Source organism: Labrys monachus, from assembly GCF_030814655.1.
GTDB classification, from domain to species: domain Bacteria; phylum Pseudomonadota; class Alphaproteobacteria; order Rhizobiales; family Labraceae; genus Labrys; species Labrys monacha.
The window spans coordinates 6,798,361-6,912,066 of record NZ_JAUSVK010000001.1 but is presented as its reverse complement, the minus strand read 5'-3'; the positions used below and the strand labels follow the sequence as shown (position 1 = coordinate 6,912,066).

The window sequence follows — 113,706 nt, the reverse complement described above, 5'->3', positions numbered from 1 at the left end:
GGTTGCGCAGATGGTCGAGCTGGACGCGCTCCAGCATGCGGTGCGCGCGCTCGCGCCGCTCCTCCTTCCCGACGCCGCGCATCTTCAGGTAGAAGGCGACATTGTCGAGGATGGAGAGATGCGGGAACAGGGCGTAGCTCTGGAACATCATCGCCGTGCCGCGCTCGACCGGCGGCTTGCCGACGACCATCTGGTCGCCGATGAAGATCTGGCCCGAGCTCGGCGTCTCGTGCCCGGCGATCATGCGCAGGATGGTGGTCTTGCCGCAGCCGGACGGTCCGAGCAGGCAGCAATAGGACCCGTGCGGGATCGTCAGGTTGATGTCCTTGACGGCATGGGACTCGCCGAACGTCTTGGTGATGTGGGTGAGGCGAATCTCGCCGGACGCCTGCCGGCCCGCGGCGGCCGGGCCGGGTTGGGCTGAAACGGATCTGTCGTTCATTATCTCGACCGCTTGCGTTGAATGATGAGGATCGATCCGAGCGCCAATATGATGACGAGGAAGGAAACGATCGTCGTGACGGTGCCGAGCGCATAGAGGGCGGGCGAGGTGACGTTGGTCGTCATCGTCCAGATCTCGAGCGGCAGCGTGTTCTTGGGACCGACGGTCAGCCAGCTCCTCGGGAATTCGTCGTAGGACAGGGTGAAGCCGAACAGCGCCACCGCGATCACGCCGGGGAAGACGATCGGCACCACGACCGATTTGACGGTCTGCCAGCGGCTGGCGCCGAGATCGTAGGCGGCCTCCTCATAGGACGGGTTGAGGCGTCCGAGGATGGCGAACATGATCAGCAGGCCGAAGGGAAGCGCCCAGGACAGATGCGCGCCGAGGGCCGAGGTGTACCAGGCTGCCGACTGCCCGAGAAGATATTTGAACGTGACGAGGATGCCGATCGACAGCACCAGGCCGGGCACGATCAGGCTGGCGATCGCGGTATAGAAGATCAGGCTGGCGCCGAGGAAACGCCGGCGGAAAGCGAAGCCGGCCGTCACCGAGATCAGCACCGTCAGCACCATCACGATCAGCGCGAGCGGCAGCGACCGGTCGAAGGCGCCGACCACGTCGCCGGTCCGGCGCGGGTTGAACAATTCGTCGAACCACATGGTCGAGGGATCGCGCAGCGGGAAGACCAGCGAGGCGTTGGGACCCTGGAACGACAGTACGAGCACCGAGATCATCGGCCCGTAGAGAAAGATGACGAACAGGGTGAAGAAGGCGGCCAGGACATAGAAGGTCCAGGGCCGGCTGCCGGGGGAGGAAGGAAGCGACATTACCGTACCAGTTCCTTGCGCACGTCGACGAGCCTGAAGATGGCGGCGGCGATGAGAAGCACGATGATGAGCAGGAGGACGGCATTGGCGGCCGCGCGCGGATAATTGAGGATCTGCAGGTCGTTGAAGATGCCCGACGTCGCCGAACCCGAAAGCCCGCCGCTCATCACGGTGACGACGAAGAAGTCGCCCATCACCAGCGTCACCACGAACAGGGCGCCGAGCGCGATGCCGGTCTTGCACAGCGGCAGCACCACGTTCCAGACGACGCCCCAGCGGTTGGCGCCGGCATCGATCGCCGCCTCCAGCAGGGATTTGTCGATGCGCGCCATCGAATTGAAGATCGGCACGATCATGAACATGGTGAAGAGGTGGACATAGGCGACGACCACCGAGAAATCGGAATAGAGCAGCCAGTTGAGCGGCTGGTCGATGATGCCGGTATGGATCAACGCGTTGTTGATCAGCCCTTCCTTGCCGAGGATCGGGCGCCACGAGATCATGCGGATGATGTTCGACGTCCAGAACGGGATCGTGCACAGCAGGAAGAGCCCGATCGCGACCACGAGGTTGCGCACATGGAACACCAGGAAATAGGCGATCCAGAAGCCGATCACGAAGGTGAGGACGAGCACGATCAGCGTGAACTTCACGGTCGACAGATAGAGCGCCCATGTCGTCGGGCTGGACAGAAGGTCGATATAGTTCTTGAGCGTGAAGGTCCGCACGATGCCGACCAGCATCTGGTAGCGGAAGAAGCTCACCACGACGACCAGCGCGATCGGCACGACGAAGAACATCGCCAGGACAAGCGTCAGGGGCGCGACTTGGAGGTAGGAGGCAGCTGTTTTCTTCGTCATTGCATCGCCATGGAACCACTGTCGAAACGGAGGGCGGCATCACCGCCCTCCGTGCAGAAAAACGTGTCCGGGGTCGCGGCTGGCGGTCAGGCCGCGTTGAACTCGTTCCACTTGGCGTAGAGATATTCGGCCTGGTCCATCAGGTTGTTCCAGACCGCCACCTTGGAGAAGCGCTCCTCGAACGAACCGCCGTCGCGCACGTCGCCGGCCGAATTGGTCTTCTGGCCGGTCGGCGAGGTGATATCCGCCGTCGCCGGCTTGCCCTCGTAGAAGAAGCCGCGCTCATTGTCGGACAGCGCCGCCTTCGCCGTCTTCGGATTGGCGCTGTAATAGCCCTGCTTGGCGATGAAGCCGCCGACCCAGCCGGAATTGTACCAGTTGAGATATTCATAGGCGGCGTCGAGCTTGATGCCGTCGACATGGGAGACGATGCCGAGGCCGTTGCCCCAGCCGCGATAGCCTTCCTTCAGCGGCTGATAGGTGCATTTGATGCCCTGGGTCTGCACCGCCGTCACCGCCGGCGACCACATCGACTGGATCACCACCTCGCCGGACGCCATCAGGTTGATCGACTCGTCGAAGGTGCTCCACAGCGCGCGGAAATGGCCGCCCTTCTTCAATTCGATCAGCTTGCCGATGGTGGCGCCGAGTTCTTCCTGGGTGGGATTGCCCTTGTCGGCATATTTCAGGATGCCGGCGGCCTCGAAGGCCATCATCGCGTCCATGATGCCGTTGGTCGGCACGTTCTGGATGGCGGCCTTGCCCTTGAAGTCCGGGGAGATCAGGTCGGCCCAGCTGGTGATCGGCCGGCCGGTGAGATCGGGACGGATGCCGAGCGTGTCGGCGTTGAACACGCTCGGCACGAAATTGACGAAATCGGTCTTGCTCTTGGCGAAGCCGGCCGTGTCCTTGGCCTCGCGATAGATGAACTTGATCGGCGAATCGCCTTCGCGCGAGACTTCCTTGCCGGCGAAGGTGCCTTCCGTATAGAGCGGGGTCAGGTCGCCCCAGGCCTTGATCTTCGAGACTTCGATGCCGTGCAGCACGTCCTGGGGCACCAGGACCTTGCTCTGCCAGATCTCCATGTCGCAGATGTCGATCGAGTTGGGATCGTTGGCCATGCGGTTGAGCAGGCCCGGATGGTCCACCACCGACATCTCGATCTTGAAGCCGAGATCCTTCTGCGCCTGCCGGCCGATATCGGCGAGGACCGAGTAGGACATGCCGGTATGGTTCAGCGTGATGTCCTTGATGGTCTGCGCCCACACCGTCGGCGCGCCGATGACGGTGGACGCGGCGGCCACCGCGCCGCCCTTGAGGACGGCCCGGCGCGAGATCACCTTGTCCAGAATTTCACCCGTTTTTTTCATTGTCGTTCCCTTCTGTTTCATTGAGCAGCCGTTCTACCAATGCGCCGCCTCCGGATTCCCGCCTTGCGAGACACCTCGCCCCGGCGGCATCCGGGCAGCCGCATTCCCCCATGACCGATCGGCATGAACCGGTGCGGCCTGCCCGCAGCGTCACGCCCCGGCGATCCGCCGCCGAACGCCACCACTTTCGCAGGCCCGGAGCCTTCGATGCAATCTATCATTGCGTGATCGAGGCGCTTTTCGGCAGGCTTCCAGGCTCGTTCTTCCCCCCGGCCTGCCGCGCCATCGCATCGCCCGCGGTCGCCGTCCGCGCCCGAAACCTGCGGTCCGGTCACAGCCAAGCCCACCGGCGGGGCTTCATGCCCCCGGTTCGGATTACATTCGATACTGCACGGGCCAGGGCCTCCTGCGGTACGAAAACGGCGGCGAAAACCCGTTCATCCAACGCTTTCTCTTTGTTCCCACTCGACTTTTTGTCAGTTGACGGAGATAGTAGACATTGAAAAATGGCGTGTTAAATAATGTTTTCGCGATGATTGATATGAATTTGGCATCAATATGCGCTATGACCTCAAGCATCTCTCCACCTTCGTCGCCGTGGCGGAAGAGCTCAACTTCCATCGCGCAGCCGCCAGGCTGACCATGGCGCAGCCGGCCGTCAGCCGCATCGTCATCGAACTGGAGGACAGGCTGGGGGTCAAGCTCCTCGAACGGACCACGCGCCAGGTCCGGCTGACGGAATCGGGCCGCTACATCCTGGAGGCGGCGCAGGACATCCTGCGCCGGGTCGCCCTCGCCGAACAGACGGTCCGGCTGCTCGCCTCCGGCACCAAGGCGATCCTCCGGATCGGCTACACCACCATCACCGGCCATTCGCTCGTCCCGGACATCGCGCGGGAATTCCGCAAGCACAATCCCGACGTGCGGCTGGAGCTCACCTACATGCCCTCGGCCGCCATGCGCGACCAGATCCTGCAGGACGAGATCGATCTCGGCTTCATCGTCGGCTCGTTCCAGAATGCCGAGATCGAATCGCGCTACATCGCCGCCCATGACGTGATGGCGCTGCTGCCCGTCGGCCACCCGCTCGCGGCCAGGGAGCATCTCACCGTGGAGGACCTCGCCTGCGAACCTCTGGTGATGGGCACCGATTCGGAATGGCCGACCCTGCGCCGCGTCGTCATCGACATGTTCCAGAAGGCCGGCCAGGTGATGACGGTGAGCCAGGAGGCCTCCAGCCTGACCGGCATCCTCGGCCTGGTGACCGCGGGTGTGGGCATCACCGTCTTCTGCGGCATTCCCCGCTTCTGCGGCGACGCCATCGCCGCCCGGCCGATCCTGACCGACCCCGGCACCCTGGTCGAGACCCATCTGGCCTGGCGGCGCTCCAGCCTCAACGCCGCCATGCGGCGCTTCATCGAAACGAGCGAGAAAGTCGGCAGGGAGACCGCCGCCGCGTGAGCGGGACGCAGGACCGCGAGCGCTCGTCTCGCCGCGGGAATGCAACGGGAGCGGCGATCGTCCTCCTGGGATTGCAGGGCACGCCGCGATGGGAGGTCGATCGGTGATCGACTCTCCGACCTCGTCCGGTCCTGCGAAAAGCGATTGACGAAGGCCGGCCTTTACGGGCCGAATGCGGCGGGGCCGCTGATAGTCGCGGATGGCGCAACTCGGAGAGGTTGGGGGAAACCGCATGGAGAACTGGGCGAACCGCAAGACGCTGATCCTGGGGCGCAGCGAAATGGTCGGCCTGCTCACGCCGGGCGAATATAATGACTGCGTCGAGCAGGCCTACCGCATGCATGGCGAGGGCCGCTACTACATGGACCCCAAGGGCCATATCGTGCTCGACCGCTTCGCCGGCGAATGGGAGGCGATGCCCTCCTATATCGAGGAGCCGCACGCCGCCGCCTGCAAATGGGTGTCGATCCGCGAGCACAACCGCGAACGCTACAACCTGCCGACCGTGTTCTCGATCCTGATCTACACCGAGCCGGAGACGGGCTTTCCGCTCGCCATCGTCGACGGCAGCTATCACACCGTCATGCGCACCGGCGCGGCAGCGGCGGTGTCGGCCAAATGGATGGCACGCAAGGATTCGCGCCGGCTCGCCATCGTCGGCGCCGGGCATATGGCGGAGGGCACGCTCGCGACCTGCAACGCCGTCTTCCCCTGGGAAGAGGTGCGCGTCTGGAGCCGCAGCGCGGACACGCTCGACCGCTTCGTCAAGCAGCAGCAGCCCAAATATGACGGCTTCGAGATCAAGCCATCGACCGATCTGGAGGCGGTCGTGCGCGGCGCCGACGTCGTCGTCACCGTCACCCCGGCGCGCGGGCCGATCGTCAAGGCGGCGTGGATTTCGCCCGGCACCCACATCGCCGCCGTCGGCGCCGACAAGAAGGGCGACCAGGAGCTCGAGGGCACGCTGCTGACGCGCGCCCGCATCTTCGTCGACGACATCCGCCAATGCCGCACCGACGGCGAGATCAACGTGCCGCTGTCCGAGGGGCTGATCACCGAGAGCGACATCGCCGGGGAGATCGGCGAGATCGTCACCGGCCGCAAGCCGGGGCGGACCTCGGACGAGGAGATCACGATCTTCGATTCCACCGGCATCGCCCTGCAGGATTCGGCGACGGTGCCGCTCGAATACAGGCGCGCTGTCGAAGCCGGCGTCGGCATCGAGAAGAAGATGATCTCGACCTGAGCCCCCGGGCCGGGCCATCCGCCAGGGACGCGCGAGCCATGGACAGCGACGACATCTACCGCAGCCAGCGTTTCGGCCAGGCGACCGGCTTCGGCCGGGCGCCCGCGCTGCTGGTGATCGACTTCGTCAACGGCTTCACCGATCCCGCCATCCTGGGCGGCGGCAACATCGCGGAGGCCGTCCGGGCCACGATCCCGCTTTTGGCCGATTTCAGGCGCCGGGGCCTGCCCGTCATCTTCACCCGCATCGTCTATGCCGAGGACGGCTCGGACGCCGGCATCTGGTGCGAGAAGGTGCCGCGCCTGCGCGAGCTGACGGAGAGCGCGCAGGCCAGCCAGGTCGTCGACGAACTGGCGCCGCGCGCCGGCGAGATCGTCATCCGCAAGACGCAGGCCTCCGCCTTCTTCCACACGCCGCTGGCGGGGCTGCTGACGCTGCGCGGCATCGACACGCTCGTCGTCGCCGGCTGCACCACCAGCGGCTGCGTGCGCGCCAGCGTGGTCGACGCGATCAGCATGAACCTGCGCACCGTCGTCGCGCACGACGCCGTCGGCGACCGCGCCCTCGGACCGCATGCCGCCAACCTCTTCGACATCGGCCAGAAATATGCCGACCTGCTCTCCGGGGCGGAGATCGTCGCGGCGCTGGACCGGCCGGCCGCGACGTGAAAGGCGGAGCGCAATCCGCCCTTCTCAGCCCTGCGCGTGCTTGAGCGCCGCCTCGGTGACCACGTCGTCGTCCTCCAGGCTGCGATAAGGCTTGATGCCCTGCCTGCCCAGCGCCGCGTGATAGGATTTCACCGCCGCCGACGGCGCGAGATCGCCCGAGACGACCGCGCGCATATGGGTGACCATGTCGAGCGGCGACTCCGCCAGGTTGATCTTGCGCCCGAACAGGGCGACGCGCGCGCCGTAGCGCTCGGCCTGGGCGAGCAGCTCGTAGCAGTCGCGGGTGGTGCCGGCGCCGCCGCCGAGGACGCCGACGACGAGGCTCGGGTCATAGGAGGCCAGTTCCTCCAGCGCCGCCGGGCCGTTATAGGCGATCTTCAGGAATTGCGGCCGATCCGCTTTGGTGACGCCCGCCAGGCAGCGCAGGATGCAGTCGTTGATGTAGTGCGGCAGGATGTCGGCATCGATGCCCGTGTCGACGTTCGGGTTGAACACTTCGAGGAAGTACTTGAAATTGTTGGCGGCGGCATCCGCGCGGAAATCGGAGAACGCCTGGAGCGACATGCAGTCGGCATCGAGGTCGTTGTTGAAGGTGACGGAATAGAGCCCGAGATCGGTGCCGACGAGAGGCGCCCCCGGCGCCGGCGCCGGCGTGCCCGTGGTCACCCGCGACAGCGAGGCGGTGCGGAAGGGGCGCGAGGGCTGGCGCACATAGGTGGCTCCGCGCATCACCCAGATGTCGGTCGTGTCGTTGGCGCGGATCGCCGGCTTGACCGCGCTGTCGCGGAACGCCCCCCGCTCCTGCAGCGCTTCCAGGTTGGAGATCGAGGTCAGCATGATGTCCACGACGTCCTGCTCGATCACCGCCTGGATCTGGTCGAGCCATTCGGGGCGGGTGCGGTTGCGCGTCGCCGTGCCGTCCTTGGCGCGCAGCGGCCCGGACCAGGTCATGCTGGGGCCCATGTCGCTGTCCTTGGCGTCGGCGATGATGAAATCGGAGCGCGTATAGGCGCCGGAACGGATACGGGCGAGCTTCTGGTCGAAACGGGTCATCGGGGATCCTTGGGGTCGGGTTCATCGGACGCATCGCGCACGCCGCGAGGCCGCGGCACGCGCTTGCTCCGTGCAGGGAATATCTTCGCTTGCAGGAAAAAGAAAATTCCTTTTTATTGATTCAGAGATAAAAATATTTTGCAGCCCCCGCGCGGAAGCCCGTGCGGCAGGCAGCGGATGAAAGGGAGGAGGAACGGCCCCGGGGACGGAGGCCCGCCGAATGTCGGTTCACGGCCCGACGCAGACAATAAAAACACACGATAGGGAAACGTCATGACAAGGATCAAGGGCCTGCGAAGGCTTGTCGGCCTCGCCGCCGCGGCGCTGCTCGGAACCGGGCTCGCCGCCCCATCGGCGCAAGCGCAGCAGAAGGAAGTCACCGTCTGGTCGTGGTTCATCCAGAGCACGATGCAGAAGTCGATCGCGGCTTTCGAAAAGCAGCATCCCGACGTCAAGGTGAATTACACCTATTACAACTATTCGCCCGAATACATCACCGCCCTGAAGGCGGCGGCGGCCTCGGGCAGCCTGCCCGACGTGATCGGCCTGCAGCCGGGCTCCCTCACCCAGCAATATCGCGACGACCTGGCGCCGGTGAACGATCTCGCGGCCAAGGCGTGGGGCGCCGGCTGGGCCGACAAGGTCTTCCCGGTCAACCGCAAGCAGATGCTGATGGGCAATCCGCAGGGCGACGAGAACTATTACATCGTGCCGCAGGAATCCCAGGTGCTCTGCATCTGGTACAACCGCAAGCTCTTCGAGACGCTGAAGCTCGGCGTCCCCAAGACCTATGACGAGCTGAAGGCGGCGGCCAAGGCGCTCACCGCGGGCGGCTACATCCCGATGTTCCAGGGCGCCGCCGACGGCTGGCAGAACGAGAACGTCTTCCTCATGCTCGCCAACCAGTTCTCGGCCGGCATCGTCGACAAGGCCCAGGCGGGCACGGCGAAATGGACCTCGCCGGAGCTGGTTTCCGCCATGAAGGCCTGGAAGGGCCTGTTCGACGACGGCATCTTCCAGCAGGGCGCGCTCGGTGCCCATGCCTATCCGACCGGCGCGCAGCTCTTCGCTCAGGCCCGGGTGGGGATGATGGCGCTCGGCTCCTGGTGGATGCAGGAGAGCAAGTTCCCGCCCCCGCTCTCCCAATATATCCAGAACATGGATGGCTTCGACTTCTTCTACCTGCCGGCCGTTGCCGGCGCGCCCGGAGCCAGTCCGCCGGTCGGCGGCATCGACATCGGCTACGGGCTGACCAAGAACGGCGCCAGGAATCCCGCCGCATGGACCTTCCTCGCCTCCCTCACCAATGGCGAGGCGCTGCAGGAAGCGCTGAACGATCTCAACGACCTGCCCGCCTTCGCCGGCCATGAGCCCAAGGGCGACGTCTCCGACCATGTGAAGGCGATGTCAGCGCGCTTCATGACCGACCTGCCCAAGGCGGAGAACCAGCGCTTCGCCCAGCCTGCGGTCGCCGAAGCGCTCGACAACGCGCTCGCCGGCGTCGCCGACGGCAGCCTCCAGCCAGAAGCGGCGCTCGCCGCGGTCCAGGCCGCGACCGACAAGGCCCTCGGCAAATAGGCCGGCGCAACAGGCATGCCGGCGCGGCGGCTCCGCGCCGGCATGCGTCTCGGCTGAAGGCAGGATTGGAATGAACGCTCGCATCATGGCCGCGCCCGCAGCGGCGACCGTCCGACGGTCGCGCTACGCGGCGCCGGGGCTCTATCTGTTCGCGCTCCCCGCGACATTGCTCTTCGTCGTGTTCATCGCCTATCCCATTCTCTGGGTGACCGGACAGAGCTTCTTCACGCGCAGCGCCGGCGGGGCGCCGGTGTTCACCGGCCTCGCCAGCTATCGCGAGGCGATCCTCGATCCGGTGTTCTGGACCGTCGTGCGCAACATGGCGCTGTGGGGTGCGATCACCATTCCCGTGCAGATGCTGATCGGCGGCCTGCTCGCCTATTTCATCGAGCGCCACACCATCCGGCTGCGCGGCTTCTTCCGCACCATGTTCTTCCTGCCGGTGGTGACCTCGGTCTCGGTGATCAGCCTCGTCTGGGTGCAGATCTACGCGCCCTATTACGGCATCGCCCAGGCCTATCTGAAGCATGTCGGCATCGTCATGACCTCGTCGGCGATCGGCGACGCCTCGAGCGCCATCTATGCGCTGATCCTGGTCAATATCTGGCAGTGGACCGGCTTTTCGATGCTGATGTACATCGCCGGCATCGCCGGCCTGCCCGGCGAGGTGCTCGACGCCGCCCGCGTCGACGGCGCGAAGGGCTGGCGCCTGGCGGTCCATGTCATCGTGCCCATGCTGGCGCCGGCCACCAAGTCGCTGCTGCTCCTCGGCGTGATCGGCACGCTGCAGACCTTCCCCATCGTCCACCTGATGACCGGCGGCGGGCCCAACCATGCGAGCGAGGTGTTCGGCACCCTCATCTTCAAGCGGAGCTTCGTGCTCGGCGACACCGGCGCCGGGGCGACGCTCTCGGTCATCGTGCTGCTGATCGCCCTCGTGCTGTCGCTCATCCAGATCGTGTTCCTGGGCGCCAGCCTTTCGCCGGCCCGCAAGGAGCGCCCATGACCGCAACCGCCCGCGCCCGCCTGCGCAGCCTCGCCGTCCACCTCGTCCTCTTCGCCGTGCTCGGCCTGTGGATGATCCCGCAGGCCTATATGCTCTCGATCGGCCTGCGCACGCCGGAGCAGGCCTTCGATCCCGTGCTGTTCGCCTGGCCGATCACCTTCGACAATTTCGTCACCGTCCTCGGCGACAACCCGCTCGGCGGCATCTTCCTCAACAGCCTGATCGTCACGGTGGCGACCGTCGCCATCGTCGTCGCGGTCTCCTCCCTCTTCGCCTTCGCCTGCGCCATCCTGAAGCTGAGGGGCTCGATGGTGCTCTATGCGACGCTGCTGGTGACGCTGATGGTGCCGCTCGCCTCGCTGGTGCTGCCGCTCGCCATCCTGCTGCAGACCTTCGGCTGGGTGAACACCTATTGGGGCCTGATCTTTCCCTATTCGGCCCTCGGCGTTCCCTTCGCCATGGTGGTGCTGAAGGCCTTCATGGAGGATTCGCCGGCCGAGCTGTTCGAGGCGGCGCGCGTCGACGGCTGCAGCAGCTGGCAGAGCTACTGGCATGTCGCCCTGCCCTTGGTGCGGCCGGCGCTGGTCTTCGTCGCCATCTGGCAGTTCATCGTCACCTGGAACGAGTTCTTCCTGGCGCTCATCGTGCTCACCAAGAGCGAGATGAAGACGCTGACCATCGTGCCGATGCAATATTCCGGCCTCTACATGGCCAATCCGGGCGCCCTGTTCGCCATCCTCACCCTGATCGCCCTGCCGCTCGTCCTCCTCTACGTCGTGGTGCAGCGCGCCTTCGTGCGCGGCCTGCTCGCCGGCGCGGTCAAGGGCTGACGATGGCCGCCCTCCCTCCCGCGATGCCCGGCATCGTCCTTCACAGGAGCTCTCCATGGCCACGCTGACCATCGAGGACGTCACCAAGAACTATGGCAGCCTGTCGGTCATTCCGCGCCTGTCGCTGACCGTGGCCGACGGCGAATTCTGCGTGCTCGTCGGCCCCTCCGGATGCGGCAAGTCCACGCTGCTGCGCATCATCGCCGGGCTCGAGCCGATCACCTCCGGCCGCATCCTGGTCGACGGCGTCGACGTCAGCGACGCCGAGCCGCCGGAGCGCGGCATCGCCATGGTGTTCCAGTCCTATGCGCTCTACCCGCATATGAACGTCGACCGCAACATGGGCTTCGGTCTCGAGATCGCCCATACGCCCCGGCCGGAGATTCGCGCGCGCGTCGCCCGCGCCGCCGAGAAGCTGCATCTCGACAAGCTGCTGCACCGCAAGCCGCGGGCGCTCTCCGGCGGCCAGCGCCAGCGCGTGGCGATCGGCCGGGCGATCACGCGCAAGCCCAGGCTCTTCCTGCTCGACGAGCCGCTCTCCAATCTCGACGCCGCGCTCAGGGTCGGCATGCGGATCGAGATCGCGCGGCTGAAGGCCGAGCTCGCCTCCACCATGATCTATGTGACGCACGACCAGGTCGAGGCGATGACCCTGGCCGACCGCATCGTCGTCATGAACGCCGGCCGCATCGAGCAGGTCGGCACGCCGCTCGACCTCTATGAGGAGCCGGCCAATCTGTTCGTCGCCGGCTTCATCGGCTCGCCGGCGATGAATTTCCTCAAGGGAAATGTCGTCTCCGCCGACAGCGGCACCGCCCGCGTGCGGCTGGCGATCGGCGTCGAGATCGATATCGCCCTCGACCGCCCGGTCGAGGCCGGCAGCGAGGTGACGGCCGGCATCCGCCCGGAGCACCTCGTCCTCGGCAGCCTGGAGGGGGAGGCCCGCTTCCAAGGCAGCGCCGCCATCGTCGAGATGCTCGGCAGCGACACCTTCGTCCATCTGCGCCAGGACGGGGAAGCCATCGTCCTCCGCGACAGCCGGGCCCGGCGCATCCGCCGCGGCGACAGCCTCACCGTGACCGTGCCGTCGCAGGCCTGCCACCTGTTCGGCAGGGACGGCCTGCGCCTGTCGCGCGCCCCGGCCCGGCCCGCCGAAGGCCTCGCGCCGGAAACCGCGACGCCCGGACAGGATGCGCTTGACTCCGCAGGCGATCGGTCTATTCATCGGCCACACTGAAAAGAAAGTTTCTTTTGATGGCCATTGAAGAAAAAATTGTCTTTGACGCTGCCGAGCCGGAGGACGGCGCCGCGACGGCGATCGACATCTTCCAGAAGCTGGTGGCGGCGGCGCGCTCGCCCGACCGCACCATGGCCGGCCTCTCGCAATGGATCATCGACAACCAGGGCCGGGCGGCGGGCATGTCGATCTCGAATCTCGCGCTGCAGACCGGCGTCAGCGAGACGACGGTGTTCCGCTTCTGCAAGCTGCTCGGCCTCAACGGCTACAAGGACCTGCGCTTCGCGCTGGCGGAAAGCCGCGGCCTGGCCCTGGGCGCCCAGCTCGCCGGGACCGCCGCCGGCGGCGAGGAGCACCCGCTGGCCTCGATCATGCGCCGCGTCGTCGAGGTCAATTCGGAGCAATTGCTCAAGACCATGAGCCTCGTATCCTTCGCCGCCCTGCAGGAGGCGACGCAGGCGATGCTGGCGGCCAACCACATCCACCTCGTCGGCTTCGGCAGTTCGGCGCCGGTCGCCTTCGACGCCTATCAGCGCCTGCTCTGCCTCGGGCTGACCGCGAGCGCCCATTCGGACCCGCACGTCCTCGCCGCCGTCACCGCCAGTGCCCGACCGGGCGCCGTCTTCTTCGGCGTCACCTGCTCCGGCCGCACGCGCGATCTGATCGAGGCCTTCGAGACGGCTGGCACCCGCGGGCTGAAGCGCATCGTCATCACCAGCGACGAGAATGCGCCGGCGGCCAAGGTGGCGGACATCGTCCTGGTCTCGGCCGTGCGCCGCTCGCCGATCGCCCGCGAGGTGATCGCCACCCGCATCTCCCAGCTCGCCATCGTCGAGACGCTGTGCGTCGCGCTCGCGCTCAACCATCCCGAGGCGAAGGACATCATCCACGACACCGCGCTGCTCGACCGCGAGATCGCCAAGAAGCGGCTGCCGGCGCGCAAGCCCACCTGAAAAAACGCAATCCGAGGAAACTGCCCATGTCCAGCCACGATCCGGTCAAAGACGTCATCGTCCATTGCTGCCACCTGATGGCGCAGAAGGGGCTGATCGCCGGGACCGAAGGAAATGTCAGCGCGCGCGCCCGCGACGGCGGCATCTGGACCACGCCGTCCGACCTCAACAAGGGCCAGGTCACGGCCGAGGTGCTCGTGCGCATCGATTTCGACGGCAATATCCTCGAAGGCGAGCACCGGCCGACCTCCGAACGCTTCATGCATCTCGAATTCTACAAGCAGCGCCCGGGCGTGAACGGGGTGGCCCACGGCCATCCGGTGTTCAGCACCGCCTATGCCGCCGCCGGCCGCAAGCTGCCCAGGGACATCCTGCCCGAACTGGTCGCCACCATCGGCGACATCGCGCTCGTGCCCTATGGCCGCCCGTCCGGGCCGAAGCTCGCGGCGGCCATCGCGCCCTATGTCGCCCGCCACAACGCCTTCCTGCTGCAGAACCACGGCTCGATCGCCTGCGGCGCGTCGGTGCTCGAAGCCTATCAGCGCCTCGAGGTGGTCGAGGCCTATGCCAAGACCTGCTGGGCGGCGGAAACCATCGGCGGCGTCAAGCCGATGAGCGCAGCGGACATCGCCGACCTTCCGGTGCCATCGCTCGCATGAGCGACATCTTCCTCGGCCTCGACCTCGGCACCAGCGGCTGCAAGCTCATCGCCTTCGACGGGAGGGGGCGGGAGCTCGCCCGCGCGACCCGCGGCTATCCCGTCGCCAATCCGGGCCCCGGCCAGTTCGAACTCGACGCGGACCGGGTGTGGGGCGAGGCCGAGGCCTGCTTCCGCGAGGTCCGGGCCGGCGCCCTGCCGGGCACGGTGCGCACGCTCGCCGTGTCCGTGCTGGGCGAGGCGGTGCTGCCGGTCGACCGCTCGGGGCGCCCGCTCGCGCCCGCCCCGATCAGCGCCGACATGCGGGCGATGGCCGAGGTGGAGCGCCTCGGCGAGCGGTTCGGCCCGGAGCGCATCCACGCCATCACCGGCCAGATCCTCTCGCCGATCTCCTCCCTCCCCAAGCTGATGTGGTGGCGCGCCCATCGCCCCGCCCTCGTCGACGAGGCGTGGAAATTCGTCTGCTTCGGCGAGTTCGCCCTGATGAAGCTCGGCCTGCCGCCGGTGATCGACGAGGGCATGGCCGCGCGCATGATGGCCTTCGACGTCGGGCGCCGCGGCTGGTCGCAGGATCTCCTCGACATGGCCGGCCTGGTGCCGTCCCAGCTCGCCGCGGTGGCGCCGAGCGGCACCGTGCTCGGCAGCGTGCCGGACGGCGTGGCGGCGGCGCTCGGCCTGCCCCCGGGCGTCCGGGTCGTGCTCGGCGGCCATGACCAGCCGATGGGCGCGCTCGGCGCCGGCATCGTCGAGCCGGGCACCGCGCTCTATGCGATCGGCACCACCGAGGCGCTGGTGGTGGCGCTGGAGAAGCCGGCCCCGGGCCTCGGCGCCCGCAACATCCCCTGCTATGCCCATGTGATGCCCGGCCGCTATGTCGGCCTCGCCGGCAATCAGAGCGGGGCGCGGGTGCTCGCCTGGTATCGCGAGGCGATGGCGCTCGCCGGGCCCGAAGACGGCGCCAGGGCCTTCGAGGAGCTCCTCGCCGCCCTGGAGGACCGTCCGCCCGCCTGGCCGCTGCTCCTGCCGCATTTCGCCGGCAGCGGTTCGGTGCTCAACGACAATGACAGCCTCGGCGCGCTGTTCGGCCTGCGCTTCGAGACGAGCCGGCAGGACATCCTGCTGGCCCTGCTGGAAGGCATCACCTTCGAGCAGGCCCTGAGCCTGGAAGCGCTGAGCGAAGCGGCGGGGCCCGTCGCCGCATTGCGGGCCATCGGCGGCGGCACGCGCTCGGCCCTGTGGCTCCAGATGAAGGCGGACATCCTCGACCGGCCGGTGACCTGCGCCTCTGTCCAGGATGCGCCCTGCCTCGGCGGCGCCATCCTCGGCCGGGCGGCGGTCGAGCCGGGAACGCCGGTCGCGGCGATCATCGGCGAGATGGTGGCGACCGGGCGGACGTTCCATCCGCGTCCCGATCGCCATGCCGTCCACGCCGCCCGCCTGGCGGTCTACCGCTCGATGTATACGGCCCTGCGCCCGCTGGCCGCGCAGATGCGGCACTGCTGGCAGGCGGCATCCGGGGCCCCGGCGCCGGCCTGAAGCGGCGTTCAGATCCGGCCGCGCCAGTGGCCGGAACGCACCAGCGTCTCGATATGCTGGCGGATCAGCCGCGCGACCATGCGCGTCGCCGGCGCGTTCGCCCGCTGCGGCGCATGGGCGAGGATCAGTTCCCGGCTGATGACGGGATCGACGATCCTGGTCGCCTGGAGGGTCCCGGCCTCGATCTCGTCATGAACGGCGATCATCGGCAGGATCGTGCGGATCGCGCCGGTGGCGACCAGGGTCTTGATGGTGGGGAGCGTTTCCAGCTCCAGCACGATCTCCAGCGCCACCTCGGCCTTGGCACAGGCTTCGTCGACCAGCACGCGCAGGCCGTGCGGCCGCCCGGGCAAGGCCACCTGCATGCCGTCGAGTTCCTTGAGCGCGACCGAATTGCCGCGCCCGACCCGGGGCGCCGATCGTGCCGAGATGAGCTGCATGTCCTCGAACAGCAGATGCTCGGCATCGAGCAGCGCATTGGAGCGGACATTGTAGAGCACCGCGAGGTCGACGCGGCCATTGCTCAGCCATTCCGCCACATGGCCGCTGAAGCCTTCGAGCACGCGCATCTGGATGCCGGGGAACTCCTGCCGGATCTGGGCGAGCAGCGGCGCCAGCAGCACGAGGCCGACCGAGGGCGGCACGCCGAGCGTCACCGTGCCGTGGACGGTCGAGCGCAGGGCGCCGATATCCTCGCGGATCTGCCGGATGTCGGCGAGCACGCGGCGGATGCGGTCGAGGAAGATGCCGCCGGTATCGGTCGGCACCACGCCCCGCCCGTTGCGGTAGAACAGGGTGACCCCGAGTTCCTCCTCCAGTTCCCGGATGCGCCGGCTGAGGGCCGACTGCGCGACATTGTTCTGCGCGGCGGCCCGGGTGAAGCTGCCGGTCTCGGCAATACTGACGAAGTACTGCATGTCGCGAAGGTCCATGGCACTCCTCGTAGGGGCGGACGGGCCGCAGGCTTGCGGGCACACGCTTCCCGGCCTCGGCGTTGCCCCTCACCTCTATCCTCTCCCCGCAAGCGGGGCGAGGGGACTTCGGCGTCGCGACAGAATGGAGAGGCCACCGTCTCGCAGCCCGGTGGTGAAACGCGACGCCGCCAGCCCTTCTCCCCGCATGCGGGGAGAAGGTGAGGATGAGGGGCGGCGCAACCGAGATCAGGCAGACGACGGCCCGGCCTCGGCGTTGCCCTCACCTCTATCCTCTCCCCGCAAGCGGGGCGAGGGGACTTCGGCGTCGCGACAGGATGGGAGGCCACCGTCTCGCGGCCCGGTGATGAAACGCGACGCCGCCAACCCTTCTCCCCGCATGCGGGGAGAAGGTGAGGATGAGGGGCGGCGCAACCGAGATGAGGCAGGCGACGGCCCGGCCTCGGCGTTGCCCCTCGCCTCTATCCTCTCCCCGCAGGCGGGGCGAGGAGACTTCGGCGTCGCGACCGGATGGAGAGGCTGCCGTCTCGCAGCCAAGCGATCGAAACGCGGCGCCGGCCGCCCCTCACGCCCCCTGCATCTCGCCGCGCCTCTTCCGCGTCGCCTCGATATCCAGCGCATGGCCGTAGCCGTCGTCGACCGCCTTCACTACGACGCCGTAGACGTCGCGGGCATGCTCGACCGTGATGTAGCCGTCGAGGATGTCGTCGAGGACCTTGGCGGGATCGCGCTTCAGCGGCGAGCCGTAGCCGCCGCCGCAGGGCGAGAGATAGGTGATGACGTCGCCCGTCTCCGCCACGAGGCCGGAGAACTTCGCGGGTTCGTCGCGCGGCGCCGTGCCCTTGTCCCTGTTGTGGATGCGGACGGCGGCGGTCGCGCCCGGATGGCCGCCGAAGATGCCCCAGGGCACGTCCTCGTTGCGGTCGCTTTCATGCGTCATGAAGCCCGGCGTCAGGTAGCGCTGCGACTTGACCACCCCCATGCCGCCGCGGAACTCGCCGGCGCCCGGGAAGACGTCGTCGCGGATCTCGTAGCGGTCGCAGATCATCGGCAGGTGCATGCCGAGATCCTCCAGCGGGTTGTTGCGCGTGTTGCGCATCAGCTCCTCGATGGTGTCCGGCCCGTCCGATGCGGGGCGCCCGCCCATGGCGGCTTCGTTGACCTCGATCAGCACCCAGTAATTGCCATCCGGCCGCACGCCCGAATAGGCCGCGAAGGACAGGCAGGCGGCGTTGCCGGCGGTGCAGCGGTCCGGCAGCACCGGCGCCAGCGCCTTGATGATGAGGTCGACGATGCGCTGGATCTGGTTGAAGCGCGCCTCGCAGGCGGCCGGCGCGATCGGGTTGAAGATGCAGCCGAGCGGCGCCGTCACCTTCACAGGGCGGAAGGAGCCTTCGTTCTGGGGGATATGTTCCTGATGCGTATAGGTATCGAGCAGCAGCGCGCGGAAGGCGAAGTAGCAGGCGACCTTGGTCGAGCCTTCGAACGGCACGTTGAAGGCGGTCGGCACCTGCGGCGAGGAGCCGGTCAGGTCGACTTCGACGTCGTCGCCCCTCACCCGCACCGTCACCTTGATCGGCAGATGCTTGCCGCGGTTGCGCCCGTCATCGTCCATGAAGCCTTCGGCGACATAGTCCCCGTCGGGGATCTTGGCGATCTCGCGCCGGAGCATCTGCTCGGAATAGTCCATGAGCTGCGCGCAGGCTCGCTCCACCGTGGCGCGGCCATAGGTGTCCATCAGCTCCTGGTAGCGCCGGACGCCGAGTTCGGCCGAGGCGATCTGCGCCTCGAGGTCGCGCATCACCAGGCCGGGGACGCGGGTGTTGCCGCTGATATAGCGCCAGAGCGTGTCGTTGCGCCGGCCCGCCTCGAACAGCTTGAGGCCGTTGAACAGCATGCCCTCGGCGAACACGTCGGGCACGTCGATGATGAGGCCGGGCGTCGCCGCACCGATGTCGAGGTGATGGGCGGTGTTGGCGGAAAAGCCGACCAGCTCACCCTTGTAGAAGATCGGCATGACCACGCCGATGTCGGGCGAATGGCTGGCGCCGAAATAGGGATGGTTGTGGATGACGACATCGCCCTCGCGCCAGGATTCGATCGGCACGTTCTTCTCGATGCCCCTGAGATAGCCGGGGATGGAGCCGATATGCATCGGCGTCGAATCCGATTCGCACAGCGTGTTGTAGTGGAGGTCGAACAGGCCGGCGCCGAGATCCTGGCTTTCGCGGATGATCGAGGAATAGGACATGCGGTAGAGCACGGTGCCCATCTGGTCGGCTATCGAATGGAGCGCGCCGCCGATGACCTGCAGGGTGATGGGATCGATGGTCCCGATGGTGGTGGTGTCGGTCATGGCGGTCAGACCTCCCGGGCGCGGGTGACGACGATGTCGCCGCGCTGCATGACGGTGGCGGTGAAGGCGGGCGGGACGATGGTGGTGGAGTTCTGCTGCACGATGATCGCCGGCCCGAAGACGATGTCGTCGGCCTTGAGCTTGCTGCGCAGGAAGCGCGGCGTATCCAGGGTATCGCCATTGTCGAAGGTCGTCGGCCGCTCATAGAGGGCGGCCTCGGCGGGGTTGCGGCGCCCGCCCTTGTCCAGGACCGGCAGCATCAGCGTGTCGGCCCTGGCCGTGCCGATGAGGCGCAGGGTGATCAGCTCCACCGCCTGGTCCTCGAAGGCGTGACCGTACTCCTTGCGGTGGGTGGCGAAGAAGGCCTGGGCGATCTGCCGCGCCGTCTCCTCGGTGACCGGCCCGTCGGGAACCTCGACGCGCAGTTCGAAGCCCTGCCCGACATAGCGGCATTCGGCGATGCGGGTGAACTGCCAGTCCTTCTCGGCGACGCCGTCGCTGCGCAGTTGCTCCTCCGCCTCCCGGCGCAGCCGGTCATAGATGCGGCCGATCTCGCCGAGCACGGCATCGTCGCGCTGCTGCAGGATGGCGAGCACCGAATGGGTGAACTCGTAGCGCGGCTCCGTCACCAGCAGGCCCATCGCCGCGGTGATGCCGGGATGCAGCGGCGAGATGACGTTGCGGGCCGAGATCGCCTCCCCGAGCGCCACGCCGTGCAGCGGCCCGGCGCCGCCGAAGGCCATCAGGCTGAAGCCGCGCGGATCGATGCCGCGCGCCACCGAATTCGAATGGATGGCGAGCGCCATGTGGTTGTTGACGATCCTGAGGATGCCGAGCGCCGCCTCCTCGACGCCGATGCCGAGCGGATCGGCGACATGGGTCCGGATCGCCGCCTGCGCCAGAACGGGATCGATCTTGAGGTCGCCGCCGAGGAACTGCTCGGGATCGAGCCGGCCGAGCACGACCTGCGCATCCGTCACCGTCGGCTCGGTGCCGCCGCGACCGTAGCAGGCCGGCCCCGGCTCGGCGCCGGCCGAGCGCGGGCCAACGCGGAAGGCACCGCCCGCGTCGATATAGGCGATCGAACCGCCGCCGGCGCCGATGGCGTTGATGTCGATCATCGGCACCAGCACCGGCAGATGGGCGACTTCGGTGTCGCGCGGGTTCTTGATCGGCAGGACGCCGTTGCGGATGACGCTGATGTCGGCGGAGGTGCCGCCGATGTCGATGGTGATGACCTCGCTCTGCCCGCAGGCCTCGCCCGTCCAGCGCCCGCCCATCACGCCGCCCGCCGGTCCCGACAGCAGCAGCCCGACCGGGCTGCGGCTCGCCTGCTCGACGGTCGAGATGCCGCCATTGGACTGCATGATGCGCACGAAGGCGTCGACGCCCGCCGATCTGAGGCGGGTCTTGAGATTGTCGAGATAGCGGGCGGTGTGCGGCCCGATATAGGCGTTCATCGCCGCCGTCGAGAAGCGCTCATATTCGCGCATGACGTTGACGACTTCCGAGGAGGCGCAAATGAAGGCGTCGGGCATCACGCGCCGCACGATCTCCTTGGCTTGCAATTCGTGCTCATCGTTGAGGAAGGAGAACAGGAAGCCGATGACGACGGCATCGAGGCCGCGCCGGGCGAAAAGCTCCGCCGCCTTCTCGACCTCGTCGAGAGCGAGCGGCGTCTCGACCGCGCCCGTCGGCGGCATGATGCGCTCGGTCACCGCGATGCGGTTGCGGCGCTTGATCAGGGGAGCGCTCTGCCAGGGCACGTCGAACTGCAGGGAGAAATTATGCGGCCTCTTGTGGCGGCCCATATGCAGGATGTCGCGAAAGCCCCGGGTGGTGATCATGCCGACCTCGGCGCCGTTGCGCTCGATGACGATGTTGGTCGCCACCGTGGTGCCGTGGAAGAGCGCGCCGATCTCGCCGGGCCGGATGCCGGCGAGGGCGCAGAGTTCGACGACGCCGTTGACCACCCCCACCGACTGGTCGCCGGGCGTGCTCGGCACCTTGTGCACCACCACCCGCCGCCGGCCGTCGGGGCCCACCTGCTCGAGCACCAGATCGGTGAAGGTTCCCCCTACGTCGACACCCACCCTGATCATCGTTCCTCCTCCAATCGGTCTGCCGCGGCAGCAGGCGCGGGATGCCGTAGCGGCATCCGCGAACCCTGGTTTCGGTATGATGGAAGGGCGTGCACGACCGGCGCGCCGGCAGCCGGAAAGCCTGCGGCCTCCCACGACGATGCCGGAACCGACACGAGGCGACGTTCCCCCTCCACGACGTCCCCGCCTGTCTGGCCGATGCGCAGGTTTCGGGACGGCCGCGAGACTAGGCTTGGCGGGGGCGTGCGAGAAATGCTTTGATGGCATGGATTGATGCGCAGGAGGCATGGATGGAGTTCGAGACCCGCCATATCAAGGCTTTCCTCGCGGTATGCGACACCCTGAACTTCAGCACCGCCGCGCGAAAGCTCGGCATCGCCCAGTCGGTCGTCAGCCGCGCCGTCGCCGACCTCGAAGCCCGCATCGGCGCGGAACTGATCCTCCGCTCCACGCGAACCGTCGCGCTCACGCCGGCGGGGGCGGCCTTCCTCGCCGATGCGCGCGACTTCGAGGAACGGGTCGGCGCGATCGCACTCAATGCGCGCCTGGTCGCGTCCGGGCAGCGCGGGCGGCTGCGCCTCGGCATCGACGAAACCGCGTCGCAGGGCCTCTGCGGCAGGCTGGCGAAGGCTTTCGCGGACAGTTTCCCCGAAGCGCATCTGGCGCTCGTCGGCTGCGACAGCGACCTGCAGCGCCGTTCCCTGCTGTCGGGCGACCTCGATGCGGGCATCGTGCTGGGCTCGTTCGGCGGCCCCGGGCTCGACAGCCGCGTGCTGGCCTCCGAACCGCTGATGGCGGTGTTCCCCGCCGCGGGGCAGGCCGGGGCGGGCAAGAGCGTGCGATGGGCCGATCTCGCCGGCCGGCCTCTCGTTCTCGGCGCGCTGCCGGGCTGGTCGGCCTTCCGCCGCCTGCTCGACGTCTGCGCCGCGCCGGCGGGCGGGCCGGGCTCGGTGCGGTGCGAAGCGCCGGGCATGCCGCTGGTCCTCGACCTGGTGAGGGCCGGCCTCGGCATCTCCTTCCATGCCGGCGCGCTGCGGGCGGGCGTGGACGACGGCCTCGTCCTGCACCCCGTCGACGCCGCGCATGCCACCGTCCACACCAGCCTCGTCTGGTCGCGCACGGCGCGCAACCAGCTCGTGGAACCCTTCGTGGCATTGGCGCAGCAGATCGCCGGCGCCCGATGAGCACCCGTGCCTCGCAGGCGGGAAATCTTCTCCGGAGATAGCTGCTATCGAGAGGCGCCGGCGATCGGCGCGAACGGTCGACGCCGCCGCGCCTGTCGATCTCCGGACGGCATGGCGGCGCGGAAGCCGCTGAGTCCCGCCGGCCCTCAGGCCAGGTTGTCGCTGCCGAGCTGACCGATCGAGGTCACGCCGGTCAGCGTCATCGCGACCCGCATCTCCTTGGCGAAGATGTCGAGGAGATTCTCGACGCCGGCCTGGCCGGCAGCCGCGAGCGCATAGGTCGAGGCGCGCCCGAGCAGCACGGCCCTGGCGCCGAGGGCCAGCATGCGCACGACGTCGAGGCCCGAGCGGATGCCGGAATCGGCGAGGACGGCGAGGTCGCCTCCGACCGCCTCGGCGACGCCCGGCAGCGCGCGGGCGGTCGACAGGACACCGTCGAGCTGGCGCCCGCCATGGTTGGACACCACGATGCCGTCGGCCCCGAAGCGCACGGCATCCCTGGCGTCGTCGGGATCGAGGATGCCCTTGATGACGATCGAGCCCTTCCAGAAATCGCGGATCCATTCGAGGTCGGACCAGCTGATCGAGGGATCGAAATTCTTGGCGAGCCAGCCGATATAATCCTCCAGGCCGGTCGGCTTGCCGAGATATTTCGAGATGTTGCCGAGATCGTGCGGCCGGCCCATCAGGCCGACGTCGAACGCCCATTGCGGCTTCAGCACCGCCTGCAGCATGCGCCGCTGCGCCCCATAGGGGCCGGACAGGCCCGAATGGGGGTCACGGTAGCGCGCCCCCGGCGTCGGCATGTCCACGGTGAAGACCAGCGTCTTCACCCCCGCGGCCTGGGCGCGCTCGAGCGCATTGCGCATGAAGCCGCGGTCGCGCAGCACATAGAGCTGGAACCAGATCGGCTGCGGGCTCTGCGTCGACACCTCCTCGATCGGGCAGACCGAGACGGTCGACAGCGTGAACGGAATCCCCTTCGCCGCCGCCGCCTTCGCCGCCTGCACCTCGCCGCGCCTTGCATACATGCCGGTCAGCCCCACCGGCGCCAGGATCACCGGCATCGACATCGGGCGGCCGAACAGTTCGGTCTCGAGGCTGAGGCTCGATACGTTCCTGAGGATGCGCTGCTTGAGGCTGACCTTTTCGAGATCGCCGACATTGGTCCGCAGCGTATGCTCGGCATAGGCACCGCCATCGATATAGTCGAACAGAAAGCGCGGCAGCCTGCGCCGCGCTGCAAGACGATAGTCGGAGGGAGATGCGATGATCATAGGAAACCACGATGCCTAGCGGCGCGAGATGAGACGATGCTGCCATCCGCGGTGAGGCCCGCCGGGGCCACGGGATGCAGGCGCGGGACGGGCCGGCGCGCAGGGAATGCACGAGCGCCGCCGGGACCATCCCGCGGCCCCCTTGCAGATAGAACATGCGGTCCGACGCCCGCAAGCTTCTTCGAGGGGCGGCGCACGGATCCGCGCCGGCACGGGCAGCGCAGGCCGGGAATTGCCGGGTTTCGGCGCCGAGGACGGCAGCGATGGCCGCCCGCCCTCGAATCGCTCGAAACGAGGCGTCTTGTCGCGAGACGGGACCATTGACACATCCGGCCCTGATACGATTTGCTCGCCCGATATCCCGCCAGACGTTCGCCCGAATACTTCGCCTGAGTACCGCTCCAGACTTTTCCCGCGACGAGGACCGACGATGATAGACTTCCGGGACCTGAAATCTCTCCATGCCAATCACGACGCCGCCCGGCTCTACGAGCAGAGCATCCGCCGCGGCGAGGGCGTGCTGGCCGAGGGCGGCGCCCTGGCCGTCGAGACGGGGCAGCATACCGGCCGGTCCCCCAAGGACAAGTTCGTGGTACGGGAGCCGGCGACCGAAGCAAGCGTGTGGTGGGACAACAACCATGCCATGACCCGGGCGGCCTTCGATCGCCTCCTGGCGGACATCACCTGGCATGCGACGGGCAAGGAGATGTTCGTCCAGGACCTCTATGCCGGCGCCGATCCCAAGCACCGCATCCGCGTCCGCGTCTACACCGAATATGCCTGGCACTCCCTCTTCATCCGCAATCTGCTGATCCGGCCGCAGCCGGAGGAACTCGCCGGCTTCGTGCCCGACCTCACCATCGTCGACATGCCGAGCTTCAAGGCGCAGGCCGAGCGCTACGGCGTCCGCTCGGAGACGGTGATCGCCTGCGATCTCGCCGGCGGCCTCGTGCTGATCGGCGGCACCGAATATGCCGGCGAGATGAAGAAGTCGGTCTTCACCTTCCTCAACTACCGCCTCCCGGAACGGGGCGTGATGCCGATGCATTGTTCGGCCAATGTCGGCCCGGACGGCGACAGCGCCGTGTTCTTCGGCCTCTCGGGCACCGGCAAGACCACCCTGTCGGCAACCGCCGAGCGCACGCTGATCGGCGATGACGAGCATGGCTGGGGCGAGGACGGCATCTTCAACTTCGAGGGCGGCTGCTACGCCAAGACCATCAAGCTCTCGGCCGCGGCGGAACCGGAGATCTTCGCCGCCACGCAGCGCTTCGGCACCGTGCTGGAGAATGTCGCCTTCGACGAGGTGACCCGCCGCCTCGATTTCGACGATGCCGCCAAGACCGAGAACACCCGCGCGGCCTATCCCCTGCCCTTCATCGCCAATGCCAGCGAGACCGGGCAGGCCGGCCATCCGAAGAACGTGGTGATGCTGACGGCGGACGCCTTCGGCGTGCTGCCGCCCATCGCCCGGCTGACGCCGGCGCAGGCGATCTATTATTTCCTGTCGGGCTTCACCGCCAAGGTGGCGGGCACCGAGCGCGGCGTCACCGAACCGCAGCCGACCTTCTCGACCGGCTTCGGCGCACCCTTCCTGCCCCGGCGCCCCTCCGAATATGCCTCGCTGCTGCGCGACCTCATCCGCGAGCACAAGGTCAATTGCTGGCTCGTCAACACCGGATGGACCGGCGGCGGCTATGGCGTCGGCCGGCGCATCCCGATCGAATGGACGCGCGCGCTGCTCAACGCCGCCCTCAAGGGCGACCTTGCGCAAGGCTCGTTCCGCACCGACCGCTATTTCGGCTTCCAGGTGCCGACCTCCGTCATCGGCGTGCCCCTGCATGTGCTCGATCCCTACAAGACATGGGCGGACAAGCTCGCCTATGACGCGCAGGCCAAGAAGCTGATCGGCATGTTCGTCGAGAACTTCAAGACCTTCGAGGGCTTCTCGGAGATCGGCCAGGAACTGCAGGTGTAGGGACCATATGCGCTGACTTTGCCGACAATAGCGCGATTTTCCTTCTCCCATGCGGGACTTCGCATTTCCAAAGGAAATGCGGTGTCCCGAACCGGGAGAAGGCGGATGTTTCCCTTATGTTGGCGCATATGGGTGTAGCCCCTCGGCCAAGGGCGACCATATTCGAAGATCCCGCGTCATCCCGTGCGCGCCGCACCCTGCAAGGCTGTGCGGCGCGGACACGGGACCGCCGTTCCATGTAGCCTCGCCGCCGCCCTATTCCGCCAGCCGCTCCAGGGCGCGTGCGAGGACGATGGCATGCGTGTGCTCGCTGTCTCTTCCGGCATAGAGCAGCGTGGCTGGGGAGGCGCCGATCCGCGTGCGGAGCGACGCGAGAGCTGCCCTGTTGTCGCTGAGTTCGGCTTCGTAGCGGGACTGGAATTCGCTCCACCGCGCCGGATCATGGCCGAACCATCGGCGCAACGCCGTGCTCGGCGCCACCTCCCGCGCCCAGAAATCGACATGCGCCTCCGCCTTGGCGAGGCCGCGCGGCCACAGCCGGTCGACGAGGACGCGCAGGCCGTCCCCGTCTCCGGGCGGATCATAGGCACGCTTGAGGCGGACCGTCATGGCCGACCTCCCGGCCGGCTCCTCAGGCGCCGCCCTTGCCGGCGTCGCGGGCAGCGAGCGCGCCGATGGCGGCCCAGTCGAGATTGTCGCCGCCATGGGCGAGCAAAGTGAGGAAACGATCGCGCAGCAGGCTGGCGAGCGGCATCGGCACGCGCAGCTCCTCGGCGGCGGCGAGCGCCAGCCGGATGTCCTTGTGTCCCAGCGAGGCCGCGAAGGAAGCCGGCTCGAAGTCCCGGTCGACGATCAGCCCGCCATAGGTCTTGTAGATCGGCGTGTCGAAGATGGTCGAGGTCAGGAAGTCGAGATATTGCCGCCGGTCGACGCCGGCCTTGCCGATCAGCGCGATGGCCTCGCCGAGCGATTCGATCACCGAGGCGAACAGGAAATTGCCGCTGAGCTTGACGATGTTGGCGACTTTCGCCTGCTCCGAGACGACGAAGGTGCTCTGCCCGACCGCATCGAGCAGCGGCTGAACGGCCGCGATGGTGGCGGCCTCGCCGCCGGCCACCAGATAGAGCTTGCCGGCGGCAGCGGCGTCCGGCCGCCCGAACACCGGCACGGAGGCGTAGCGCTGCCCCGCGCCGGCATGCGCCGCCTCCAGCCGTTCCGACAGGGCGACGCTGATGGTGCTCGAGGAGACGTGGACCGCTCCGGCGGGCAGGCTGGCGAGGAGCCCGCCCTCGCCGAACACCACCTCGGTCGCCGCCTCGTCGTTGGAGAGCATCGTCATCACGGCATCGCCCGCGCAGGCCTGCGCGATGGTCGCCGCGGCCCGGGCGCCCTGGGCGACGAGCGCCTCGGCCTTCGCGGGCGTCCGGTTGTAGACGGTCACCTCATGGCCCGCCTTCAACAGATTGGCGGCCATGCCGACGCCCATCTGTCCAAGTCCGATGAAACCGACCTTCATGGGCATGTCTCCTCTGCTCGTGTCCTGCTTGAAATAGGCCCTTTCGCCCGAAGGCGCGAGAGGGCGGGCGATCGCATGCGGCATCGCGTCCTCATGCCAGGCCCTTCATCATCATGCCAAGTCCCTCATCACGGCGTAGAGCTTCGACTTGGCTTCGAAGCCGACGCCGGGATCGTCCGGCAGGCGCACATGGCCGTCCTCCACCGCAATCGCATCGGCGAAGCCGCCGAAGGGCTGGAAGACGTCGGGATAGGATTCATTGCCGCCGAGATGCAGGCCGGCCGCGATGTTGAGCGACATCTGGTGGCCGCCATGCGGCACGACCCGGCGGGACGACCAGCCCAGCGCCTCCATCTGCGCCAGCGTGCGCATATATTCGACCAGCCCGTAGGACAGCGCACAGTCGAACTGGAGATAGTCCCGGTCCGGCCGCATGCCGCCATAGCGCAGGAGATTGCGGGCGTCCTGATGCGAGAACAGGTTCTCGCCCGTCGCCATCGGCCCGTCATAATGCTCGGCGAGTTCGGCCTGCAGCGCATAGTCGAGCGGGTCGCCGGCCTCCTCGTACCAGAACAGCCCATAGGGCTTCAGCGCCTTGGCATAGGCGACCGCCGTCCCGAGATCGAAGCGGCCATTGGCGTCCACCGCCACCCGGCCGCCCTCGCCCACCACGCCGATCACCGCCTCGATGCGGCGGAGGTCCTCGTCGAGCGAGGCGGCGCCGATCTTCATCTTGACCACCCTGTAGCCCCGGTCGAGATAGGACTTCATCTCGTCGCGGAGTTCGGCATGGTCCTTGCCGGGATAATAATAGCCGCCGGCGGCATAGACCCAGACCCTGTCGTCGGCCGTCCCACCGCGATAGCGCTCGGCCAGCAGGCGGTAGAGCGGCTTGCCGGCGATCTTCGCCACCGCGTCCCACACCGCCATGTCGATGGTGCCGACCGCCACCGAACGCTCGCCATGGCCACCCGGCTTCTCATTCGTCATCAGCGCCGTCCAGACGGCGAAGGGGTCGAGATTGTCGTTGGCCTCGTCGACAAGCGTGTCGGGATCGGCTTCGAGCACGCGGGCGATGAAGCGCTCGCGCATCAGCGCGCCCTGCCCGTAGCGGCCGTTGGAATTGAAGCCGTAGCCGACCACCGGCCGGCCCTCGCGCACCACGTCGGTGACGACCGCGACGACCGAGCAGGTCATCTTGGAGAAGTCGATATAGGCGTTGGCGATCGGCGAGGCGATCGACACGGTCTTCTCGCGGATGGCAACGATACGCATCGACGCTCCCTCAGGCCGACACGGCGTCGGCGATCGCCTTGCCGCAGGCGGCCGTGCCCGCCTTGCCGCCGAGGTCGGCCGTGCGCAAGGTCTCGTCGGCGAGGACGGCCTCGATGCCGGCGAGGATGCCGGCGGCGGCCTCGGCATGGCCGAGATGGTCGAGCATCATCGCGCCGGCCCAGATCTGGCCGACCGGATTGGCGATGCCCCGGCCGGCGATGTCCGGCGCCGACCCGTGCACCGGCTCGAACAGCGAGGGGAATTTGCGCTCCGGATTGATGTTGCCCGACGGCGCGATGCCGATCGTGCCGGTGCAGGCCGGGCCGAGATCGGAAAGGATGTCGCCGAAGAGGTTCGAGGCGACGACGACGTCGAAGCGGTCGGGGTTGAGCACGAAATGCGCGGTCAGGATGTCGATATGATATTTGTCCCAGCGCACGTCGGGATAGCTCTTGGCCATCGCCTCCACCCGCTCGTCCCAATAGGGCATGGTGATGGAGATGCCGTTCGACTTGGTCGCCGAAGTCAGGTGCCGGGCCTCCCGCTTCTGCGCCAGCTCGAAGGCGAAGCGCAGGATGCGGTCGACGCCGACCCGGCTCATCACGGTTTCCTGGACGACGATCTCGCGCTCGGTGTCGGCGAACATCTTGCCGCCGATCGAGGAATATTCGCCTTCGGTATTCTCGCGCACGACGAAGAAGTCGATGTCGCCCGGCTTGCGGCCGGCCAGCGGCGAGCGCACGCCGGGCATCAGCCTGACCGGGCGCAGATTGACGTATTGGTCGAATTCCCGGCGGAATTTCAGCAGCGAGCCCCACAGCGAGACATGGTCGGGCACCGTGGCGGGCCAGCCCACCGCCCCGAAGAAGATGGCGTCGTGGCCGCCGATCTGCGCCTTCCAGTCGTCCGGCATCATCGTGCCGTGCGCGGCATAATAGTCGCAGGAGGCGAAGTCGAAGATATCGAAGCGCATGTCGATGTTGAACTTCGAAGCCGCTGCCTCCAGCACGCGCAGGCCTTCCGGCACGACTTCCTTGCCGATGCCGTCTCCGGCGATGACGGCGATCCTCAGATTGTTCTTCATCGAAACCTCTTTGCTGGCCAGGGCCCGTCGATACTGGGCCTGTCGATCGTGGGCATGTCGATCCGCCGCTTGAAGGCGGCTTCGGGCGCCGCAGCGAGGACGGGGATCAGGGCAGTTCGGTGACGGGCAGGCCGGCGCGGCTCCCCGCCATGCTGATATGCTTGCGCATGTAGTAGCTGGCGCCCTCCGGATCGCTCATCGCCACCGCCTCGAGGATGCGCTCGTGCTCGTTGACGGCGTTCCACAGATTGCCGCGCTGGGCGGTGGCCAGGCGCTGGCTCTCGAACAGCACGCTGGCGAAGGTCTGGTGCATGTCGACGAGGAGCTTGTTGCGGGAGATGCGCAGCATGATCTGGTGGAACTCGAAATCGGCCTGCGCATAGGCCGCCAGGTCGTTCGCCCGCGTCGCCGCCCGGAACGCCTCGACGCTTTCCCGCAATTCCTCGACGTCCTGCTCGGTATGGCCGATCGCCGCGAGCTCCGCGGCATAGCTCTCGACGATGTAGCGGAACTGGTAGACCTCGCGGGGCGAATAGCGCGCCGCGAAGCGCCAGGAGGGCGTCGAGATGGCGTCCTCGGTGTTGACGATGAAGCCGCGTCCGCCGGGGCGGGCGACGATCTGGCCGATGGTGGCGAGGATCGAGAGCGCCTCGCGCAGCGTCGCCCGGCTGATCTTCAGATCCTCGGCGAGATCGCGCTGCGGGGGCAGCGCGTCGCCGGGCCGCAGGCGCCCGTCGCGGATCATCTCCTGCAGGCGGGTCACGGTCGTCCGCGTCACGCCGACGGCATAGTCGCGCCTGTCCTTCGACCCGTCCTCGGCCATCGGCACGGCCATGTCCGCCTTCTCGTCATGCCCCATGTCTCGCTGCCACCTCGTTCGCGTCGCCGATCCGCCGGAACAAGCAGAAAACGGCGCTGAATCAAAGCATGATATCGCCGCCATTGGGGTTCATCGTCGCGCCGATGTAATAGGCGCCCTCCTCGGAGGCGAGGAGGACCGCGGTCGGGGCGATTTCCGTCACCTGGCCGGCGCGCCCGATCGGCAGTTCGCCGAGCTTGTGCCGGCGCCACTCCTCGGGCAGCCCGCGGAAGAGCTCGGTGTCGATCGGGCCGGGGCAGATCGCGTTGACGGTGACGCCGTCGCGGGCGACCTCGTAGGCGAGCGATTTGGTGAAGCCGATCACGCCGGCCTTGGCGGCGGCGTAATGGGCCATCTCCGGCGCGCCCTTGTGGCCGAGCTGCGAGGCGATGTTGATGATGCGGCCGAATTTGCGGGCGATCATCGGCTTCAGCACGGCGCGCGTGCACAGGAAGACGCTGCGCAGGTTGACCGCCATCATCTCGTCCCACATCGCCGTCTCCATCTCCGCGACGACGGAGGTGGTGTCGATGCCGGCATTGTTGACGAGGATATCGATCTGGCCGAGCGCCTGCGTCGCCGCCGCGACCGCCGCCTTCACCGCGGCCTCGTCGCTGACGTCGGCGGCGACCGCGAAGGTCCCGGTGCCGAACTGCGCGAGTTCCGCCACCTTCGCCTCGGCGCTGGCGAGCTTGAGGTCGAGGACGGCGACATCCGCCCCCTCGCGCGCGAAGGCGGTCGCGATCGCGCCGCCGATGCCGCGCGCGCCGCCGGTGACCAGCGCTTTCCTGCCTTGAAGACGTCCTGCCATGTCGTGTCCTTGCTTTTATGGAGAGTGAACGGGAACGGTGGATGCCTTGCCGGTCTTGCGGGCGAGGATCCGTTCGGCCTCGCGCATGAAGACGTTGAAGGTGTCGGAGGCCGGCACCGCGGCCGCGACCTCCTCATGCCGGAAGCAGTGCACGAAATGCCGCTCGTCGACGACGGAAGCCGGCGGCATCTCGGTGCGGCAGCGATCGATGACGAAGGGGCAGCGCGAGGCGAGGAAGCAGCCCTTCGGCAGGTTGATCGGGCTCGGGATCTCGCCCTTCAGGCTGACGGAGCTCTCGATGGCGAGATGGGGATGCGGCAGCAGCACGGAGGAGAGCAGGCCGCTGGCATAGGGATGATGCGGACGGTTGAACACCGCGGCCGCGTCGCCCTGCTCGACGATCATGCCGAGATACATCACCGCGACGCGGTGGCTGATGAAGCGGATGGTCGACAGATCGTGCGAGATGAACAGATAGGCGGTGTTGCGCTCGGCCTGGATGCGCTGCAGCAGGTCGATGATCTCGGCGCGCGCCGTCGGGTCGAGCGCCGAGGTCGGCTCGTCGAGCACCACCAGCTCGGGCTGCGTCACCATCGCCCGCGCGACGCCGACGCGCTGCTGCTGGCCGGCCGACAATTCCGAGGGATAGGCGTCGAGCAGGTCCGGATCGAGCCGGACCAGCTTGATCGCCTCCACCGTCCGGCGCTGGCGCGTGGCCCGGTCGAGCTTCAGCGGCAGCAGCGGCTCGCTGATCGACTGGCCGATCTTCATGCGCGGATCGAGCGATTCCGCCGGCTCCTGGAAGACGAACTGGATGCGGCCCCGGATCGAGCGCTTGAAGCGGCCGTTCTCGGCGATCGGCTCGCCCTTGAAGCGGATCTCGCCGGCGCTGGGTTCCAGCAGGCCGATGATGCAGCGGCCGACCGTGGTCTTGCCGGAGCCGCTTTCCCCGACGAGGCCGAGGGTCTCGCCCGGCTCGATCGACAGGCTGACGTCGTTGATCGCCTGCACCACCTGGCTGGAGCCGGCGATCGGAAAACGCTTGTAGAGATGGTCGATGGTGAGGATCGGGGTCATTCGTGGCTCACGGGAAAGTGGCAGAGCGCGAAATGGCCCGGGCTGATCTCGGCGAAGGGAGGGCGCTTCTCGCTGCACACCGGCTGGGCGATCGGGCAGCGGCCGGCATAGTGGCAGCCCTTCGCCTGCGTCCGGCGCCGGCCCGTCTCGGGCACGCTCCAGGCGTCGCGCAGGGCCGGGCTGTGCGAGAAGGCGGCGAGCAGCATCAGCGTATAGGGATGCGCCGGCCGCAGGAACAGGTCCTCGCGCGGGGCGAGCTCCATGATCTCGCCGCCATAGAGCACCGCGACGCGGTCGCAGAAATGGGCGGTAATGCCGATGTCGCGGGTGATGAACAGCATGGCGCTGCCATGGTCGGCGGCGAGGCGGCCGAGCAGCGACAGGATCTGCGACTGCACGGTGACGTCGAGGCCGCTGGTCGCATCGTCCGAGATGATGAAGGCGGGGTTGCAGATCAGCGCCATGGCGATCACCACGCGCTGGGCCATGCCGCCGGACAATTCGTGCGGATAGGCGTTCATGCGCCGTTCTGGATCGGGGATCTGCACGTCGCGCAGGATGCCGAGCGCCAGGCGCAGCGCTTCCTTGCGGCCGACGCCGAGATGGATCTGCGCCATGGCGGCGATCTGCCTGCCGATGGTCATGGTCGGATTGAGTTCGGCGCGCGGGTTGGGCACCACCACCGACAGGCGGCGGCCGCGCAGCTTGCGCAGCTCCGGCTCGGGCAGAGCGAGGATGTTGCGGCCTTCGAAGACCACCTCGCCGCCGACGATCTTCCCCGGTGCCGGCGGCACGCCGAGGATCGAGCGCGCCAGGGTGGTCTTGCCGGCGCCGCTCTCGCCGACGAGGCCGATGATCTCGCCGGGCTGCACCGAGAGGCTGACGCCCTTCAGCACGCGCTTGGAGTCGCTCGCGCCGGGAAAATCGACCTCGAGGCCGCGGATGTCGACGAGCGGGGCCGTCGCCGTCGCCACGCGATGCGGCGGCATGTGTTCGGATGTGACCGCGGCTTGCGACATTCCTGGCCTCAATTGCTGATGCGCGGATCGAGGAGGACGTAGATCAGGTCGACCACGATATAGACGACGAGGGAGAAGACGGCGGAGAACAGCACGAAGCCGAGCACCGGATAGATGTCGGCGTTGAGCACGCCCTGCACCGCATATTGGCCGGCCCCGCCCCAGGAGAACACGATCTCGACCAGCACCGCGCCGCCGATCAGGAAACCGTAGAGCACGCTGATGATGGTGACGATCGACGGCAGCGCGTTGCGCAGGGCATGGCGCACCACGATGGCCTGCGGCACGCCGCACAGCACTTCATAGCGGCTGAAATCGGAATCCAGCATCTTCTCCATCGTCGTCTGCGTCATCTTCAGGATCGGCGCCGCGTTGAGCAGGCCGAGGGTGAGGACCGGCAGCACGAGGTGGGACAGGGCCGAGCCGAAGGCTTCGAGATCGCCGGCGAGCAGCGCGTCGATCGTATAGGCCCCCGTCACCGGCATCGGCGGGATGACGATCATGTCCATCCGCCCGAGCGGGGCCGGCGCCCAGGCGAGGAGCGTGTAGAACACGAAGATCAGCACGAGCGCGAACCAGAAATCGGGCAGCGCGCCGGCCGCCAGGCCGTAGAGGTCGGACAGGCGGGCGATCCAGCCATTGGGCCGCTTGGCGGCGTGCACGCCAAGGGTCATGCCGACGAGGACCGCGAGCAGGAGGGAGAGGGTCACGAGTTCGAGCGTCGCCGGAAAGCGCTGGACGAGATCCTCCAGCACCGGCCGGGTCGTCTGCCAGGACGTGCCGAGATCGCCATGCAGGAGGTTCTTCACATAGATGACGAACTGGATGTAGAGCGGCTGGTCGAGCCCGAGCGACTGGCGCAGGCCCGCGATGGCGTCCGGCGTCGCGGTCGGGCCGAGCATCAGCACGGCCGGATCGCCGGGAATGCTCTTCACCAGGAGGAAGCTGACGAGGACGATGCCGAGCAATTGCGGGATGACGAAGGCGAGGCGCTTGGCGAGATAGCTGAGGACGCGCATCAGGCCTGCTCCACCGAGGCTTGCTCCATCGAGGCCTGGCCGGCCGCCGCGCCGCGGGCGCCGCGCTGGCGCACCTCGCTCAGCAATTGCCGGCGGCGGGCCGGATCCGCCAGCACCTCGATCGAGGCGCCGACCAGAGAGAAGCCGAACACCGTGACCGCGAGCATGGCGCCCGGGAACATCGACGGCCACCATTGGCCGGTGACGACGTTCTGGAAGCCCATGGCGATCATGCTGCCCCATTCGGGCGTCGGCGCGCGCACGCCGGCGCCGATGAAGGAGAGGGAGGCCGTCAACAGGATGCCCCAGCCGATATTGATCGACAATTGCGCCAGGACCGGCCCCATCGCGTTGGGGATGACGTGGCGGGTGATGGTCTGGAAATCGGAGAGCCCGTTGACGGTGGAGGCCTCGACATAGCGCATCGAGCGGATGCTGAGCACCTGCGAGCGCATCAGGCGCAGATAGATCGGCGCGTTGACGAAGGCGATCGCCAGTACCACCGTCTGGATGCTCTGGCCGAGGCTCGCCACCAGAGCGATGGCGAAGACGAAGACGGGGAAGGCCTGCAGCACGTCGGCGGCCCGCATGACGATATAGGAGAGCCACACGCGCACGCCGCGACCGCTGCTGTAATAGCCGACCAGCGCCCCGATCGAGCCGCCGAGCAGCGCCGACAGCATGGTGCCGAGGATGGCGATGGTCAGGTCGATACGGGGCGCGTAGATCGCCCGGCTGAAGATGTCCATGCCGACATTGTCGGTGCCGAAGAGGTGGTCGGCGCCCGGCGGCTGCAGGAAGTTCAGGGAATCGGCTTCCGTCGGCGAATAGGGCGCGATCAGCGGCGCCAGGATGGCGAGAAGGGCGACGATCGCGACGATCACATAGCCGACGGCGAAACGCGGCCTGACCAGCGCGAGGCGACCGAACAGGCGAAGTCTGGCGAGCATGCAGGCATGGCCCTTTCGTGGAAGCCTCCCCGGGACGGTCCCGGAGAGGCAGGCGTTCAGCCGCGAGAAGCGGCTCAACCGCGCGAGAAGCGATTCAACCGCGCGAGAAGTCCTGGAAGCGCAGGTTGTTCGACGTGTAGTAGGTGTAACCCTTGAGGTTCGCCTTCCGGGCCAGGGTATATTTCGGATAGGCCAGGAAGCCCCAGGGCGCTTCGTCCATCAGCGTCTTCTGGACCTGCTTGTACTTCTCCAGGCGGACATTGTTGTCGAGCGTCGCCAGGCCGTCGGTGATGAGCTGGTCGACGGTGGTATTCTCGTAGTTCGAGTAGTTCACATAGCTCTTGGAGTTGAAATAGAGATAGGTCGAGTAGCCCGGATCGGGCGTCCACGGCGAATCCAGATAGAAGATCATCGGCTTGGCGCGCTTGGTGACGTTCTCGTAGAACACGCCCGCCGGAAGCTTTTCCAGCGTGAGCTCGATGCCGATCTGGCGCAGCGAGGTCTGGATCAGGAGCGCGATCGGCTCCTGCGTCGGATCGCCCGCATTGTAGGACAGCGTCGTGCTCACGCCCTTGCCGAAGCCGGCCTTGGCGAGCAGGTCCTTGGCCTTGGCGACATCATATTTGTAGGAAAAGAAGCTCTTGTCCACCATCGGATAGATGTAGGGCATCGGCGCGGTCTGGGCGTCGGCATAGCCGTAATAGATGGTGCGGATGATCTCGTCGCGCGGCAGAGCGAGGTTGACGGCGCGCCGCACGTCGACATTGTCGAACGGCTTGATCTTGGCGTTGAGTTCCAGCCAGATCATGTAGGACGAGTTGACGGCATCGACCGCGACGTTCTTCTGCTTCTTCAGGGCCTCCAGCTCGCGCGGCTGCAGGAACTGCGCGATGTCGACGGCGCCGCCCTGCAGGAGCGAGAAGCGGCTCGCCGACTGCGGCACTTCGCGCATGATCACGCGCTTCATCGCCGGCTTGGTGTCCCAGTAATCGTCGCGCGCCTCGAAGACGGCCTGCTGGCCGCGCACGAGCTGGGCGAGGCGGTAGGGGCCGAAGCCGGCGCTGTCGTTTTTGAGGAAGGCGACGGCCCAGGGGTCGGCCGAGCCGCCGACTTCGGCGCATTTGGTGGCGTCGTAGATGGGATTGGCGAGGTTGCACTGCTGCTTCAGCAACAGCGGGTTGGGCTTTTCGAGATTGAAGGAGATCGCATGCTCGCCCTCGACCTTGATCTGGTCGGGCGAGGTCAGGCCGAGCACCGCGGTCTGGAACAGGCCCTGGCCCTTCAGGTTGAACTTGCGGTCCCAGGTCCACTTGACGTCCTTGGACGAGAAGGTATTGCCCCAGTTGGACTTGACGCCCTCGCGCAGCTTGAACGTCGCCTTGCGACCGTCCGGCGAGACCTCCCAGGATTCGGCGAGGCGCCCCTTGAGCGCCATGCCGTCGGGCTTGTCGGCATGCACCGAGGTATCCTCCCGCAGCACGCCGGGGGCGTCGGGGTCGGGTACCTTCTCATAGCCGAGCATGTATTCGTAGAGAGCCCCCAGCGAGTCGATGGAGCCGAGGCTCACGTCGAATTCGATGTCGAGCCCCTGCGGCGTCGCCGGCGCGGCGATCACCAGCGTGTCGCCGGCGCCCTGCGCCGCCGCCTCGTTCGCCCCGAAGGACGCGGGCAGCACCGCGGCGCCGCCGGCCGCCGCGGCCACCTGCAGGAATTGCCGGCGGGAAGGCCCAAGCTTCATTCGCGTAAACGGGTCAGACATGTTGATCCCCAGGGGTGATGGTGTGGCGGCAAGCTCCGCCTTTTGCCTTTTTGGTCAGACCGAGATTTGCCACTTAGATAGAGCCATTATATTGGTCAGGCCGTCAATGGAAAAAAATGAGCAGCATCTGCACAAACTTTGCACTTTATGGCCAAAATTTGAATTATATAGAATATTTGGTCAGACCAACGTCGGCGGCAGCGCAACCGAGATAGAGCCAGATGAAGAAGATTTGTTTGATAACCACCGGCGGCACGATCGCATCGCGGCGCAACAGCGAGACGGGCCATACGGTCGCCGGCGTCAGCGGCCATGACTTGCGGGCCAGCCTCCACGATCCGCTGCCGGACATCGAGCTGGAGGTCGAGGAGTTCTGCAACATCGGCAGCTATGCCTTCGACCTGCCTTTGGCCTTCGCGCTCGCCGCCCGCATCAACGCCAAGCTCGACGGCGGCTGCGACGGCGTGGTCGTCACCCACGGCACCGACACGATGGAGGAGAGCGCCTACATGGCCGAGCTGCTCCTGCGCGGCGACAAGCCCGTGGTGTTCACCGGCGCCCAGCGCGCCGCGGACCAGCCCGACACCGACGGCCCCCGCAACATCGCCGACGCCGTGCGCCTCGCCGCCGCGCCAGCGGCCCGCGGCCTCGGCGCCATGATCTGCTTCGAGCAGGAATTCCACGCCGCCCGCGACGTGACCAAGACCCATACCTCGCGGGTGGACACCTTCATGTCCGGCGAGCACGGCAAGCTCGGGGAGATCGACGCGGGACAGGTGTTCGTCCATCGCCGGCCGACTTTGCGCCGGACCTATGCGCCCGCCGCCCTCGAGCCGGCGGTGGAGCTCGTCAAGCTCTCGATGGGCTCGACCGACGGTTATCTGCGCTATGCCGCCGCCCATGGCACCAAGGCCTTCGTCCTCGAGGGGTTCGGGCTCGGCAACGCCCCGCCCGCCGTCACGGCGGCGGCGGTCGAGATCGTCCGCGCCGGCATTCCCGTGATCATGACCTCGCGCTGCCCCAAGGGCCGGGTGAAGCCGGTCTACGGCAATGGCGGCGGCCGGGACCTCGCCGACGGCGGCGTGATCTTCGCCGGCGACCTCAACGGCCCCAAGGCGCGCATCCTCGCCGCCCTGCTTCTCGGGCTCGGCCTGGACAGCGAGGCGCTGAGGGCGGAGATCGACTATCTCGGCGGGTAGCGCCATCGGCCGGCAGCGGCCCTGTGCGGGGAGCGTCGGTCACCGACCGACCTTCTCCCAGCACATGCGCGGCTTGCAGGCCCGACGCAGCCTCTCAATACCGCCCGACGAGCAGGCCGCCATCCACCACGATCACCTGTCCGGTGATGTAGCGGGCCGCCTCGGAGGCGAGGAACACGGCGACATCGGCGACCTCCTCCGGCTCGCCGGTGCGCCCGAGCGGGATGAACTTCGCCGCGGCCTCCAGCCCCTCGGGGCCGAGGGAGTGCTCCTTCGAGAGCGCCTGGGCGGTGCGGATATAGCCGGGCGCGATGCCGTTGACGCGCACCCCGTCGCGCGCCAGTTCGACGGCGAGGCCGCGCACCAGGCCGACGACGCCGGTCTTGGCGGCCGAGTAGTGCACATGCTCGTCCCAGCCATAGGCGACGCCCATGATCGAGGACAGCGCGATGACGCTGCCCTTGCCGTTGCGTCGCATGGCCGGCGCGGCGGCGCGCACGATGCGGAAGACGCCGCCGAGGTCGATGTCGAGCGTCTGGTCCCATTTCTCGTCGGTCAGCTGCGCGAGCGGCACCTTGTGGGCGATGCCGGCATTGGCGAGCACGACGTCGAGCGGTCCGTATTTCCTCTCCACCTCGGCGACGACCGCATCGGCCTGCTGCGTGCTGCGCACGTCGAGCGCGTGGAACTCGGCGCTGCCGCCCTCGGCGGCGATCGCCTCGACGACATCGCGGCCTTCCGCCTCGAGGACGTCGGTCACGATCGCGCGGTAGCCGGCCCGGGCGAAGGCGAAGGCGGAGGACCGGCCGATGCCGATCCCGCCTCCGGTGATGATTGCGGTCTTCATGGCCATCCTGGCCCCTCCTTTGCTGGCGGAAAAACGGCGGCGGCGCCGGGAACGCCCCTGTCACCCCGAGGGGCAAGAGAACGCGGGTGAAAAGGGACAGGTGTGTTCATCGTCCCGACCTCCTGCGCCGCCGACCTCGGCAAGCCTATCCTCGGAGATCGCGGGCGGCCAGCGCGCTTCCTTCACGCCGCCTCGCATCGGCTCGCTTGTCAGGCCCGGCCGCCGCCGCTATCGAGGTCGGACGGCAGGCATCTCCGCTCCCGCCCCGGCGGGCGGGCGCCCCTGCTGCAACCCTGCCGGCCGAGGCCGAGGAGAAAGACCCATGCGTCAGCATTCGATCGCCGCCATTCCCGCCGACGGCATCGGAAAGGAGGTCATCGCGGCCGGCCTCCAGGTGCTCGCCGAGTTGGAGCGGCGCTGCGGCGACTTCCGGCTGGCGGTCACCGAATTTCCGTGGGGATCGGATTTCTACCGCCAGACCGGGCGCATGATGCCCGCCGACGGCCTCGACACGCTGCGCGGCTTCGACGCCATCTATTTCGGCGCGGTCGGCGATCCCGGCCTGCCCGACGACCTCACATTGTGGGGCCTGCGCCTCGCCATCTGCCAGGGCTTCGACCAATATGCCAATGTGCGGCCCGTCCGGCTCCTGCCGGGTATCGCCGGCCCGCTGCGCAACGCCCGGCCTGAGGACGTCGATTTCGTCATCGTGCGCGAGAACAGCGAGGGCGAATATTCCGGCAATGGCGGTCGCACCCATCGCGGCCAGCCGGAGGAAGTGGCGACGGAAACCTCGATCTTCACGCGCACCGGCGTCCGGCGCATCATGGAGTTCGCCTTCCGGCTCGCCATGACGCGCACCCGGCGGCAGGTCAGCGTGGTGACGAAATCCAACGCCCAGCGCCACGGCATGGTGCTGTGGGACGAGATCGCCGCCGAGGTCGCGGCCGCCTTTCCCGAGGTGGCGGTGGACAAGGTGCTGGTCGACGCCATGACGACACGCATGGTGCTGAAGCCCGAAAGCCTCGACGTGGTGGTCGCCACCAATCTCCACGCCGACATCCTGAGCGATCTCGGCGCGGCGCTCGCGGGCAGCCTCGGCATCGCGCCCACGGCGAACATCGACCCGAGCCGCCGATATCCCTCGATGTTCGAGCCGATCCACGGCTCGGCCTTCGACATCGCCGGGAAGGGCATCGCCAATCCGCTGGCGACGTTCTGGACCGGCGCCATGATGCTGGAGCATCTCGGCGAAGCACCGGCGGCCGCCCGGCTGATGCGGGCCATCGAGCAGGTCACGGGCGGCAATTTCCCGCTCACGCCGGATCTCGGCGGCACCTCGACCACGCAGGAGATCACCGCCGCGGTCTGCAGCGCGATCCGCCGCGAGGCGTGATCAGAACAGGCTGGGCAGCCGGCCGGCCGGGAAGGAGCCGATGCTGACCTTGCCGTTGGCGAGCCTGACCGGCACCTCCACGGCGGTCTTGCCGTCGATGTTCGTCGGCTTGCCGAGCATCGACAGGCCGACGCCCATCAGGCCGACCAGCCGGCCCGACGCCAGCCCCGCCTGCTGCAGGGAACCGCTCATCTCGTTGATGCCGGCGAGGGCGACGGTGAGGTCGCCGGCGGGGTGGCCGCCATCGTCCAGCGCCACCGTTCCCGCCGCCTTCACGCTGCTCGGCCCGCGATTGAGCTGCGCGAGCACGATCTGCAGCGAACCGCCATCGGCCGCCCAGGCACGCAGGCGCTCCCGCATCGGCCTGGGCTGCAGGTCGATCTGGGTGACGGTCGCCTGGAACTCGCCGCTGAGGGGCTCCGGTCCGCCCAGCATCCTGTCGAGCGGCGGCATGCTGCCCGCATCGGCCTTGGCCACCACGTCATAGGCGCCGGGCGCCGCATTGGCGCCCACCGCCAGCCGGATGTGGGCCTCGACATTGGCGCCGGCGACGAGGGAGGTCGCCTGCCCCGCTCTGGTGGCGTTGGCGTCGAGCCCTTTGATGACGATGTCGGCATTGCTCGGACCCGACGTCCAGATCCCCATGCTGGCCTCGGCGCTCGCCCAGTTCGCGGTGACCGTCGCGCCCTCGCCTTCCCCGTCGACGACGGTCAGCGGACCCTTGGCCTCGAGGATGACCTTATTGGGCTGGTAGACCTGCGCCACCGCGCCGAGATCGGCCAGGTGCACGTCGAAGGACTGCCCGGGCCGGGTCGAGGTGACCTGCGGATTGGTGCAGCGGACCTCCAGGCGGAAGGGATAGCCGCCGAAGCTCTGGTCGGCACAGCGGATCTGGCGCCCGAGTTCCGCCTGCCGCACCACGAAGCGGCTCCATTCGGACTGCACGCGCGTCGAGGCGTACCACCAGAAGCCGGACCACGCGACGACGACGACGCCGAGAAGCAGGGTCGGCAGGAAGACGCGCCTACCCGAGGCACGACGCTGCGATGGGGCGGGAGGGGAGGTCGGCAAGGCTTGGTCTCGCGATGGGGTGACGGCCGCTGGCGGCCGACTGGATGGAACCGTCAGCCGGTCCGGCTTGCTCTATCGGAATGAAATGAGGTATTTCGGCGGCCAGCAACCGCGACATCCGTCGCCGGGCGCCCAGGCCTCGCGGCGGCAGACGCAGCGACCTTCAGCCGAGCCTGCCCGCCCCCTCCGAACGGAAAATCCGCTGCCCGGGAGTCACCATGTCCGTTCCTGCCATCCGCGATCTGATCGAAGCGTCCCTTCACGCGGCCCTGCGGCCCGAGCGCCTGGCCGTGCTCGACGAATCGGCTGATCATGCCGGGCATGCCGGCCATCGAGACGGAGGAGAGAGCCATTTTCGCGTACGCATCGTTTCGGCGGCCTTTACCGGCCGCAGCCGTGTCGACCGCCACCGCATGGTGAACGAGGCGCTGGCGCCCGCCTTCGCACGCGGCGTTCATGCCCTGGCGATCGAAGCCAGCGCGCCGGGCGAACCGGCCCGCTGGTAGAGCGTTTTATGTTTTGACGGAATCGGCAAAACGCAAAGACGCGTCGAAAAACAAAGAGTTAGAACAAACCGCCGTTTCTGCCTGAACGCGCTTTGCTCTAGGGGATGCGATCCCGTCTCAGTTCGAGGAGACGATCGAGCCGGTGAAGATGTCCGGCATCGGCGAGAAGCTCGCGGTGCGCAGGGGCTTCACCGCCGCGCCCGAGAATTTCTCGGCGCGCAGGTCCTGATAGGCCGCGACGCCGAACTTGATCAGCACCGTGCGCGATGGGGCGGCGATCAGCGAGGCCGTCGTGGTCAGGTCCGGCTTGATGAGCTGGGCCTGCTCCTTGTTGCGCGCCGAAGGGACCGGGGCCGACAGGGAAACGAAGTTGAGCTTCTCGAAGCGGGTCGCCGTCAGGGTCGGACGAGGCGGCCGGGCCGTACGGGTCACCGGCGAAACATCGGCGAAACCGAGCGCCCGCTGGGGCTGCCGGCCGGCACTGCGCTTCATGAAGCCTTCGCCACCCTTGGACAGGTCGGCGAAGATCGCAGGGCGCGGCTGCAGCGTCGCGGAGGCCGAGGCGGGACGGGCCACCGGAACCTTCTCGGCGGACGGCGTGATCGAAGCCGGCCGTGCCGGCATCGCGGCGGCCGGCGCCGCGGCGCTCACATCCTGGGCGATGGCCGGGCCATCGAGAGACGCAACCTGCTGGGGCGGCGCCGACGGCACCGGTCCGCCATCCGGACGGACCGGCGGCAGCGGCACGTTGGACGCCGAAGCGCTGGTCATGTCGGGAACGCTGTCGCCGGCATCGGCGACCTCAACCGAGGCGTCGATGCCCGAGGGCCGCCGTTCGGGAAGGGGGATCGAGGCCATGCGGGCGGGCGATTCGAGCTGGGCCGGCCTGGCCATCGCCACGACGGTGGGAGCCGGTGCGGACGAGGACGGCGCCACGAGGCCGCCGCGCGAGGATGCCGAGGCCTGCATCATGGTCTCGGAAGGCGTCTGGCTGCTGCGATGGCCGAACAGGCTCGCGAAGAAACCGCCGCCGCCATTGTCGTCGCCGCCACCGCCGTCATCGTCGCCCGCGCCCTGCCGGCCGCCGACGGTGCCGCCCTTGCGCAGGATCTCGTTCATGGCGACCTGATAGCCCGCCATCGGGCGGCCGTCGGCCGGGATGAGCACCGTCTTCCCGTCGGGGAACACGGAGGCCAGCTCGCTGCGCGACATGCGCGGCCACATGCGGACACCGCCGGCATCCATATGCACGAAGGGCGAGCCCGAGGTCGGGTAGAAGCCGACGCCGCCGCGCTGGAGGCGAAGGCCTGCGACGCGCAGCTTGGACAGCGGCACGCCGGGAATGAAGAAGTCCATCGCCTTGCCGAGCGTATGCTGGCTGAATTTGGCGACGCCCCGCGAGCGCCGGCGCAGCATGCCGTTGGTTTCGGGCGAACGGTAGCCGCACACGACGTTGACGGGCTGGGTGGCGCCGACCGCGTGATAGGCGAGCCAGATGGTGTCGAACAGGCGCGGATCCATGCGCGTGGGCTCGTCGCGCCGCCAGTCGCGCAGGAACCAGTTCAGCTTCTTGAGCGCGTCGGAATCATACCGGCCGTCGCGCTTGTAGGTGATGTTGATCGTCTCGCCGGTATGGAGATGCTTCATCGACAGCGAGCGGGTCTCGCCATTGGCGATCGCGCTCTCGGTCTGGTCGACCGCGGCCCACATCGCCATGGTCGAGGCAAAGGCGGTGGCCATGATTCGGCCGGCACGCGACACTCGGATCCGGGGCAGAAAGCTGAATGGGTTTTGCACGATTACGGCTCTCGGCGGTTAGACTGCGGGAGCGAGGCCGCAAGAGCGCCCCGAGCGTAGTCCGAAGGGCGGGAGTCTCGCCGAGAATGGTTAAGGCACCGTTGATGCACCGTTCGACCCCTTTTTAATAGCCGCCGAAGCGGCTTTTGAAACATCTCCTTGCCTGCGGAACATGGCAAAAAGAGGAAGGCAGAATTGGTGGCAACACACCAACGCGAAATAGGGTTAACAGTTCCTTATCAGATTCTACCCCCGCAGGCCAAGTGCCGAAACGACCTTTTGGTCGTACCCGTAGAGGTCATCGACAAGTTTCAACTCGCCGCCCTCGTCCACATAGGCGGTGAAATAGGCAATGTGGACGGGGATCTTCTGCTTCAGGTCGATGCGTTGCTCGCGCCCGCCGACCATGCTTTCCACGCGATTCGCCGTCCAGCCGTTTTCAGCGCCCATGACGGTCTCCGCGAAGTTGTAAGGATTATCCACGCGAACGCAACCATGACTGAAGGCGCGCTTGTCCTTGGCGAACAGGCTGCGTGTCGAAGTGTCGTGCAGGTAGACCGAAAAATTGTTTGGAAACATGAACTTGATGTGGCCGAGCGCATTGTCCTCGCCCGGCGGCTGGCGCACCTGCATCTGGCCGTCGCGATAGGTCACCACGAAGCCGTGGCGGGCCAGGTAATCGGGATCCTCCGCCAGCTTGGGCAGATATTCCTTCTTGATGATCGACTGGGGCACGTTCCAGGACGGGTTCATCACCACGAAATCCATGGTGTCGGAAAACAGCGGCGTCGGCGTGTTCGGCTTGCCGACGACCACCTTCGATTCCAGGACGGGCACGCCGTTCCTGATCACGCGGACCTTGTATTCCGGCACGTTCACCAGCACGTAGGAATCGCCCATGTCGTGCGGCAGCCAGCGCCAGCGCTCCATATTGGCGACGATCTCGCTCTCGATATTGATTCGCGGGGTGCGCAGCGCGCTGTTCAGCGCCGCCACGGTCGCAGGGCCGAGCGTGCCGCTGGCCTTGAGGTTGCGCTGCGCCTGGAAGTCGCGCACCGCCTTCTGCAGCGCCTCGTCATAGACGGCGCCGTCGCCGTCGCTGGCGGTCAGCCCGAGGCGGGTGCGCAGCACCGCCACGCGGGTGTCGCTCATGCCGACCCTGAGCGTCGGGCCGGGCGGCACCAGCGGCGGCGCGGTCCGGGCCGTCGCGGCATTGGCGGCGCGCACCTCGGCGAGCTTGCGCTTCAGCGCCAGATATTGCGGGGCGACCGGATTGTAGCCTTCGAGCACGGCGACGGGATCGGCGGCGATGGCGACCGAAGCCAGCGCGGCGACGGCCTCCGGCATGTTGACGGCGGGCACGATGTCGCGGCCGATCTGGCGGGTGTCCACCCGCCCGCTCGAAGCCTGCCGGATATAGGTCAGGATGGCGGAGGCGATGGCGACCTCCGTCTGCGCCTGGCCGTCGGCGCCGGCCGAGGCCAAGATGTCGAGGCCCCCGACATGGAAGGCCGCAGCGTCGAGGCCGTCATCGCCGGCACGGCTCATGCGCTCGACCAGCGCCTTGGCGACCGGCGTCAGGGCGCCGTCGACCACCCAGAGCGGCGCATGATTGCGCAGGCCGTAGAAATCGCTGATCGCCTGCGCGTCCTGGCCGTGCCGGGCCACGAGGTCTTCGAGCCGGGCGGCGAGGCTGGCGGCGACGGCCGCGGCGTCCTGCGGCGCGCGGACCGACGGCGGTGTTTCCACCGGCTCGGCGGCGGCCGCGGGAGGCGTGCTCTGCACGGCCGGCGCGGGCTGCTGCACGGCCGGCATCGGCCCCGGCTCCGGGCCGGACGGCGCGGCCGGCATGGTCGAGGCCAGAGCGGGATCGGCGGCATGGGCGGGGGACGCCGCCGCCGACGGCTCCTGTGCCAGCGCCGGCAGCGGCACCGGCACGTCGCCGACCGGCGCGGGCGCCAGCGAGGAGGTGGAGACGGGGCCGGGATCCGGCTGCGGATCGGCGGACAGCGCCGCCCGTTCGCCCCGGGGCGAGGCGGCGGCCGGTTCCGTCTGTGGGCTCGCCGGCGCGTAGGCGTGTTCCTGCTCGGCCGGGCTCAGTGCCGGCACGTCGATGGCGGAAGGCTCGAGGCCGCTCCCGGCCAGGGCCGGGACGGTGAACGCACCCAGGGCCAGGGCCAGAGCAACCGAAGCCAGCAAGTTAGCGCGGCAATTCATTTTATCCCTCAATCATGACGCCGAAGGTAAGGCGCCACCTTTCCATCAATCGGATTGTGAACGCGACAATGCCAGTTTCAATACAAAATCCGGTGTGCGAACGATCACGCCGCCCGGTGGGCATCGGGGAAGACTTCGGGTCTCACGCCGATCGCCGCTTCGTCAAGGCCCAATTCCTTCAGCTTGCGGTAAAGGGTCGAGCGCCCGATGCCGAGCTTGCGGGCGACCTCCGTCATCTGGCCGCGATGGTGCCGGATGGCGAATTTCAGCATGTCGGCCTCCAGGGAGGCCATGGTCCGCACGTCGCCCCGCGCGTCGAGCATCGCCATGGTATGGGGATCGCGCACCGTGACGATCTCCCGCAGGGGCTGCCCGGTGATCATCGCCGGGCCGGCATGGACGGGCCTGGGCGGCAGCAGCGGCGCGGAGGGGATGCGCACGTCGAAGCCCTCCACGCGCGCCGCGATCTGCGGGAACTCGGCCACCCCGACCTCGTCGCCCTCCGCCAGGATCACCGCCCGGAACACCGCATTTTCCAGCTGGCGGACATTGCCGGGCCAGTCATAGGCCGCCAGCATCGCCAGCGCCTCGGCCGAGATGGAGCGGACGCGCCGGCCCTCCTCGACCGAGAATCGCGCCAGGAAATGCCGCGCGAGCTCGCCGACGTCGTCCCGCCGCAGCCGCAGCGGCGGCAGCATGATGGGAAAGACGTGCAGGCGGTAATAGAGATCCTCGCGGAACAGGCCGGCCTTGACCCGCTCGATGAGGTTGCAGCTGGTCGAGGAGATCAGCCGGAACTCGGTGCGCACCGGCCGGCGCGCCCCGACCGGCCCGACCTCGCCGCTGCGCAGCGCCTCGACGATCCTGGCCTGGAGGTCCAGCGGCAGTTCGCCGATGTCTTCCAGGAATAGCGTGCCGCCATGCGCCTCGGCGAACTTGCCCACCTGCCTGTCCGGCGCGCCGGCGACGCTGTTCTTCTCATGGCCGAACAGGATCGCCTCGGCCGTCTCCTCGGGCAGCGCGGCGCAGTTGACGGCGACGAACGGGCGGCCCCGGCGCTCGCCGGTCCCGTGGATCGCCCGCGCCACGGTCTGCTTGCCGGTGCCGGCCTCGCCCTCGATCAGGACGGGAATGGCCGAGCCCGCCGCCCGCTCGCTGAGATGGGCCACGCGTTCCATCTCGGGGCTGCGCACGACCATGTCCCTGAAGCCGAGAAGGCCGGCCGAACGCTTCGCCAGCAGGCGGGCATCGCGCTCGAGCGCATGCATCCGCAAGGCGTTGCGGATCGATATCTGCAGTCTTTCGCCGCCCACCGGCTTGACCACGAAATCGGCCGCGCCCGCCCGCATGGCCGAGATCACCGCGTCGATCGAGCCATGCGCGGTCTGGACGATGACGGGCACCGCGATGCCCTTGGCCCGCAGGCGGCCCAGCACGCCCATGCCGTCTAGATCGGGCATGACGAGATCGAGGATGACGAGGTCGATCCGGCCCGCCTCGATTTCGCGCAGCGCCGCCTCGCCGCCGTCGGCGAGCCGCGCATGGTAGCCGAAGCGCCGCACCATCGCTTCGAGGAGCCGGCGCTGCACCGGATCATCATCGGCAATCAGAACAGTCGAACCCATCAATCCCCCGCCGAATTCCTGCAATGCCCAAATCTTGCAATCTACGAATTCCGCGCGCTTGCCCTGGCCGGTCCGAAGCTCCGACCAGGGCAAGCCCGCCTCGGGGCCGCGCCCCGATGTGCCGTTTCGGATCATCTAGGAGCAGAAGCGTGAAGGACTGCTTAACGACGTTCGACGAAAATCCGATTGCGCCGCCCCGGTTGAATCGGGCGCCGGCAACAGCGATATGAGACGCAGCGACACGCCCCTCGGGCCCTGCCTGCGCAGGGCCGCCACCATGCCCGACAGGAGTTTCCATGGACAGCAAGACCGCCGCCGGCCCCGCCCCCCGCGATTCGACGGGAACCGACGAGCTCGGCCGCCTGCCGGAATGGAATCTCGGCGATCTCTATGCCGGCATCGATTCGCCGGAGGTGGCCGCGGACCTCGAAAAGGGCCTCGCCGACTGCATCGCCTTCGAGGAGGCCCACAAGGGTAGGCTCGCCGCGCTGCTCGGCCGGCCCGACGGGGCATCGCTCTTCGCCGCCGTCGTCCGCGACTATGAGGCGATCGAGGACCGGCTCGGCCGCATCGCCTCCTTCGCCGGCCTCGTCTATGCCGGCGACACCACCGACGCCGCCCGCGCCAAATTCTACGGCGACGTGCAGGACAGGCTGACCACCGCCTCCTCCCATCTCCTCTTCTTCACGCTGGAGCTCAACCGCATCGACGACGCGGTGCTGGCGCAGGCCGTCGCCGACCCTGCCCTCGCGCATTGGAAGCCGTGGTTCGACGATATCCGCTACGAAAAGCCCCACCAGCTCGAGGACCGCATCGAGCAATTGTTCCACGACAAGTCCGTCACCGGCCGCGGCGCCTGGAACCGCCTGTTCGACGAGACGATATCGGGGCTGCGCTTCAAGGTCGACAGCCAGGAACTGACGCTGGAGCCGACCCTGAACCTCCTTCAGGACCAGTCCGCCGCCAAGCGCGAGGCGGCGGCCCATGCCCTCGCCCGCACCTTCAAGGACAATCTGCGCCTCTTCACCCTGATCACCAACACCCTCGCCAAGGACAAGGAGATCTCGGACCGCTGGCGCTCCTTCGCGGACGTCGCGGATTCGCGCCACCTCGCCAACCGCGTCGAGCGCGAGGTGGTGGACGCCCTGGTCTCCGCCGTGCAGGAGGCCTATCCCAGGCTTTCGCACCGCTATTACCGCCTGAAGGCCAAATGGTTCGGGCTCGACCGGCTCAACCATTGGGACCGCAACGCGCCGCTGCCCAAGGTCGAGACGCCGCCCATCCGCTGGGAGGAGGCCAAGGCGACGGTGCTCGACGCCTATGCCGGCTTCTCGCCGCGCATGGCCGGCATCGCCGGCCGGTTCTTCGACCGCAACTGGATCGATGCGCCGATCCGCCCCGGCAAGGCGCCGGGCGCCTTCGCCCACCCGACCGTTCCCTCCGCCCATCCCTATGTGCTGCTCAACTACCAGGGCAAGCCGCGCGACGTGATGACGCTCGCCCACGAACTCGGCCACGGCGTGCACCAGGTGCTCGCCGCCCCCAACGGGCCGCTGATGGCGCCGACGCCGCTGACCCTGGCCGAGACCGCATCGGTCTTCGGCGAGATGCTCACCTTCCGCGCGCTGCTGGCGAGGGCGCAGACGCCCCAGCAGAGGAAGGCCATGCTCGCCGCCAAGGTGGAGGACATGATCAACACGGTGGTCAGGCAGATCGCGTTCTACGCCTTCGAGCGCAAGGTGCATCTGGGGCGCCGGGAAGGCGAGCTCACCAGCGAGCAGATCAACGAGATGTGGCTTTCGGTGCAGGCGGAGAGCCTCGGCCCCGCCATCCATATCGGCCCGGGCTACGAGACCTTCTGGGCCTATATCCCGCATTTCATCCACTCGCCCTTCTACGTCTACGCCTATGCCTTCGGCGACTGCCTGGTGAACTCGCTCTACGGCGTCTACGAGAAGGCGCATGAGGGCTTCGCCGAGCGCTACCTCGCCATGCTGGCGGCGGGCGGCACCAAGCACCACTCGGAGCTGCTCGCGCCCTTCGGCCTCGACGCCCGCGATCCCGCCTTCTGGCAGATCGGGCTCGGCATGATCGAAGGCATGATCGCCGAACTGGAGACGATGGAGTAAGGGTCTCGCGGCCGGGCGCCGTCAGCGACAGAGCAGATGGCACCCCGTCGCCACCAGAAGCAGCCAGGAGACGCCGTCCCATTCGGTGAGAGAACCGGCAGGAGGACGCCGCCCGCCGCTCAGCGCCAGCAGGACCTGAATGAAGGCGAAGAAGGCGAGCAGGACCGAAAAGGTGGGCATGAAGCCCTTCGGGCTCGAAGCCGCCATGATTGCGGCGATCGTCAGTTGCCCGATGAAAATATGAACGGTGACCCTGGAGACGAGGTCCAGCCTTGGGGATGATGAGGTCTTCATTGCAATATCAAGAAAAACATCCGCAAATGCAGATACACTCTGGATCTTCAGTCCTGGTTATGTCTGCGGAACCATAAATTTTACTTTAGAACAGAACGAAGATAACCAATCGATACTGCATTCTACGACCATCTCGGCCGCTTTTCAAATAAAGATCGTATAGTATTTTTACCCCTTCCTCGTCAGAAAAGTATAAAGATCCCCCCTTGGAAGCCCGGATATCCTGCCGACACCGTCGCCGAGGCGCCTGCCACGACGGCATCAGCCGACATCCTGAAACGCAATGGAGTATCATAATACAGGCAAGGACTTGACCTTGCCGCGCCATGGCCTGAACCTCTCGTTCAAATGAGGGGGGCCTCAATGAAAATCGTGATTCGCCGCCTTTGTGCGGCTTTCGTCATGGGCTCGATCCTTGCCGGTCCCGCCTTGGCCGCGCCCGGCGCCACCTGCAAGCAGGCAACCGAAATCGCCGCCTTCGCCGACGTGCTGCTGGCGCGTCCGCATTACCCGCCGCTGCCCGACAAGCGCATCCACGATCCCGAGATCGCCTATGCCAAGATCAAATATGGCGGCCTCGACCGTGCCGCAGCCCATGCGCTGCTCAATACACTGCCCGCACCGCGCCTCGCAGACGCCAACAGTTCCCTCGAACTCTATCTGGTGACGGTCGAGACCGCCGGCGGGCGGCTGAAGATGCTCGAACCACAAGTCCATGTCAGCATCAAAAGCTTCCTTCTGCAGAGCGTCGGTTACCTCCGTGCGGTCGCTCTGGACGGCAATCTCGCGTCTCTCGTCGCAGCGGCCAGGCGCGATCCCGAAATGATCGAGCAGCCCAAATTGATGACGACATTCTTCGGCATCGCCCTTTCGGGCACCGACGATCCCACGAAGGCAAAGCTGGCCGCGCAACTGGAACAAATGGGCCTTTCCGAGATCTCCGCTACGGTGCTTGCATCCGAAGACGATATTCAGCCTTGGCTCCGTTATGTCCGGGACCACCCTCAGTCATATCCGCCCACCCATCGTCTCGCCTATTGGTTCGCCAATGACGGAGGGCCGGAACTTCGCAGACTGGGTTTCAACGGTCTCTCGGCGCCTCTGTCCCTGGGCATCGCCGACAAGGACATTCTGGACATGATGGCTGTCGAGGAGAATTTGTCCTATCCTCTCGGCCTATGGTTCCGGCGGGTCGCCAGCCTGGAGTATATCGGTGCTGAACCGCTTCTTGCCCTTTTCCAGCAAATCGAGGAAGGAGAAGTCGCCGCAGACGATACCGACGCGGTCGTCGTGGCCTTCCTCGCCAATCTCGACGCCACGATAGGGCGACGGAAGCGAGACGACCTGCTGGAGAAAGCCGGCCTGTTCGATCTCCACCTCCTGTCGCAGGATGCGGATCAATTCCCTTTGCCCGGGTATTTCGACACGGCGCTGGCCCGTCAGGCCCTGCTGCCCTATTTGACCGGCCGAATCCGGACACCCCCTCCGCGACCCGACATGATGAGCGTCTATTTTCCTTGGGAGCAGTGGCTCGCGGCAGCACAGCGGATCCGCGACCATCAGCGCCCCGGCGGTGACGTCTACATTGCCGCCGAACTGCTGCAGCTCTCCGGGCGCGGCCTCGAAAGCGCCGCGCTGCTGCTGCCGCTCGCCCGCGCCGGGAAGGACCTTCCCTATCTTACGGCTCACACGACAAAGATGCTGGCATCGCTCATGCGGGCCTGCGGCGAAGAAAGCATGGGATTGGACACGATCACCCCGCTCTACCGCTTCGACGCGCACTGATCTCCCTCAGTCGCAGCGCAGCAGCGAGGGCGGCGTGCCGACATCCTCGGCGAGCGGCGCGAAGCGGCCGGTCTCGGGATCGCGGACGAGCAGCAGGCCGGTGGCGACGCCGAAATAGGCGCCGTGGAGCTGCAGCTCGCCGGCGCTGACGCGGCGCCGGACGCTGCCGAACGTCATGAGGTTGGCGAGGCTCTGCTCGATCGCCGCGAGATTGAGGCGCATCATGTAGTTGTCCGAGGGATTGTCGCCGGGATCGTCGAGCGTGTCGGCCGCGGGCGCGATGATCGACATCCACTTGCCGATGAAGTCGCCCGAGGACAGGGGCGCGCTCTTCTGCGCGAAGGAGCGGATGCCGCCGCAGCTGGCATGGCCCATCACCACGATATGCCGGACCTTGAGCGCCTCCACCGCGAACTCCAGCGCCGCGCTGGTGCCGTGGAACTGGCCGTTGGTCTCGTAGGGCGGCACGATGTTGGCGACGTTGCGCACCACGAAGATCTCGCCGGGGCCGGCGTCGAAGATCACCTCGGGCGACACGCGCGAATCGCAGCAGCCGATGATCAGGATCTCGGGGTTCTGGCCGCTCTCGGCGAGCACCTCGTAGCGCTGGCGCTCGCGGGAGAAACGGTCGCCGAGGAAGGATTTGTAGCCGGCGACGAGCCTATCCGGGATCATGCGTGTGTCCTAGGGTGAGACATCCTCGTGTTCCTCATGCAGGAACGGCATACAGGCGGTGTATTTGCAGAAAATGGCGCAGCCTTCCTTCTCCCGAGCGGGAGGAGGTGCCCCGAAGGGCGGATGAGGGGCTGAGATTTGACGATTCGAGCGCCCCATCGCGTTCTCTTCGCCCAGGTTTGAACCCTCATCCCCCGGCCGGGACCTTCTCCCTTCCGGGAGAAGGCAATCGATCCGGCCGATCGGCGCCAGCAACCTCAGGCGGCCAGCCGGCGCAGCACGAATTGCAGGATGCCGCCGTTCTTGAAGTAGTCGAGCTCGTCCAGCGTATCGATGCGGCACAACAGCGGCACCTTCGTCACCGTGCCGTCGGCCGACGTGATCTCGGCCTCGATGGTGGCGCGCGGCCGGATGGTCTCGATGCCCTCGATGGTCACGGTCTCGTCGCCCTTGAGGCCGAGCGTCTGCCAGGAGGTGCCCTCCGCGAAGGTGAAGGGCACGACGCCCATGCCGACCAGGTTCGAACGGTGGATGCGCTCGAAGGACTGGGCGACCACCGCGCGCACGCCGAGCAGCTTGGTGCCCTTGGCCGCCCAGTCGCGCGAGGAGCCCGTGCCGTATTCCTTGCCGGCCAGGACGACCAGCGGCACGCCTTCCGCCTTGTAGCGCATGGCGACGTCGTAGATCGGCGCCTGCTGCCCGTCCGGATAATGGATGGAGAAGCCGCCTTCGACCCCCGGCAGCATCTGGTTCTTGATGCGGATATTGGCGAAGGTGCCGCGCATCATCACCTCGTGATTGCCGCGCCGCGTGCCGTACTGGTTGAAGTCGACCGGCCGCACCTGGTGGTCGCGCAGATATTCGCCCGCCGGGCTCGCCGCCTTGATCGACCCGGCCGGCGAGATGTGGTCCGTGGTGATCGAATCGAGGAACAGGCCGAGGATATGCGCATCGTGGATGTCGGAAGGCGCCTCCGGCGTCTTGCTCATGCCGGTGAAGTAGGGCGGGTTCTGCACATAGGTCGACGCCGGATCCCAGGCATAGGTCTCGCCGGTCGGGATCGCGATCGCCTGCCAATTGGCATCGCCCTTGAACACGTCGGCATATTTCTCCTGGAACAGGCCCTTGGTGACATATTGGTCGATCACCGCCTGCACCTCCGCCGGGCTCGGCCAGACGTCGGTCAGGAACACGGGCCGGCCGTCGCTGCCGGTGCCGAGCGGCTCCAGCGTGAGGTCGACCTGCAGCGAGCCGGCCAGGGCATAGGCCACCACCAGCGGCGGCGAGGCCAGGTAGTTGGCCTTCACGTCGGGATTGACGCGGCCCTCGAAATTGCGGTTGCCGGACAGCACGGCCGCGGCGACCACGTCGCCCTTGTTGACCGCCTCCGAGACCGCCTCCGGCAGCGGCCCGGAATTGCCGATGCAGGTGGTGCAGCCGAAGCCGACGAGATTGAAGCCGAGCGCATCGAGATCGGCCTGCAGGCCGGACTTGGTGAGATAGGCCTCCACCACCTGCGAGCCCGGCGCGAGCGAGGTCTTGACCCAGGGCTTGGAGGTCAGCCCCTTGGCGTGGGCCTTGCGGGCGAGCAGCCCGGCGGCGACCAGCACCGACGGGTTGGAGGTGTTGGTGCAGGAGGTGATGGCCGCGATCGTCACCGCGCCGTGCTGGATGGCGTAGTCCGTGCCCGCCACGGCCACGCTCTTGTCCGCTTCGCCCGTCTTCTTGAACTCCGTCTCCAGGGCGGCGAGGAAGCCCGCCTTGGCGTCGGACAGCAGCACCCGGTCCTGCGGGCGCTTGGGCCCGGCGAGCGAGGGCAGCACGGTGGAGAGGTCGAGTTCCAGCGTGTCGGTGAACAGCGGGTCGAAGCTGCCCGCCGTGCGGAACATGCCCTGCTCCTTGGCATAGGCCTCGACCAGGGCGATGCGGTCGGCCTGGCGGCCGGACTTGTCGAGATAGCGCAGCGTCTCCGCATCGACGGGGAAGAAGCCGCAGGTCGCGCCATATTCCGGCGCCATGTTGCCGATCGTCGCCTTGTCCTCCAGCGTCATGGCGTCGAGGCCGTGACCGAAGAATTCGACGAACTTGCCGACGACGCCGCGCTTGCGCAGCATCTGGGTGACGGTGAGGACGAGGTCGGTGGCGGTGACGCCGGCCTGCAGCTTGCCGGTGAGGCGGAAGCCGACGACCTCGGGGATCAGCATCGAGATCGGCTGGCCAAGCATCGCCGCCTCCGCTTCGATGCCGCCGACGCCCCAGCCGAGCACGCCGAGGCCGTTGATCATCGTGGTATGGCTGTCGGTGCCGACGAGCGTATCGGGATAGGCGACTTCGCTGCCATCCTCCTCGGGGCCGGTCCACACCGTCTGGGCGAGATATTCCAGGTTGACCTGATGGCAGATGCCGGTGCCCGGCGGCACCACGCGGAAATTCGAGAAGGCCGACTGGCCCCATTTCAGGAAGCGGTAGCGCTCCTGGTTCTGCTCATATTCGCGGGCGACGTTCTTGCCGAACGCTTCCTTGTTGCCGAAATAGTCGACGACGACCGAATGATCGATGACGAGGTCGACCGGCACCAGCGGGTTGATGCGGGCCGGATCGCCGCCCAGCGCCCGCATCGCGTCGCGCATGGCGGCGAGGTCGACCACGGCCGGCACGCCCGTGAAGTCCTGCATCAGCACGCGGGCGGGACGGAAGGCGATCTCCCGTTCGGCCTTGCCGCGGTTGAGCAGGAAGGCGGCGATCGCCTCGATGTCGCCCTTGGAGACGCTGCGCCCGTCTTCGAAGCGCAGCAGGTTCTCGAGCAATACCTTCATGGAAACAGGCAAAGCGGAAATGCCCGGGAGGCCGTTGGCCTCCGCCGCCTTCAGCGAATAATAGGTATAGGTCTTCGCGCCCACAGTAAGGGTCTGGCGGGCCTTGAAGCTGTCGATAGAAGCCATGGCGGGTTCCCTGAGAAAGACCGGACGATAGTCCCAAGCCTATGAGACGTCACCCGAATTCGCGCTCGCGAGGAAGAGGGGGAGCGTGATGTTCCGTGTATATAGAAGGATTCCAGGAAAGCCGCTACTGCCCTCCGGGCAATTTGCCGCGCCTGCGTGCGCCCGGGCCCGACGGCCCCGCGTAAACCGATCATTAACGCTACCCGCTCATTCCGGTGCGGATTCACCCCTGGGGCGCCGATCCCCGCAACCGGCCACGAGCCTGGCACGTTGGTGCCGTATTCAGCGGCTAGACCGGATTCGCCAACACGAACGGAGGATCCGCAGGGGATACGAGGGCGACAGCCCGGTCACCGCCGTTGGGCGACAGGCGCGCACGAGCGCCAGGAGAATATCGATAGAATGCCGGTCGAGGTTATCATGCAGCAATTTGGCTCCGTCTTCCGATCATTGCGTACCGAATTCAGGCATGCCTGGTTTCCGACCATGCTCATCTGCGGCATGGTCATCTTTCACGACATGGTGACGGGCATCCGCCATGGCGGCCTGACCGTCGCCTTCCTGATCGCGGGACTGATGCTGGGCCGCCACGCCCTGTTCGGGCCCGAATCCCCGCTCGCCAATTGGCGCCATAGCCTGATCTATGCGGCCGCCATCCTGGCGGCGACGCTGATCTCCCTCAGCCTGCTGGACTGGCTGAAGACGTAGCGCCGACGGCGCCGGGTTCCAAGAGTGCCTGTTCCAAAGGTGCCGGGTTCGGCCGATGTCCCGCAGGCGAGGAAAAGCGTTCGCCATGCCGGACCTGTCCCGGGGCCCGGAGCAAATTCAACCGATGTCTCGACACGTTTTCCTGGGGGCCGCCGGCGACCATAAAGTGGCCGCGCGGCGAATCGCGGAAAAGACGGGCGCGCTATTTCTTCCGGCGCAGGCGCACGATGACGTCGACCCGCGCGACCTCATAGCCCTCCGGCACGTCGGGCATTTCAGCCATGCCGATCTCGCCGGGAATGTCGAGCACCTCATTGTCGCCTTCGACGAAATAATGATGATGCTCGTGCACATTGGTGTCGAAATAGGTCTTGGACCCGTCGACCGCGAATTCGCGCAGCAGGCCGACTTCCGTGAACTGATGCAGCGTGTTGTAGACGGTGGCGAGCGACACCGGCACGCGCGCCTTGGAGGCCTCGTCGTGCAGGATTTCGGCGGTGATGTGCCGGTCCCCCTTCTGGAAGAGGAGCCAGCCCAGCGCCAGGCGCTGGCGCGTCGGGCGCAGGCCGACGTCGCGCAGCATGCTGCGCACGTCATGGAACGGGCAGCCGGTACGCTGGTGGTCCCGCGACGACATTTCGGCGGAGCGATCGAAACGGATCAGGGTTTGCATCGGCATCGTGGTTCTACAGCTTTTCTCGGCGGATATAGTAGGCAACCTGCAGAGCGGGCGCAATCATCATGACGGTCTGCGGCAAAGAAACGCCCCGGGAGCGCTAGCCGCCCCGCAGGGCGGTCAGGATCTTGAGGCCCGGATGGCCGGTCACGGCGAGGCCAAGCCTACGCTGCATGTCCTTGACGGCCAGCACCGTCTTGGCGCCGATCGCGCCGTCGGCCGGGCCGACGTCATAGCCCCGCCGCGTCAGCAGGGCCTGCAATTCCCGGCGCTGGGCCCGCGACAGGCCCGGATCGTCCGTCGGCCAGGGCGTGGCGAAAGGCCCGCCGCCGCGGATCCGGTCCGACAGATGGGCGATGGCCAGCGCGTAGGATTCGGCTGCGTTGTAGGAATAGATCGCGTCGAAATTGCGGAAGACCACGAAGGCCGGCCCGCTGGCGCCGGCGGGAAGCAGGATCGCCGCGCGGGCATTGTCGGCCGGCAGCGGCGAGCCGTCGACCCGCCTGACGCCCATGGCCGCCCAGGCCGCAAGCGGGCGCTTGCGGCCGCGCCCGGCCAGGCCCGGGCGGAAGCCGGACGGCAGACGCACTTCGTAGCCCCAGCGGCTGCCCGGAACCCAGCCGGCCTTGGCGAGATAGTTCGCCGTCGAGGCGAGGGCATCGGGCACGGAATCGACGATGTCCCGCCGGCCGTCGCCATCGCCGTCGACGGCGCTGCGCAGGAAGGTCGACGGCATGAACTGGGTGTTGCCGAAAGCACCGGCCCACGAGCCCATGAGATGGGCGGGATCGACGTCCCGGCGCTGGATGATCTTCAGCGCATTGATGAACTCGCCCTGGAAATAGGCGTGGCGGCGCCCGCCATAGCAGGAGAGCGTGGCGAGCGACTGCACCAGCGGATAGGAGCCCTGGTTCTCGCCGAAATTCGATTCCACCCCCCAGACCGCGACCACCACCGCCGGATCGACGCCGTAGCGCCGCTGGACGTTGCCGAGCACCGCGCCCCATTTGGCCAGCATGCGCCGGCCGTCGGCGATGCGCTGGGCGTCGACGAGGCCGGCCATGTAATCCCAGATCGGCGTCCTGAACTCCGGCTGCTTGTTCATCAGGTCGATGATCGTCATGTCCGGCTGCAGCCCGCTGGTGCTGCGTTCGAAGACGGCGGGGCTCACGCCGGCGGCCACGGCGCGACTGCCGATCGCCGCGAGGCAGGACTGGAACGAGGCTGCCGCTGCGGGCGGGGCAGAGCAGGCGAGCATGGCCAGGACGAGGGCGATCGAGGGTTTCATGCCTCGATCATGAATCATCAAGGTAAATGAAAGATGGCGAAACCCGAGCCGAAACGCGGCGCGGCGGCCGATCGGCACGCAAAGCGTGTAAAAGGGGGAGTCAGGCACCGGCGACGGCCGCGGCCGGCCTCCGCACGCCGTTCACCGGTTCTCGCCGGGCACCCAGAGAATGTCGCCGCCCCCCCTGTGGTTGAGTACGCGGCTGGCGACGAAGAGGTGGTCCGACAGCCGGTTGATATAGCGCAGCGCCTCGGGCGAGACGATCTCGCCCGCCCGCTGCGACAGGGCCACCATGCAGCGCTCGGCGCGCCGGGCGGTGGTACGGGCGAGGTGGAGGGCGGCGGCGCAGGGCGTGCCGCCGGGCAGCACAAAGGACTTCAGCGCCGGCAGGCTGGCATTCATCGCGTCGATTTCCTGCTCGAGCCGGTCGGACTGCGCCTGCGCGATGCGCAGGGCCGTCCAGGTGATCGGCTTCTCCCCGCCTTCCGGCGTGCACAGGTCGGCGCCGAGATCGAAAAGGTCATTCTGGATGCGGGCCAGCATGGCATCGATGGCCGGCTCCTCGCCGGCGCTGTGGAGACGGGCGAGCCCGATGGCCGCATTGGCCTCGTCCACCGCGCCATAGGCTTCCACGCGCAGGTCCGCCTTGGAGCGGCGCTCGCCGGTGCCGAGCCCGGTCGTGCCGTCGTCACCCGTGCGGGTGTAGATCTGATTCAGGCGAACCATGCTGCGATTGCTGCCACCGTTGGGAAATTCAAATCGGAATCCCGCCGGCATGCAGCCGGACGGGACGGAAGGGGCTGGGAAGACCATCCCGTCGTCATGGCGACGTTCCGGCCCATCGGTCCCCAGCCCCGCCGCTGCGCGGCTTGCCGGGATGGCCGAAGAACACAGGGCCGCAGGTTTCAAACGGGCCGTCAGAACTTGTAGCCGACGCGCACGCCGTAATTGGTCAGGCCGCGATTGCGGTCGCACAGGCCCGCATTCGAATTGTGCTCGATCGTGCCCATCAGGCGCCAATGATCGGTGATGTTGAATCCGAGCGTGGCGGATTCCCGGAACAGGGCCACGCACCCGACCGCGTTGCGGTCCGGCGTGCCGTCATCCTTGCCGTTGTTGAGGCTGCCGCCGAACGAACCTTCGATGAAGGCCCAGCTCGTCACATTGTACTGCCAGGTCGCGCCCGCATAGATCGTGCTGGTGCCGCCGTGGAAATTGACGGTGGTGCCGACATGCGGGCGGGGCATCCACCACTCGTCCGCCGTTCCCCAGGGTTTGGCGAACAGGATCTCGGCATTGAGATCCGGGCCTCGGTTCTTTTCCGGGCTGATCAGGTCATGCAGGAAGCCGCCGAGGCGGACTTCGTCGATGAACGGATCCGTGGGCGAGGCGATGGCGCCGTTGTAGTCGGCGGCAATTGCAGGAGAGGCCATTATGAGCCCCAGTAAAACACAAAAAGAAAATCGCTTCATTTTCGATTCATCCTCATGAATGGGACGATAGCAGAAGACCATGGCGAGCCAAGCCCCAACTTGGACACAAAGCAGTCAGGAAATGAAATTTTGCCCTAGAGGCATATCGGCAACACACGCCCGGCCCCGCACCGTGACGAGCCCGAATCAGGGGCAGGGCGGCGCAGGCTTTGGGTGTGCAAATTGCGGTTGATATTCAACAGCCCTCGTGTCCGTCATCCCCGGCGAGCGGAAGCAGATCCCGTTGCCCAAAAGGGCTTGCTTGAGATCAAATTTTGGGGGGGACATCAGGACCGTCGGATTACTGAAGCTTCCCCGGCTTGCCGGGACACCGTTCCGTCTTCATGGATCGTGTCCCAATGCGCTGGTGATCGTTGGGAACGCCGTTCGGCGGTATGATGCTGATAACGGCATTGCCGAGATTTTCGAGGTGAGGGCGCGCCCATGCCGTGATCTCGGTGGCGGGGCAACTGCATGCGTTCGATAAAGTCGAGAAGTATCTTTTTACCCTGGTCAATGCTGGCTTTGTGTACCTTGTCCGCGTCGTCGGCGATCGCAATGATGACACGGTTGCTTCTGGCAGCGCCTTGCTTGATCGCATCCGACGTGACGCGGTTCTTCGCGTCCTGAACCTGACGCCGCGCTTCATTCATCAAAACTGAAAGAGCTGCATCGATATCTCTTTTGGCAGGTTCCTCGAACATTAGAGACACCGCACAAGCTTTCTCTGCGTCGGATTCATATAGGCGATAATACGGACCAAGGGAGTTGATTTCGAAAACCGTGCCGCGTTACTTCGGCGCCCATTCAAGGCTGGTGAGGTCGCGCGCACCGTCGACGATCCGGACAATCTGCACGCCGTCTTCCATCACTCGATAAAATGCGATCCATCGGTCGACAACGAGCGATCTGGCATCTTCGGCAATTTCCGGACGGGCAGGCCCGAGCCGGGGATGATCTTCCAGTAGTCGGCAGGTCTCCTCGATGCGGTCATACACCCGATCGGCGGCAAGGGGATTCTGGTTCGCGATATAAACCCAGATATTCAGAAGGTCTTCGCGGGCGCGGCGCGTAAAACGAACGTTGCTCACGCGCTCACGCTTTCGGTGCGTCAAGCCGCGCGCGCGCTTCCTTCTTTAGGCTGGCGAAGTCCAGCTCGCCGGCGTCGCCGCTGTCGATGCCTTGTTTCCAGGCCTGGCGCAGAAATTCCAGCTTTTCGGATTCCTGCTGTTCCAGTTTTTCCATCAGCCGTAGAGCCTCGCGAACGACTTCGCTGGATGAGCTGTAGCGCCCGGTCGAGACCTTGGCCTTGACGAACTCCGCGAGCTGATCGGTGAGGGACACGTTCATATTCATGGGTACCTCCAAGGCTCCATTATGAACGGAATGCCTAAAAATAGCAATCTTAGGCATCGTGTGGTGCATGGCGGGCGAATCCTCCCCGCTTCTTCAACCGACGTCATCCAGTGAATCCGCCATGCTCTGCCAGAGCGCGGCATCGCGCGCGCCATGGAGAACCCGGACAATCACAAGCTCATATTCGTTATGCAGATAGTAAAGGGCGCAATTGCCGGAAAAACTCACGCGCAGGCCGGGGGCAAAATTTTCGCGCGCCGGCGCGGCGAGAGGAAGATGACGCAGCGGCTCACAATCTGCTTGATGCGATCAATCAGGCGCGTCGCTGTCACCTCGGATGCTTCGCCGGCGACGTAGAACCAGATTTCAGCAAGGTCGGCCTCCGCCGCGTCGGTCAGACGGAGGGCGAGCGGGCGGCCAATAGCTTCCTCCCTCGTTCGACAATGCGTGCGGAGTCGAAGTCCTTGACGCGGCCTGCCGCAACGTCGGCAAGGCCCGCATCGATATCGGCCTTCAAAGCCGCCAATTCCTCAATCTGCAGCGCGCGCTTGGTTTTCCAGTCGCGCAACGCGGCGCGTACGACCTCGCTTGTGGAAGCGTAATCGCCAGCATCGACAGCGCTCTTCACCACGGCCGCCATCTCGGCAGGCATCGGTATGGTCATGCGTTCGATGTCACCCACGGCGAACTCCTCTCGAAACGTGAAGCGCATACTTCATCATACTTTGTAGGCAAATGCCCAGCTTTTGGCTGAAAGCCGTTTCGCCCGGTCTGAGCCGCACCCTCCCCCTTTTGCGGGTGTCGAGGGTGTCGAAACACAGGATACGGCGAAACTTGAAGCCGGCATCATGCGAGGGGATCCATGCGGCAGGTGGCTTCCTCGCCCATGGATCCCTCTTTCCCCCGCCGCTGCGCGGCTCGCCTGACAGGACGGAGCGTTACCGGGCAGTCCTCCCACCCGTCTCGCCCAGGCTTTGCCGACCTCAATTCGGAGCCCGGGGCGCAGGCCGGCGGCATTGACGGCGCGGACCGGCAATCGTAGTGAGTACACATCATTGTGGATGCAGCCCGTGACCAGGACCGATCGCCTCGCATGGATCGAGGCGTATGAAAATATCGGAAGCGTCGGCGCCGTCTGCGCGCGTTTCGGCATCTCCCAGCCGACCTTCCGCAAATGGCTGCGACGCTACCGGGAGCAGGGTCCGGCCGGTCTCGACGAGCCGAGCCGGCGGCCGGCTTCCTCGCCCAACCGCAAGGTGTTCGAGCGCGAGGAGACGCTGATCCTCGATCTCCGGCGCCGGCACGGTCATGGCATCCACCGGATCAGGCGCGAATTGGAGAGTCAGGGCATCGCGCTGTCCACCGATACCATCCTCAAGGTGCTCAGGCGCGCCGGCGAGCCGCCGCTTCGCCCCTCGCGCGCCCCGGCCGGCCTGACCCCTCCTGCGCCCGCGCCGAGGGCGGAACCGCCGCCGGCCCCGCGCGGCGTTCCCAACGACCAGCTCGCCGAGGCCATCGCGCGCCTGATCACCGACGGCCGCTTCCGGCCGGGCCAGAAGCTCAGCGAGGCCGCGCTCGGCGACCTGCTGGGCGCCGGTCGCGCCGCCGTTCGCACGGCCCTCCACAAGCTCGAGCCCGGCGGCCTCGTGGTGCTCCAGCGCAATCGCGGCGCTTTCGTCAACAATCCCTCGATGTCGGAGGTCGAGCAGGCCTATGCCGCCCGCCGGCTGATCGAAGGCGAGGTGGTGGCCGATGTCTGCCGGCATTGCACCGCCCATGACGTCCGGCTGCTGCGCCGGCACGTCGAGCAGCAGGCGGAAGCGGAGAAAGCGGGCGACCGCGGATCGCTGATCCGGCTATTGACCGAATTCCACTCGCTGGTGGCGTCGCTGGGGGAAAGCCGCGTGCTCGAGGACTTCGTCCGGACGCTGTCGGTGAAGACGTCGCTGGCGGTTCTCCTCTACGACCATGTCGGCTCGTCCTGCGCGATCGAGGAGCACGCCAGGCTGATCGACCTCATCGCCGCCGGAGACGAGGCGGGCGCGCGGCGTCTGATCGAGCAGCACCTCACCACCAATCAGGGCCGCCTGCCCAAACCGGATCCCGCCGGCATCGAAACGGCCGGCGGCCGGCCGGCCTGACGCCGTCGCCCTGCCCGCCGGCTATTTATGCGCGAAATAGATCGCGGCCATGATCACCACCACGGCGACGGCCTGCAATATCACGCGCCATTGCATCAGCCGCTGCGAGCGCCATCCGTCGCCGCCCTTCATCATGTTGTGCAGGCCCATGCCCAGCACGACGGCGACGGCAAGAATGGCGAAGGGTACCAGGATGTAGAAGAAGGAAGCCATGCCCGGACTTTAAGCCCTGGCGCCGGTGGCGTCGAGCCCGAATCGGGATCGGCGAGCGTTCTCCCGGACGGGCGTCGCGCCACCCCGCGGGGCGCGGGGGACGAGGCCGCGGGGCCGTCCTATTCCTCGCCTTCCTCGTCCGCTTCCCCATCCTCGCCGTTGCGCACATCGCGGCTGTAGACGAGGATCTCGCGTTTGCCGGCATGGTTCGACGGGCCGACGATGCCTTCCTTCTCCATGCGCTCGACGAGCGAGGCCGCGCGGTTGTAGCCGATCTGCAGGCGGCGCTGGATGTAGGAGGTCGAGCATTTCTTGTCGCGCAGCACGACCTTGACCGCCTGGTCGTAGACGTCGCCGCCGTCCTCCGCGCCGAAGGCGCCCTTGTCGAACACGGCGCCACCGTCGCCCTCCTCCTCGCCCGCCTCGTCGTCCTCCGCCGTGATGGCGTCGAGATAATCGGGCCGGCCCTGCGCCTTGAGATGGGCGACGACCTTCTCGACCTCCTCGTCGGAGACGAAGGGGCCGTGCACGCGCGATATGCGCCCGCCGCCGGCCATGTGCAGCATGTCGCCCTGGCCGAGGAGCTGCTCGGCCCCCTGCTCGCCCAGGATGGTGCGGCTGTCGATCTTCGTCGTCAGCTGGAAGGAGATGCGGGTGGGGAAATTGGCCTTGATCGTGCCGGTGATGACGTCGACCGAGGGGCGCTGCGTCGCCATGATCAGATGGATGCCGGCGGCGCGCGCCATCTGCGCCAGGCGCTGGATCGGCCCTTCGACATTCTTGCCTTCCTGGATCATCAGGTCGGCCATCTCGTCGACGATGATGACGATGTAGGGCACCGGCGTCAGATCCATCTCCTCCTGCTCGTAGAGGGCCTGGCCGGTCTCCTTGTCGAAGCCGGTCTGCACCGTGCGCAGCACCTTGTCGCCCTTGGCCTTCGCCTCGGCGGCGCGCTGGTTGAAGCCGTCGATGTTGCGCACACCGAGCTTGGCCATCTTCTTGTAGCGCTCCTCCATCTCGCGTACCGCCCATTTGAGGGCGAGCACCACCTTCTTCATGTCGGTGACGACGGGGGAGAGCAGATGCGGGATGCCGTCATAGACCGACAGTTCCAGCATCTTCGGATCCACCATGATCATGCGGCATTCCTCCGGCTTGAGCCGGTAGAGCAGCGACAGGATCATGGTGTTGATGGCCACCGACTTGCCCGAGCCGGTGGTGCCGGCGACGAGCAGATGCGGCATCTTCTCGAGCTGGACCATCACCGGCTCGCCGCCGATGTTCTTGCCGAGCGCCATGGTGAGCTTGAACTTCGACTTCTCGAAATCCTCCGAGCCGATCATCTCGCGGAAATAGACGGTCTCGCGCTTGGCGTTGGGCAATTCGATGCCGATGACGTTGCGGCCCGGTACCACGGCGACGCGGGCCGAGATCGCCGACATCGAGCGGGCGATGTCGTCGGCGAGGCCGATGACCCGCGAGGACTTGATGCCCGGCGCGGGCTCCAGCTCATACAGCGTGACGACCGGCCCGGGACGCACATTGATGATCTCGCCGCGCACGCCGAAATCCTCCAGCACGCCTTCGAGCAGCCGCGCATTCTGCTCGAGCGCATCCTGGGAGACGGTGGCGCCGACCGTGCGCCGCGGCTCGGCCAGCAGGGCGAGGGGCGGCAGTTCGTAGCGGTGCTCGAAGGGGAAGTCGGGCTCGCTCTCGCGCACGATGCGCCGGCCCTGCTTGGGCGGCGTCGGCGGGGGAACGACCCGCGCCGTGGCGCGCGGCGGGTCGATGTCGCGCGCCGCCGCCTCGGCCATGCTGACGAGCGGGCGCGTCGGCCGCGCCCGCGGCGGGGGCGCCGGCGCCTCCTCGTCGTCGTAATCGTCGTCCGCGGGAATGCCGCCATAGGGCGCCGACGGCACGCGCCCGAGGTCCTCCTCGCCGTCCAGCGATATCGCCTCGTTCGGCCGGCGCGCATCGGGGCGCGGTGCGGTCCGCGGCGTGAAGGCCGGCTCCCGGCGGGAGGCCTGCGCTTCCCCCGGCCGCGCGACGAGATGGGCCGCCGTCTTCACCCGGGCGAGGAGATCGCTGATGCCGCCCGGCCTGTCGCCGGCCTGGCCGTAGCGCTCGGGGCCGGGCTTGACGCGCTTGCGCAGCAGCGTGTGCTTGAGGCTGAGCGCCCAGTGCATCACCGCCCCCAGCAGCGGCACCGAGCGCTCGTCGTCCTCGTCCTCGTCGCGCGGGCGGCGCGGCTCGCCGCGCATCCGCATCGGCATGTCGGGCGCCGGACGCTCGATCTCGCGGGAATGGAAGAAGAAGCCCGACGCGACGGCGAGCGTCAGGAAGGCGCCGATGCCGAGCATGACGGTCAGCAGCCCCTGCCCGATCGGCGAATGATGCACGAAGAGCATGAAGGCGGGAATGCCGAAGGCCCAGTCGCCGGCGACCCCGCCGAGCCCCGTCGGCAGCGGCCAGTGCATCGTCACCGGAAAGCCGGAGGCGAAGCCGGCGGCGAGCAGGATGCCGGATCCCAGGCAGATCAGCCGCATCCGCTGCGCGTCGACCGATTTGTGGGCGAGAAGCCGCCACCCCCAGAAGGCCGCCGGCGTCAGGATCGCGATGGAGGCGACGCCGAAGATCTGCATCAGGAAATCCGCCGCGGCGGCGCCGCCGAAGCCGAGCCAGTTGCGCACCGGGCCGGTCGCGCCGGCATGGTTGAAGCTCGGATCCTGCACCGACCAGGTTGCGAGGGCGAGGCCGGCGAGGGCCGCGACGCCGATGAGAACGATGCCGAGGAGTTCGTTGAGCCGGCGCGCGAGCATGCCCTTCACCTCGTCGGGAAGCGCATAGTTTTGGGAAAAACTGCGTCGCATGGTCCGCATTGCCGGTCGCCTCGATCATAGGATGCGGCAGACCGGATCACGTGCCAGAATATGGGAACGCAACACCGACAGCCCGTCCAGCAAGCTAGACCTCAGGCGTTAAGGGGCGGTTTATGGTGAAGGGCGCCGATCGGTGCCGGCGGCTGCCGCCGGCGGGTCGATGGCGACGAGCCGGCGCCGCAGGTCGTCCACCAGCCATTGGCTGGCCCGGCCCAGCCTCTGCCCGCGCTGGCGCACGACGTGGAGGCCGAGGGCCATGCCGGCGCTCTGCTCGAGTCTGAGCCGCTTCAGCCTGCCCGCCTGGATATGCGGTTCGACCAGATGCAGCGGCATGTGGCACCAGCCGAACCCGGCGAGCAGGTATTCCAGCCGGGTGGCGAGGTCGATGAAGCGCCACAGCCGGGCCGAGAAGATGCCGCCGCTGGCGCGCTGCGAAAGCGGCGTGCGTTCGGTGAGGACGAGCTGCGTCTGCTCCTCGACGAAGCCGCGGGCGACCGGCTCGGGCTGCGATGCCATCGGGTGGTCCGCGGCGACCACCGGCACCATCAGGACGTCGGTCAGTTTTTCCGCATGGAGGTCGGCGGCGGCGGCCGACAGCAGGCCGTAGATCGCCAGCCGCGCCACGCCGTCGCGCAGCCTCTGTTCCGGGCCGCCGAGGCCCTCGGTGAGCAGGGTCACCGGCAGGAGCGGGAAGGCCCGCTGCAGCGCGCGCAGGCTCTCCATCAGCACGGCGTTGGGAAAGAGCGGATCGACGGCGAGGGTGAGGTCCGGCTCGTCGCCGCCCGCGATCGTGGCGGCATGGGCCCTGAGCCCGTTGGCCCGGCCGACGACCTGCCGCGCCTCGGCGAGGATGGCCGATCCCGCTTCGGTGAGGACGGGCCTGCGTCCGGAACGGTCGAACAGCGCGAGGTCGAGCGCCTCCTCCAGCCCCTGCACGGCCTGGCTCACCCCCGACTGGACGCGGCCGAGCCGGCGCGCGGCCGCCGAAAAGCTGCCCTCCTCCGCCACGGCGATCAGGATCCGCAGCTGGTCCAGCGTCAGCGTATCGAGCATCCATCACCTCCACCGATGGAATATATCACCATTTGGCCGATTGAAGTGATGAATGGGGGACGCGATATCGGTATCGACGTTCGACGGAACGCATCGGACACCCCTGTCGGCGACGGCGCCGACCCTATCGGAGACGCATCATGCGCGCGGAAACAATCGGCGGCGGCGCTACGGGCCCCGCGACCCCATCGAGGCTCGAGCCCGCCGCGCTCGACCGGATCTTCCACAAGGGACGCACCTACAACGCCTTTCTCGACCGGCCCGTGCCGGACGCCCTGCTGCACGAGGCGGTCGAACTCGCGGTCCAGGGGCCGACGGCCCTCAACAGCCTGCCGCTTCGGGTCGTCTTCCTGCGCAGCGCCGCGGCCAAGGCGCGGCTGGAACCGGCGCTGGCGGAGGGCAACCGCGCCAAGACCATGGCGGCGCCGGTCACCGCCATCCTCGCCTACGACCTGAAATTCTACGACCACCTGCCCCGGCTGTTCCCGCATGTCGACGCGCGCGCCAGGTTCGCCGGCAGCGAGGCGGCCGCGACGGCGACGGCGCGCACCAGCGGCACCCTGCAGGCGGGCTACTTCATCCTGGCCTTGCGCTCGCTCGGCCTCGATGCCGGGCCGATGGGCGGCTTCGACAACGCCAAGGTCGACGCCGAGTTCTTTGCCGACGGGCGCTTCAGGTCCAACATCCTCGTCAATATCGGCTATGGCAATCCGGAGGGGCTGCACCCGCGCGGTCCCCGCTTCGCGCCGCAGGAGATCGCCGAGATCCTGTGATTCGCCGTCCGGCGGGCCGGCGACCCCGAGCGGATCGCCCTTCCGCCGCCGGCATCGCCTCCCGGGCCCGCCGCGCGCAGGGCGGGTTCGGACGGCCGCCCCGCCAAAGGCCGCCCCCGGGCTCGAAACCCGGCCTTTCCGCGCCCATTCGCGGGCGTCGGCGCGTTTTTTCCCGAAGAGATCGGGCTTGGCATCGGTTTTGCTTATGTTCGGCGTGACGGACCTTTGCTAGAATGATCTTGCCGGCACGCGATCTTGCATCGGCATCGATCCGGGCGCGCCATGATCATCCCGCTCTACGACGACAACCCGCACCGACGCATTTCGCAGGCCTATGTCAACTGGCTGCTGATCGCCGCCAACGTCGTCGTCTTCCTGTTCTTCCAATCGGGCTATGTGCCCGGCACCTATGTCGCGGACACCGCCGGCTTCACCTATTCCTACGGCATGATTCCGGTGGTGCTGTTCGAGAAGATGAACCTGCCGCCGGAATATCTGCGCATCCCCGAATGGCTGACGCCCGTCAGTTCGTCCTTCGTCCACGGCTCGTGGATGCACCTGGCCGGCAACATGCTGTTCCTGTGGGTGTTCGGCGACAATGTCGAGGACGACCTCGGCCATGTGCGCTATCTCTTCTTCTATCTCGCCTGCGCCGTGCTGGCCGCCATGGCGCATGCGCTGGCGCTGCCCAATTCGACCAGCCCGCTGATCGGCGCCTCCGGGGCGGTGTCCGGCGTGGTGGCGGCCTATGTGCTGCTGCATCCGCGCGTCAAGATCTGGGTGCTGGTGCTGTTCCGCATCCCGCTCAAGCTGCCGGCCTATTGGGCCATCGGCGCCTGGATCGTGTTCCAGGCCTTCAACGCCTTCATCGCGCCGAGCACCGACGACATCGCCTGGTTCGCCCATGTCGGCGGGCTGATCGCCGGTGCCATCCTCGTGCTGCCGCTCAAGAGCGCGGATGCCCGCCTCTTCGACCGCAAGCCCCGGCCGCCCTCCTTCGACGGCAACGGGTCGTCCAGCCAGGGCTGATGCACGTTCCGCGCGTGTGTCGCGTTGACACAAAAAGCTGCGGCCATTAGCTGAAACACGTCATCGAGTTGTTGCGATGGCGGCCTGGCCGCGACGCGACTTGTCGGTTCACCGATAGCGGGCGAGGCGTGAGATCTTTATGCCGTCGACCGATATCGCTCATATGCCTTCCGGCCCGCCTTCTGGAGAAGCCCCATGAAAGTGCTCGTGCCCGTCAAGCGGGTCGTCGATTACAATGTGAAGATCCGCGTCAAGGGTGATGGATCCGGCGTCGATCTGACCAACGTCAAGATGTCGATGAACCCCTTCGACGAGATCGGCGTCGAGGAAGCGCTGCGCCTCAGGGAAGCCGGCAAGGCGACGGAAGTCGTCGTCGTCTCGATCGGCCCGGCGCAGGCCGCCGAAACGCTGCGCTCGGGCCTGGCGATGGGCGCCGACCGCGGCATCCTGGTCAAGACCGACGCCATGGTCGAGCCGCTCGCCGTCGCCAAGATCCTCAAGGCCCTGGTGGCCAAGGAAGCGCCGGGCCTGGTCATTCTCGGCAAGCAGGCCATCGACGACGACATGAACGCCACCGGGCAGATGCTCGCGGCGCTGCTCGGCTGGCCGCAGGGCACCTTCGCCTCCAAGCTCGAATTCGACGGCGGCAAGCTCGACGTGACCCGCGAGGTCGACGGCGGCCTGCAGACGGTGACGCTCGACCTGCCGGCGATCGTCACCACGGACCTGCGCCTCAACGAGCCGCGCTACGCCTCGCTGCCCAACATCATGAAGGCGAAGAAGAAGCCGATCGACGAGACGTCGCCCGAAGCGCTCGGCGTCGACATCGCGCCGCGCCTCGCCGTGCTCAAGACGGTGGAGCCCGCCGCCCGCCAGGCCGGCAAGAAGGTCGCCTCGGTGGCCGAGCTGGTCGACAAGCTCAAGAACGAAGCCGGCGTGCTCTGAGAGAAGCGAAGGATTGACACGATGACCACACTTCTCGTTGCAGAACTCGACGCCTCCGGCCTGAAGGACGTCACGGCCCGGGCCCTCACCGCCGCGGCGGCGCTCGGCGCCCCCATCCATGTCCTGGTGGCGGGCGAAGGCGCCGAGGCCGCCGCCGCGCAGGCCGCCAGGCTCGCCGGGGTCGAAAAGGTGCTGCTGGCCGACGCGTCCTATGCCCACCGGCTCGCCGAGCCGACGGCCGCCCTCATCGTCGGCCTCGCTCCGGCCTATGATGCGATCGTCGCCCCGTCCACCGCCGCCTGGAAGAACGTGCTGCCGCGCGTCGCCGCGCTGCTCGACGTCATGCAGATCTCCGACGTCGTCAAGATCGTGTCGGCCGATACGTTCGAACGCCCCATCTATGCCGGCAACGCCGTCCAGACCGTGCAGTCCTCCGACGCCAAGAAGGTGATCACCGTCCGTACCGCCTCCTTCGCCGCGACGGGCGAAGGCGGTGCCGCGCCGGTCGAACCGGTGGCGGCGACGGCCGATCCCGGCATTTCCAGCTTCAAGGGCGAGGCGCTGGCCCGGTCGGACCGGCCGGAACTCGCTTCCGCCAAGATCATCATCTCCGGCGGCCGCGCCATGCAGAACCGGGAGAATTTCACCACCTATATCGAACCGGTCGCCGACAAGCTCGGCGCCGCCATGGGCGCCTCGCGCGCCGCCGTCGATGCCGGCTACGCGCCGAACGACTGGCAGGTCGGCCAGACGGGCAAGGTGGTCGCCCCGGATCTCTACATCGCCGTCGGCATTTCCGGCGCGATCCAGCACCTCGCCGGCATGAAGGACTCCAAGGTGATCGTCGCCATCAACAAGGACGAGGAGGCGCCGATCTTCCAGGTCGCCGATTACGGCCTGGTGGCCGACCTCTTCACCGCCCTGCCGGCGCTGCGGGACGAACTGGCGAAGATCGGCAAATAGCCGGCGACGCGGCAGCGGGCGTCCCCGGCCGCTGCCGCCGCCACGGCGTCTTGTCGATGTGCCGATGCCCCGCGATCCGCCGGCGGGGCCGGCCGGGCGAAGCCGACCAAACGTCTTCCATCTGCCGGATTGCCTCGATAAGATGGATCAGGGACCAGGGAAGTGGAAATGACGGTGGATATCAGGACGCTCGGCATCATCGGCGCCGGACAGATGGGCAGCGGTATCGCGCATGTCGCTGCCCTGGCCGGGCTGGACGTGGTGCTCAACGACGTTTCGCTCGACCGGGTCAACAACGGCCTGGCCACCGTCAACGGCAACCTCAAGCGCCAGGTCGCCAAGGGAACCATCACCCAGGCCCAGAGCGAGGAGACGCTCGCCCGCATCAAGCCGGAGCCGAATGTCGAGGGCATCGGCAATTGCGACCTCGTCATCGAGGCCGCCACCGAGAACGAGCAGGTCAAGGTCAAGATCTACGGCGCCGTCTGTCCCCATCTGAAGCCGGAGGCCATCCTCGCCACCAACACCTCGTCGATCTCGATCACGCGCCTGGCGGCGGCGACCGACCGGCCCGAGCGCTTCATCGGCATCCATTTCATGAATCCCGTGCCGGTGATGCAGCTCGTCGAACTCATTCGCGGCATCGCCACCGGCGACGAGACCTTCGAGGCGGCGCGCAATTTCATCGGCAGGCTCGACCGGCAGATCGCCGTCGCCGAGGATTTTCCCGCCTTCATCGTCAACCGCATCCTGCTGCCGATGATCAACGAGGCGATCTACACGCTCTATGAGGGCGTCGGCACGGTGGAATCGATCGACACCGCGATGCGGCTCGGCGCCAACCATCCGATGGGGCCGCTCCAGCTCGCCGACTTCATCGGCCTCGATACCTGCCTGTCGATCATGCAGGTCCTCCACGAGGGACTGGCCGATTCCAAATATCGCCCCTGCCCGCTTCTGGTGAAATATGTCGAGGCCGGCTGGATCGGCCGCAAGGTGAAGCGCGGCTTCTACGATTACCGCGGCGAAAAGCCGGTCGCCACCCGCTAGGGCAAAATGCGTTCAAGCAGCAGCGGATCACCTATTTAGCGCATTGGTATCAAAAGGATTTTGCAATTCTTGGTGATTCGATCCGAGGGTCGAACACTCTGGCAGCCCGAGAACGGTCCCCGCAGGCCGGCTGCCCGGCAGACCCCTGTCGTCCCCTATCATAATATCGTGATCGCCGGGCGCCCTTTGTCGATCGTGACGGCCGGACCGTGTATGGTTTGCGTAGAGTTCCGGGCCACGTCGCGAGGAGAGCGGTCCGTCGGGTGCGTCATCATGGCCGCGGCCGAGCAGAGCGGCATCGATTTCGTAACCGGATTGTTAACTTCGAATCCCTATGACTGATCGCCTGACTTCGGGTGCTCGGCATTTCTGCGGCGGCAGGAACCGATCATCTGGCGTTGTGGTTAATTTGTTACGCCGCATTACAATCGTGCGGCGATAATATGGCGGAGATACCGCGCCTATCCGGCCCGTGTTATGGTCCGCTCATGATCCCTCTTTGTACCGGCCCACGGCCGACGACGAGCCTCGCATGAAGCAGTTTGTTCATATCGCCCTCGCGGCCGTTTCCGTTTTGGCGCTGACCGCGGCCCTTCCGGCCGTGGCGCAGGATGTTCCCTCCACGGCGAGCATCCCGCTCGCCGCGACGCCGGCCGGCTCGGCGGCAACCGATTCTTCCGCTGCGCCGACCCCGCAGGCCGTGGCGCCTGCGGCCCCGGCGACGGTCGCCGCCGCCCCCACTCCCACCTCGAACGACCTGCCGGTGCCGGCTGCGCCGGCCGCCGCGGTGACGCCGGCCGCCCCGGCGCCCGCTCCCGACGCAGCGGCTCCCGCCGCCGCCGAAGCCCCGGCGCCCGACCAGGCGACGGCTCCGAACGTCGAGGCGACCGCTCCCGCGCCGGATGCGTCGGTGGCCGCACCCGCCCCGGCGGCGGAGGCCTCCGCTCCGGCCGAGGCCGTCAAGCCCGTGGTGCGGAAGAAGAAGGTCGCGGCATCCTATGCGCCGTCGGCCCCGGCCGTGATCGCCCAGACGCCGTGGTCCGGCATCCCGACCTTCGATGCCGGCTCACTCGACCGACTCAACGGCCTCGCCCAATATTACGCGAAGATCGCCCGCAATGGCGGCTTCCCGGCCGCCCCGCCGGTCGGCCTCGGCCCCCGCTCCTCCGGCTCGGCCGTCCTCGCTTTGCGCCAGCGCCTGGTGATCGAGCGGGACCTGCCGGCGGTCGACCGTGAGAATCCGCGCTGGGACGCCGGCCTCACCGCCGCCGTCGACCGTTTCCAGATGCGCTACGGCCTGGCGCCGACCGGCTCCATCAACGACCGCACGCGCGCCGCCATGGCGGTGCCGGTCCAGCAGCGCCTGGAGCAGATCGGCCACAACATGGAGCGGCTCGGCGCCCGCTTCATCAATTTCAGCCAGCGCTATGTCGTGGTGAACATCCCGAGCGCGCAGGTCGAGGCCATCGACGGCGGCCAGGTCGTGCGGCGCTACGTCGCCGTGGCCGGCCGGCCGCAGAACCCTTCGCCGGAAGTCGACGCCACCATCAGCGCCATCAACTTCAACCCGACCTGGACCGTGCCCGCCTCCATCATCAAGAAGGAGATCGGCCCGCATATGCTCAAGGACCCGTCCTACCTCGCCCGTGAGAACATGAAGGTGATGGACGGCTCCGGCCGTGCGATCGACCCGAAGACGATCGACTGGTCGAGCGAGAAGGCCTCCACCTATATCGTCCGCCAGGATTCCGGCCTCGGCAATGCGCTCGGCCAGCTGCGCATCCAGATGCCGAATTCGGAAGCGGTCTATATGCACGACACCCCGTCGAAGAAGCTGTTCGGCGCCACCGACCGCTTCTTCTCGCATGGCTGCGTCCGCGTGCAGGGCGTCAACGACCTCGCCGCCTGGCTGCTCGGCTCCGGCTGGGACGCCAACCGCGTCGCCCAGCAGATCGCCACCGGCGAGCGCAAGGACGAGGCGATTCCGGACCGGGTGCCGGTGCACTGGGTCTACATGACCGCCTATGTCACCCCGGACGGCACGGCCCATTTCCGTCCCGACATCTACAATCTCGATTTCGGGACCCAGTCCCGCGTCGCCGACGCGCAATAGAGCATGCCGGCCGCCGGCTGAATTTCATCCCGGACATGCGAAAGCGTGTCCGGGATTTTTGTTGAGGCAGGCTCTCGCGCTCCCTTCGAAACGGCCGTCGTCCGAAGCTCCGTCATCCCCGGCGAGCGAAGCGAGGGAAGAGGGTCCATGCCGTCGGGCGATGTCCTGGCCATGGATCCCCTTGTATAATCAAAATCTGCCAAAATTGTCTCGCCTTGTAGAGGCGCCGGGCCTGGGGTGGCCACCCCAGGCCCGGCGGCGATCATCGGATCGTGATTCCCGAAGCCCTGGGGCTGTGGGGAAGCTGGATCGTGATCGCCTCTTCCTTCACCCCGTGTGGTTGATCGAACCTCGGGTTCGCGTAGCAAGGTTGGGGAGACGAAGATGGGCAAACTTAGCACAAAGTCCAAAATCAGTCAGGCCAGCACGGTAAAAGCTGGCTCCGTCAAAAAAGGAGGCATCGAACGCTCCGAGCCGGCGGCGGCCGCCCCCGTCAAAGACGCCGGCCGCTCAGCCGGCATCGATGTCGGCAAGGCCAAGCTGGACAGCGCCATTCACAATCAGAGTGGCGTGTGGGCGGATGAAAACGATGCGGCCGGCTGGCAAGCCGTGGTGGAGCGCTTCAAGGCCCAGGGCGTGACACGCGTCGGCATGGAGGCCAGCGGCGGCTATGAGCGGGGCATCGCCCAGGCTCTGCGCCAGGCGGGCTTCGAGGTGATCCTGCATCAGCCTATCCAGATGCGGGCTTTCGCCAAGGCCCGGCTGCAGCGGGCCAAGAATGATCGCATCGACGCGGTTCTGATCGCAGCCTTCACCGCGATTCTGGGCGGGCGAACCCACAAGCCGGATCCCCGCCTGACCGCCTTGTGGGACACGCTGGTGCATCTGGAGCAGATCGAGGCGGACGAGGCGCGCCATAAAACACGCCTCGAGCACTGCAAGGACAAGCGTGTCCGACGCATGATCGAGGCCGACATCCGCCGCTGTCGTCTGCAAAGCGGCGTCGAGGAGCGGCGGCTGCGCGATCACCTCAAGCAATATCCCGATCTCGCCGAGAAATACGAACTGCTGTTCTCCATTCCCGGCATCGGCTCGCGCACGGCAATCACCCTTGTGATCGCCATGCCCGAATTGGGAACCCTCTCACGCGAGCGGATCGCTGCCCTGGCCGGCCTCGCCCCCTTCGATTGCGACAGCGGCGACAGCCACGGCCAACGACGCATTGCCGGCGGCAGGGCCAGAGTCCGCAAAGCTCTCTACGGCGCTGCCGTCCCCGCTGCCCATTTTTGGAACCCGCAACTCAAAGCCGTCTACAAGCGCCTCATCACTGCTGGCAAAACCAAAAAGCAGGCCATGGTCGCATGCGCCAGAAAGCTTCTCATCTACGCAAATACCGTTCTCGCCAGACGCTCGCCCTGGCAAGAAAAAACACCATGAACGATTATGGTTGCTTCCCTCGCCGCTGCGCGGCTCGCCGGGGATGACGGCACCGTTCCCAAACGTCCTCATTCCCCGACCGCCAGCCCGGCCGGGCGGCGGTCGTCGGTGGCGCCGTAGACGAAGCCGGGCCGCATCCTGCCGCCGAAGGTCGAATCGCTGGCGGAGGTGGCCGCGTCCGAGCCGCCGGTCATCGCCGGCAACGCCACCAGCTCGGCGGCGCCCCACGGCGTCTGCTCCACGATGTCGTAGCCCATGCCCTCGAGGATCCGGACGGTGTCCGGCGACAGCGCGAAGGGCTCGGCGAAGATCTTGTCGGGCAGCCATTGGTGATGGATGCGCGGGGCATCCACCGCCTCCTGCGGCTGCATGCCGTAGTCGATCATGTCGAGCGCGGTCTGCAGCGTGATGGTGATGATGCGCGAACCGCCGGGGCTGCCGAGCACGGCGGCGATATGCCCGTCCCGCGTGACGAGCGTCGGCGCCATCGAGGAGAGCGGGCGCTTGCCGGGCGCGATGGCGTTGGCCTCGCCCTGGACCAGCCCGAAGAGATTGGGCACGCCGGTCTTGGTGGTGAAATCGTCCATCTCGTCGTTCAGCACGAAGCCGGTGCCGGGCGCCATCACATTGGCGCCGAACAGGCCGTTGACCGTGTAGGTCACCGAGACGGCGTTGCCTTCGTGGTCGACGATCGAATAATGCGTCGTCTCCGTCTTCTCATGCGGCGCCGTGCCGGGCTGGACCTGCCTCGACGGCGTCGCCCGGTCCGGCAGGATCGTCGCCCGGATCTGCGCCGCATAGTCCTTGCCGAGCAGGCGGCCGAGCGGATTGGTGACGAAGGCGGGATCGCCGAGATAGGTGTTGCGGTCCATATAGGCGTGGCGCATCGCCTCGACCATCACATGCACCGCGGCGGCCGAATGGTAGCCCATCGCCCTGAGATCGTAGCCTTCGAGGATGTTGAGGATCTCGCACAGCGTGGTGCCGCCCGAGGAAGGCGGCGCCGCCGAGGCGAGGACATAGCCGCGATAGCGGCACGTCACCGGCGCGCCTTCGGTCACCGTGTAGTCGGCGAGGTCCTGCGCGGTCACGATGCCGCCATGCGCCTTCATGGCGCTGTCGATCCGGCGGGCGGCCTCGCCCTTGTAGAAGACGTCGGGGCCGCCGTCGGCGATCGCCTGCAGGGTGGCGGCGAGGTCGGTCTGCACCAGCCGGTCGCCGGGCTGGAGCGGCGCGCCGTCGGGGCGGAAGAAGATCCGCGCGGTCTCGGGATCCCGTTTCAGGGCGGGCGCGCCCGCGTCGATGATGTCGGTATCGCTGCGGGCGAGCACGAAGCCCTCCCGCGCCAGCCGGATGGCCGGCGCCATCACCGCGGCCCGCGGCAGAGTGCCGTATTCGCGCAGCGCGGTGTCGAGCCCGAGCACGCTGCCGGGCACCGCCACGGCGCGATAGCCGACGAGGCTCGCGCCCTTCACGAGGTTGCCCTGGCCGTCGAGATACATGTCGCGGCGGGCGGCGGCCGGCGCCTTCTCGCGGAAATTGATGAAGGTGTCGCGGTTGTCCCGGGCAAGATGGATCACCATGAAGCCGCCGCCGCCGATATTGGCGCAGCACGGATTGGTCACCGCCTGGGCATAGCCGACGGCGACCGCCGCATCGATGGCGTTGCCGCCCCGGCGCAGGATGTCGGCGCCGACCTCGGAGGCCAGGTGCTGCGAGGTCACCACCATGCCGTCGGGGGCCTCCACTGCCGGACGCGAAGCGGCGCCGGCTGCGCAAGGCGTGAGAGCGAGCACGAGCGCTGCCAGAAAGAGAACCCGTCTCATGCCGATCCTTCCCCGATGCTCGGCCCATGCCGCCTTGGCCTCCGGTCCCGATGCGCGGAGACAAGAGGCGCAGTTTTGTCATACCCGGGCTTGTCCCGGGTATCCAGACTTCGGCCGGCATGAGGGCCCGCCGAGGCGAGACTCACTCCGCCTTCCCATAGAAGAGGTAGGTGGCGGTGTAGGGAACGCCCACCTTGGTGTCGGCGCGGACAGGCGCCGCCGCCGGCGCGGCACCGCCATGCGTCTTGATCCTCTGCACGAATCCGACGTCTCCGAGGACGCCGGCGGCCGGATCGGCCTTCACCGTGACCAGCAGCCAGGGGATGTCGGCCGCGGCGTCGGGCGCCGGGACGGACCTGACCGGGACGTCCTTGTCGCGAACGACCTTGCTTCCGTCGGAAGCCTCCCAGGACGGGCCGGCATAGTGATGGATCGTCAGCTTGCCATCCTCGCCGGTCAACTCGGCGAGCGGCGCTTCCAGCACCCATTTGGCGGGACCGCCGCCCGCCGCCGTGCTCGTATAGATCTGCACGCCCCGGGCTTCGGCCGCGAACAGCAATTTGCCGCCGGCCGGCCGGATGTCGGGCGGCACCGCATCGCCGGCCATGGCGGCCCCGGCCGCGGCCATGAGCAGGACGAGGGCCGCCACCGCCGAGATGAGCTTTTGTCCGATCATCGATCTTTCCTTTGCCGGGCCTGGCCATGGTCCTGGGAGCGCGGGCGTCTCGCCCGCCCTTTTCTCCGACGGCCTGCCGCCGACAGGAAGAAGCAGGCGAGACGCCCGCGCTCCCGGGGGGGCCTTGACGGTTGGATCTCCGGCCGCGCCTGCGACCCGATGCGGGACGCCTTTCGCCGCAGCATATCCCGTTGAGGACGGCACACAACGCGGTTTCGGACACGTCTTTGCGATCGCCGCCCGTTCCGCCATTCGCAGAACGCCTCAGACGGCCGACATCTTCCACGCCCGGTACCACTGCACGAAGGCGCGGATGCCCTGCGCCAGTTCCGTCGACGGCCGGTATCCGGTCAGCGCCTCCAGCAGTTCGGCGCTCGCAAAGGTCCGGGGCACGTCGCCCTGCTGCATCGGCAGCATCCGGCGGATCGCCTTGCGGCCCATCGCCGTCTCGATCGCCTCGACGAAGTCGAGGAGGCCGACCGGGCGGCCGGCGGCGATGTTGACGACGCGGTGCGGCGCCACGGGGGACAGCGAATCGAGCCCGGCGGGCCCGGCGGGCTCGCCGATGCGGGGGACCTGCGGGACGAGGCGGACGATCGCCTCGACGAGATCGTCGATGAAGGTGAAGTCGCGCTCCATGCGCCCTTCGCCGTAGATCTCGATCGGGCGGCCCTCCTCGATGGCGTCGACGAATTTGAACGTCGCCATGTCCGGCCGCCCCCACGGACCGTACACCGTGAAGAAGCGGAAGCAGGTGACCGGCATCGACCACAGATGGGCATAGGAATGCAGCATGCCCTCGCCGCTCTTCTTGGTCGCGGCATAGAGGGTCAGCGGCTGGTCGGCCCGGTCCGTCTCACGGAACGGGATCGACGCGTTGGCGCCGTAGATCGAGCTCGTCGACGCGAACAGGAAGTGGCGGACCTGCGCCTCGCGCGCCACCTCCATCAGGTTGAACAGGCCGACGAGATTGGAATCGACATAGGCGCGCGGGTTTTCGAGGCTGTAGCGCACCCCCGCCTGCCCGGCGAGATGGATGATGACCTCGGGCGGATCCTCGGCGGCGAGCCGGCCGAGGGCCTCGCGATCCTCCAGCATGAAGATATGCGGCCGGAAGGCGTTGGAGCGTTCGAGGAGGGCATGCCGGGCCCGCTTGAGGCCGGGATCGTAATAGGGCGTGAGACCGTCGATGCCGGTGACGAGATGCCCCTCGCCGAGCAGGCGCCCGGCGAGATGGAAGCCGATGAAGCCGGCGCTGCCGGTAATCCAGATCTTCATGGGAGGGCCTGGCGGGCGCGGGGCCCTGCGTCGATGCGCGCCGGGGAGAAGCAGGCCTTGGCTCGCTGGTTCAATCGGGCGTCTCCATACGCTCTTCGGCCCGGCGCTTTCAAGCGACGGTGGCCGACCAAATCCCATAGCGGTTAAGATTAAGCCAAATTTTGAGCCCCGCCGTTCACAAATCGCCTGCCGGCAACGATCCGTGGCGGCGCAGGGCGGCCCGCCCGCCTACCGGGCGGCCCTGTCGTCGACGGCCACGCTGGCGGCGTCGCTTTCGGAGCGATCGAGCAGCGTGTTCATGGCGATGCGGGCGGCGGCGGCATCGCCGGCGATGATCGGCTCCGCCACGGCCCGGTGCAGCGGCACGATATGAGGCTGGATCCGGCCGGCGCGGGAGACCGTGAAGGAAACCGCGAGCGAGGCTTCGATGGCCGGCGAGAACGCAGCCAGCAGCACGTTGTTGGCGGCTCTCACGATGGCGCGGTGGAAGGCGAGATCGGCGTCGATCGAGGCCTGCACGTCCTCGGCGCTCTCCATGGCGTGGAAGGTCGCCGCCACCTCCGCCCGTTCGGCCGGGCCGGCGCGTTCGGCCGCCAGGGCCGCCGCTTCCGGCTCGATCATGCGGCGCAGCTCGAACAGGTCCTTGACGAAGCTCTTGGTGGCGCCCCCGGAGGTCTGCCAGACGAGGACGTCGACATCGAGCCGGTTCCAGTTCGAATGGGGCTGCACGATGGTGCCGCGCCGCGGCGTGGAGGTGATCAGCCCCTTGCCGGCGAGCAGCTTGATGGCCTCGCGCAGGGAGGCCCTGGAGACGTCGAGTTCCCGGGACAGATCCGCTTCCGTCGGCAGGGCCATGCCGACCGACCATTCGCCCGCGACGATGCGTTGGCCGATCAGGGAGGCAGCACGGCTGTGACGGGTCTGCGTCGGCCCCATGCGAGCACGGCCAGCGCTGCGTGTCATCGAACGTTCCTTCCCTATCCAGGGGTGCGATTCGCAAGGGCGAGGGAAATCCGCCGCCCGGCTCCGACGATCGCGTGATCTTGGCGGATCAGCGGCAGAGCCTCCGCGATCCGCGACTCATCCTCTCCACTGGTATGACAATAGCATGGAGCGACTGCGCAGCCCTCGCAAGCCCGATCGGCCCCGATTAGGGCTTGTCGAATGCTTTATACCCTATTAGGCGATGATCCCGGCCCGGCGGCAGGACAGCGGCCGCCCCGCGCCGGGCATCCCTCGCCTGCAGTGCCGCCGGCGGGGATGCCCATCCCCGAAACGACAGAACACCGCCATGCCCGAACTCAGTTCCTTTCGCCGTATCGTCGTGAAGATCGGCTCCTCGCTGCTGGTCGACCAGGCGAAGGGAAGCCTTCGCCGCGACTGGCTGATGTCGCTCGTCGACGACCTCGCCCGCCATGCCGAGCGCGGGGCGCAGATCATCGTCGTCTCCTCCGGCGCCATCGCGCTCGGCCGCACCATCCTGAAGCTGCCCAAGGGCCCGCTCGCGCTCGAGGCGAGCCAGGCCGCGGCCTCCGTCGGGCAGGTCGCGCTGGCGCAGGCCTGGGCCGAGACGCTGAGCGCGCGCAACCTGACGGCGGCGCAGATCCTCGTCACCCTCGGCGACACCGAGGAACGCCGGCGCTATCTCAATGCGCGGCGCACCATCGACAAGCTGCTCGAAATGAACTGCGTGCCGGTGGTCAACGAGAACGACACCGTCGCCACCACCGAGATCCGCTACGGCGACAATGACCGCCTGGCCGCGCGCGTCGCCACCATGGCGGGCGCCGACTGCCTCGTGCTGCTCTCCGACATCGACGGGCTCTACACCGCGCCGCCCCATCTCGATCCGGCGGCCACGCTCATCCCCGTCGTCCAGCGCATCACCGCGGCCATCGAGAGCATCGCCGGGGATGCCGGCTCGGAGCTCTCGCGCGGCGGCATGCGCACCAAGGTCGAGGCGGCCAAAATCGCCGTGGGCGGCGGCACCACGATGGTGATCGCCTCAGGCAAGGTCGACGCGCCGCTGACGCAGATCGAGAAGGGCGGCCCCTGCACCTGGTTCCTCACCGCGTCCAATCCGGTGACGGCGCGCAAGAAATGGATCGCCGGCCATCTCGAGCCGCGCGGCACGCTGCATGTCGACAGCGGCGCGGCCAAGGCGCTGCGCAACGGCGCGAGCCTGCTGCCGGCCGGCGTGAAGCGCGTCGAGGGCACCTTCTCGCAGGGCGACGCCGTCGTCATCCGCGATCCCTCCGGCGCCGAGATCGGCCGCGGCCTCGTCGCCTACGACATCGGCGACGCCGCGCAGATCACCGGCAAGAAGAGCCGCAGCATCGAGGACATCCTCGGCTGGCATGGCCCCACCGAGATGATCCACCGCGACGACATGGCCCTGTTCAGCCGCTTCGAGGACCTGAGCACGGTGACGCCGGAGTGAGGCGATGATCTCGCATGTCTTCCTCGGCGTCGACGATTTCGCCCGATCCTTCGCCTTCTACGCCGCCGTGATGGACGAACTGGGCTTCACGCTCAAATTCCGCGACGATGCCCGCCCCTGGGCCGGCTGGATCGAGGCCGGCAGAGCGCGGCCGATCGTCCTGATCGGACGCCCCTTCGACGGCGGGCCGGCGACCGCCGGCAACGGCACGATGACGGCGCTGCTGGCGCCGGACCGCGCCGCGGTGGACAGGGCCTATCGGGCAGCCCTTAACCATGGCGGCATTTGCGAGGGTGCGCCGGGCCTTCGTCCGCACTATCATGCGGATTATTACGGCGCCTATTTTCGCGATCCCGACGGCAACAAGCTCTGCGTGTGCTGCCATCGTCCGGCTTCGGCCTGAGCGCCGCTTCCCCCTTCACGGAGAGACCATGCTTCGCCAGGCCCCCGCCGTCCTCGCCCTCCTTCTGCTCGCCGCCTGCACGGTGCAGCCGCCGGTGCCGACCGTGCGCTCGCTCGACCGCAACACCCTCGCCTGCCGCAACCGGGACAGCGTCCAGGCCCTGCACAGTGCCGGGGCCGGCTTCCAGCGGCAGGCCGACGCCGAACTGGCGAGCGGCCGCTGCCGCATGTTTCAGAAGGGCGACCGGATCGAGAGCGGCAGCCGCGACGGCTTCGTCGACCCCGCCAGCAAGCGGCAATACTGGATCTACCACTGGGGCTGACCCCCGGGACCGCAGGCTTCCAGCCTGCTCTTGGAACCTCGACGCTTCAGGAAGATGCAGGCTGGAAGCCTGCGGTCCCCGGGGGGCTCACCCCTTGTTGGCGATGGCCACGCCGAGCGCCGCCACCAGCAGGCCGGCGATCTGCACCGGCGTCAGCGCCTCCCCGAACATCGCCCAGGCCATCAGCGCCGACACGCCGGGCACGAGATAGAGCAGCGAGGCGACCTGCGCCACCGCGCCGCGATGGATCAGGACCATCAGCAGCAGGATGGCGCCGATCGACATGCCGAACACCGACCAGACGAGGCCCGCCCACGCGGCCGGCGCCGCGACGTCGAAATGCCCGCGCTCGGTGAGGGCGATGCCGATCAGCATCGGCGCCAGCGCGCCGGCATATTGGATCGCGGTGTTGGTGGCGAGGTCGGCGCCGCGCCCGCGCCGCTTCTGCCAGATGGTGCCGAAGGTGATGGCGACCATGCCGAAGGTGCAGACGGCGAGCGGCCAGGTGGGGATGCCGCCCTCGCCGGCGGCGCCGAGCTTGGGCAGCAGCGTCAGCCCCGCGCCGAGGGCGCCGACCACGATGCCCGCCGCGCGGCGCGGCGTCACCGTCTCGTCCAGCAGCGGCCTGGCGAGAAGGCCGGTGAGCAGCGGCTGCAGCCCCGCGACCAGGGCCGAAATGCCGGAGGGCAGGCCATGCGCCACCGACCAGAACACGGCACCGAGATAGAGCCCGTGGATCAGCATGCCGGCGACGAAAGCGTCGAGCCAGCCGCGCAGCGTCGCGGGCCAGAGCGCGCCGCGATAGAGCGCGTAGATCGCCAGCAGCAGGCCCGCCGCGCCGAAGCGCAGGCCGAGAAAGGTCAGCGGCTCGGCATGCGGCGCCACCAGCCGCGCCGTGACGAAGCCTGTCGACCACAGCGGCACGAACAGGGCGGCCAGCACCGGCGAGGAAAGGGCCGGACGGGGTGTGGAGTCGACGGCTGACATGAAATCCCCGGCGGAGCGGACATCCCGGCGCATGGCTTGCCATGTCGCCCGCCCGCTCCTGGAAACGCCGGTCCTCTAAGCAAAGATAGGATGCGGACAGGATGTCCGCGCTCCCGCCCCGCGCCGATCCGGCGTGGATGCGGCCTGCCGGCCGCATCCGGTCTTGGTGGCGGTCAGGCCGCCTTCTTCTTGGCGCGCAGCAGCTTGCGGTTCACCAGCGCCTCGGCGATCTGGATCGCGTTGAGCGCGGCGCCCTTGCGCAGATTGTCCGAGACGATCCACATCGCCAGCCCGTTCTCGACCGTGATGTCCTCGCGGATGCGCGAGATATAGGTCGCATCCTCGCCCGAGGCCTCGTAGGGCGTGATGTAGCCGCCCGGCTCGCGCTTGTCGACGACGAGGCAGCCCGGCGCCGAACGCAGGATATCGCGCGCCTCCTCGGCGGTGACCGGCTTCTCGAACTCGATGTTGACGGCCTCCGAATGGCCGATGAACACGGGCACGCGGACGCAGGTCGCCGTCAGCTTGATCTTGGGGTCGAGGATCTTCTTGGTCTCGACCATCATCTTCCACTCTTCCTTCGTATATCCGTCTTCCATGAAGACATCGATATGCGGGATGACGTTGAAGGCGATGCGCTTGGGGAACTTCTTCTCCTCGACCGCGGCGTTGACGTAGATGGCCTTGGTCTGGGCGAACAATTCGTCCATGCCTTCCTTGCCCGCGCCGGACACCGACTGATAGGTCGAGACGACGACGCGCTTGATGCCGAAGCGATCATGCAGCGGCTTCAGCGCCACGACGAGCTGCGCCGTGGAGCAGTTGGGATTGGCGATGATGTTCTTCTTGGTGAAGCCGGCGACGGCGTCGGCATTCACTTCCGGAACGATCAGCGGCACGTCGGAATCGTAGCGCCAGGCCGAGGAATTGTCGATGACGACACAACCCTGCGCGCCGATCTTCGGCGACCATTCCCGGGAGATGTCGCCGCCCGCCGACATCAGCGCGATGTCGGTGTCGGAGAAGTCGTAATTGTCGAGGACCTTGGTTTTCAGCGTTTTGTCGCCATACGAAACGTCCGTGCCCAGGCTGCGGCGCGAGGCCAGAGCAACCACTTCATCGGCGGGGAAGGCCCGCTCGGCCAGGATGTTCAGCATTTCGCGGCCCACATTGCCTGTGGCGCCCACGACGGCGACCTTGTAACCCACTGTTTTCGTCCTTCTCCTCGATAAGCCTGTCCCCCTCGGGAGACGGCGGGCTGGCATATCACCCGCACGCCACGCTGGCAATCAAAGCCTGCGCCGGGCGGCCGGCCGCGCCAAGCGGAGCAGGATGGCGCCGGCGACGGCGGAGAGCACCGAGCCCAGCAGCACGCCGATCTTGGTCTCGTCGAGCAGCAGCGGCGTGTCGGCATAAGCCAGGCCGCCGATGAACAGGCTCATGGTGAAGCCGATGCCGCAGAGCAGCGCCACGCCATAGAGCTGGACCCAGCTCGCCCGATGCGGCAGCTCCGCCCATCCGGCGCGGATCGCCAGCGCGGCGAAAGCGAACACGCCCGCCTGCTTGCCGGCGAACAGGCCGAGCGCCACGCCGAGCGTGACGGGGTCGGCCAGGCGGGCGGGCGAGAGGCCGGCCAGGGAAACCCCGGCATTGGCGAAGCCGAACACCGGGACGATCAGGAAGGTCACCCAGGGATGCAGGCCGTGTTCGAGGCGGTGCAGCGGCGACTTCTCCCCGCCCGCCGCGCCGCGCAGCGGAATGGCGAAGGCGAGCGCCACGCCGGCGAGCGTGGCGTGGATGCCCGACATCAGCGTCAGCACCCACAGCACCGCGCCGAGGGCGAGATAGGCGGGCAGGAAAACGACGCCGAACCGGTTCATGGCGGCGAGCGCCAGCAGCACCACGCCGACGCCCGCCAGCGCGAGCCCGTCGAGCCCGGCCGTATAGAACAGCGCGATGATCAGCACGGCGCCGAGATCGTCGATGATGGCGAGCGCGGTGAGGAACACCTTGAGCGAGGCCGGCGCGTAGGAGCCGAGCAAAGCGAGCACGCCGAGGGCGAAGGCGATGTCGGTGGCCGAGGGAATGGCCCAGCCGCGCAGCGTCTCGGGCTGGTGCCAGTTCACCGCGACGAAGACCAGCGCCGGCACCACCATGCCGCCGAGCGCGGCGACGCCCGGCAGGGCCCGGCGCGGCCAGTTCGACAGCTGGCCCTTCAGCACCTCGCGCTTGATCTCCAGGCCGACCAGCAGGAAGAACAGGGCCATCAGCCCGTCATTGATCCAGTGCAGGAGGCTGAGGCCGCCGATATGAAGATGGAGCAGATCGAAATAGGCCCCGCTCAGCGGCGAGTTGGCGACGGCGAGCGCCAACGCCGCCACCGCCATGAGGATCACGCCGCCTGCCGCTTCCGTAGCCAGGAACGTCCGGATGAAGGAGGGCGGGCGGGGAGAAACCATGCGGCATGGGTGCCAAGAAAACGCGCCGGAGGCAAGGCTCTTCCCGGGCGCTCTTCGGAAGAAGGACGCGATGGGAGGGTCGATCACCGATCGACCTCTTCCCTTCCGGCACGCCCGGCGTTTCCAGGAAGGTCGATCGGTGATCGACCCTCCAACCCGCCCGGCCGGGCGGAAGATCCTACGCCGCCTGTTCCAGCGCCTTCAGCACGGCGGAGCCCATCTCGCTGGTCGAGACGGCGTTCTGGCCGGCGGAGGCGATGTCCTTGGTGCGCAGGCCCTCGTCCAGCGCGGCGGCGATCGCCGCGTCGAGGCGGTCGGCCGCCTCGGCGAGGCCGAAGGAATAGCGCAGCGCCATGCCGAAGGAGGCGAGCGTCGCGATCGGGTTGGCCAGGCCGCGGCCGGCGATGTCCGGCGCCGAGCCGTGCACCGGCTCATACATCGCCTTGCGCTTGCCGGTCGTCGGATCGGTCGCGCCGAGCGAGGCGGAAGGCAGCATGCCGAGCGAGCCCGTCAGCATCGCCGCGACGTCCGAGAGCATGTCGCCGAACAGGTTGTCGCAGACGATGACGTCGAACTGCTTGGGCGTGCGCACCAGCTGCATGCCGCAATTGTCGGCCAGGATATGCTCGAGCTTCACCTCGGGATATTCGGCCTTGTGCACGGCGGTGACGACCTGCTTCCACAGCACGCCGGACTTCATGACGTTGTGCTTTTCCGAGGAGTGCACCAGATTGCCGCGCACCTTGGCGAGGTCGAAGGCGACGCGGGCGATGCGCTCGATCTCGTGGGTGGTGTAGACCTGGGTGTCGACGGCGCGCTTCTCGCCGTTCTCCAGTGTGACGATCTCCTTCGGCTCGCCGAAATAGACCCCGCCGGTGAGCTCTCGCACGATCATGATGTCGAGGCCTTCGACCAGCTCGCGCTTCAGCGAGGAGGCGTCGGCGAGCGCCGGATAGCAGACGGCCGGCCGCAGATTGGCGAACAGGCCGAGATCCTTGCGCAGGCGCAGCAGGCCGGCTTCGGGACGCGCCGCATAGGGCACGTCGGCCCATTTCGGCCCGCCGACCGCGCCGAACATCACCGCATCGGCGGCCTGGGCGAGGCCCATCGCCGCGTCGGAGATCGCCTTGCCGTGGGCGTCGTAGGCGGCGCCGCCGACGAGATCCTCTTCCGTCTCGAAGGCGGTGAGGCCGGTCTTGTTGAGGAAGGCGATCAGGCGCTTCACCTCCGCCATCACTTCGACGCCGATACCGTCGCCAGGGAGAAGGAGAAGCTTTTGCGTGGCCATGATCATCACCTCGGATTGGACTTGCGCGTGATTAGACGAGCGGGCGGGAGGGCGCAAGGTTTGCCGGAGCGCGGACATCCCGGGAGCGCGGGCGTCCCGCCCGCTCTTGGAAACAGCATCGGTGCCGAAAGCGGCGGACCACTATCACCCACCTTCATCCGTATCGTGAGCGGAAGCGGAAGGAAGAGGCGGGCGGGACGCCCGCGCTCCCAGGACGTTGCGCTCCCGGGAGGAAACCTTGACAGACTCGGCGTCCTCCCCGACCTAACCCCCATGGCAAATCCGGGCGAGGTCGTCGAAATCATGCTGCCGGTGGCGCTGGAGCGCACCTACAGCTACCGCGTCCCGTTCGGCAATGTGCTGATGCCCGGCGACGTCGTGCGCGTCACCCTCGGCCCGCGCGAGACGGTCGGCGTCGTCTGGGACGGCGACGGCGTGCTGCCGGCCTCCTCCAACCGGCTCAAATATGTCGAGGAGCGGCTCGCCGTGCCGCCTCTGCGCGAGGACATGCGCCGCTTCATCGAATGGGTGTCGAACTGGACGCTGACGCCGCGCGGCATGGTGATGCGCATGGCGCTGCGGGCGCCCGAACTGCCGCCGGAAAAACCGCGCCTCGGCTACCGGCTGGGCGGCAGCGAGCCCGAACGCCTGACGCCGGCCCGCCGGCGCGTGCTCGGCCATCTGGCGGACGGCTTCGTCCATGAGAAGAAGGCCCTCATCGAGGCGACCGGCGTCTCGCCCGGCGTGATCGACGGCCTGGTCGATGCGGGCGCCGTGACGCCGGTGGCCCTGCCGCCCGAGCCGGCCGCCCGCATGCCCGACCTCGACTTCGCCGCCGCCAGCCTCAGCGAGGCCCAGGCCCGCGCCGCGGCCGACCTGACGCAGAAGGTCGCCGCCCGGCGCTTCGCCGCCACCCTGCTCGAAGGCGTCACCGGCTCCGGCAAGACGGAGGTCTATTTCGAGGCGGTGGCCGAGGCGGTGCGCCAGGGCGGGCAGGCGCTGATCATGCTGCCGGAGATCGCGCTCACCAACCAGTTCCTCGACCGTTTCGCCGCCCGCTTCGGCGTCCGGCCCGCCGAATGGCATTCGGGCGTCGCCGCCAACAAGCGGGCCCGGCTGTGGCACGGCATCGCCAAGGGCGAGGTCGCGGTGGTCGCGGGCGCCCGCTCGGCGCTGTTCCTGCCCTTCGCGGACCTGCGCCTCGTCGTCGTCGACGAGGAGCACGACAGCGCCTACAAGCAGGAGGACGGGCCGCGCTACCATGCCCGCGACATGGCGGTGGTGCGCGCCCGTCTCGTCGATGCCGCCGTCGTGCTGGCCTCCGCGACGCCCTCCATCGAAAGCCGGGTCAATGCCGACCGCGGCCGCTACGACCACCTCATCCTGCCGGAACGCTTCGGCGGCCGCAGCCTGCCTGCGATCGCCGCCATCGACATGCGCAGCGGCGGGCCGGAGCGCGGCCGGTTCATCGCCCCCCGCCTCGCCGAGGCCGTGCGTGAGACGATCGCCGCCGGCGACCAGGCCCTGCTCTTCCTCAACCGGCGCGGCTATGCCCCGCTGACGCTGTGCCGCAAATGCGGCCACCGCTTCCAGTGCCCGCATTGCACCGCCTGGCTGGTGGAGCACCGTTTCCGCAAGAGCCTGGTCTGCCACCATTGCGGCCATACCGCACCGGTGCCGCGCCAGTGCCCCAGCTGCGAGGCGGAGGACACGCTCACCCCCTGCGGGCCGGGCGTCGAGCGCATCGCCGAGGAAGTGGCGGGCCTGTTTCCGCAGGCCCATACCGTCATCCTGTCGAGCGACCTGTTCGCGAGCACCGAAAAGCTGAAGCAGGAGCTGGAGACCGTGGCGCGGGGCGATGCGAACCTCGTCATCGGCACGCAGCTGGTGGCGAAGGGCCATAATTTTCCGCACCTGACCCTGGTCGGCGTCATCGACGCCGATCTCGGGCTCGGCACCGGCGATCCGCGCGCCGCCGAGCGCACCTTCCAGCTGCTCGGGCAGGTCACCGGCCGGGCCGGGCGGGGCGACAAGCCGGGCCGCGCCTTGCTGCAGAGCTACGATCCCGGCCATCCGGTGATGCAGGCCCTGATCTCCGGCGACAAGGAGAGCTTCTATGCCCGCGAGATCGCCATCCGCGCGCAGGCCGGCCTGCCGCCCTATGGCCGCATGGCCTCGCTGACCATCCTCGACGAGGACCGCGCCAAGGCCGAGACCTTCGCCCGCCTGCTGGCCAAGGCCGCCCCTTTCGACGCGGCGCTGCGCGTGCTCGGCCCGGCCGAGGCGCCGATCGCGGTGATCCGCGGGCGCCACCGCATGCGCCTCATCCTGCAGGCGCCGCGCGACTTCGCCCTGCAGGACTATATCCGCGCCTGGCTCGCCGCCGCGCCCAAGCCGACCGGGCAGTTGGCGCTCGAGATCGACATCGATCCCATGAACTTCGCCTGACGGACCTCACGTGACGGACTTGACCGTCCGGCAGGGCCGATGCGGCGACGAATTGTTCATATCTTTCCGCCTAGGGTCCGCACCGCAATGACCCGGAACCCGCCATGACGACGGACCTCCTCGCCGGCCTCCCCGGCGCCCGCCCGACGCCCGCTTTTGCCGGACGCCGCGAGCCGATCCCGCCGGCGCGGTTTTCCCCGGCTGATTCTGCCGCAGCGATCGGCCTCCCCTCCGGGGCGACGGATACCGCCGGGCCGCCCTCCCCTGGGAGGATCCCGCATCTCTTGATTTCTCAAGGACTTACGCCGCGTACCAAAGCAGTCCGGGGCTGCTCTTGCCTGTCTTCGGAGACCGGGCTAGCCTGCACCCATGCAAAAAGGGTATGAGCGTGCCCGGAACATATTGATAAGAGACGAGCATCTATGCTGAAAACCCTTTCCCAGGGCGAGTCGAACACCGGTTTTGCTGCCGAAATTCGCGGGCTTCTTGCGAGGCTGGACGTGCCGGCGGAACGTTACTCGGGCGGCTCGCGCATCGTCCGCACGCCGCTCACCGGCGAGGTCATCGGCGAGGTCGCGGAGGCGACGCCGGCCGAGGTCACCGCCGCCGTCGGCAGGGCGCAGGCCGCCTTCGAAGCCTGGCGCAAGGTGCCCGGTCCGCAGCGCGGCGAGCTCGTCCGCCTGCTCGGCGAGGAGCTGCGCGCCGCCAAGGCCGAGCTCGGCCGCCTGGTCTCGCTGGAGGTCGGCAAGATCATTTCCGAAGGCCTCGGCGAAGTGCAGGAGATGATCGACATCTGCGACTTCGCCACCGGCCTGTCCCGCCAGCTCTACGGCCTCACCATCGCCTCGGAGCGCGGCGACCACCGCATGATGGAGCAATGGCATCCGGCCGGCGTCGTCGGCGTGATCTCGGCCTTCAATTTTCCCGTGGCCGTGTGGTCCTGGAACGCCGCCCTCGCCTTCGTCTGCGGCGACAGCGTGGTGTGGAAGCCCTCCGAGAAGACGCCGCTCACCGCCCTCGCCGTCGAGGCCCTGTTCCAGCGCACCGCCCGCCGTTTCGGCGGCGTGCCCGACGGCCTGCTCACCCTCGTCCTCGGCGGACGCGAGATCGGCGAGACGCTGGTGGACGATGCGCGCGTGCCCGTCGTCTCCGCCACCGGCTCGACCGCGATGGGGCGCAAGGTCGGCGAGCGGGTCGCCCGCCGCTTCGGCCGCTCGATCCTGGAGCTCGGCGGCAACAACGCCTCGATCGTCACCCCGTCAGCCGATCTGGACCTCGCCCTGCGCGCCATCGCCTTCGCCGCGATGGGCACCGCCGGCCAGCGTTGCACCTCGCTGCGCCGCCTGATCGTGCACGAGAAGGTCTATGACGCGCTGGTCGGCCGGCTGCGCGTGGTCTACGCCTCGATTTCCGTCGGCAATCCCGTCACCGGCGACGCGCTCGTCGGGCCCCTGATCGACGGCGCCGCCTATGACGCCATGCAGCAGGCGCTGCAGGCGGCTGCCGAGGCCGGCGGAACGGTGCATGGCGGCGAGCGTATCGCCGACGCCGGACCGGCCGAGGCCTATTACGTCCGCCCGGCCTTGGTCGAGATGCCGGCGCAGGCCGGACCGGTCGTCCACGAGACCTTTGCGCCCATCCTCTACGTCCTCAAATACCGCGCCTTCGACGAGGCGGTCGCCCTGCAGAATGGCGTGCCGCAGGGCCTTTCCTCCTCGATCTTCGCCACCGACATGCGCGAGGTCGAGCGCTTCCTGTCGGCGCAGGGCTCCGATTGCGGCATCGCCAACGTCAATATGGGCCCGTCCGGCGCCGAGATCGGCGGCGCCTTCGGCGGCGAGAAGGAGACGGGCGGCGGCCGCGAGAGCGGCTCGGACGCCTGGAAGGCCTATATGCGGCGCCAGACCAGCGCCATCAATTACGGCCTGAACCTGCCGCTGGCCCAGGGCGTCAAATTCGACGTCGACGACGGCGGGCTCAATCCTTGAAGGCCCCGGCCTCAGCCGTGCGGAGCCTGACGGCGGGATGCCTCGCCCTCGGTCTTTCCGCCGCCTGCACCATCGGCATGGCAAGGGACGCCCGGGCGGACGATGCCGTGCCGGCCACGGCGCAACCGGAGGCGCCGAAGGGCGGCGCCAAAGGCCCCGTCAGGCCGAAGCAGGCCGTGGCCGGCGAGAAGAGCGCCGCGGCGGCGCCGCACGCCCCGCCGCTGCCGCCCGCCCGGCCGAAGGAACTCGCCGCTGCCGCGGTGGTGCCGACCCTCAAGACCCCCACGCCGGCGGTTTTCGCCTCGCTGACCGGAAGCGTGGCGGCCCCGCAGAACGACGTCCTCGAAACGGGCAGCATCCCGATGATGCCGCTGCCGTCGACCCCGTCCAAGGATGGCGACGGACCGCATAAGCAGGCTGCCGGTCCGGCCGGCCGGCCGCAGGTGGACGCCCTCATCAGCAAGCACGCGACGCGCTATCACGTGCCCGAGACGTTGCTGCGCCGCATCGTCGCCCGGGAAAGCGGCTTCAACCCGCATCTGCGCCACGGCCCCTTCGTCGGCCTGATGCAGATGCGCCTCGATACGGCGCGGGGCATGGGCTATCGCGGCAATCCCGAAGGCCTGCTCGATCCCGACGTCAATCTGACCTATGGCGCGGCCTATCTGGCCAATGCCTACAAGGTCGCCGGCGGCAACCAGGACCGCGCGATGCGGCTCTATGCCAGCGGCTATTACTACGAGGCCAAGCGCAAGGGCCTGCTGCCCAAGCTGATCAAGGGGTCTCCGGGTCAATAAGGGCCCGCAGATTCCCTATCCCGGCCGAATGATCGATACATGGAATACAACCTGCGGATGCATGATCCGCGGGTTTATTCTTTCATTCGCGAAATATTGAGTTTCTGCTCAAATAAAACTTTGATTTGTTCCAGGCTTTTGCCACAACTCGACATGGCAACCTCGTCGCTGTGCCACGTCGGAATCCCATGATGAACTGCTCCGTCTTCGCCGTCCTGGCGAGTCTCGTTCGCCGCGGACCGGCAAACGGCGGGGCAACTACTCGCGCTTCAGCCACTCGCGCATTGATTTCATTCCGGGCGGGCCGCCCGGCCTTTCGCTATTCTGTCACCGGCGGGCTATCACCATGCTCCGTGCTGTTTCGATACTCTTGGTCTCGCCGCTTGCGGCCAGGGTGCGTTTGCACCGAGATTGACCGCATCGACGAACGAACGCCTGGCGGCAGAGGGGTGGCTCGAAGCCGCCGACCCCGCCGTCCTGCCGACCGGCCGGCTGAAGGCGGACAAGGTTTTGATATGCCGCCAGCCGCGTTGCGGCGGATTGGGCGGCATCAGCTGGGGGCACGGCAGCGCCAGCGGCTCCCGGACCTTCGAGACGACTCTCCTGAAGGTCGAAGCCGACCCAAGATATTCCGCCGAATGGATCAAGACGGCGGCTATCCAATACATGCCGGAGGCGCTGGCACGCTATCAGGCGAAATATGTCGACGTGCACAAGGTGAACGGCACGATCACGATGATGGTGACGGGGCAGATGGCCGCCGCGCAGGGCGCGATCATTCATTTCGTCTATCGGCTTTGGTTCTCGGGCCTCGATGTCCAGATTGCCCTCGGCGCCGGCCCATCGCCGAACATTGCTCTCCAACGCCTCGCCCAGGCGGAGAGATTGCGGAGCACCACGCGCTGAGGCAAAGACTTGTTTGCGGCGGGCGAGTCGGACCTCGGGATAAACGTCCGGAACCGTCGCGCCAGCTCGCGGCACGCTTCACCGAAAAGGCGACATGGATTTCGATCTGATCTTCAGGGATGCGCGCATCGCCGGCCGGGAGGAGCGCTGCGTCGACATCGGCATCCGCGACGGACGTTTCGCGGCGGTCGAAGCCGGCCTCCCGGGCGGCGGTCCCGAGGAGCGGCTGGACGGGCGGCTCGTCCTGCCGGGCCTGGTCGAGACCCATATCCATCTCGACAAGTCGCGCCTGACCGCCCGTTGCAACTGCCATACCGGCACGGTGCAGGAGGCGATCGCCGAGGTCGCGCGGGCCAAGCGCGACTTCACCGAGGAGGACGTCTATGAGCGCGCCAGGCGGACGCTGGAGCGGGCGATCCTGCAGGGCACGACGCGGATGCGCAGCCATGTCGAGGTCGATCCCCGCATCGGCCTCACCAGCCTGCGCGCGCTGCTCCGGCTGAAGCGCGATTACGCCTGGGCGATCGACCTGCGGCTCTGCGCCTTCCCGCAGGAGGGGCTCCTCGACGATCCCGGCTGCGAGGACGTGCTGGTGCAGGCCCTGGAAGCAGGCGCCGACGCCGTCGGCGGGGCGCCCTACATGGACCGGGACTCGCATGGCCAGATCGCACGGATCTTCGCGCTCGCACGCCGCTACGACCTCGATATCGACCTGCACCTCGATTTCAGCCTCGATCCCTCGCATTTCGACCTCGAGGAGGTCTGCCGCCTCGCGGATGCCTGCCGGTGGGGGGGCCGGGTGGCGATCGGCCACGTGACCAAGCTTTCGGCCGTGCCGAGGGAGCGCTTCGAGGCGCTGGGGCGGCGCCTGGCGGACGCCGGCATCGCCCTCACCGTGCTGCCCTCGACCGACCTTTTCCTCAACGGCCAGGGCCATGAGCACAGCGTGCCGCGCGGCGTCGCCCCGGCGCACCGCCTGCTGGCCGCCGGCGTCACCTGCTCGCTCGCCACCAACAACGTGCTCAATCCCTTCACGCCCTTCGGCGATTGCTCGCTGGTGCGGATCGCCAATCTCTACGCCAATATCGCCCAGATCGGCACGCCCGCCGACATCGCCGGCTGCCTCGACATGGTGACGACGCAGCCGGCGGCCCTGCTCAACCTCGCCGATTACGGCATCGCGCCCGGCCGGCCCGCCGACCTGGTCGTGCTCGACGCCGCTTCGCGCGCGGCGGCGGTCGCCGAGATCGCGCCGCCCCTGACGGTGGTCAAGGCGGGCCGGCGGACCGTCACCCGTCCTCGCCCCCTGCTCCATCGCCCGGGCTGAGGGGCCGGCGGGTCCGCAGGCGCCCCCGGCGGAAGGAGGCGATGTCGCCGCGCACGGCTTGGCCGGGCATTCGCTGTGCCGGACGTCACATCACCGGCCGGCGTTCGGCCCGATACTCCTTCCCGTAGGTAACCGGACAGAACTGAAGATGACGGCGAAATTCAGCAGCCGTTCAGATCTGCGGCGTTACCTTGCGTTACTGCAACCGGCAGCACGGAGATATGCCATGAGAACCTGCATGAAGTTTGTCGCCGCCTCCCTGATCGGTCTGGGAGGTCTCGTCGCCACCGCCGAGGCGTCCTCGGCCATGACTCTGGCGCCGGCGGCGCCGGGCGCCTCCAGCCTCGTGCAGGACGTGCGCTGGGGATGCGGCCCGGGCTGGCATCCCAATCCGTGGGGGCGCTGCGTTCCCAACCGGCGCGTGATCTATTATGGCGGCCCGCGGGTGCATTATTACGGCGGGCCCCGCTATTACCATCGCGCCTATGGCTGGCATCACCCCTACCGCCATTGGGGCTACTGATCGCCGGCGCGACGGGTCCCGGGAGGGGCGGGTCGGGTGACCCGCCCACCGGAGGCATGGTGTGCCGCTCCCCTGACCGGCATGGTGCGCGACGGGTCCCGGCACGCCGCGCCGCGCCACCCGCCTTGATGCATAGCAGCCCAGCTTTTGTTGCACTGCAACATCGCGCATTTGCTGATATGGTAACGGCGAATATCCGACGGGGTCATCAACATCATGCTCGCTTCCTGGAAAACCAAATATGGCAGCCGCCGCGTCAAGCAGGCCCCGCCGACCATCGAGGAGGCGCTGACCGCGGCCGAATGCATGAGCAGCGACGCAGAGCAGCAGGTCGAGATCGCCGCTTCGCTCCTGGGCGTCGAGGCCGACGAGGTTCGCGAAGTCGCCCGCAAGATGAAGAAGCAGAACGAGCGCCGGCTCACGCTGTCGATCTCGCCGTCGGCGTCGTCCGAGCGCAGGATGCCTCCCCGCCCCGTGCTGGTCGAATACCGGGCCGCCAAGCGCCTGGTCGGCATGCGCTAGAGCAAAATGCGTTCGAGCGAAACGGCTCGTCAATTTGACGCAGTGGTACCAAAAGAACTTTGCGCTTCTTGGTGATTCGATCTGAAGGTGGAACACCCTGAGGGGGGAATCGGCGCCCGGGCATTTTCCAGAGAATGCGGGCGCCCTTGTCCGCCGAAAAGGCGCGGAACCGCAGGCGGGGCGAAAAATCGAGCCCCGCGGCCGCGGTAGGCTGCGCTTCGATCGAAGCGCAATGTTCCCTGCCTTCCTGTTTCGACGTCGTCTGCCTGATCGAAAAGTCGATCGGCCTTGCCGGAAACGGCTTCAGCCGCCTCCTGCCTGGCGCCGCGGACGCGGTGGGGCCGCCCCCGCCCCGCCGAGGATCGGCCTCCCCGGCACGGACAACACCCCATCCCCTGCGACGCCAAAATCCTGCCGTCGCCCGTACGGATCGGCTTGCGTCAAGGCTGCAGGCTGACGGCGTTCGGCCGATGGAACGGGCATGTCCCGCCGGGACGCACGCCCGTCCGCCTTCGCAACCCTGCCGTGCGGCACCCTTCAGCGCGCTGCGGCCGTCTTTTTCGGCGGAGCCTTCCTGCGGGCCTGCCCGAGCCCCATCTGCTTGGCGAGATCCGAGCGGGATTTGGCATAATTCGGGGCAACCATCGGATAATCGGCCGGCAGGCCCCATTTCGCGCGATATTCATCCGGCGTCATGTTGTAGTGCGAGCTCAGATGGCGCTTCAGCGACTTAAATTTCTTACCGTCCTCAAGACTGATGATGTAGTCCGGCGTTACTGATTTCTTGATCGCAACCGCGGGAATCTGCTGCACCTCGGCGGGGGCTTCCTCGCCTCGGCCTTGCGCGAGCCGCATCAATGCTGAATGGACGTCCGCAATCAATTTCGGAAGATCGATATGCGCGACGCTGTTGTTGGATACGTAAGCGGATACGATATCCGCTGTAATGCTGACACTGTCGTCATCCATCTTGATATCTCCGTTCGAATGTCATGAACTAGTCCCCACGGCTGCATAGATCATTTTGCCAAGTTTAAACAAGCACATTGCGGTGGAGTTACACCTTTCAAGCAATAAAATTCGAGACTAAGAGGAGCGCTTTCGTCTCCCCGTAAAGATTATCACGCTCCTCGCCGCCTCGCCGGTCCGACATGAAGAGGCTCGCCCCGCTCCGGCGTTTCCGGGCCGCGCGGCAAGATTGCGCGCCGTTTCATGTCTGTCGCTATACCTTTTCAGACACAATGTGACGTCTGGAAACATGCCTTTATTCAAGTTTAGACAGGAAATACCGGGTTCGATCGCCGATCGTCCAGTATCGCCCTCCATTCATTGCTTTCAGAACGAGGAGGCACGGGGCTCGGCGGGCTCGAGAGGAAGCGAGCGCCGGCCTTCAGGCATTTCGCCAAACCGTCATAACCCGTTGATATTCCTTATATTTGCCCCGAATAGGCACGATTTCCTCCGGCCGGACCGCCACGGCTTGCGGCGATTTGTCACGAAGCGGCGGGAAATACCGTCCCGGGCGGTCCGTCGAGCCGCCGCGCGCCTCCCCGGCGGCCGGCCGGCCGGCTCGCCTCGACGCCGATCGGCATCGCCGCAACCGGCCCCGTCCGGCAGGCCGCCGGGGAGGCGGCGGGGTGACGGCCGCGAGGTACAGCCGTGCCCCTCCGGGTATTTGGAGGGAACCGTTACGGTCAAGTCTCAGTTAATACCCCGTTGAGATAACGAATTCGCATCTGCAGATGCTGTCCGAAACGCATATTGCGATAGGAGCAAGCACCATGAGCGACGACATCGATCATGTTACGAATCGCACTCCATTTGCCAGGCAAAGCATTAGATTGGCGATCAGGAGCATTCTACGTACGATGCGGGGCTCCGGCCCCGAATTGACCTATTTCGCCAGCCGCGTTCTGGATGGCGACGGACGCCCTTTCACCGGCCTGGACAGGACCGATATCGCCCGCGCAGCCGAAGAGGCGATCCTCACCTATGAGCCTCTGATCGATATCGAGGCCGTCGACGTCGAGATGACGCCGGCCGGTGCGGTGGCGGGCCTCACCATACGCTATCGCACCAGCGATTCCGGCGCCGCCGACGCCGTCCGCGTCGACTTTCCGCCGGCCCATGCCTCGGAAGCCCGGTGAGGAGCAGGGACGCGGCCGATGGCGGACCGGCCCTGCGGACGACGCGCCCGAGATGCCCGACCTGCCGCCGCTGCGCCCCCTCCCCTGCGCTTCGCCGCTCAGGTGCTCCTGTGTGAGACCACCTGGTCGCGGCCGGCCCCCTTCGCCGCATAGAGCGCCTTGTCGGCGCGGGCGAGAAGCTGGTCGAGGCTCGTCTCGCCCGGCGCCTGCTCGGCCAGCCCGATGCTGATCCGCACCCCCACCTCTCCGACGCCGGAGCGGACGGGAGAGGCCGCGACCTCGGCCCGCAGGCGCTCCGCCGCCTCGAGCGCCGCCTCGAAGCCGAGGTCGCGGAACAGGATCGCGAATTCCTCGCCGCCGAGGCGGGCGCTGAGGTCGCGATTGCCGACGGCCTTGCGGATCGCGAGGGCGACCCTGCGGATCACCTCGTCTCCGACCTGATGCCCGTAGCTGTCGTTGATCGATTTGAAATGGTCGATATCGAGCATCAGCACATGGGCCGGCCGCGACGCGGCGGCCGCATCCTCCAGGACCGCACGACCGGCGGTGAAGAAATGCCGGCGGTTGTTGAGCCCGGTCAGCGGATCGGTGACGGCGAGGCGCCGGAGTTCCTGCTCGACCAGATGTTGCGCGGTGACGTCGTGCAGCAGCCAGATCCTGCCGTTGCGGCCGCTGCCGAGGATCGGATGGGTGTCGACGTCATATTGCTGGCCGCCGAGATCCCATGTCGCCCTCACGGCGTAGTTCGGATCCTGCTGCAGGGGACTGTAGATCTCCAGGAGCGAGGCCGCGTTGAGGCAGCGCTGGCGCAGATTCCTCATCGGCACCGCGATTTCCGCCGCGGAGACCTCGCCTTCCGCGATGCCGAGCAGATCGGCGGCGGGCTTGTTGACGAGGCCGATCTGCCGCACGCCTTCGAGCACGATGATGCCGGTGGCGACGCTTTCGAACAGGTCGTGGAAACGCTCGCCGGCAACGCGCTGGCGCCGGATGACGTCCCGGTCGTACAGGATCTGGCCGAAGAGGGCGGCGAGGCTCGCGACGTCGTCCGGCCGCCGGCCGGCGGGCGCCGGCGGAACGCCGCCCTCGCACCAGAGCAGGAGGATGCCGCTGCGCGGCGCGCCCAGGGCCGGAACCGGCACCAGGCGGAGTTTGCCGGCAGGCCGGACCAGCGAGGCCGCCAGCTCCGCCGGGATGTGGAATGGCGCGGCGGCAGCCGGTCCCCTCGTCCAGTTCGCGGCTTCGAGGCCGGTGGCGGCCAGCGAGAACGGCTTCACGGCCGCGGCCGGATCGACGGCCAGGGGAAGCGCCAGCCCGTCCTCGCCCGCCTCGAAGGCGAGGGCGGCGTCTGCGCCGGTCAGGCTGCGGGCGAGCGACGCGAGCGCCGTCAGGCCATGATGCTTGCTCTCGTAAATCAGGGCGCTCTCCTGCGCGAGGCCGTCGTCAACCGACGCCGACCGGCATCAGATAGCGCTCGAACAGGGGAATGAGCCTGTCCGGCGCCGTCATGTGGGGAAGATGTCCCTCGGCGTCGACGATATCGAGCGTGGAGCCGTCGATATGGGCGTGCAGCCAGCCGGCGACCGCCGGCGGAACGGCAATGTCCCGGCGTGCCTGGATGATATGCGCCCTGTTCCGCAGTCCGCGGACCACGCTCCGCATGTCCGACTGGAAGATCATCCGCGCCGTGGCGAGGGCGATGTCGGGCCGCATCAGGAACAGGGTCCGCGAGAATTCGCTGATGGCGGCGCGGTCCGGCACGCCGACGACGAGGGGCACGAAGCCCGCCGCCCAGGCCTGGAAATTCGCCGCCATGCCGTCATAGAGGCCGTCGAGATCCGGCTGCTCGAAGCCGCCGTGATAGTCGCCGTCATTGAGATAGCGGGGCGAGCCGCCGACGAAGAGGAGGCGCTCGAACAGCGCGGCCCGGCCGGCCGCCGCCGCCGCTCCGATCATGCAGCCGACGGAGTGGCCGATATAGATGCAGGTGCCGAGCTTCAATTCGCCGAGGATATCGAGGAGGTCGTCGGCATGGCCGAAAATGGAGGTGTGCCGCCTCGGATCGTAATTCGCCTCGCCGTCCGGGCCGGCGCCCGCGAAGTCGAAGGAGACGACCCGGCAATGATCGTCGAGCCAGTCGCGCACGCCGGACCAGGCGGTCTGGTCCGTGCCGAAGCCGTGGCCGAGGACGACGGTGAAGCTGCCGCGGCCGGTCAGGCGCCCATGCAGCTTGTCGAACCTACCCGGCATGTCGCTGGCTCCGTGATCCCCTCGGCATACTGTAACGGAAGCCCGGAATAATTTGCACCATCCAAAACGGGCGAAACGCCGCTGCCTCTCCCGGCCCCTCCAGGGCAGGAGGGAGGGCCCGTCACCACGAATGGCGATCCCGCTCCGCGCCCGTTTGGTTGCCGCGCCTTTCCCGCCCCGTCAGCCTTGGCCCGTGACGGTTCAGGATTTGTCATTGCCGGGGCCTGCCCCGGCAATCCAGCGGGCCGCCTGCCGTCGTTCTCGATGAAGTCGGGATAGGCGGGGACGAGCCAGGGTATGACGGAATTGCGCCTCCTCTCGTCTCAGCTCCCGCTGCGCCCTCCGATGCCCTCCGGATGCCTCCAGCCCGAATTCCCCGCCGCCCGACGGGGCGCGGAGAACCGCGAGGCTGATCGCCTTCAAAATAAATCGTGGCCAAATCTTGTCATGAAATGCGTATATTTTTGTATATTTTGTATAAAAATTTTTATGTTATAAAAATAGCGACGTATTATTTGAATAATTATGCCGCATCTGTGACCTTTTTGCTACACGGCGCCCCGAAAATGCTGCGATCTATAGTTGATCGCCACTGCGACTATTGTAAGCGCCGGCGGTGTTCAGCAATGTCCCGACATCGATTCATCGATGGATCCTGTCTCTGCGAAGGAGCCACGGGTGGGGGCCGGAGAATCGATGTAACTGTTTTGGAGGTCATCTCATGACGACGAAATCACTTCTCCTCGCCGCCGCCGCCGGCCTCGCCGTTATCGGCGGCGCCCAGGCTGCCGATCTACCCATGACGAAGGCAGAGCCTGTCGAATATGTGAAGGTCTGCTCGGAGTTCGGGCCCGGCTTCTTCTATATCCCCGGCACCGACACCTGCCTGAAGATCAGCGGCAACATCCGCGCCGACTACACGTTCAACAGCCTGTCGAGCCGGACCACCACCGGCAGCAAGCGGTCGCTCGGCCAGAGCTCCTTCCAGGGTCGCGCCCAGATCGGCTTCGACGTCCGTACCGACACCGATTACGGCCTGCTGCGCACCTATTTGCTGATCGACGCCGCGACGGGTAACTCCAACGGCCAGTCCTGGCAGGCCGGCAACGTGTCCGGCTCCAGCGTGTATGTCGACAAGGCCTATATCCAGTTCGGCGGCCTGACGGCCGGTTACGCCGAATCCTTCTACGCCTTCTACGACAACTACTATGGCGATACTTTCTTCGCGCCTTACTTCGGTTCGGGCGGCACCGGCACCAAGGAATTGCTGGCCTATACCGCCCAGTTCGGCGGCGGCTTCAGCGCGACGCTGTCGATCGAAGATCCGGCAGCCTATCGCAACGGCGTGGAGAGTTCGAGCAGCACGCTGACGAATGCTGGCACCAAGATGCCGAACATCATCGGCAACGTGCTGTATGACGGCGCATGGGGCAAGGCCCAGATCATGGGCGCTCTCCATCAGACCGACGTTCTCGGCGTGAGCGACAGCAGCGGCACCTCCAGCAAGTGGGGCTTTGCGGTCGGTGCCGGCGTCTCGGTCAACATCCCGGCCCTGACCGGCGGCTACATCGCCGTCGAAGGCGACTATGCCGACGGCGCCAACGCCTTCACCGGCGTTTCGGACAACCAGTATTCGCCGGCCGGCGCGCCGAACGCCTATGACGCCTATGTGGTCGACGGCAGCCTGAAGACGGCGAAGAGCTGGGCGGTGACCGGCGAAGCCGGCTTCAACATCACCCCGCAGTTGAAGGCGATGATCTTCGGCAGCTACGGCCATTACGATGCGCCGGCGACCTACAACGACTTCACGGTCTACCAGGTCGGCGCCCAGCTGAGCTACCAGATCGTCAAGAACCTGACGATCGGCGCCGAAGTCTATTACGCCAACACCAAGTCCGACCAGGGCAGCGAGAACATCGTTGCCGGCGAGAGCGACGCGGTGCTGACGAAGGCCACGACGGACGCCATCGTCGGCGGCGTCCGCATCATCCGCTCGTTCTGATCGGTTTCGATCCAGCGACAGAAGGCCCGGCTCCGGCCGGGCCTTTCCTATGGTGCGCCCAGCGCACCCTCGGAGCAGGAAGTCCGCTCTCGGGCTGCCGCAGCGAACGGCCTGAAGCGCAGACGCGGCGGGGTCGGCCGGCCGCGGCAAGGAAGCGTGGCCCATCGCCCGCGAGACGCTTTGCGAGACCGGGACGCACGGCGCGGTCAAGTAATGTCTCTGATCTATGGAAGTCTGCGTCGGATTCCGCGCGCTTCTCGAGCCTCAGCATAAAAATTAGGAACAGCGCGGGAGAGGCAACAGAAGCCTATTGACCCGCAGGACTCCGCTCGACCTCCCCGAGTCGGACATAAAATCTTATTGTTCCGAAATGTATAAATATTTATATTCAATAGAAATGCATAAATACGCTGAACTCTCATACTGATTCGTCACTATTCCGCCTTAGTCGGACGACAAAACTTGAACCGTTCAATATCCTCCAAGACATTGAGCGCGCCACCGCAAGAAGTTCGCGAGACCCATTGCAACGGCATCGCCCCGCGTCGATCGGATCGGCGCGGGGCGTTTTCGTTGTCCGGCGCGATCAGGCCTCCGGCGCTGCGGGCGAGGCGTTCTGCTGCGCGATGTAGCTGTCCAGCGCGCTGGCGGCATTGAGCATGTGGGCGCGCATCCGCCGCCCGGCCTTGTCGCCGTCGCCTTCGGCGATGGCCCGCATCACCGCGTCATGTTCTTCACGCGACCGCGCCAGACGGCGCTCCAGGCGCAGCTGCATCCGGCGGAAGGCATTCAGCCGCGTCCGCACGGCCGCCATCTGCTCGGCGAGGAAGTCGTTGTGCGCGGCGCGGTAGATCGCCTCGTGGAACGCGCGGTTGAGCGCGTCATAGGCGTCGACATCGCCTTTCGCCACCACGGCTTCGCTCGCCTCGTGGATGCGCAGCAGCCGGCTGCGCTCGGCCGGCGTGATGCGATAGGTCGCCAGGCGCACGCAGACGGCCTCCATCTCGGCCATCGTCTCGAACAGGCCCATGATTTCGTCCGCGGTGACCCGGCGGACGATGACCCCGCGGCGCGGGCGGACCTCGACCATGCCGCTGGCGGCGAGCTGGCGCAGCGCCTCCCTGACCGGCGTGCGCGACACCCCGTGCTGGGCGGCGACCTGCTGTTCGTCCAGCGTCGCGCCGGGCGCGAGCTCGCCCGAGGAGATGGCGTCGATCAGCGCGTTGCGGATGCGGTCGGACAGCAGGCCGGCATCGTCTTTCGGATCGGCCTCGGCCATGTCACCCTCCCGCGATGGCGCGGACGGCGAGTCCCTCCCCCGGCAATTGTCCCGCCGGGGTGAAGATCGCCAGCAGCACGGCCTCGCCGATCGCGGCGGCGCCCCTCGTCGATCGCGGCTTCTCAGACTGTCGGATAGCCATGCGCTCTCTCCCGATGTATTCGAACCTTCGCCGATCACGATGAATTGTATGCACAGACTTGCATTGACGGCAAGTTTGAATACAATATCGCCACTCAACCCACAGGAGTGGATGCGGTGCGGCAATGGGATACGCGCAAGCGCCAGCGTGAGGAACGCGTCGCGGCCGGCGCGGCTTTCGCAACCGGGAAGCTGATCGATCCGGAACGGCTGGTCGATTTTCTCGAGGCGGTGCTGAGGCCGGGCGATCGCGTCTGCCTGGAAGGCGACAATCAGAAACAGGCCGACGTGCTCGCCCGCGGGCTCGCGGCCATGGACCCGGCGCGGATCCACGACCTGCACATGGTGCAGTCGGGCGTCGTGCTGCCCGAGCATCTCGATATCTTCGAGAGCGGGATCGCCAGGCGGCTCGACTTCTCCTATTCCGGCCCGCAATCGGCGCGGATCGCCCGCATGCTGTTCGGCGGCAAGGTGCAGCTGGGCGCCGTCCATACCTATCTCGAACTGTTCGCGCGCTATTTCGTCGACCTGACCCCGCAGGTGGCGCTGATCGCCGCCGTGAGCGCCGATCGCCACGGCAATCTCTATACCGGCCCCAACACCGAGGACACGCCGACGGTGGTCGAGGCGACGAGCTTCGGCAGCGGACTGGTCGTCGCCCAGGTCGGCCGCATCGTCGACACGCTGCCGCGCGTCGACATTCCCGGCGACCAGGTGCATTTCGTGCTCGATGCCGGACGCCCCTTCTATGTCGAGCCGCTGTTCACCCGCGATCCGGCGGCGATCACCGAGACCCAGATCCTCACCGCGATGATGGCGATCAAGGGGTTGTACGAGCCCTATGGCGTGCGCCGGCTGAACCACGGCATCGGCTTCAACACCGCCGCGATCGAATTGCTGCTGCCGACCTATGGCGAGAGGCTGGGGCTGAGGGGCCGGATCTGCACGCATTGGGCGCTCAACCCCCACCCGACGCTGATTCCGGCGATCGAGGCGGGCTGGGTCGAGCAGGTGCATTGCTTCGGCTCGGAAGTCGGCATGGAGGACTACCTGGCCGCGCGGTCCGACATCTTCTTCACCGGTCCCGACGGATCGCTGCGTTCCAATCGCGCCTTCAGCCAGACGGCGGGCCTCTACGCCTGCGACATGTTCATCGGCTCGACGCTCCAGATCGACCTGGCGGGCCACTCCTCGACGATCACCGCCAGCCGCATCGCCGGCTTCGGCGGCGCCCCCAACATGGGCTCGGATGCCCGCGGGCGGCGGCATCCGAGCGCGCCCTGGCTGCGCGCCGGCGCGGAGGCCGATCCCGATACCCCGGCGCCGCTGCGGCGCGGCCGCAAGCTCGTCGTGCAGATCGGCGAAACCTTCGGCGAGGGCAACGCGCCGCTGTTCGTCGAGAAGCTCGGCGCGCTGGAACTGGCCGAAAAGCTCGATCTCGAACTGGCGCCGATCATGGTCTATGGTGACGACACCACGCATATCGTCACCGAGGAGGGCATCGCCAATCTCCTGCTGTGCCGCGACGCGGTCGAGCGCGAGCAGGCGATCCGCGGGGTCGCGGGCTTCACCGAGGTCGGCCGCGGACGCGATCCTGCGATCGTGGCCCGCCTGCGCGAACGCAAGGTCATCCAGCGGCCGGAGGATCTCGGCATCGATCCGCTCGATACGAGCCGCAACATGCTGGCCGCGCGCTCGATCAAGGATCTGATGCTCGCCTCGGGCGGGCTCTACCGGCCGCCGAGCCGCTTCCGCAACTGGTAGGAACGAGATTGGTAGGAACGGGACATGGAAGTTCTCCATTTTGACCTCGCGGCGCCGATCCCGGCGCGCGGCACCCGCAGGATGGCGCTGGTCGGCGTCGTCGCCTCGGGCAATCTCGAGGTGCTGGTCGAACGGGGCGGCGCGGCGGACCGCTGCAGCATCGAGATCAACACCGCGGCGCACGGATTTGGCGACCTCTGGGCAGCGGTGACGGCCGATTTCGTCGCCCGGCGCGCGGCGGGCGGGCTGCGCATCGCCGTCAATGACGGCGGCGCCCGGCCCGACACCGTGTCGCTGCGCCTCGCCCAGGGCGTCCGCCTGATGGAGGACCCGCAGCCATGAGCGATCAGCGCCGGAGCTGGTACGAGGCCGGAGCGCGCGAGCGCGTCGCCGCGCTCGTCGATGCCGCAAGCTTCACCGAATATGTCGGCCCGGAGCGCCGGGAGATCAGCCCGCATCTCCGCCTCTTCGATCTGCCGGCCCAGTTCGACGACGGCATCGTCGTCGGCGCCGCCACCCTCGGCGGGAAACCGATCCTGGTCGCCGCGCAGGAGGGCCGCTTCATGGGCGGCGCCTTCGGCGAGGTGCACGGCGCCAAGCTGACGGGCCTGCTGCGCGCGGCCAAGGCGACGGCGCGCGACGTCGTGATCGCCTTCGACACCGGCGGCGTGCGCCTGCAGGAGGCGAATGCCGGCGAGGTCGCCATCGCCGAGATCATGCGCGCGCTGATCGAGGCGCGCCTGGCGCAGGTGCGCGTCGTCGGGCTGATCGGCGGGCGGGCGGGCTGCTTCGGCGGAGGCGGGCTGATCGCCGGCTGCTGCTCGACGCTGATCGTCTCGGAGCAGGGGCGCATCAGCGTCACCGGCCCGGAGGTGATCGAGACCAACAAGGGCGTCGAGGAGTTCGATTCGCGCGATCGCGCCTTCGTGTGGCGGACGATGGGAGGCAAGCACCGCATGCTGATCGGCGGCGCGGACGTCTTCGTCGACGATGACGCGGCAGCGTTCCGCGATGCGGCGCTCGCGGCCCTCGACCGGCCGGTGCGCCTCGACCTCGACACGCTCGCGGCCGAGCAGGCCCGGCTGGAACGCCGCATCGCCCGCTTCGGCGGCGCGGCCGACGCCACGCAGATCTGGAGCGCGCTCGGCATCGACCGTCCGCAGGCGGTGCCCGACCTGCCGGCCGCCGACTTCGCCGCCCTGGCCGCCACCCGACGGGAGAGCGCCGATGACGCCCGCTGAGATCCTCGACGGCCTGTTTCCGGCCGGCCATGCCGTCACCCGCGACGGCGACCTGCTGTCCGGCCGCGGCACGTTGCGCGGCGGCGGCGGCGTCCATGTCGTCGGCGCGGTCGGCCATGCGCCGATCGGCATCGACGAGGCGATCCGCCTGTCCGCCGCCATCCTCGGCATCGTGCAGGGCGGTGACGACGCCCCGATCCTGTTCCTGGCCGACACGGCGAGCCAGCGCATGAGCCGCCGGGACGAATTGCTGGGACTGAACGAATATCTCGCCCATCTCGCCAAGTCGCTGCAGCTGGCGCAGGCCCATGGGCACCGCACCGTCGGCCTGCTCTACGGGGGCAGCGCCGCGGGGGCGTTCATCGCGACGGGGCTCGCCTGCGGGACGCTGGTGGCGCTGCCGGGCGCCCGTCCCGAGGTGATGGACCTGCCGTCGATGGCGCGCGTCACCAAGCTGCCGATCGAGGTGCTCGAGGCGAAGGCCAAGGCGACGCCGGTATTCGCGCCGGGGGTCGACAACCTCGTCCGCATCGGCGGCATCGCCGCCGTCTGGGATCCTGCCGAGGATCTCGCCGGCCGGCTGGAGGCGCTGCTGGCCGGGCCCGAGGCGGGCGACGAGCGCGCGGCGGCCGGCGCGGCCCGCGGCGGGCGGCCGAAGGCGGCCGTCATCGCCGACGAGATCGTGGCGGCGGCGCGCGCGTGATGCGGATCGAGCGGCACGACATCGTCCATCTCGATCCGGCGGCATGGCCCGAGATCGTCGCTGACCACCCGGCCCTGCAGGCGGTCCCGGAAATTGCCGGCTGGACCGGCGCAACCCGTCCGCTGATCGCGCGGCGCCCCGCCTGCGGCGACCGGGCCGGGATGGTGCCGCTCGGGCTCGCGCTGCCGCCCGCGCTCGGCAAGCGGCGGCTGGCGCTCGGCGTCCGGCCGGACGCGATCGCCGCCGTCGCCCCGCCCCCCCGGCTGGCGGATGCGGCCGCGGCGGCGCCCGCCGGATGGCGGGACACCATCGCGGCCCTGGTGGCGGCGGCCCCCGCCACCCGATGTTTCGGCAGCCTCGCCTGGACCTGGCTGACCGGCCTGCCCTATGGCTCCGCGACGTCCGACATCGATCTGCTCTGGCGCGTCGCCTCCCCCGATCGCGCTGCCGGTCTCGCGGCGGCGATCACCACGATCGAGGCGCGGGCGCCGATGCGGCTCGACGGCGAGTTCGTCACGCCGCGCAACCTGGCGGTGCAATGGCGCGAATGGGCCTCGGCGGCCCCCGAAGTGCTGGCGAAATCGGCGGATGATTGCCGGATGGCGCCGCGCGCCATGCTGTTCGCATGACCGCGCTGCGGCGCCCGGCGCCCTGGCAGGGGGCGGAAGCGATCGGGCAGGCGGCCCGGGACTGCCTGCGGCTCGAGATCGCGACCTATCCCAAGCCGGGGCTGGTCAGCCCGGTCGACAGCGGCGCCCATGACGACATGGACGCCGCCATCATGAACCGGAGCGCCGATGCGCTCATGCCGTTCTTCGCGCGGCTGGCGGCGGCCGGCGCCGCCGGCGCGGCCATGGCCGGGCTGCGCACCATCGGCATCGAGGCGGAGACGGCGATGATGGCCGCGACCGGCGGCGTCAACACCCATCGCGGCGCCATCTTCGGCATGGGGCTGCTCTGCGCGGCGGCGGGCTTTCGCGCCCGCTACGGCGCGCCGGGAACCCTCGGATCGATCGTCATGCATCGGTGGGGGCCGGACATCGCCCAGGGGCCGGTGGCGCTGCGCAGCCATGGCACCGCGGTGGCGCGCCGCTATGCGGCGGGCGGCGCCCGCGCCGAGGCGGCCGCCGGCTTCCCGTCGCTCTACCACATCGCCCTGCCGGCCCTGGCCGAGGGCCGCCGCCTGGCGCCGGCCGACGCCGAGGCCGCGCGCGTCCATGCGCTGATGGCCTTGATCGCCGGGGTCGAGGACACCAATCTGCTCTATCGCGGCGGCGCCGCGGGGCTGGTCTTCGCCCGGCAGCAGGCGCACGCCTTCCTCGCCGAGGGGAGCGTCGGGACGGCCGGCTGGCGCGCGCGCGGCATCGCCATCCACGAGGATTTCGTCGCCCGCCGGCTGAGCGCCGGCGGCTGCGCCGACCTGCTCGCAATGGCGCTGTTCGCCGGGCTCGACGCGCCGTGACGCTGGCGCTGCTGTGCTCCGGACAGGGCCATCAGGGCCCCGGCATGCTCGATCTGTTCGCCGAGGCGCCGATCCTCGCCACGGCGGGCGCCCTGCTCGGCCACGACGTGCGGGCCTTCCTCGACACCGCCGGCGAGGAAGCGCTGCATGCCAACCGCGCGAGCCAGATCCTCTGCGTCGCGCGCGGCCTGGCCGCGGCGGCGTGCCTCGCCCCGAAGGGCCCCCTGCTCATCGCGGGCTACAGCGTGGGAGAGATGACCGCCTGGGGCGTGGCCGGCGTCTGGCCGCCGGAGCGCACGCTCCGGCTCGCCGCCCGGCGGGCCGAGCTGATGGATGCGGCGAGCGGCGCGGACGACGGGCTCGGCTATGTGCGCGGCCTGCCGCGGGAGCAGGTCGCCCGGCTCGCCGCGCGGTTCGATTGCGCCATCGCCATCGTCAATCCCGGCGATCTCTTTGTGATCGGCGGCCCGCGCGAAGAGGTGGCCCGATGCTGCCGGGCGGCGCTGGAGGCCGGGGCGGCGGCGGCGCGTGCCATCGCGGTGCGGGTCGCCTCGCACACGCCGCGCCTGTCGGGCGCCGTCGCGCCGTTCCGCGCCGCCCTCGAAGCCTCGCAGCCGGGCCGGCCGGCCCGGGACAGGACGCTGATCGGCGCCGCGGACGGCGCTGTCGTGGCCGGCGCCGCCGGCCTGGCGGGGCTGGCGGCCCAGCTCGCCGCCACGATCGACTGGGCGGCGGTGCTGGAGGCGATGGTCGAACGCGGCATGACGCGAGTGCTCGAACTCGGCCCCGGCACCGCCCTCGCCGACATGGTGCGCAGCGCCTATCCCGCTCTGGACGTGCGCGCCATCGACGATTTCCGCAGCCTCGACGGCATCCAGGCCTGGCTCGCCCGCTGAGAAGGGCATCCCGGAAAGACGATGGGTGGGCCGGGCGCGCCTTTCGGCAGGCGCACGCACCGGCGGTCTCTCTGTAGACGTCGCCGCCTTCCGCTGTCGCCGCCTAGACCAGCTCGACGCGCAGCTTCTTGCCGACAGCGGCGGCGGCGCGCTGCACGGTCCTGAGGTTCACGTCGCCGTCTTCCGGATCGAGCAGGTGATCGAGCTGTGCACGGCTGGTCTCCATCCGTTTCGCCATGTCGACCTTGCTGATCCCCTGCGCGATCATCTGTTCCCTGATCTGCCAGGCAAGGATCTGGCGCGCGGTGTTTTCGACCGCCTCCTCGTGAATGCCCTCCTCCTTCAGGAAATCGTCGAAGGACGATCCGATATGCTTGCCGATGCGCTTGCCGGTCATTGTTCAATCTCCTTTTGCCGTTTGCGGGCCATTTCGAGATCCGATTTTGGTGTCTTCTGCGTCTTCTTGACGAAGCCGTGCAGCAGAACCATGCACCCATCCGCGACGCAGAAAATCACGCGCGCGATCCGGCCGTCCGTCAGGTTGCTGCGCACTTCCCACAGACCGCCTTTCAGCGAGCGGACCAGGGGCATGCCGATCGGCCAGCCGAACTCCACCAGGTGGATGTCCAAGCCGACGATCCGACGGTCCGCCACGGGTAGATCCTTGAGCCAGTCCCTGACCGGCTCCGCCCCCGAGGAAGACCGGTAAAACACTGCCGGAAGTTGTTCGATCGCTGGCCCCATATGTATGGTTCTTAGTACAATGTACTGTTTAGAGTACATGCCGTCAAGGTCCGTTTGGACGCTCAGCCAGCAGGCCGATTGAACCGCCATAGCCGCCTCGTCGCGGTTTCTCATCCTGTTTGTCGCGCGGCACTCCACCGGCGATGCAGGCCTTCGGGGCGCACGAACAAAACACGTACAAATCTTGACATCCGCCCTTTGCCATGGCCTACTTTGTTCCGGAACGAAGCGCGGCGGGGCCAAGGTTCGCGATACCGCCCCGTGCCTTCCACCCACTCCGGCCGATCCCGGTTTATGCCTGCGGCGCGCCAGCCGCATCAAGGCGCTTGTCCGTTTCGTCCTGGCTTGGAAACCAGGACGGGGCCGGCGCTAAGAGGGATCGCTGCAGACCGCCCCATTGCGTCTTCTTCAGGCGCAATGCCGGGACCGCCGACATCCGGTAGCGCCGGGTGTGCGATCACCCGGCCGTCAGGTCTGCACACGGGGCTCGATGAGGAACGTGCCGGGATCGGGCCGCCTTCGGGCCTGCCCTCGATCCCGCGCGAGACAGGAGAGGCGCCGGCCGCCTGCCGAACCGTTCGCGAGAATGGGAGGGCGGGCCTTCCAGGCCGGATCGCCTTGTCGGACGCCGGCGGCCGGCAAACCCGGCCCGCAGCGTCCGCGGCCGCAGCAGCACGGGGACCCGGCTGTTCGGCCGGCGGGGTGCGGCGAAGATATAAGCCGTCCGCCAAGGCCCCTGTCCCGCCCGTTCCGTGGGTGAGGCCTGCGTCCCGACTGGCTTCCCTGGCCCGGAAGCGGTGAAGGGCGCGTGGCCTGTCCGGCGTGGCTGGTGATGGAGGGAACCGTGCCCTCCGGCGCCGGCGATGCCTTCCGTCCGGCAATCCGGGTTCAGGCCGAAGGCTTGGTCCGGATCGATGGGAAACAGCCGGGCCTCGGCGCGTTGCCTGTTGGCGCGTCCCGGCCCGGCGGGAAAGGGGCGACGGCGGCCTTGCACAACATGCCAGGCCACGATTCCTCACGACCACGATCCTACACCGCACCACGGCTGCCACCAGACCAGCCGTCGTCGCCCCGATCTTCCCTTGCACAATCCGGCCCGCTCAGGGCGCGGCGATGAAGACGCATGCCCCATAGCCGGCGCATCGCTTCGACCGCAGGGCGCTGCGGTTCGGGGGCCTCTCCGCGACGGATTCCATCCTCACCACTGCGCCGCTCGGCGGGGATGACGGCAGTCCGCACGAGTGGCGGTAACCGTGCACCGGATCGGCGGGCCGCCGGCCCTCAAATACGGGATATCTGCAAGTCCGCTGCCGCCGAGGTTCCGGCGTCAGGTCCCGGTCCCGGATTTCCGCTATCCTCATCAAACGGCGGCCTCGGCATCAACAGAGATACAGTTTAACTTTGTTACCCCCGTCACCAATAGCCTCGAATTTCGGCAAAAATGCGTCATTCTCTTGAATTTCGGACCTTCACCCGCGTAATGTGACTTAATCACGTACCGTAATTATAAATTAATACCCCAGTTTAGTTTCGACGTACAACATTTAAAATTTCGTTTTTATTGAAGATAAATTCAAAATTACAAGCTCTGCAGGCTTCAATTTACGAAGATGGACATGCTAAACTTCGATGGAAGACTGCCCGCTCGCCGCGGTGCGGCCCTGGCTTTGCCGTGAAGACGGCCGGCTGCCATTTTCGTTCAGGAAGCCGTCATGAAGAAGCCGCGTATTGCCCTCCTGATTTCAGCCGCACCCTGTGCCTTGTCGAGCGCGTGGCGGGTTGACTCACGCTCGGGCGCCCGCCGGCGCAAGGCCAGCCCGCCCGTCATCGCCATGGCCGGCGCCCTGGCGCTGGCCATGGCCAGCCCGGCCTTCGCCGCCGACGGCGCGAACGGCACCCCCGGCACGGACGGAACCCCGGGGGCCACGGGCACCGCCAACAGCACGGCGCCGGACCATACCGGCGGTGACGGCTCATCGGGCAATGCCGGCGGGAATGGCGGCACAGGCGGCAATGGCGCCAATGGCGGCGCGGCGGGCGCCAAAGGCACCTCGGGCGCAACCCTGCCGACGGGGCCCTATAGCACCAGCGGCAACGTGACCGGCGGTGATGCGAGCAATGGCAATGCGGGCGGCGACGGCGGCACAGGCGGCGCGGGCGGCACAGGCGGCAGCGGCGGGGCCGGCGGCCTCGGCGGTGCGGCCGGGACTCTCAGCGGCGGCGGCGATGGCGGCGCCGGAGGGGTCGGCGGCGCCGGCGGCAGCGGCGGCCAGGGCGGAACGGGCGGCAACGGCTCGGTCGGCGGCATCGGCGGCGCCGGGCTGCAATCCAGCGTGAGCGGCGTCACCATCACCAATAGCGGCTTCAGCGTTTCCGGCGGAACCGGCGGTATCGGCGGCGCCGGCGGTGACGCAGGATCAGGCGGCGCCGGCGGCGATGGCGGCGTCGGCGGCGCAGGCGGGGGCGGGGCTGACGGCGGTACGGCTCCCGCCATCGGCTCGGGGGGAGACGGCGGCGATGGCGGCGCGGGCGGCGTCGGCGGCCAGGGCGGCGCTTCCGGCACGCAAGGGGGAACCGGCGGGAATGGCGGGGATGGCGGCGCCGGCATTGCCATCAACGACGGCACGATCATCAATATAAATGGCGGCACGATCAGCGGCGGCACCGGCGGGGATGGCGGTGCCGGTGGCGGGCTCGGCACCGGCGGCAGCGGGGGCACAGGCGGCCTTGGCGGCACGGGCGGCGTCGGCGGGGCTGGCGGCGGCACCGGCGACGCGGGCGGCGATGGGGTTTCCGGCGTTACCGGAGCCGACGGCACCGCCGGGACCGTCACCGGAACGACGATAGCCAATGGCGAAGCCGGCAATGGCGGCATCGCGATCAGCGGCAACAATCTTGTCATTCAGAACGGACAGGGCAGCACGATCCAGGGCGGCAATGGCGGCGCCGTCGGTCTGCTCGGCTCCGGCGGCATCGCGATCAGAGGCACCAATCTCACCATCGTGACCAGCGGCAAGATCGCCGGCGGCATGTCCGGTGACGGCACGACGCAGGCCAATGCCATCAAATTCCAGCCCAACGGCAACAACTCGCTCGAACTGCAAGCCGGTTATGACATCGAAGGCCACGTCAATGCCGCAGGCACCGTCGACACGCTCATTCTCGGCGGGGCGACCGATGCCACCTTCGATACCAGCCTGGTCGCCGCCATCTTTCAGCCCGGCGTGCAATATGCGGGCTTCGATGTGTTCAGGAAGACCGGTGACAGCGCCTGGACGCTGACGAACACGAGCACGGCCGTGATGGCCTGGACCATCGTCCAGGGCTCGTTCGTCATCTCGGCCGACGGTGCGCTCGGCGACGCCTCCGGCGCCCTTACCTT

100 protein-coding genes (2 of these 100 cut by a window edge) are annotated in these 113,706 nt (G+C 67.7%); 46 read left to right on the top strand and 54 right to left on the bottom strand.

Annotated features, from left to right (window positions below; genetic code table 11):
- The 4 genes from J3R73_RS31455 to J3R73_RS31440 all read right to left on the bottom strand — a co-directional run.
- Positions 1-442, bottom strand: partial view of an ABC transporter ATP-binding protein gene (locus J3R73_RS31455; RefSeq protein ID WP_307436943.1) — the 5' portion only. The gene continues 749 nt to the left of window position 1, outside the view; the window shows 442 of its 1,191 coding nt (coding positions 1-442); it begins with the start codon at positions 440-442; its stop codon lies beyond the left edge, outside the window.
- Complete coding sequence (locus J3R73_RS31450; protein WP_307436940.1) at positions 442-1,272, bottom strand: ABC transporter permease; 831 nt, start codon at positions 1,270-1,272, stop codon at positions 442-444. Before J3R73_RS31450 ends, J3R73_RS31455 begins: the two co-directional genes overlap by 1 nt.
- Positions 1,272-2,132, bottom strand: a complete 861-nt coding sequence (locus tag J3R73_RS31445) for an ABC transporter permease (RefSeq protein ID WP_307436937.1) — start codon at positions 2,130-2,132, stop codon at positions 1,272-1,274. Before J3R73_RS31445 ends, J3R73_RS31450 begins: the two co-directional genes overlap by 1 nt.
- A gap of 86 nt (positions 2,133-2,218) precedes the next feature.
- Positions 2,219-3,502 (bottom strand): ABC transporter substrate-binding protein, encoded by a 1,284-nt coding sequence (locus J3R73_RS31440; RefSeq protein WP_307436935.1) that lies wholly within the window; start codon positions 3,500-3,502, stop codon positions 2,219-2,221.
- Between the two features lie 558 nt (positions 3,503-4,060).
- Here J3R73_RS31440 and J3R73_RS31435 point away from each other — a divergent pair.
- From J3R73_RS31435 to J3R73_RS31425, 3 genes are all read left to right on the top strand, one after another.
- Positions 4,061-4,963, top strand: coding sequence for a LysR family transcriptional regulator (locus tag J3R73_RS31435; protein WP_307436932.1), 903 nt, complete (start codon positions 4,061-4,063; stop codon positions 4,961-4,963).
- 232 nt (positions 4,964-5,195) lie between these two features.
- Complete coding sequence (locus tag J3R73_RS31430) at positions 5,196-6,209, top strand: ornithine cyclodeaminase family protein (protein WP_307436930.1); 1,014 nt, start codon at positions 5,196-5,198, stop codon at positions 6,207-6,209.
- Positions 6,210-6,247: 38 nt separating this feature from the next.
- Positions 6,248-6,877, top strand: coding sequence for an isochorismatase family protein (locus J3R73_RS31425; RefSeq protein WP_307436927.1), 630 nt, complete (start codon positions 6,248-6,250; stop codon positions 6,875-6,877).
- 24 nt (positions 6,878-6,901) lie between these two features.
- Here J3R73_RS31425 and J3R73_RS31420 read toward each other — a convergent pair whose 3' ends face one another.
- Positions 6,902-7,930, bottom strand: coding sequence for a hypothetical protein (locus J3R73_RS31420; RefSeq protein WP_307436925.1), 1,029 nt, complete (start codon positions 7,928-7,930; stop codon positions 6,902-6,904).
- Between the two features lie 273 nt (positions 7,931-8,203).
- Between J3R73_RS31420 and J3R73_RS31415 the strand changes: the two genes are divergently transcribed.
- From J3R73_RS31415 to J3R73_RS31385, 7 genes are all read left to right on the top strand, one after another.
- The gene (locus J3R73_RS31415; RefSeq protein WP_307436922.1) at positions 8,204-9,508 is read left to right on the top strand and encodes an ABC transporter substrate-binding protein; all 1,305 of its coding nucleotides are present in this window, start codon (positions 8,204-8,206) and stop codon (positions 9,506-9,508) included.
- A 70-nt stretch (positions 9,509-9,578) separates the two neighbouring features.
- On the top strand, positions 9,579-10,514 hold the full coding sequence (locus J3R73_RS31410) for a carbohydrate ABC transporter permease (protein WP_307436917.1): 936 nt from the start codon (positions 9,579-9,581) through the stop codon (positions 10,512-10,514).
- The gene (locus J3R73_RS31405) at positions 10,511-11,344 is read left to right on the top strand and encodes a carbohydrate ABC transporter permease (RefSeq protein WP_307436914.1); all 834 of its coding nucleotides are present in this window, start codon (positions 10,511-10,513) and stop codon (positions 11,342-11,344) included. The genes J3R73_RS31410 and J3R73_RS31405 overlap by 4 nt, the downstream gene beginning before the upstream one ends.
- A gap of 55 nt (positions 11,345-11,399) precedes the next feature.
- Complete coding sequence (locus J3R73_RS31400) at positions 11,400-12,581, top strand: ABC transporter ATP-binding protein (protein WP_307436912.1); 1,182 nt, start codon at positions 11,400-11,402, stop codon at positions 12,579-12,581.
- Between the two features lie 17 nt (positions 12,582-12,598).
- Complete coding sequence (locus J3R73_RS31395; RefSeq protein WP_307436908.1) at positions 12,599-13,534, top strand: MurR/RpiR family transcriptional regulator; 936 nt, start codon at positions 12,599-12,601, stop codon at positions 13,532-13,534.
- A gap of 26 nt (positions 13,535-13,560) precedes the next feature.
- A complete protein-coding gene (locus J3R73_RS31390; protein ID WP_307436905.1) occupies positions 13,561-14,193 on the top strand; it encodes a class II aldolase/adducin family protein in 633 nt (210 codons plus the stop codon).
- Positions 14,190-15,728: an FGGY-family carbohydrate kinase gene (locus J3R73_RS31385; protein WP_307436902.1), complete on the top strand. Its 1,539-nt coding sequence runs from the start codon at positions 14,190-14,192 to the stop codon at positions 15,726-15,728. Before J3R73_RS31390 ends, J3R73_RS31385 begins: the two co-directional genes overlap by 4 nt.
- An 8-nt stretch (positions 15,729-15,736) precedes the next feature.
- Here the strand turns inward: J3R73_RS31385 and J3R73_RS31380 are convergent, their stop codons facing one another.
- The 3 genes from J3R73_RS31380 to J3R73_RS31370 form a co-directional block, all read right to left on the bottom strand.
- A complete protein-coding gene (locus J3R73_RS31380; protein WP_307436900.1) occupies positions 15,737-16,660 on the bottom strand; it encodes a LysR family transcriptional regulator in 924 nt (307 codons plus the stop codon).
- 565 nt (positions 16,661-17,225) lie between these two features.
- The gene (locus J3R73_RS31375; RefSeq protein ID WP_307436897.1) at positions 17,226-19,016 is read right to left on the bottom strand and encodes a hydantoinase B/oxoprolinase family protein; all 1,791 of its coding nucleotides are present in this window, start codon (positions 19,014-19,016) and stop codon (positions 17,226-17,228) included.
- A 5-nt stretch (positions 19,017-19,021) separates the two neighbouring features.
- Positions 19,022-21,118, bottom strand: coding sequence for a hydantoinase/oxoprolinase family protein (locus tag J3R73_RS31370; protein WP_307436895.1), 2,097 nt, complete (start codon positions 21,116-21,118; stop codon positions 19,022-19,024).
- A gap of 260 nt (positions 21,119-21,378) precedes the next feature.
- On the opposite strand from J3R73_RS31370, the gene J3R73_RS31365 reads away from it, so the two are divergent.
- Positions 21,379-22,302, top strand: a complete 924-nt coding sequence (locus J3R73_RS31365) for a LysR family transcriptional regulator (protein ID WP_307436893.1) — start codon at positions 21,379-21,381, stop codon at positions 22,300-22,302.
- Between the two features lie 146 nt (positions 22,303-22,448).
- Here J3R73_RS31365 and lldD read toward each other — a convergent pair whose 3' ends face one another.
- Positions 22,449-23,579, bottom strand: a complete 1,131-nt coding sequence (lldD, locus tag J3R73_RS31360; protein WP_307436890.1) for an FMN-dependent L-lactate dehydrogenase LldD — start codon at positions 23,577-23,579, stop codon at positions 22,449-22,451.
- 430 nt (positions 23,580-24,009) lie between these two features.
- Between lldD and J3R73_RS31355 the strand changes: the two genes are divergently transcribed.
- The gene (locus J3R73_RS31355) at positions 24,010-25,557 is read left to right on the top strand and encodes a phosphoenolpyruvate carboxykinase (protein WP_307436888.1); all 1,548 of its coding nucleotides are present in this window, start codon (positions 24,010-24,012) and stop codon (positions 25,555-25,557) included.
- Between the two features lie 255 nt (positions 25,558-25,812).
- Here the strand turns inward: J3R73_RS31355 and J3R73_RS31350 are convergent, their stop codons facing one another.
- The 11 genes from J3R73_RS31350 to J3R73_RS31300 form a co-directional block, all read right to left on the bottom strand.
- Complete coding sequence (locus J3R73_RS31350; RefSeq protein WP_307436885.1) at positions 25,813-26,166, bottom strand: DUF488 domain-containing protein; 354 nt, start codon at positions 26,164-26,166, stop codon at positions 25,813-25,815.
- A 22-nt stretch (positions 26,167-26,188) separates the two neighbouring features.
- Complete coding sequence (locus tag J3R73_RS31345) at positions 26,189-27,073, bottom strand: NAD(P)-dependent oxidoreductase (protein WP_307436882.1); 885 nt, start codon at positions 27,071-27,073, stop codon at positions 26,189-26,191.
- A gap of 111 nt (positions 27,074-27,184) precedes the next feature.
- A complete protein-coding gene (locus J3R73_RS31340; RefSeq protein WP_307436878.1) occupies positions 27,185-28,348 on the bottom strand; it encodes a mandelate racemase/muconate lactonizing enzyme family protein in 1,164 nt (387 codons plus the stop codon).
- A gap of 10 nt (positions 28,349-28,358) precedes the next feature.
- Positions 28,359-29,432, bottom strand: coding sequence for a tartrate dehydrogenase (locus J3R73_RS31335; protein ID WP_307436874.1), 1,074 nt, complete (start codon positions 29,430-29,432; stop codon positions 28,359-28,361).
- 106 nt (positions 29,433-29,538) lie between these two features.
- On the bottom strand, positions 29,539-30,291 hold the full coding sequence (locus J3R73_RS31330) for a FadR/GntR family transcriptional regulator (RefSeq protein ID WP_307436871.1): 753 nt from the start codon (positions 30,289-30,291) through the stop codon (positions 29,539-29,541).
- Between the two features lie 61 nt (positions 30,292-30,352).
- Positions 30,353-31,102: an SDR family NAD(P)-dependent oxidoreductase gene (locus J3R73_RS31325; protein ID WP_307436867.1), complete on the bottom strand. Its 750-nt coding sequence runs from the start codon at positions 31,100-31,102 to the stop codon at positions 30,353-30,355.
- A gap of 15 nt (positions 31,103-31,117) precedes the next feature.
- Complete coding sequence (locus J3R73_RS31320; RefSeq protein ID WP_307436864.1) at positions 31,118-32,179, bottom strand: ABC transporter ATP-binding protein; 1,062 nt, start codon at positions 32,177-32,179, stop codon at positions 31,118-31,120.
- Positions 32,176-33,198: an ABC transporter ATP-binding protein gene (locus tag J3R73_RS31315; protein WP_307436862.1), complete on the bottom strand. Its 1,023-nt coding sequence runs from the start codon at positions 33,196-33,198 to the stop codon at positions 32,176-32,178. Before J3R73_RS31315 ends, J3R73_RS31320 begins: the two co-directional genes overlap by 4 nt.
- An 8-nt stretch (positions 33,199-33,206) precedes the next feature.
- A complete protein-coding gene (locus J3R73_RS31310; RefSeq protein WP_307436860.1) occupies positions 33,207-34,217 on the bottom strand; it encodes an ABC transporter permease in 1,011 nt (336 codons plus the stop codon).
- Positions 34,217-35,167 carry an ABC transporter permease gene (locus tag J3R73_RS31305; RefSeq protein ID WP_307436856.1) on the bottom strand — a complete coding sequence of 317 codons (951 nt, stop codon included), beginning with the start codon at positions 35,165-35,167 and terminating at the stop codon, positions 34,217-34,219. The genes J3R73_RS31310 and J3R73_RS31305 overlap by 1 nt, the downstream gene beginning before the upstream one ends.
- A 94-nt stretch (positions 35,168-35,261) precedes the next feature.
- Positions 35,262-36,926 (bottom strand): ABC transporter substrate-binding protein, encoded by a 1,665-nt coding sequence (locus J3R73_RS31300; protein WP_307436854.1) that lies wholly within the window; start codon positions 36,924-36,926, stop codon positions 35,262-35,264.
- Between the two features lie 221 nt (positions 36,927-37,147).
- On the opposite strand from J3R73_RS31300, the gene J3R73_RS31295 reads away from it, so the two are divergent.
- Positions 37,148-38,125, top strand: a complete 978-nt coding sequence (locus tag J3R73_RS31295; RefSeq protein ID WP_307436851.1) for an asparaginase — start codon at positions 37,148-37,150, stop codon at positions 38,123-38,125.
- Positions 38,126-38,219: 94 nt separating this feature from the next.
- Here the strand turns inward: J3R73_RS31295 and J3R73_RS31290 are convergent, their stop codons facing one another.
- Positions 38,220-38,972: an SDR family NAD(P)-dependent oxidoreductase gene (locus J3R73_RS31290; RefSeq protein WP_307436848.1), complete on the bottom strand. Its 753-nt coding sequence runs from the start codon at positions 38,970-38,972 to the stop codon at positions 38,220-38,222.
- A gap of 322 nt (positions 38,973-39,294) precedes the next feature.
- On the opposite strand from J3R73_RS31290, the gene J3R73_RS31285 reads away from it, so the two are divergent.
- Complete coding sequence (locus tag J3R73_RS31285; RefSeq protein ID WP_307436844.1) at positions 39,295-40,368, top strand: tartrate dehydrogenase; 1,074 nt, start codon at positions 39,295-39,297, stop codon at positions 40,366-40,368.
- On the opposite strand, the gene J3R73_RS31280 is transcribed toward J3R73_RS31285, so the two are convergent.
- The gene (locus J3R73_RS31280) at positions 40,369-41,439 is read right to left on the bottom strand and encodes a DUF2125 domain-containing protein (protein WP_307436842.1); all 1,071 of its coding nucleotides are present in this window, start codon (positions 41,437-41,439) and stop codon (positions 40,369-40,371) included.
- A 218-nt stretch (positions 41,440-41,657) separates the two neighbouring features.
- Here J3R73_RS31280 and J3R73_RS31275 point away from each other — a divergent pair, with 218 nt between their 5' ends.
- A complete protein-coding gene (locus J3R73_RS31275) occupies positions 41,658-41,945 on the top strand; it encodes a BolA family protein (RefSeq protein WP_307436839.1) in 288 nt (95 codons plus the stop codon).
- Between the two features lie 117 nt (positions 41,946-42,062).
- On the opposite strand, the gene mepK is transcribed toward J3R73_RS31275, so the two are convergent.
- The 3 genes from mepK to J3R73_RS31260 form a co-directional block, all read right to left on the bottom strand.
- Entirely contained in the window at positions 42,063-43,685 is a 1,623-nt protein-coding gene (gene mepK, locus J3R73_RS31270; protein ID WP_307436837.1) for a peptidoglycan L,D-endopeptidase MepK, read from the bottom strand.
- 303 nt (positions 43,686-43,988) lie between these two features.
- A complete protein-coding gene (locus J3R73_RS31265) occupies positions 43,989-45,959 on the bottom strand; it encodes a L,D-transpeptidase family protein (RefSeq protein ID WP_307436835.1) in 1,971 nt (656 codons plus the stop codon).
- Between the two features lie 104 nt (positions 45,960-46,063).
- Entirely contained in the window at positions 46,064-47,584 is a 1,521-nt protein-coding gene (locus J3R73_RS31260) for a sigma-54-dependent transcriptional regulator (protein ID WP_307436832.1), read from the bottom strand.
- Positions 47,585-47,880: 296 nt separating this feature from the next.
- Here J3R73_RS31260 and J3R73_RS31255 point away from each other — a divergent pair, with 296 nt between their 5' ends.
- On the top strand, positions 47,881-49,713 hold the full coding sequence (locus J3R73_RS31255; RefSeq protein ID WP_307436830.1) for a M3 family oligoendopeptidase: 1,833 nt from the start codon (positions 47,881-47,883) through the stop codon (positions 49,711-49,713).
- Positions 49,714-49,734: 21 nt separating this feature from the next.
- Here J3R73_RS31255 and J3R73_RS31250 read toward each other — a convergent pair whose 3' ends face one another.
- Positions 49,735-50,007 carry a hypothetical protein gene (locus J3R73_RS31250; protein WP_307436828.1) on the bottom strand — a complete coding sequence of 91 codons (273 nt, stop codon included), beginning with the start codon at positions 50,005-50,007 and terminating at the stop codon, positions 49,735-49,737.
- Positions 50,008-50,370: 363 nt separating this feature from the next.
- Here J3R73_RS31250 and J3R73_RS31245 point away from each other — a divergent pair, with 363 nt between their 5' ends.
- Complete coding sequence (locus tag J3R73_RS31245) at positions 50,371-51,792, top strand: hypothetical protein (RefSeq protein ID WP_307436826.1); 1,422 nt, start codon at positions 50,371-50,373, stop codon at positions 51,790-51,792.
- A 6-nt stretch (positions 51,793-51,798) separates the two neighbouring features.
- Here J3R73_RS31245 and J3R73_RS31240 read toward each other — a convergent pair whose 3' ends face one another.
- Together J3R73_RS31240 and acnA are read right to left on the bottom strand one after the other, a co-directional pair.
- Complete coding sequence (locus J3R73_RS31240) at positions 51,799-52,467, bottom strand: carbonic anhydrase (protein ID WP_307436823.1); 669 nt, start codon at positions 52,465-52,467, stop codon at positions 51,799-51,801.
- 257 nt (positions 52,468-52,724) lie between these two features.
- Positions 52,725-55,409: an aconitate hydratase AcnA gene (gene acnA, locus J3R73_RS31235; protein WP_307436822.1), complete on the bottom strand. Its 2,685-nt coding sequence runs from the start codon at positions 55,407-55,409 to the stop codon at positions 52,725-52,727.
- 402 nt (positions 55,410-55,811) lie between these two features.
- Here acnA and J3R73_RS31230 point away from each other — a divergent pair, with 402 nt between their 5' ends.
- Positions 55,812-56,117 carry a hypothetical protein gene (locus tag J3R73_RS31230; RefSeq protein ID WP_307436820.1) on the top strand — a complete coding sequence of 102 codons (306 nt, stop codon included), beginning with the start codon at positions 55,812-55,814 and terminating at the stop codon, positions 56,115-56,117.
- A gap of 202 nt (positions 56,118-56,319) precedes the next feature.
- On the opposite strand, the gene irrA is transcribed toward J3R73_RS31230, so the two are convergent.
- From irrA to J3R73_RS31190, 8 genes are all read right to left on the bottom strand, one after another.
- Positions 56,320-56,790 (bottom strand): iron response transcriptional regulator IrrA, encoded by a 471-nt coding sequence (gene irrA / locus J3R73_RS31225; RefSeq protein ID WP_307437842.1) that lies wholly within the window; start codon positions 56,788-56,790, stop codon positions 56,320-56,322.
- A 103-nt stretch (positions 56,791-56,893) separates the two neighbouring features.
- Positions 56,894-58,081: a lytic murein transglycosylase gene (locus tag J3R73_RS31220; protein ID WP_307436817.1), complete on the bottom strand. Its 1,188-nt coding sequence runs from the start codon at positions 58,079-58,081 to the stop codon at positions 56,894-56,896.
- A gap of 141 nt (positions 58,082-58,222) precedes the next feature.
- Positions 58,223-58,807, bottom strand: a complete 585-nt coding sequence (locus J3R73_RS31215; protein WP_307436813.1) for a cob(I)yrinic acid a,c-diamide adenosyltransferase — start codon at positions 58,805-58,807, stop codon at positions 58,223-58,225.
- A 191-nt stretch (positions 58,808-58,998) separates the two neighbouring features.
- Positions 58,999-59,514, bottom strand: coding sequence for an acyloxyacyl hydrolase (locus tag J3R73_RS31210; protein ID WP_307436810.1), 516 nt, complete (start codon positions 59,512-59,514; stop codon positions 58,999-59,001).
- A gap of 326 nt (positions 59,515-59,840) precedes the next feature.
- Positions 59,841-60,257 carry a hypothetical protein gene (locus tag J3R73_RS31205; RefSeq protein ID WP_307436807.1) on the bottom strand — a complete coding sequence of 139 codons (417 nt, stop codon included), beginning with the start codon at positions 60,255-60,257 and terminating at the stop codon, positions 59,841-59,843.
- 87 nt (positions 60,258-60,344) lie between these two features.
- Complete coding sequence (locus J3R73_RS31200; protein ID WP_307436804.1) at positions 60,345-60,644, bottom strand: type II toxin-antitoxin system RelE/ParE family toxin; 300 nt, start codon at positions 60,642-60,644, stop codon at positions 60,345-60,347.
- A 4-nt stretch (positions 60,645-60,648) separates the two neighbouring features.
- Positions 60,649-60,909 (bottom strand): type II toxin-antitoxin system ParD family antitoxin, encoded by a 261-nt coding sequence (locus tag J3R73_RS31195; protein WP_307436801.1) that lies wholly within the window; start codon positions 60,907-60,909, stop codon positions 60,649-60,651.
- A gap of 394 nt (positions 60,910-61,303) precedes the next feature.
- On the bottom strand, positions 61,304-61,591 hold the full coding sequence (locus J3R73_RS31190; protein WP_307436798.1) for a ribbon-helix-helix domain-containing protein: 288 nt from the start codon (positions 61,589-61,591) through the stop codon (positions 61,304-61,306).
- Positions 61,592-61,979: 388 nt separating this feature from the next.
- Between J3R73_RS31190 and J3R73_RS31185 the strand changes: the two genes are divergently transcribed.
- Entirely contained in the window at positions 61,980-63,050 is a 1,071-nt protein-coding gene (locus tag J3R73_RS31185) for an FCD domain-containing protein (protein WP_307436795.1), read from the top strand.
- 21 nt (positions 63,051-63,071) lie between these two features.
- Here J3R73_RS31185 and J3R73_RS31180 read toward each other — a convergent pair whose 3' ends face one another.
- The 3 genes from J3R73_RS31180 to J3R73_RS31170 form a co-directional block, all read right to left on the bottom strand.
- On the bottom strand, positions 63,072-63,263 hold the full coding sequence (locus J3R73_RS31180; protein WP_307436791.1) for a twin transmembrane helix small protein: 192 nt from the start codon (positions 63,261-63,263) through the stop codon (positions 63,072-63,074).
- A 119-nt stretch (positions 63,264-63,382) separates the two neighbouring features.
- On the bottom strand, positions 63,383-66,142 hold the full coding sequence (locus J3R73_RS31175) for a DNA translocase FtsK (RefSeq protein WP_307436788.1): 2,760 nt from the start codon (positions 66,140-66,142) through the stop codon (positions 63,383-63,385).
- Between the two features lie 111 nt (positions 66,143-66,253).
- The gene (locus J3R73_RS31170) at positions 66,254-67,195 is read right to left on the bottom strand and encodes a LysR family transcriptional regulator (RefSeq protein WP_307436785.1); all 942 of its coding nucleotides are present in this window, start codon (positions 67,193-67,195) and stop codon (positions 66,254-66,256) included.
- A gap of 140 nt (positions 67,196-67,335) precedes the next feature.
- On the opposite strand from J3R73_RS31170, the gene J3R73_RS31165 reads away from it, so the two are divergent.
- The 7 genes from J3R73_RS31165 (at position 67,336) to J3R73_RS31135 (ending at position 75,505) form a co-directional block, all read left to right on the top strand.
- Positions 67,336-67,968, top strand: coding sequence for a malonic semialdehyde reductase (locus tag J3R73_RS31165; RefSeq protein ID WP_307436782.1), 633 nt, complete (start codon positions 67,336-67,338; stop codon positions 67,966-67,968).
- Positions 67,969-68,250: 282 nt separating this feature from the next.
- Positions 68,251-68,997, top strand: a complete 747-nt coding sequence (locus tag J3R73_RS31160; RefSeq protein WP_307436779.1) for a rhomboid family intramembrane serine protease — start codon at positions 68,251-68,253, stop codon at positions 68,995-68,997.
- A 195-nt stretch (positions 68,998-69,192) separates the two neighbouring features.
- Positions 69,193-69,942 (top strand): electron transfer flavoprotein subunit beta/FixA family protein, encoded by a 750-nt coding sequence (locus J3R73_RS31155; protein WP_307436776.1) that lies wholly within the window; start codon positions 69,193-69,195, stop codon positions 69,940-69,942.
- A gap of 21 nt (positions 69,943-69,963) precedes the next feature.
- Positions 69,964-70,905 (top strand): electron transfer flavoprotein subunit alpha/FixB family protein, encoded by a 942-nt coding sequence (locus J3R73_RS31150; RefSeq protein WP_307436773.1) that lies wholly within the window; start codon positions 69,964-69,966, stop codon positions 70,903-70,905.
- 168 nt (positions 70,906-71,073) lie between these two features.
- Positions 71,074-71,955, top strand: a complete 882-nt coding sequence (locus J3R73_RS31145; RefSeq protein ID WP_307436768.1) for a 3-hydroxybutyryl-CoA dehydrogenase — start codon at positions 71,074-71,076, stop codon at positions 71,953-71,955.
- A gap of 532 nt (positions 71,956-72,487) precedes the next feature.
- Positions 72,488-74,068, top strand: coding sequence for a L,D-transpeptidase family protein (locus tag J3R73_RS31140; RefSeq protein ID WP_307436765.1), 1,581 nt, complete (start codon positions 72,488-72,490; stop codon positions 74,066-74,068).
- 384 nt (positions 74,069-74,452) lie between these two features.
- Positions 74,453-75,505, top strand: coding sequence for an IS110 family RNA-guided transposase (locus J3R73_RS31135; RefSeq protein WP_307430101.1), 1,053 nt, complete (start codon positions 74,453-74,455; stop codon positions 75,503-75,505).
- Positions 75,506-75,573: 68 nt separating this feature from the next.
- On the opposite strand, the gene ggt is transcribed toward J3R73_RS31135, so the two are convergent.
- From ggt to J3R73_RS31115, 4 genes are all read right to left on the bottom strand, one after another.
- Complete coding sequence (gene ggt / locus J3R73_RS31130) at positions 75,574-77,331, bottom strand: gamma-glutamyltransferase (protein ID WP_307436761.1); 1,758 nt, start codon at positions 77,329-77,331, stop codon at positions 75,574-75,576.
- A 142-nt stretch (positions 77,332-77,473) separates the two neighbouring features.
- Positions 77,474-78,007 (bottom strand): DUF3455 domain-containing protein, encoded by a 534-nt coding sequence (locus J3R73_RS31125; protein ID WP_307436759.1) that lies wholly within the window; start codon positions 78,005-78,007, stop codon positions 77,474-77,476.
- Between the two features lie 264 nt (positions 78,008-78,271).
- Complete coding sequence (locus tag J3R73_RS31120) at positions 78,272-79,285, bottom strand: NAD-dependent epimerase/dehydratase family protein (protein WP_307436757.1); 1,014 nt, start codon at positions 79,283-79,285, stop codon at positions 78,272-78,274.
- A 228-nt stretch (positions 79,286-79,513) separates the two neighbouring features.
- Positions 79,514-80,248, bottom strand: a complete 735-nt coding sequence (locus tag J3R73_RS31115; protein WP_307436754.1) for a FadR/GntR family transcriptional regulator — start codon at positions 80,246-80,248, stop codon at positions 79,514-79,516.
- Between the two features lie 328 nt (positions 80,249-80,576).
- Between J3R73_RS31115 and proB the strand changes: the two genes are divergently transcribed.
- From proB to J3R73_RS31100, 3 genes are read left to right on the top strand one after another with little or no spacing between them, the layout of a single operon-like run.
- Entirely contained in the window at positions 80,577-81,725 is a 1,149-nt protein-coding gene (proB, locus tag J3R73_RS31110; RefSeq protein WP_307436750.1) for a glutamate 5-kinase, read from the top strand.
- A 4-nt stretch (positions 81,726-81,729) separates the two neighbouring features.
- On the top strand, positions 81,730-82,128 hold the full coding sequence (locus tag J3R73_RS31105; RefSeq protein ID WP_307436747.1) for a VOC family protein: 399 nt from the start codon (positions 81,730-81,732) through the stop codon (positions 82,126-82,128).
- A 28-nt stretch (positions 82,129-82,156) separates the two neighbouring features.
- Positions 82,157-82,450, top strand: a complete 294-nt coding sequence (locus tag J3R73_RS31100; RefSeq protein ID WP_307436744.1) for a hypothetical protein — start codon at positions 82,157-82,159, stop codon at positions 82,448-82,450.
- A gap of 87 nt (positions 82,451-82,537) precedes the next feature.
- Here J3R73_RS31100 and J3R73_RS31095 read toward each other — a convergent pair whose 3' ends face one another.
- The 4 genes from J3R73_RS31095 to leuB form a co-directional block, all read right to left on the bottom strand.
- Complete coding sequence (locus J3R73_RS31095) at positions 82,538-83,437, bottom strand: DMT family transporter (RefSeq protein ID WP_307436741.1); 900 nt, start codon at positions 83,435-83,437, stop codon at positions 82,538-82,540.
- A gap of 173 nt (positions 83,438-83,610) precedes the next feature.
- The gene (locus J3R73_RS31090) at positions 83,611-84,645 is read right to left on the bottom strand and encodes an aspartate-semialdehyde dehydrogenase (RefSeq protein ID WP_307436738.1); all 1,035 of its coding nucleotides are present in this window, start codon (positions 84,643-84,645) and stop codon (positions 83,611-83,613) included.
- A gap of 81 nt (positions 84,646-84,726) precedes the next feature.
- Entirely contained in the window at positions 84,727-85,896 is a 1,170-nt protein-coding gene (gene nhaA / locus J3R73_RS31085) for a Na+/H+ antiporter NhaA (RefSeq protein ID WP_307436735.1), read from the bottom strand.
- 178 nt (positions 85,897-86,074) lie between these two features.
- Positions 86,075-87,184, bottom strand: coding sequence for a 3-isopropylmalate dehydrogenase (gene leuB / locus J3R73_RS31080; protein ID WP_307436731.1), 1,110 nt, complete (start codon positions 87,182-87,184; stop codon positions 86,075-86,077).
- 273 nt (positions 87,185-87,457) lie between these two features.
- On the opposite strand from leuB, the gene J3R73_RS31075 reads away from it, so the two are divergent.
- The 7 genes from J3R73_RS31075 (at position 87,458) to J3R73_RS31045 (ending at position 95,695) form a co-directional block, all read left to right on the top strand.
- Entirely contained in the window at positions 87,458-89,632 is a 2,175-nt protein-coding gene (locus J3R73_RS31075) for a primosomal protein N' (RefSeq protein ID WP_307436728.1), read from the top strand.
- Positions 89,633-90,054: 422 nt separating this feature from the next.
- Positions 90,055-91,620, top strand: coding sequence for an L-piperidine-6-carboxylate dehydrogenase (amaB, locus tag J3R73_RS31070; RefSeq protein WP_307436725.1), 1,566 nt, complete (start codon positions 90,055-90,057; stop codon positions 91,618-91,620).
- Positions 91,621-91,637: 17 nt separating this feature from the next.
- Complete coding sequence (locus tag J3R73_RS31065; protein WP_307436722.1) at positions 91,638-92,417, top strand: transglycosylase SLT domain-containing protein; 780 nt, start codon at positions 91,638-91,640, stop codon at positions 92,415-92,417.
- Between the two features lie 411 nt (positions 92,418-92,828).
- Positions 92,829-93,323 (top strand): hypothetical protein, encoded by a 495-nt coding sequence (locus J3R73_RS31060; RefSeq protein WP_307436720.1) that lies wholly within the window; start codon positions 92,829-92,831, stop codon positions 93,321-93,323.
- Positions 93,324-93,417: 94 nt separating this feature from the next.
- Positions 93,418-94,650, top strand: coding sequence for an amidohydrolase family protein (locus J3R73_RS31055; protein WP_307436717.1), 1,233 nt, complete (start codon positions 93,418-93,420; stop codon positions 94,648-94,650).
- 238 nt (positions 94,651-94,888) lie between these two features.
- The gene (locus tag J3R73_RS31050; RefSeq protein ID WP_307436714.1) at positions 94,889-95,173 is read left to right on the top strand and encodes a GCG_CRPN prefix-to-repeats domain-containing protein; all 285 of its coding nucleotides are present in this window, start codon (positions 94,889-94,891) and stop codon (positions 95,171-95,173) included.
- 216 nt (positions 95,174-95,389) lie between these two features.
- Entirely contained in the window at positions 95,390-95,695 is a 306-nt protein-coding gene (locus J3R73_RS31045) for a hypothetical protein (protein WP_307436711.1), read from the top strand.
- Positions 95,696-96,232: 537 nt separating this feature from the next.
- Here the strand turns inward: J3R73_RS31045 and J3R73_RS31040 are convergent.
- Entirely contained in the window at positions 96,233-96,664 is a 432-nt protein-coding gene (locus tag J3R73_RS31040; protein ID WP_307436709.1) for a Ros/MucR family transcriptional regulator, read from the bottom strand.
- 773 nt (positions 96,665-97,437) lie between these two features.
- On the opposite strand from J3R73_RS31040, the gene J3R73_RS31035 reads away from it, so the two are divergent.
- Positions 97,438-97,842 (top strand): GPW/gp25 family protein, encoded by a 405-nt coding sequence (locus J3R73_RS31035; RefSeq protein WP_307436707.1) that lies wholly within the window; start codon positions 97,438-97,440, stop codon positions 97,840-97,842.
- A 98-nt stretch (positions 97,843-97,940) separates the two neighbouring features.
- Here the strand turns inward: J3R73_RS31035 and J3R73_RS31030 are convergent, their stop codons facing one another.
- Positions 97,941-99,119, bottom strand: coding sequence for a GGDEF domain-containing protein (locus J3R73_RS31030; RefSeq protein ID WP_307436705.1), 1,179 nt, complete (start codon positions 99,117-99,119; stop codon positions 97,941-97,943).
- A 166-nt stretch (positions 99,120-99,285) separates the two neighbouring features.
- Positions 99,286-100,092 (bottom strand): alpha/beta fold hydrolase, encoded by an 807-nt coding sequence (locus J3R73_RS31025; protein WP_307436702.1) that lies wholly within the window; start codon positions 100,090-100,092, stop codon positions 99,286-99,288.
- Positions 100,093-100,813: 721 nt separating this feature from the next.
- Between J3R73_RS31025 and J3R73_RS31020 the strand changes: the two genes are divergently transcribed.
- On the top strand, positions 100,814-102,094 hold the full coding sequence (locus J3R73_RS31020) for a porin (protein WP_307436699.1): 1,281 nt from the start codon (positions 100,814-100,816) through the stop codon (positions 102,092-102,094).
- A gap of 586 nt (positions 102,095-102,680) precedes the next feature.
- Here J3R73_RS31020 and J3R73_RS31015 read toward each other — a convergent pair.
- Positions 102,681-103,373: a GntR family transcriptional regulator gene (locus J3R73_RS31015; RefSeq protein WP_307436696.1), complete on the bottom strand. Its 693-nt coding sequence runs from the start codon at positions 103,371-103,373 to the stop codon at positions 102,681-102,683.
- 1 nt (position 103,374) lies between these two features.
- Positions 103,375-103,515: a hypothetical protein gene (locus J3R73_RS31010; RefSeq protein WP_307436695.1), complete on the bottom strand. Its 141-nt coding sequence runs from the start codon at positions 103,513-103,515 to the stop codon at positions 103,375-103,377.
- Positions 103,516-103,631: 116 nt separating this feature from the next.
- Here J3R73_RS31010 and mdcA point away from each other — a divergent pair, with 116 nt between their 5' ends.
- The 7 genes from mdcA to J3R73_RS30975 are packed head-to-tail and all read left to right on the top strand — an operon-like array spanning position 103,632 to position 109,580.
- Positions 103,632-105,278: a malonate decarboxylase subunit alpha gene (gene mdcA / locus J3R73_RS31005; protein ID WP_307436692.1), complete on the top strand. Its 1,647-nt coding sequence runs from the start codon at positions 103,632-103,634 to the stop codon at positions 105,276-105,278.
- 24 nt (positions 105,279-105,302) lie between these two features.
- Positions 105,303-105,620: a malonate decarboxylase acyl carrier protein gene (gene mdcC / locus J3R73_RS31000; protein WP_307436689.1), complete on the top strand. Its 318-nt coding sequence runs from the start codon at positions 105,303-105,305 to the stop codon at positions 105,618-105,620.
- Positions 105,617-106,519 (top strand): biotin-independent malonate decarboxylase subunit beta, encoded by a 903-nt coding sequence (locus tag J3R73_RS30995; RefSeq protein WP_307436687.1) that lies wholly within the window; start codon positions 105,617-105,619, stop codon positions 106,517-106,519. Before mdcC ends, J3R73_RS30995 begins: the two co-directional genes overlap by 4 nt.
- On the top strand, positions 106,506-107,222 hold the full coding sequence (locus tag J3R73_RS30990; protein WP_307436685.1) for a biotin-independent malonate decarboxylase subunit gamma: 717 nt from the start codon (positions 106,506-106,508) through the stop codon (positions 107,220-107,222). Before J3R73_RS30995 ends, J3R73_RS30990 begins: the two co-directional genes overlap by 14 nt.
- Positions 107,222-107,851: a malonate decarboxylase holo-[acyl-carrier-protein] synthase gene (gene mdcG / locus J3R73_RS30985; protein WP_307437839.1), complete on the top strand. Its 630-nt coding sequence runs from the start codon at positions 107,222-107,224 to the stop codon at positions 107,849-107,851. The genes J3R73_RS30990 and mdcG overlap by 1 nt, the downstream gene beginning before the upstream one ends.
- Positions 107,848-108,684, top strand: coding sequence for a triphosphoribosyl-dephospho-CoA synthase MdcB (gene mdcB / locus J3R73_RS30980; RefSeq protein ID WP_307436682.1), 837 nt, complete (start codon positions 107,848-107,850; stop codon positions 108,682-108,684). The genes mdcG and mdcB overlap by 4 nt, the downstream gene beginning before the upstream one ends.
- On the top strand, positions 108,681-109,580 hold the full coding sequence (locus tag J3R73_RS30975; protein WP_307436679.1) for an acyltransferase domain-containing protein: 900 nt from the start codon (positions 108,681-108,683) through the stop codon (positions 109,578-109,580). Before mdcB ends, J3R73_RS30975 begins: the two co-directional genes overlap by 4 nt.
- Before the next feature lie 103 nt (positions 109,581-109,683).
- Here J3R73_RS30975 and J3R73_RS30970 read toward each other — a convergent pair whose 3' ends face one another.
- Both J3R73_RS30970 and J3R73_RS30965 read right to left on the bottom strand, forming a co-directional pair.
- Positions 109,684-109,977, bottom strand: a complete 294-nt coding sequence (locus J3R73_RS30970) for a helix-turn-helix domain-containing protein (protein ID WP_307436676.1) — start codon at positions 109,975-109,977, stop codon at positions 109,684-109,686.
- Positions 109,974-110,324 (bottom strand): type II toxin-antitoxin system RelE/ParE family toxin, encoded by a 351-nt coding sequence (locus J3R73_RS30965; RefSeq protein ID WP_307436673.1) that lies wholly within the window; start codon positions 110,322-110,324, stop codon positions 109,974-109,976. The genes J3R73_RS30970 and J3R73_RS30965 overlap by 4 nt, the downstream gene beginning before the upstream one ends.
- Before the next feature lie 1,712 nt (positions 110,325-112,036).
- On the opposite strand from J3R73_RS30965, the gene J3R73_RS30960 reads away from it, so the two are divergent.
- A protein-coding gene (locus J3R73_RS30960; protein ID WP_307436670.1) for an autotransporter domain-containing protein crosses the window boundary here: on the top strand, positions 112,037-113,706 show its start. The gene runs 4,048 nt beyond the window's last position; only the first 1,670 of its 5,718 coding nucleotides appear in the window; the start codon lies at positions 112,037-112,039; the stop codon falls past the right edge of the window.

What these genes read in the sequence shown, in the direction of transcription:
- J3R73_RS31450 (WP_307436940.1), bottom strand. Translation starts at nt 1,272, where the DNA reads ATGTCGCTTCCTTCCTCCCCCGGCAGCCGGCCCTGGACCTTCTATGTC.
- J3R73_RS31445 (WP_307436937.1), bottom strand. Translation starts at nt 2,132, where the DNA reads ATGACGAAGAAAACAGCTGCCTCCTACCTCCAAGTCGCGCCCCTGACG.
- J3R73_RS31440 (WP_307436935.1), bottom strand. Translation starts at nt 3,502, where the DNA reads ATGAAAAAAACGGGTGAAATTCTGGACAAGGTGATCTCGCGCCGGGCC.
- J3R73_RS31435 (WP_307436932.1), top strand. Translation starts at nt 4,061, where the DNA reads ATGCGCTATGACCTCAAGCATCTCTCCACCTTCGTCGCCGTGGCGGAA.
- J3R73_RS31430 (WP_307436930.1), top strand. Translation starts at nt 5,196, where the DNA reads ATGGAGAACTGGGCGAACCGCAAGACGCTGATCCTGGGGCGCAGCGAA.
- J3R73_RS31425 (WP_307436927.1), top strand. Translation starts at nt 6,248, where the DNA reads ATGGACAGCGACGACATCTACCGCAGCCAGCGTTTCGGCCAGGCGACC.
- J3R73_RS31420 (WP_307436925.1), bottom strand. Translation starts at nt 7,930, where the DNA reads ATGACCCGTTTCGACCAGAAGCTCGCCCGTATCCGTTCCGGCGCCTAT.
- J3R73_RS31415 (WP_307436922.1), top strand. Translation starts at nt 8,204, where the DNA reads ATGACAAGGATCAAGGGCCTGCGAAGGCTTGTCGGCCTCGCCGCCGCG.
- J3R73_RS31410 (WP_307436917.1), top strand. Translation starts at nt 9,579, where the DNA reads ATGAACGCTCGCATCATGGCCGCGCCCGCAGCGGCGACCGTCCGACGG.
- J3R73_RS31405 (WP_307436914.1), top strand. Translation starts at nt 10,511, where the DNA reads ATGACCGCAACCGCCCGCGCCCGCCTGCGCAGCCTCGCCGTCCACCTC.
- J3R73_RS31400 (WP_307436912.1), top strand. Translation starts at nt 11,400, where the DNA reads ATGGCCACGCTGACCATCGAGGACGTCACCAAGAACTATGGCAGCCTG.
- J3R73_RS31395 (WP_307436908.1), top strand. Translation starts at nt 12,599, where the DNA reads ATGGCCATTGAAGAAAAAATTGTCTTTGACGCTGCCGAGCCGGAGGAC.
- J3R73_RS31390 (WP_307436905.1), top strand. Translation starts at nt 13,561, where the DNA reads ATGTCCAGCCACGATCCGGTCAAAGACGTCATCGTCCATTGCTGCCAC.
- J3R73_RS31385 (WP_307436902.1), top strand. Translation starts at nt 14,190, where the DNA reads ATGAGCGACATCTTCCTCGGCCTCGACCTCGGCACCAGCGGCTGCAAG.
- J3R73_RS31380 (WP_307436900.1), bottom strand. Translation starts at nt 16,660, where the DNA reads ATGGACCTTCGCGACATGCAGTACTTCGTCAGTATTGCCGAGACCGGC.
- J3R73_RS31375 (WP_307436897.1), bottom strand. Translation starts at nt 19,016, where the DNA reads ATGACCGACACCACCACCATCGGGACCATCGATCCCATCACCCTGCAG.
- J3R73_RS31370 (WP_307436895.1), bottom strand. Translation starts at nt 21,118, where the DNA reads ATGATCAGGGTGGGTGTCGACGTAGGGGGAACCTTCACCGATCTGGTG.
- J3R73_RS31365 (WP_307436893.1), top strand. Translation starts at nt 21,379, where the DNA reads ATGGCATGGATTGATGCGCAGGAGGCATGGATGGAGTTCGAGACCCGC.
- lldD (WP_307436890.1), bottom strand. Translation starts at nt 23,579, where the DNA reads ATGATCATCGCATCTCCCTCCGACTATCGTCTTGCAGCGCGGCGCAGG.
- J3R73_RS31355 (WP_307436888.1), top strand. Translation starts at nt 24,010, where the DNA reads ATGATAGACTTCCGGGACCTGAAATCTCTCCATGCCAATCACGACGCC.
- J3R73_RS31350 (WP_307436885.1), bottom strand. Translation starts at nt 26,166, where the DNA reads ATGACGGTCCGCCTCAAGCGTGCCTATGATCCGCCCGGAGACGGGGAC.
- J3R73_RS31345 (WP_307436882.1), bottom strand. Translation starts at nt 27,073, where the DNA reads ATGAAGGTCGGTTTCATCGGACTTGGACAGATGGGCGTCGGCATGGCC.
- J3R73_RS31340 (WP_307436878.1), bottom strand. Translation starts at nt 28,348, where the DNA reads ATGCGTATCGTTGCCATCCGCGAGAAGACCGTGTCGATCGCCTCGCCG.
- J3R73_RS31335 (WP_307436874.1), bottom strand. Translation starts at nt 29,432, where the DNA reads ATGAAGAACAATCTGAGGATCGCCGTCATCGCCGGAGACGGCATCGGC.
- J3R73_RS31330 (WP_307436871.1), bottom strand. Translation starts at nt 30,291, where the DNA reads ATGGGGCATGACGAGAAGGCGGACATGGCCGTGCCGATGGCCGAGGAC.
- J3R73_RS31325 (WP_307436867.1), bottom strand. Translation starts at nt 31,102, where the DNA reads ATGGCAGGACGTCTTCAAGGCAGGAAAGCGCTGGTCACCGGCGGCGCG.
- J3R73_RS31320 (WP_307436864.1), bottom strand. Translation starts at nt 32,179, where the DNA reads ATGACCCCGATCCTCACCATCGACCATCTCTACAAGCGTTTTCCGATC.
- J3R73_RS31315 (WP_307436862.1), bottom strand. Translation starts at nt 33,198, where the DNA reads ATGTCGCAAGCCGCGGTCACATCCGAACACATGCCGCCGCATCGCGTG.
- J3R73_RS31310 (WP_307436860.1), bottom strand. Translation starts at nt 34,217, where the DNA reads ATGCGCGTCCTCAGCTATCTCGCCAAGCGCCTCGCCTTCGTCATCCCG.
- J3R73_RS31305 (WP_307436856.1), bottom strand. Translation starts at nt 35,167, where the DNA reads ATGCTCGCCAGACTTCGCCTGTTCGGTCGCCTCGCGCTGGTCAGGCCG.
- J3R73_RS31300 (WP_307436854.1), bottom strand. Translation starts at nt 36,926, where the DNA reads ATGTCTGACCCGTTTACGCGAATGAAGCTTGGGCCTTCCCGCCGGCAA.
- J3R73_RS31295 (WP_307436851.1), top strand. Translation starts at nt 37,148, where the DNA reads ATGAAGAAGATTTGTTTGATAACCACCGGCGGCACGATCGCATCGCGG.
- J3R73_RS31290 (WP_307436848.1), bottom strand. Translation starts at nt 38,972, where the DNA reads ATGAAGACCGCAATCATCACCGGAGGCGGGATCGGCATCGGCCGGTCC.
- J3R73_RS31285 (WP_307436844.1), top strand. Translation starts at nt 39,295, where the DNA reads ATGCGTCAGCATTCGATCGCCGCCATTCCCGCCGACGGCATCGGAAAG.
- J3R73_RS31275 (WP_307436839.1), top strand. Translation starts at nt 41,658, where the DNA reads ATGTCCGTTCCTGCCATCCGCGATCTGATCGAAGCGTCCCTTCACGCG.
- mepK (WP_307436837.1), bottom strand. Translation starts at nt 43,685, where the DNA reads ATGGCCACCGCCTTTGCCTCGACCATGGCGATGTGGGCCGCGGTCGAC.
- J3R73_RS31265 (WP_307436835.1), bottom strand. Translation starts at nt 45,959, where the DNA reads ATGAATTGCCGCGCTAACTTGCTGGCTTCGGTTGCTCTGGCCCTGGCC.
- J3R73_RS31260 (WP_307436832.1), bottom strand. Translation starts at nt 47,584, where the DNA reads ATGGGTTCGACTGTTCTGATTGCCGATGATGATCCGGTGCAGCGCCGG.
- J3R73_RS31255 (WP_307436830.1), top strand. Translation starts at nt 47,881, where the DNA reads ATGGACAGCAAGACCGCCGCCGGCCCCGCCCCCCGCGATTCGACGGGA.
- J3R73_RS31250 (WP_307436828.1), bottom strand. Translation starts at nt 50,007, where the DNA reads ATGAAGACCTCATCATCCCCAAGGCTGGACCTCGTCTCCAGGGTCACC.
- J3R73_RS31245 (WP_307436826.1), top strand. Translation starts at nt 50,371, where the DNA reads ATGAAAATCGTGATTCGCCGCCTTTGTGCGGCTTTCGTCATGGGCTCG.
- J3R73_RS31240 (WP_307436823.1), bottom strand. Translation starts at nt 52,467, where the DNA reads ATGATCCCGGATAGGCTCGTCGCCGGCTACAAATCCTTCCTCGGCGAC.
- acnA (WP_307436822.1), bottom strand. Translation starts at nt 55,409, where the DNA reads ATGGCTTCTATCGACAGCTTCAAGGCCCGCCAGACCCTTACTGTGGGC.
- J3R73_RS31230 (WP_307436820.1), top strand. Translation starts at nt 55,812, where the DNA reads ATGCCGGTCGAGGTTATCATGCAGCAATTTGGCTCCGTCTTCCGATCA.
- irrA (WP_307437842.1), bottom strand. Translation starts at nt 56,790, where the DNA reads ATGCAAACCCTGATCCGTTTCGATCGCTCCGCCGAAATGTCGTCGCGG.
- J3R73_RS31220 (WP_307436817.1), bottom strand. Translation starts at nt 58,081, where the DNA reads ATGAAACCCTCGATCGCCCTCGTCCTGGCCATGCTCGCCTGCTCTGCC.
- J3R73_RS31215 (WP_307436813.1), bottom strand. Translation starts at nt 58,807, where the DNA reads ATGGTTCGCCTGAATCAGATCTACACCCGCACGGGTGACGACGGCACG.
- J3R73_RS31210 (WP_307436810.1), bottom strand. Translation starts at nt 59,514, where the DNA reads ATGGCCTCTCCTGCAATTGCCGCCGACTACAACGGCGCCATCGCCTCG.
- J3R73_RS31205 (WP_307436807.1), bottom strand. Translation starts at nt 60,257, where the DNA reads ATGTTCGAGGAACCTGCCAAAAGAGATATCGATGCAGCTCTTTCAGTT.
- J3R73_RS31195 (WP_307436801.1), bottom strand. Translation starts at nt 60,909, where the DNA reads ATGAATATGAACGTGTCCCTCACCGATCAGCTCGCGGAGTTCGTCAAG.
- J3R73_RS31180 (WP_307436791.1), bottom strand. Translation starts at nt 63,263, where the DNA reads ATGGCTTCCTTCTTCTACATCCTGGTACCCTTCGCCATTCTTGCCGTC.
- J3R73_RS31175 (WP_307436788.1), bottom strand. Translation starts at nt 66,142, where the DNA reads ATGCGGACCATGCGACGCAGTTTTTCCCAAAACTATGCGCTTCCCGAC.
- J3R73_RS31170 (WP_307436785.1), bottom strand. Translation starts at nt 67,195, where the DNA reads ATGCTCGATACGCTGACGCTGGACCAGCTGCGGATCCTGATCGCCGTG.
- J3R73_RS31165 (WP_307436782.1), top strand. Translation starts at nt 67,336, where the DNA reads ATGCGCGCGGAAACAATCGGCGGCGGCGCTACGGGCCCCGCGACCCCA.
- J3R73_RS31160 (WP_307436779.1), top strand. Translation starts at nt 68,251, where the DNA reads ATGATCATCCCGCTCTACGACGACAACCCGCACCGACGCATTTCGCAG.
- J3R73_RS31155 (WP_307436776.1), top strand. Translation starts at nt 69,193, where the DNA reads ATGAAAGTGCTCGTGCCCGTCAAGCGGGTCGTCGATTACAATGTGAAG.
- J3R73_RS31150 (WP_307436773.1), top strand. Translation starts at nt 69,964, where the DNA reads ATGACCACACTTCTCGTTGCAGAACTCGACGCCTCCGGCCTGAAGGAC.
- J3R73_RS31145 (WP_307436768.1), top strand. Translation starts at nt 71,074, where the DNA reads ATGACGGTGGATATCAGGACGCTCGGCATCATCGGCGCCGGACAGATG.
- J3R73_RS31140 (WP_307436765.1), top strand. Translation starts at nt 72,488, where the DNA reads ATGAAGCAGTTTGTTCATATCGCCCTCGCGGCCGTTTCCGTTTTGGCG.
- J3R73_RS31135 (WP_307430101.1), top strand. Translation starts at nt 74,453, where the DNA reads ATGGGCAAACTTAGCACAAAGTCCAAAATCAGTCAGGCCAGCACGGTA.
- ggt (WP_307436761.1), bottom strand. Translation starts at nt 77,331, where the DNA reads ATGAGACGGGTTCTCTTTCTGGCAGCGCTCGTGCTCGCTCTCACGCCT.
- J3R73_RS31125 (WP_307436759.1), bottom strand. Translation starts at nt 78,007, where the DNA reads ATGATCGGACAAAAGCTCATCTCGGCGGTGGCGGCCCTCGTCCTGCTC.
- J3R73_RS31120 (WP_307436757.1), bottom strand. Translation starts at nt 79,285, where the DNA reads ATGAAGATCTGGATTACCGGCAGCGCCGGCTTCATCGGCTTCCATCTC.
- J3R73_RS31115 (WP_307436754.1), bottom strand. Translation starts at nt 80,248, where the DNA reads ATGACACGCAGCGCTGGCCGTGCTCGCATGGGGCCGACGCAGACCCGT.
- proB (WP_307436750.1), top strand. Translation starts at nt 80,577, where the DNA reads ATGCCCGAACTCAGTTCCTTTCGCCGTATCGTCGTGAAGATCGGCTCC.
- J3R73_RS31105 (WP_307436747.1), top strand. Translation starts at nt 81,730, where the DNA reads ATGATCTCGCATGTCTTCCTCGGCGTCGACGATTTCGCCCGATCCTTC.
- J3R73_RS31100 (WP_307436744.1), top strand. Translation starts at nt 82,157, where the DNA reads ATGCTTCGCCAGGCCCCCGCCGTCCTCGCCCTCCTTCTGCTCGCCGCC.
- J3R73_RS31095 (WP_307436741.1), bottom strand. Translation starts at nt 83,437, where the DNA reads ATGTCAGCCGTCGACTCCACACCCCGTCCGGCCCTTTCCTCGCCGGTG.
- nhaA (WP_307436735.1), bottom strand. Translation starts at nt 85,896, where the DNA reads ATGGTTTCTCCCCGCCCGCCCTCCTTCATCCGGACGTTCCTGGCTACG.
- leuB (WP_307436731.1), bottom strand. Translation starts at nt 87,184, where the DNA reads ATGGCCACGCAAAAGCTTCTCCTTCTCCCTGGCGACGGTATCGGCGTC.
- J3R73_RS31075 (WP_307436728.1), top strand. Translation starts at nt 87,458, where the DNA reads ATGGCAAATCCGGGCGAGGTCGTCGAAATCATGCTGCCGGTGGCGCTG.
- amaB (WP_307436725.1), top strand. Translation starts at nt 90,055, where the DNA reads ATGCTGAAAACCCTTTCCCAGGGCGAGTCGAACACCGGTTTTGCTGCC.
- J3R73_RS31055 (WP_307436717.1), top strand. Translation starts at nt 93,418, where the DNA reads ATGGATTTCGATCTGATCTTCAGGGATGCGCGCATCGCCGGCCGGGAG.
- J3R73_RS31050 (WP_307436714.1), top strand. Translation starts at nt 94,889, where the DNA reads ATGAAGTTTGTCGCCGCCTCCCTGATCGGTCTGGGAGGTCTCGTCGCC.
- J3R73_RS31045 (WP_307436711.1), top strand. Translation starts at nt 95,390, where the DNA reads ATGCTCGCTTCCTGGAAAACCAAATATGGCAGCCGCCGCGTCAAGCAG.
- J3R73_RS31040 (WP_307436709.1), bottom strand. Translation starts at nt 96,664, where the DNA reads ATGGATGACGACAGTGTCAGCATTACAGCGGATATCGTATCCGCTTAC.
- J3R73_RS31035 (WP_307436707.1), top strand. Translation starts at nt 97,438, where the DNA reads ATGCTGTCCGAAACGCATATTGCGATAGGAGCAAGCACCATGAGCGAC.
- J3R73_RS31025 (WP_307436702.1), bottom strand. Translation starts at nt 100,092, where the DNA reads ATGCCGGGTAGGTTCGACAAGCTGCATGGGCGCCTGACCGGCCGCGGC.
- J3R73_RS31020 (WP_307436699.1), top strand. Translation starts at nt 100,814, where the DNA reads ATGACGACGAAATCACTTCTCCTCGCCGCCGCCGCCGGCCTCGCCGTT.
- J3R73_RS31015 (WP_307436696.1), bottom strand. Translation starts at nt 103,373, where the DNA reads ATGGCCGAGGCCGATCCGAAAGACGATGCCGGCCTGCTGTCCGACCGC.
- J3R73_RS31010 (WP_307436695.1), bottom strand. Translation starts at nt 103,515, where the DNA reads ATGGCTATCCGACAGTCTGAGAAGCCGCGATCGACGAGGGGCGCCGCC.
- mdcC (WP_307436689.1), top strand. Translation starts at nt 105,303, where the DNA reads ATGGAAGTTCTCCATTTTGACCTCGCGGCGCCGATCCCGGCGCGCGGC.
- J3R73_RS30995 (WP_307436687.1), top strand. Translation starts at nt 105,617, where the DNA reads ATGAGCGATCAGCGCCGGAGCTGGTACGAGGCCGGAGCGCGCGAGCGC.
- J3R73_RS30990 (WP_307436685.1), top strand. Translation starts at nt 106,506, where the DNA reads ATGACGCCCGCTGAGATCCTCGACGGCCTGTTTCCGGCCGGCCATGCC.
- mdcG (WP_307437839.1), top strand. Translation starts at nt 107,222, where the DNA reads ATGCGGATCGAGCGGCACGACATCGTCCATCTCGATCCGGCGGCATGG.
- mdcB (WP_307436682.1), top strand. Translation starts at nt 107,848, where the DNA reads ATGACCGCGCTGCGGCGCCCGGCGCCCTGGCAGGGGGCGGAAGCGATC.
- J3R73_RS30970 (WP_307436676.1), bottom strand. Translation starts at nt 109,977, where the DNA reads ATGACCGGCAAGCGCATCGGCAAGCATATCGGATCGTCCTTCGACGAT.
- J3R73_RS30965 (WP_307436673.1), bottom strand. Translation starts at nt 110,324, where the DNA reads ATGGGGCCAGCGATCGAACAACTTCCGGCAGTGTTTTACCGGTCTTCC.